Origin of the sequence: Vibrio cortegadensis (assembly GCF_024347395.1) — a bacterium.
In the GTDB taxonomy this organism is placed as follows: Bacteria; Pseudomonadota; Gammaproteobacteria; order Enterobacterales; family Vibrionaceae; genus Vibrio; species Vibrio cortegadensis.
The window spans coordinates 1-84136 of the sequence record NZ_AP025475.1; the positions used below are offsets into that span (position 1 = coordinate 1).

Annotated in this window: 112 protein-coding genes and 7 pseudogenes; 53 read left to right on the plus strand and 66 right to left on the minus strand. The window is 45.2% G+C overall.

Annotated features, from left to right (window positions below; genetic code table 11):
- Positions 1 to 227: 227 nt before the first annotated feature.
- Positions 228 to 404, plus strand: coding sequence for a hypothetical protein (locus OCV39_RS20500; RefSeq protein ID WP_261890244.1), 177 nt, complete (start codon positions 228 to 230; stop codon positions 402 to 404).
- 2127 nt (positions 405 to 2531) lie between these two features.
- On the opposite strand, the gene OCV39_RS20505 is transcribed toward OCV39_RS20500, so the two are convergent.
- The 12 genes from OCV39_RS20505 to OCV39_RS20560 form a co-directional block, all read right to left on the minus strand.
- Entirely contained in the window at positions 2532 to 2720 is a 189-nt protein-coding gene (locus OCV39_RS20505) for a hypothetical protein (protein WP_261890245.1), read from the minus strand.
- Between the two features lie 63 nt (positions 2721 to 2783).
- Positions 2784 to 3218, minus strand: a complete 435-nt coding sequence (locus tag OCV39_RS20510) for a hypothetical protein (protein ID WP_261890246.1) — start codon at positions 3216 to 3218, stop codon at positions 2784 to 2786.
- Positions 3219 to 3626: 408 nt separating this feature from the next.
- On the minus strand, positions 3627 to 3947 hold the full coding sequence (locus OCV39_RS20515) for a hypothetical protein (RefSeq protein WP_261890247.1): 321 nt from the start codon (positions 3945 to 3947) through the stop codon (positions 3627 to 3629).
- A gap of 510 nt (positions 3948 to 4457) precedes the next feature.
- A complete protein-coding gene (locus OCV39_RS20520; protein WP_261890248.1) occupies positions 4458 to 4958 on the minus strand; it encodes a hypothetical protein in 501 nt (166 codons plus the stop codon).
- Positions 4930 to 5184, minus strand: coding sequence for a hypothetical protein (locus OCV39_RS20525; RefSeq protein WP_261890249.1), 255 nt, complete (start codon positions 5182 to 5184; stop codon positions 4930 to 4932). Before OCV39_RS20525 ends, OCV39_RS20520 begins: the two co-directional genes overlap by 29 nt.
- Positions 5185 to 5719: 535 nt before the next feature.
- Positions 5720 to 6085: a hypothetical protein gene (locus tag OCV39_RS20530; RefSeq protein ID WP_261890250.1), complete on the minus strand. Its 366-nt coding sequence runs from the start codon at positions 6083 to 6085 to the stop codon at positions 5720 to 5722.
- 746 nt (positions 6086 to 6831) lie between these two features.
- Positions 6832 to 7053, minus strand: a complete 222-nt coding sequence (locus OCV39_RS20535; protein ID WP_261890251.1) for a hypothetical protein — start codon at positions 7051 to 7053, stop codon at positions 6832 to 6834.
- 184 nt (positions 7054 to 7237) lie between these two features.
- A complete protein-coding gene (locus OCV39_RS20540) occupies positions 7238 to 7624 on the minus strand; it encodes a hypothetical protein (RefSeq protein ID WP_261890252.1) in 387 nt (128 codons plus the stop codon).
- Between the two features lie 1002 nt (positions 7625 to 8626).
- Positions 8627 to 8824: a hypothetical protein gene (locus OCV39_RS20545; RefSeq protein ID WP_261890253.1), complete on the minus strand. Its 198-nt coding sequence runs from the start codon at positions 8822 to 8824 to the stop codon at positions 8627 to 8629.
- 162 nt (positions 8825 to 8986) lie between these two features.
- The gene (locus OCV39_RS20550) at positions 8987 to 9238 is read right to left on the minus strand and encodes a hypothetical protein (protein WP_261890254.1); all 252 of its coding nucleotides are present in this window, start codon (positions 9236 to 9238) and stop codon (positions 8987 to 8989) included.
- A gap of 125 nt (positions 9239 to 9363) precedes the next feature.
- Positions 9364 to 9615, minus strand: a complete 252-nt coding sequence (locus OCV39_RS20555) for a hypothetical protein (RefSeq protein WP_261890255.1) — start codon at positions 9613 to 9615, stop codon at positions 9364 to 9366.
- A gap of 131 nt (positions 9616 to 9746) precedes the next feature.
- A complete protein-coding gene (locus OCV39_RS20560) occupies positions 9747 to 9917 on the minus strand; it encodes a hypothetical protein (RefSeq protein WP_261890256.1) in 171 nt (56 codons plus the stop codon).
- 72 nt (positions 9918 to 9989) lie between these two features.
- Here OCV39_RS20560 and OCV39_RS20565 point away from each other — a divergent pair, with 72 nt between their 5' ends.
- On the plus strand, positions 9990 to 10280 hold the full coding sequence (locus OCV39_RS20565) for a hypothetical protein (RefSeq protein WP_261890257.1): 291 nt from the start codon (positions 9990 to 9992) through the stop codon (positions 10278 to 10280).
- A gap of 226 nt (positions 10281 to 10506) precedes the next feature.
- On the opposite strand, the gene OCV39_RS20570 is transcribed toward OCV39_RS20565, so the two are convergent.
- The 44 genes and pseudogenes from OCV39_RS20570 to OCV39_RS20780 form a co-directional block, all read right to left on the minus strand.
- Positions 10507 to 10686 carry a hypothetical protein gene (locus tag OCV39_RS20570; protein WP_261890258.1) on the minus strand — a complete coding sequence of 60 codons (180 nt, stop codon included), beginning with the start codon at positions 10684 to 10686 and terminating at the stop codon, positions 10507 to 10509.
- Positions 10687 to 10774: 88 nt separating this feature from the next.
- Positions 10775 to 11182 (minus strand): hypothetical protein, encoded by a 408-nt coding sequence (locus tag OCV39_RS20575; protein WP_261890259.1) that lies wholly within the window; start codon positions 11180 to 11182, stop codon positions 10775 to 10777.
- 340 nt (positions 11183 to 11522) lie between these two features.
- Positions 11523 to 11684, minus strand: coding sequence for a hypothetical protein (locus tag OCV39_RS20580; protein ID WP_261890260.1), 162 nt, complete (start codon positions 11682 to 11684; stop codon positions 11523 to 11525).
- Positions 11685 to 11873: 189 nt separating this feature from the next.
- Positions 11874 to 12071: a phage tail tube protein gene (locus OCV39_RS20585; protein ID WP_261890261.1), complete on the minus strand. Its 198-nt coding sequence runs from the start codon at positions 12069 to 12071 to the stop codon at positions 11874 to 11876.
- 127 nt (positions 12072 to 12198) lie between these two features.
- On the minus strand, positions 12199 to 12360 hold the full coding sequence (locus OCV39_RS20590) for a hypothetical protein (RefSeq protein WP_261890262.1): 162 nt from the start codon (positions 12358 to 12360) through the stop codon (positions 12199 to 12201).
- The gene (locus OCV39_RS20595; protein WP_261890263.1) at positions 12351 to 12536 is read right to left on the minus strand and encodes a phage minor tail U family protein; all 186 of its coding nucleotides are present in this window, start codon (positions 12534 to 12536) and stop codon (positions 12351 to 12353) included. The genes OCV39_RS20590 and OCV39_RS20595 overlap by 10 nt, the downstream gene beginning before the upstream one ends.
- 271 nt (positions 12537 to 12807) lie before the next feature.
- Positions 12808 to 13149, minus strand: coding sequence for a phage tail protein (locus OCV39_RS20600; RefSeq protein ID WP_315973076.1), 342 nt, complete (start codon positions 13147 to 13149; stop codon positions 12808 to 12810).
- Positions 13097 to 13228: a phage tail protein gene (locus OCV39_RS20605; RefSeq protein WP_261890298.1), complete on the minus strand. Its 132-nt coding sequence runs from the start codon at positions 13226 to 13228 to the stop codon at positions 13097 to 13099. The genes OCV39_RS20600 and OCV39_RS20605 overlap by 53 nt, the downstream gene beginning before the upstream one ends.
- A complete protein-coding gene (locus OCV39_RS20610; protein WP_261890264.1) occupies positions 13225 to 13605 on the minus strand; it encodes a head-tail joining protein in 381 nt (126 codons plus the stop codon). Before OCV39_RS20610 ends, OCV39_RS20605 begins: the two co-directional genes overlap by 4 nt.
- A 28-nt stretch (positions 13606 to 13633) precedes the next feature.
- Positions 13634 to 13867 (minus strand): hypothetical protein, encoded by a 234-nt coding sequence (locus OCV39_RS20615; protein ID WP_261890265.1) that lies wholly within the window; start codon positions 13865 to 13867, stop codon positions 13634 to 13636.
- Between the two features lie 162 nt (positions 13868 to 14029).
- Positions 14030 to 14374, minus strand: a complete 345-nt coding sequence (locus OCV39_RS20620) for a major capsid protein (protein WP_261890266.1) — start codon at positions 14372 to 14374, stop codon at positions 14030 to 14032.
- A 52-nt stretch (positions 14375 to 14426) separates the two neighbouring features.
- Positions 14427 to 14801 (minus strand): major capsid protein, encoded by a 375-nt coding sequence (locus OCV39_RS20625; protein WP_261890267.1) that lies wholly within the window; start codon positions 14799 to 14801, stop codon positions 14427 to 14429.
- Positions 14801 to 15016, minus strand: coding sequence for a major capsid protein (locus OCV39_RS20630; protein ID WP_261890268.1), 216 nt, complete (start codon positions 15014 to 15016; stop codon positions 14801 to 14803). Before OCV39_RS20630 ends, OCV39_RS20625 begins: the two co-directional genes overlap by 1 nt.
- Before the next feature lie 59 nt (positions 15017 to 15075).
- Positions 15076 to 15417 carry a hypothetical protein gene (locus tag OCV39_RS20635; protein ID WP_261890269.1) on the minus strand — a complete coding sequence of 114 codons (342 nt, stop codon included), beginning with the start codon at positions 15415 to 15417 and terminating at the stop codon, positions 15076 to 15078.
- On the minus strand, positions 15417 to 15542 hold the full coding sequence (locus tag OCV39_RS20640; RefSeq protein ID WP_261890270.1) for a hypothetical protein: 126 nt from the start codon (positions 15540 to 15542) through the stop codon (positions 15417 to 15419). Before OCV39_RS20640 ends, OCV39_RS20635 begins: the two co-directional genes overlap by 1 nt.
- A gap of 100 nt (positions 15543 to 15642) precedes the next feature.
- Positions 15643 to 15861, minus strand: a complete 219-nt coding sequence (locus OCV39_RS20645) for a hypothetical protein (RefSeq protein WP_261890271.1) — start codon at positions 15859 to 15861, stop codon at positions 15643 to 15645.
- 231 nt (positions 15862 to 16092) lie between these two features.
- Positions 16093 to 16434, minus strand: coding sequence for a S49 family peptidase (locus tag OCV39_RS20650; RefSeq protein WP_261890272.1), 342 nt, complete (start codon positions 16432 to 16434; stop codon positions 16093 to 16095).
- Complete coding sequence (locus tag OCV39_RS20655; protein WP_261890273.1) at positions 16424 to 16591, minus strand: hypothetical protein; 168 nt, start codon at positions 16589 to 16591, stop codon at positions 16424 to 16426. Before OCV39_RS20655 ends, OCV39_RS20650 begins: the two co-directional genes overlap by 11 nt.
- A 43-nt stretch (positions 16592 to 16634) precedes the next feature.
- Complete coding sequence (locus OCV39_RS20660) at positions 16635 to 16979, minus strand: hypothetical protein (protein ID WP_261890274.1); 345 nt, start codon at positions 16977 to 16979, stop codon at positions 16635 to 16637.
- A 129-nt stretch (positions 16980 to 17108) separates the two neighbouring features.
- A complete protein-coding gene (locus OCV39_RS21230; protein ID WP_390903280.1) occupies positions 17109 to 17660 on the minus strand; it encodes a phage portal protein in 552 nt (183 codons plus the stop codon).
- An 11-nt stretch (positions 17661 to 17671) separates the two neighbouring features.
- Entirely contained in the window at positions 17672 to 18175 is a 504-nt protein-coding gene (locus tag OCV39_RS21235; protein WP_390903281.1) for a phage portal protein, read from the minus strand.
- Positions 18150 to 18299 (minus strand): hypothetical protein, encoded by a 150-nt coding sequence (locus OCV39_RS20670; RefSeq protein WP_261890275.1) that lies wholly within the window; start codon positions 18297 to 18299, stop codon positions 18150 to 18152. Before OCV39_RS20670 ends, OCV39_RS21235 begins: the two co-directional genes overlap by 26 nt.
- Positions 18299 to 18499, minus strand: coding sequence for a gpW family head-tail joining protein (gene gpW, locus OCV39_RS20675; protein WP_016786049.1), 201 nt, complete (start codon positions 18497 to 18499; stop codon positions 18299 to 18301). The genes OCV39_RS20670 and gpW (OCV39_RS20675) overlap by 1 nt, the downstream gene beginning before the upstream one ends.
- Before the next feature lie 3 nt (positions 18500 to 18502).
- Positions 18503 to 19848, minus strand: a pseudogene (locus tag OCV39_RS21240) (terminase gpA endonuclease subunit).
- 5 nt (positions 19849 to 19853) lie between these two features.
- Positions 19854 to 20270, minus strand: coding sequence for a phage terminase large subunit family protein (locus OCV39_RS20690; RefSeq protein ID WP_261890278.1), 417 nt, complete (start codon positions 20268 to 20270; stop codon positions 19854 to 19856).
- 92 nt (positions 20271 to 20362) lie between these two features.
- Positions 20363 to 20596 carry a hypothetical protein gene (locus tag OCV39_RS20695; RefSeq protein WP_261890279.1) on the minus strand — a complete coding sequence of 78 codons (234 nt, stop codon included), beginning with the start codon at positions 20594 to 20596 and terminating at the stop codon, positions 20363 to 20365.
- 475 nt (positions 20597 to 21071) lie between these two features.
- Positions 21072 to 21266: a DUF7940 domain-containing protein gene (locus tag OCV39_RS21265; protein ID WP_449369325.1), complete on the minus strand. Its 195-nt coding sequence runs from the start codon at positions 21264 to 21266 to the stop codon at positions 21072 to 21074.
- Positions 21253 to 21528 carry a hypothetical protein gene (locus OCV39_RS20700; RefSeq protein ID WP_261890280.1) on the minus strand — a complete coding sequence of 92 codons (276 nt, stop codon included), beginning with the start codon at positions 21526 to 21528 and terminating at the stop codon, positions 21253 to 21255. Before OCV39_RS20700 ends, OCV39_RS21265 begins: the two co-directional genes overlap by 14 nt.
- Positions 21500 to 21631, minus strand: coding sequence for a hypothetical protein (locus tag OCV39_RS20705; RefSeq protein ID WP_261890281.1), 132 nt, complete (start codon positions 21629 to 21631; stop codon positions 21500 to 21502). Before OCV39_RS20705 ends, OCV39_RS20700 begins: the two co-directional genes overlap by 29 nt.
- Positions 21632 to 22021: 390 nt before the next feature.
- Positions 22022 to 22261 (minus strand): Rz1-like lysis system protein LysC, encoded by a 240-nt coding sequence (gene lysC / locus OCV39_RS20710; RefSeq protein WP_081327200.1) that lies wholly within the window; start codon positions 22259 to 22261, stop codon positions 22022 to 22024.
- Positions 22203 to 22619 (minus strand): DUF2570 domain-containing protein, encoded by a 417-nt coding sequence (locus tag OCV39_RS20715; protein ID WP_261890219.1) that lies wholly within the window; start codon positions 22617 to 22619, stop codon positions 22203 to 22205. The genes lysC (OCV39_RS20710) and OCV39_RS20715 overlap by 59 nt, the downstream gene beginning before the upstream one ends.
- A pseudogene (locus OCV39_RS20720) lies at positions 22609 to 23132 on the minus strand (lysozyme). The gene OCV39_RS20715 and the pseudogene OCV39_RS20720 overlap by 11 nt, the downstream one beginning before the upstream one ends.
- Before the next feature lie 109 nt (positions 23133 to 23241).
- A complete protein-coding gene (locus OCV39_RS20725; RefSeq protein WP_261890282.1) occupies positions 23242 to 23409 on the minus strand; it encodes a hypothetical protein in 168 nt (55 codons plus the stop codon).
- 23 nt (positions 23410 to 23432) lie between these two features.
- Positions 23433 to 24478 (minus strand): annotated as a pseudogene (locus OCV39_RS20730) (DNA methyltransferase).
- An 837-nt stretch (positions 24479 to 25315) separates the two neighbouring features.
- On the minus strand, positions 25316 to 25678 hold the full coding sequence (locus OCV39_RS20735) for a hypothetical protein (protein ID WP_261890283.1): 363 nt from the start codon (positions 25676 to 25678) through the stop codon (positions 25316 to 25318).
- An 802-nt stretch (positions 25679 to 26480) separates the two neighbouring features.
- Positions 26481 to 26762 (minus strand): annotated as a pseudogene (locus tag OCV39_RS20740) (DUF4406 domain-containing protein); the annotation flags it as partial.
- A 166-nt stretch (positions 26763 to 26928) separates the two neighbouring features.
- The gene (locus OCV39_RS20745) at positions 26929 to 27114 is read right to left on the minus strand and encodes a hypothetical protein (protein WP_261890284.1); all 186 of its coding nucleotides are present in this window, start codon (positions 27112 to 27114) and stop codon (positions 26929 to 26931) included.
- Positions 27104 to 27274: a hypothetical protein gene (locus OCV39_RS20750; protein ID WP_261890213.1), complete on the minus strand. Its 171-nt coding sequence runs from the start codon at positions 27272 to 27274 to the stop codon at positions 27104 to 27106. The genes OCV39_RS20745 and OCV39_RS20750 overlap by 11 nt, the downstream gene beginning before the upstream one ends.
- Before the next feature lie 95 nt (positions 27275 to 27369).
- A pseudogene (gene ssb / locus OCV39_RS20755) lies at positions 27370 to 27753 on the minus strand (single-stranded DNA-binding protein); the annotation flags it as partial.
- Complete coding sequence (locus OCV39_RS20760) at positions 27753 to 27923, minus strand: DNA translocase FtsK (RefSeq protein WP_315973075.1); 171 nt, start codon at positions 27921 to 27923, stop codon at positions 27753 to 27755. The pseudogene ssb (OCV39_RS20755) and the gene OCV39_RS20760, both read right to left, overlap by 1 nt.
- 69 nt (positions 27924 to 27992) lie before the next feature.
- Positions 27993 to 29039 carry a recombination-associated protein RdgC gene (gene rdgC, locus OCV39_RS20765; protein ID WP_261890285.1) on the minus strand — a complete coding sequence of 349 codons (1047 nt, stop codon included), beginning with the start codon at positions 29037 to 29039 and terminating at the stop codon, positions 27993 to 27995.
- Positions 29040 to 29048: 9 nt separating this feature from the next.
- The gene (locus OCV39_RS20770) at positions 29049 to 29234 is read right to left on the minus strand and encodes a hypothetical protein (protein ID WP_261890212.1); all 186 of its coding nucleotides are present in this window, start codon (positions 29232 to 29234) and stop codon (positions 29049 to 29051) included.
- A 17-nt stretch (positions 29235 to 29251) separates the two neighbouring features.
- Positions 29252 to 29749: a hypothetical protein gene (locus tag OCV39_RS20775; RefSeq protein WP_261890286.1), complete on the minus strand. Its 498-nt coding sequence runs from the start codon at positions 29747 to 29749 to the stop codon at positions 29252 to 29254.
- Positions 29750 to 29788: 39 nt separating this feature from the next.
- Positions 29789 to 30088, minus strand: a complete 300-nt coding sequence (locus tag OCV39_RS20780) for a hypothetical protein (RefSeq protein ID WP_261890287.1) — start codon at positions 30086 to 30088, stop codon at positions 29789 to 29791.
- Positions 30089 to 33143: 3055 nt separating this feature from the next.
- Between OCV39_RS20780 and OCV39_RS20785 the strand changes: the two genes are divergently transcribed.
- The 5 genes from OCV39_RS20785 to OCV39_RS20805 all read left to right on the plus strand — a co-directional run bounded on the left by OCV39_RS20785 (position 33144) and on the right by OCV39_RS20805 (position 35174).
- Positions 33144 to 33281: a hypothetical protein gene (locus OCV39_RS20785; RefSeq protein ID WP_261890288.1), complete on the plus strand. Its 138-nt coding sequence runs from the start codon at positions 33144 to 33146 to the stop codon at positions 33279 to 33281.
- Positions 33282 to 33359: 78 nt separating this feature from the next.
- On the plus strand, positions 33360 to 33500 hold the full coding sequence (locus OCV39_RS20790; RefSeq protein ID WP_261890289.1) for a hypothetical protein: 141 nt from the start codon (positions 33360 to 33362) through the stop codon (positions 33498 to 33500).
- A gap of 52 nt (positions 33501 to 33552) precedes the next feature.
- Entirely contained in the window at positions 33553 to 33729 is a 177-nt protein-coding gene (locus OCV39_RS20795) for a hypothetical protein (RefSeq protein ID WP_261890290.1), read from the plus strand.
- A 6-nt stretch (positions 33730 to 33735) separates the two neighbouring features.
- Positions 33736 to 34092 (plus strand): hypothetical protein, encoded by a 357-nt coding sequence (locus tag OCV39_RS20800; protein WP_261890291.1) that lies wholly within the window; start codon positions 33736 to 33738, stop codon positions 34090 to 34092.
- Positions 34093 to 34937: 845 nt separating this feature from the next.
- Positions 34938 to 35174 (plus strand): hypothetical protein, encoded by a 237-nt coding sequence (locus OCV39_RS20805; RefSeq protein WP_261890292.1) that lies wholly within the window; start codon positions 34938 to 34940, stop codon positions 35172 to 35174.
- Between the two features lie 1715 nt (positions 35175 to 36889).
- Here OCV39_RS20805 and OCV39_RS20810 read toward each other — a convergent pair.
- Positions 36890 to 37159 (minus strand): hypothetical protein, encoded by a 270-nt coding sequence (locus tag OCV39_RS20810; protein WP_261890293.1) that lies wholly within the window; start codon positions 37157 to 37159, stop codon positions 36890 to 36892.
- A 2086-nt stretch (positions 37160 to 39245) separates the two neighbouring features.
- Between OCV39_RS20810 and OCV39_RS20815 the strand changes: the two genes are divergently transcribed.
- Positions 39246 to 41273: a telomere resolvase gene (locus OCV39_RS20815; RefSeq protein WP_261890294.1), complete on the plus strand. Its 2028-nt coding sequence runs from the start codon at positions 39246 to 39248 to the stop codon at positions 41271 to 41273.
- A 67-nt stretch (positions 41274 to 41340) separates the two neighbouring features.
- Here OCV39_RS20815 and OCV39_RS20820 read toward each other — a convergent pair whose 3' ends face one another.
- The 3 genes from OCV39_RS20820 to OCV39_RS20830 form a co-directional block, all read right to left on the minus strand.
- Positions 41341 to 41772: a hypothetical protein gene (locus tag OCV39_RS20820; protein ID WP_261890295.1), complete on the minus strand. Its 432-nt coding sequence runs from the start codon at positions 41770 to 41772 to the stop codon at positions 41341 to 41343.
- Between the two features lie 129 nt (positions 41773 to 41901).
- Positions 41902 to 45540 (minus strand): plasmid replication protein, CyRepA1 family, encoded by a 3639-nt coding sequence (locus tag OCV39_RS20825; protein WP_261890296.1) that lies wholly within the window; start codon positions 45538 to 45540, stop codon positions 41902 to 41904.
- A 331-nt stretch (positions 45541 to 45871) separates the two neighbouring features.
- The gene (locus OCV39_RS20830) at positions 45872 to 46495 is read right to left on the minus strand and encodes an XRE family transcriptional regulator (protein WP_139130471.1); all 624 of its coding nucleotides are present in this window, start codon (positions 46493 to 46495) and stop codon (positions 45872 to 45874) included.
- Positions 46496 to 46611: 116 nt separating this feature from the next.
- Here OCV39_RS20830 and OCV39_RS20835 point away from each other — a divergent pair, with 116 nt between their 5' ends.
- From OCV39_RS20835 to OCV39_RS21045, 43 genes and pseudogenes are all read left to right on the plus strand, one after another.
- Positions 46612 to 46809 (plus strand): Cro/CI family transcriptional regulator, encoded by a 198-nt coding sequence (locus OCV39_RS20835; protein WP_016786026.1) that lies wholly within the window; start codon positions 46612 to 46614, stop codon positions 46807 to 46809.
- The gene (locus tag OCV39_RS20840; RefSeq protein ID WP_261890210.1) at positions 46806 to 47420 is read left to right on the plus strand and encodes a hypothetical protein; all 615 of its coding nucleotides are present in this window, start codon (positions 46806 to 46808) and stop codon (positions 47418 to 47420) included. Before OCV39_RS20835 ends, OCV39_RS20840 begins: the two co-directional genes overlap by 4 nt.
- 11 nt (positions 47421 to 47431) lie before the next feature.
- A complete protein-coding gene (locus OCV39_RS20845; RefSeq protein WP_016786028.1) occupies positions 47432 to 48160 on the plus strand; it encodes a bacteriophage antitermination protein Q in 729 nt (242 codons plus the stop codon).
- A 201-nt stretch (positions 48161 to 48361) separates the two neighbouring features.
- Positions 48362 to 49198: a hypothetical protein gene (locus OCV39_RS20850; RefSeq protein WP_261890211.1), complete on the plus strand. Its 837-nt coding sequence runs from the start codon at positions 48362 to 48364 to the stop codon at positions 49196 to 49198.
- A 17-nt stretch (positions 49199 to 49215) separates the two neighbouring features.
- On the plus strand, positions 49216 to 49401 hold the full coding sequence (locus OCV39_RS20855; protein WP_261890212.1) for a hypothetical protein: 186 nt from the start codon (positions 49216 to 49218) through the stop codon (positions 49399 to 49401).
- Positions 49402 to 49410: 9 nt separating this feature from the next.
- The gene (gene rdgC, locus OCV39_RS21150; protein WP_290269309.1) at positions 49411 to 50697 is read left to right on the plus strand and encodes a recombination-associated protein RdgC; all 1287 of its coding nucleotides are present in this window, start codon (positions 49411 to 49413) and stop codon (positions 50695 to 50697) included.
- A pseudogene (gene ssb / locus OCV39_RS20870) lies at positions 50697 to 51080 on the plus strand (single-stranded DNA-binding protein); the annotation flags it as partial. The gene rdgC (OCV39_RS21150) and the pseudogene ssb (OCV39_RS20870), both read left to right, overlap by 1 nt.
- Positions 51081 to 51175: 95 nt before the next feature.
- Positions 51176 to 51346 (plus strand): hypothetical protein, encoded by a 171-nt coding sequence (locus tag OCV39_RS20875; protein WP_261890213.1) that lies wholly within the window; start codon positions 51176 to 51178, stop codon positions 51344 to 51346.
- Positions 51336 to 51692, plus strand: a complete 357-nt coding sequence (locus tag OCV39_RS20880; protein ID WP_132941298.1) for an ASCH domain-containing protein — start codon at positions 51336 to 51338, stop codon at positions 51690 to 51692. Before OCV39_RS20875 ends, OCV39_RS20880 begins: the two co-directional genes overlap by 11 nt.
- Positions 51689 to 51970, plus strand: a pseudogene (locus OCV39_RS20885) (DUF4406 domain-containing protein); the annotation flags it as partial. The gene OCV39_RS20880 and the pseudogene OCV39_RS20885, both read left to right, overlap by 4 nt.
- 355 nt (positions 51971 to 52325) lie before the next feature.
- Positions 52326 to 52502 (plus strand): hypothetical protein, encoded by a 177-nt coding sequence (locus tag OCV39_RS20890; protein ID WP_261890214.1) that lies wholly within the window; start codon positions 52326 to 52328, stop codon positions 52500 to 52502.
- The gene (locus OCV39_RS20895; RefSeq protein ID WP_261890215.1) at positions 52502 to 52759 is read left to right on the plus strand and encodes a hypothetical protein; all 258 of its coding nucleotides are present in this window, start codon (positions 52502 to 52504) and stop codon (positions 52757 to 52759) included. Before OCV39_RS20890 ends, OCV39_RS20895 begins: the two co-directional genes overlap by 1 nt.
- On the plus strand, positions 52756 to 53118 hold the full coding sequence (locus OCV39_RS20900) for a hypothetical protein (protein ID WP_261890216.1): 363 nt from the start codon (positions 52756 to 52758) through the stop codon (positions 53116 to 53118). The genes OCV39_RS20895 and OCV39_RS20900 overlap by 4 nt, the downstream gene beginning before the upstream one ends.
- Positions 53119 to 53260: 142 nt before the next feature.
- Entirely contained in the window at positions 53261 to 53557 is a 297-nt protein-coding gene (locus tag OCV39_RS20905) for a hypothetical protein (protein ID WP_261890217.1), read from the plus strand.
- A gap of 415 nt (positions 53558 to 53972) precedes the next feature.
- Positions 53973 to 55019 (plus strand): DNA methyltransferase, encoded by a 1047-nt coding sequence (locus tag OCV39_RS20910; RefSeq protein WP_016786039.1) that lies wholly within the window; start codon positions 53973 to 53975, stop codon positions 55017 to 55019.
- Between the two features lie 23 nt (positions 55020 to 55042).
- A complete protein-coding gene (locus OCV39_RS20915; RefSeq protein WP_016786040.1) occupies positions 55043 to 55321 on the plus strand; it encodes an HP1 family phage holin in 279 nt (92 codons plus the stop codon).
- On the plus strand, positions 55321 to 55845 hold the full coding sequence (locus OCV39_RS20920) for a lysozyme (RefSeq protein WP_261890218.1): 525 nt from the start codon (positions 55321 to 55323) through the stop codon (positions 55843 to 55845). Before OCV39_RS20915 ends, OCV39_RS20920 begins: the two co-directional genes overlap by 1 nt.
- Positions 55835 to 56251, plus strand: coding sequence for a DUF2570 domain-containing protein (locus OCV39_RS20925; RefSeq protein ID WP_261890219.1), 417 nt, complete (start codon positions 55835 to 55837; stop codon positions 56249 to 56251). Before OCV39_RS20920 ends, OCV39_RS20925 begins: the two co-directional genes overlap by 11 nt.
- On the plus strand, positions 56193 to 56432 hold the full coding sequence (gene lysC, locus OCV39_RS21270; protein WP_081327200.1) for an Rz1-like lysis system protein LysC: 240 nt from the start codon (positions 56193 to 56195) through the stop codon (positions 56430 to 56432). Before OCV39_RS20925 ends, lysC (OCV39_RS21270) begins: the two co-directional genes overlap by 59 nt.
- Positions 56433 to 56773: 341 nt before the next feature.
- Positions 56774 to 56953 carry a hypothetical protein gene (locus OCV39_RS20930; protein WP_016786044.1) on the plus strand — a complete coding sequence of 60 codons (180 nt, stop codon included), beginning with the start codon at positions 56774 to 56776 and terminating at the stop codon, positions 56951 to 56953.
- Complete coding sequence (locus OCV39_RS20935; protein ID WP_016786045.1) at positions 56925 to 57197, plus strand: hypothetical protein; 273 nt, start codon at positions 56925 to 56927, stop codon at positions 57195 to 57197. Before OCV39_RS20930 ends, OCV39_RS20935 begins: the two co-directional genes overlap by 29 nt.
- Positions 57184 to 57390: a DUF7940 domain-containing protein gene (locus OCV39_RS20940; protein WP_261890220.1), complete on the plus strand. Its 207-nt coding sequence runs from the start codon at positions 57184 to 57186 to the stop codon at positions 57388 to 57390. Before OCV39_RS20935 ends, OCV39_RS20940 begins: the two co-directional genes overlap by 14 nt.
- Before the next feature lie 117 nt (positions 57391 to 57507).
- Entirely contained in the window at positions 57508 to 58095 is a 588-nt protein-coding gene (locus OCV39_RS20945) for a hypothetical protein (protein WP_261890221.1), read from the plus strand.
- A complete protein-coding gene (locus tag OCV39_RS20950) occupies positions 58055 to 59956 on the plus strand; it encodes a phage terminase large subunit family protein (RefSeq protein WP_261890222.1) in 1902 nt (633 codons plus the stop codon). The genes OCV39_RS20945 and OCV39_RS20950 overlap by 41 nt, the downstream gene beginning before the upstream one ends.
- 3 nt (positions 59957 to 59959) lie before the next feature.
- On the plus strand, positions 59960 to 60160 hold the full coding sequence (gene gpW / locus OCV39_RS20955) for a gpW family head-tail joining protein (protein WP_016786049.1): 201 nt from the start codon (positions 59960 to 59962) through the stop codon (positions 60158 to 60160).
- The gene (locus OCV39_RS20960; RefSeq protein WP_132941305.1) at positions 60160 to 61764 is read left to right on the plus strand and encodes a phage portal protein; all 1605 of its coding nucleotides are present in this window, start codon (positions 60160 to 60162) and stop codon (positions 61762 to 61764) included. The genes gpW (OCV39_RS20955) and OCV39_RS20960 overlap by 1 nt, the downstream gene beginning before the upstream one ends.
- The gene (locus OCV39_RS20965; RefSeq protein WP_261890223.1) at positions 61739 to 63037 is read left to right on the plus strand and encodes a S49 family peptidase; all 1299 of its coding nucleotides are present in this window, start codon (positions 61739 to 61741) and stop codon (positions 63035 to 63037) included. Before OCV39_RS20960 ends, OCV39_RS20965 begins: the two co-directional genes overlap by 26 nt.
- Positions 63037 to 63375: a hypothetical protein gene (locus OCV39_RS20970; RefSeq protein ID WP_016786052.1), complete on the plus strand. Its 339-nt coding sequence runs from the start codon at positions 63037 to 63039 to the stop codon at positions 63373 to 63375. Before OCV39_RS20965 ends, OCV39_RS20970 begins: the two co-directional genes overlap by 1 nt.
- Positions 63376 to 63437: 62 nt before the next feature.
- Entirely contained in the window at positions 63438 to 64466 is a 1029-nt protein-coding gene (locus tag OCV39_RS20975) for a major capsid protein (RefSeq protein WP_261890224.1), read from the plus strand.
- A 56-nt stretch (positions 64467 to 64522) separates the two neighbouring features.
- The gene (locus tag OCV39_RS20980) at positions 64523 to 64951 is read left to right on the plus strand and encodes a hypothetical protein (protein WP_261890225.1); all 429 of its coding nucleotides are present in this window, start codon (positions 64523 to 64525) and stop codon (positions 64949 to 64951) included.
- Positions 64938 to 65234, plus strand: coding sequence for a head-tail joining protein (locus tag OCV39_RS20985; protein ID WP_261890226.1), 297 nt, complete (start codon positions 64938 to 64940; stop codon positions 65232 to 65234). The genes OCV39_RS20980 and OCV39_RS20985 overlap by 14 nt, the downstream gene beginning before the upstream one ends.
- Positions 65231 to 65860, plus strand: coding sequence for a phage tail protein (locus tag OCV39_RS20990; protein WP_016786056.1), 630 nt, complete (start codon positions 65231 to 65233; stop codon positions 65858 to 65860). Before OCV39_RS20985 ends, OCV39_RS20990 begins: the two co-directional genes overlap by 4 nt.
- Positions 65850 to 66293 (plus strand): phage minor tail U family protein, encoded by a 444-nt coding sequence (gene gpU / locus OCV39_RS20995; protein ID WP_261890227.1) that lies wholly within the window; start codon positions 65850 to 65852, stop codon positions 66291 to 66293. Before OCV39_RS20990 ends, gpU begins: the two co-directional genes overlap by 11 nt.
- 1 nt (position 66294) lies before the next feature.
- Positions 66295 to 66786 (plus strand): phage tail tube protein, encoded by a 492-nt coding sequence (locus OCV39_RS21000; RefSeq protein WP_261890228.1) that lies wholly within the window; start codon positions 66295 to 66297, stop codon positions 66784 to 66786.
- Between the two features lie 2 nt (positions 66787 to 66788).
- The gene (locus OCV39_RS21005; RefSeq protein WP_261890229.1) at positions 66789 to 67247 is read left to right on the plus strand and encodes a hypothetical protein; all 459 of its coding nucleotides are present in this window, start codon (positions 66789 to 66791) and stop codon (positions 67245 to 67247) included.
- A 23-nt stretch (positions 67248 to 67270) separates the two neighbouring features.
- The gene (locus OCV39_RS21010) at positions 67271 to 67597 is read left to right on the plus strand and encodes a phage tail assembly protein T (protein ID WP_261890230.1); all 327 of its coding nucleotides are present in this window, start codon (positions 67271 to 67273) and stop codon (positions 67595 to 67597) included.
- Positions 67578 to 69812 carry a hypothetical protein gene (locus OCV39_RS21015; RefSeq protein WP_261890231.1) on the plus strand — a complete coding sequence of 745 codons (2235 nt, stop codon included), beginning with the start codon at positions 67578 to 67580 and terminating at the stop codon, positions 69810 to 69812. The genes OCV39_RS21010 and OCV39_RS21015 overlap by 20 nt, the downstream gene beginning before the upstream one ends.
- Complete coding sequence (locus OCV39_RS21020) at positions 69813 to 70286, plus strand: hypothetical protein (RefSeq protein ID WP_261890232.1); 474 nt, start codon at positions 69813 to 69815, stop codon at positions 70284 to 70286. It abuts the gene before it with no gap.
- Positions 70286 to 72898: an SGNH/GDSL hydrolase family protein gene (locus tag OCV39_RS21025; RefSeq protein WP_261890233.1), complete on the plus strand. Its 2613-nt coding sequence runs from the start codon at positions 70286 to 70288 to the stop codon at positions 72896 to 72898. The genes OCV39_RS21020 and OCV39_RS21025 overlap by 1 nt, the downstream gene beginning before the upstream one ends.
- Complete coding sequence (locus OCV39_RS21030; RefSeq protein WP_261890234.1) at positions 72898 to 73434, plus strand: DUF1833 domain-containing protein; 537 nt, start codon at positions 72898 to 72900, stop codon at positions 73432 to 73434. Before OCV39_RS21025 ends, OCV39_RS21030 begins: the two co-directional genes overlap by 1 nt.
- The gene (locus OCV39_RS21035; protein WP_261890235.1) at positions 73434 to 73847 is read left to right on the plus strand and encodes an NlpC/P60 family protein; all 414 of its coding nucleotides are present in this window, start codon (positions 73434 to 73436) and stop codon (positions 73845 to 73847) included. The genes OCV39_RS21030 and OCV39_RS21035 overlap by 1 nt, the downstream gene beginning before the upstream one ends.
- Entirely contained in the window at positions 73819 to 76632 is a 2814-nt protein-coding gene (locus OCV39_RS21040) for a host specificity factor TipJ family phage tail protein (protein ID WP_261890236.1), read from the plus strand. The genes OCV39_RS21035 and OCV39_RS21040 overlap by 29 nt, the downstream gene beginning before the upstream one ends.
- A gap of 76 nt (positions 76633 to 76708) precedes the next feature.
- Positions 76709 to 76954, plus strand: coding sequence for a hypothetical protein (locus OCV39_RS21045; protein WP_261890237.1), 246 nt, complete (start codon positions 76709 to 76711; stop codon positions 76952 to 76954).
- Positions 76955 to 77063: 109 nt separating this feature from the next.
- Here the strand turns inward: OCV39_RS21045 and OCV39_RS21050 are convergent, their stop codons facing one another.
- Positions 77064 to 77246, minus strand: coding sequence for a hypothetical protein (locus tag OCV39_RS21050; protein ID WP_016786068.1), 183 nt, complete (start codon positions 77244 to 77246; stop codon positions 77064 to 77066).
- Positions 77247 to 77505: 259 nt separating this feature from the next.
- Between OCV39_RS21050 and OCV39_RS21055 the strand changes: the two genes are divergently transcribed.
- Positions 77506 to 77832 (plus strand): helix-turn-helix domain-containing protein, encoded by a 327-nt coding sequence (locus OCV39_RS21055; protein ID WP_261890238.1) that lies wholly within the window; start codon positions 77506 to 77508, stop codon positions 77830 to 77832.
- 50 nt (positions 77833 to 77882) lie between these two features.
- Here OCV39_RS21055 and OCV39_RS21060 read toward each other — a convergent pair whose 3' ends face one another.
- The 5 genes from OCV39_RS21060 to OCV39_RS21080 are packed head-to-tail and all read right to left on the minus strand — an operon-like array spanning position 77883 to position 81138.
- On the minus strand, positions 77883 to 78137 hold the full coding sequence (locus OCV39_RS21060) for a hypothetical protein (RefSeq protein ID WP_261890239.1): 255 nt from the start codon (positions 78135 to 78137) through the stop codon (positions 77883 to 77885).
- A gap of 25 nt (positions 78138 to 78162) precedes the next feature.
- Complete coding sequence (locus OCV39_RS21065) at positions 78163 to 78318, minus strand: hypothetical protein (RefSeq protein ID WP_165922801.1); 156 nt, start codon at positions 78316 to 78318, stop codon at positions 78163 to 78165.
- Positions 78319 to 78377: 59 nt separating this feature from the next.
- Complete coding sequence (locus OCV39_RS21070) at positions 78378 to 79001, minus strand: DUF6012 family protein (protein ID WP_261890240.1); 624 nt, start codon at positions 78999 to 79001, stop codon at positions 78378 to 78380.
- Between the two features lie 20 nt (positions 79002 to 79021).
- Positions 79022 to 79975, minus strand: a complete 954-nt coding sequence (locus OCV39_RS21075; RefSeq protein ID WP_261890241.1) for a ParB/RepB/Spo0J family partition protein — start codon at positions 79973 to 79975, stop codon at positions 79022 to 79024.
- A complete protein-coding gene (locus tag OCV39_RS21080; RefSeq protein ID WP_261890242.1) occupies positions 79972 to 81138 on the minus strand; it encodes an AAA family ATPase in 1167 nt (388 codons plus the stop codon). The genes OCV39_RS21075 and OCV39_RS21080 overlap by 4 nt, the downstream gene beginning before the upstream one ends.
- Positions 81139 to 82105: 967 nt before the next feature.
- On the opposite strand from OCV39_RS21080, the gene OCV39_RS21085 reads away from it, so the two are divergent.
- A complete protein-coding gene (locus tag OCV39_RS21085; protein ID WP_261890243.1) occupies positions 82106 to 82450 on the plus strand; it encodes a hypothetical protein in 345 nt (114 codons plus the stop codon).
- The last annotated feature ends 1686 nt before the right edge of the window (positions 82451 to 84136 follow it).

An 84136-nucleotide genomic window follows, 5' to 3' on the forward strand; every position in this document is an offset into this window, starting at 1 on the left:
GGATCGTAGGAAAGTGCTCATTGAAACAAGTTAGCATTCTGAACTTGACCTCTGGTGACTGACGGTGACGTCGGCTCAAAACCGGAAATCTGGCTAACAAGCACTACTTTGCGGTGATCTAAATCGAAGTCGTAAACAGCTTTTCGGATTGAACCCGAAACGCGCGCTCATATTCCTGGTTAACTGTTACCTGTGATGAGGTGGATTATTGGGCGAAAGTAAAATGGTTGAGCACCCACCAAGATAATGTGTTGATGAATCACGATGCTATCGCTTTGATGTGTTACTGGCGTGGAATGTCTGACGGCCTTGGTGGCTGGAAAGGCGAATACCAGCAAGCATGCCGAATGCCGCCGCCAATGAACAAACCATGTATGTATTCCCCTGATGAAAGGCGAGGTTGAAGAACAGAGTCTGAAAAGTTCTGATGGCGTTGTCACGATGCCTGCGAAGAAAGTGCGCCAACCATACAAAGAAGCGTTTCCGCACTTATGGCTGCGATAGGTTCCCAGGACTTGAAACCGCTTTTTTTGTTTCATCAAAAAAAAACAAAACCCCGACTTTGCGATCGAGGTTTAAGACACAACCAAAACCGCCGGAGACGATCATGTCTCTGAAAGGACTATAACAAAAAATCGTGGTGCTTCTCTGGGAAGAACTTTCACTATGCTGCTGCTCATTTAGTGCCCGGTGGCTGGAGAAGATTTCAATTTGAAACTGTTGCAAAAACTTGCTATCAAGAACTGCTCGCCACTAATCAAACTAAAAGGAATAAAACGTGGTTAAACTTTGTGCTAAAAGAAATGGTCTGACTTTACTCGGGGTTTTTTGTTTATCATGATGAAAACAAGTGATGACCTTTTCTTCGGTAAAAAACAAAACGATTTTAGATGGTGAAACGCATGTTAACTTTTGCTTTTGTGATGACGATACGGTGGCCTGCTTGAACTTTGGCTGCATATCTTACCCCGCACCGCAAACCATGTGTTTTGAATGATGCCTGCGTCTTTATATCGGTAAGGTCTGATTAAAAGTTCGCACAATCTGGTAACAAGAACGGCACCGTGAAGTGGTGCCGTTAATGCTTTAGTGCATCGGCTAATTCGTGAAAAGGCGATCTGTCGCTTCGAAATCGAAAGGGCGGTTTACGAGAAACTGCCGCAACTTTTTTTCGGTCGCGAACTCGTGAAAAAAAAAGCGCGTTGATCCCGTATCCCATCCGCGCCGGCGCCGGTAACTCCTGTAATGACTTTCGGCTTCATCGGTTCGACCATTCTCAATTCTTTGAATGATGCTTACGCTAATGCCTGTCGAATCTGACATTCTATCTTGCGAAAATTCCCTGATTTCGCGGTATCGCCAAAAATGGACAATCGGACAATCGTTTTCATAAAACTACGCGTCACTATTGATAGGTTTTACTGCAAATCGTCACTATTGACGTGGTTTGTCGTTAATCTGCTTATGTGATCGGTACGTATTTTTTTTGTTGTTATCCATGCCAACAAACGTGCCATAAAGCGTGTCCCCAATGTCATGGTGTTACGTGTGAAAGAGACACCCCTTGCGCATTTCGAGAACTTCGTGTATTCTGATTCTGAAATGCAAAATGCGCTCAAGTAATGTTAGTTGAACTTGGAATTGTATGAAAAATTTGAAATAAAAAATTATCGGAACAGAAATGATGGCTGCGGCGGCTGAGCTGGTTGATTATTACGGAGGAAATGAGCATGAGTGCGGCGTTACGCTACTAAAAGCTTTGCGGAATGGTTAAAGGAGGTATACGGAAAGGACTCCACGCAAACCGCAATTGTCTGATGTCGTGTGGCATGTTTTCTATGATGTCGCTTCTGACTTTCATCGTGGCACCCTTCATAACGGCGAACGAAAAACCCTTTCGGTTTCGGCTGGGGGAAATTGATTTACTGGTTATCTTTGCCAGCTGGCAGCTTCTTCAATGTTCTCATTGTGATACAGGCTGCAATAGTGACAATCCCCACGACAACCAAATGCCAATTGGCACAAAGGTTGGAAGGTGAAAAAACGCAGTTGAAAAACCGCCCGAAGATGTGATGATAAAACAACGGCGGCGGCGGGCGAAAGTTGAATGAATGACGTCATCGCTGATTTAGGTTTGGTAAGTTTATTTATTCCCCTGTGAGGACAGGGTGAATAAACCGTGATGGTGGCTTTGTCGTGAATATCGGCAAATAAGTCGGCCTAAGCCCGCTTTAGGTAACCATTTTCGTCTGGCTCATCATCGTCTGATCCCCCCTCGCGTCATAATTCACTGCTTTCACGCTTTTTCGGTGCTTCGCGTGGACGTCATCAATCGGGATGAATGGCACCAACTATCGGCTTGCGCCAAACTGTTTTCAATGGCGGTTCAATGGATCGAAAGGTCGAATTGCAAAATCAGACCTTTATAATTACTGGCTGGCTGGCTGGTTGAACCGCGATCGCCATTCGTGGCAGGCCCATGTTTTACCATTCGGCTTCGCTTAACGCCAACGTGAACACCTTCACCCCACTCAACGGGCATCAAACGTTGGCGTTGTCGCCCATTCTGATAAGAAATGCTCGCAATCGACCGCTTTGAGCATAACCTGTGCATCATCGGCCAGTGCTACAAAATCAGGTAATTGAGTTAAACATCCATCCATCGGTTTGAAAATGAGTATTGGCGGCGGCGGTAACGCTTTCTTTCGACGAATACGCATGCCGAACCGCCAAGCTTCGTTTCATCCGTTACGCCGAAAGCACGAACTTTTCGGGCTTCAAACCTAAATCACCTGGCGGCAAACAAAAGCACCGTTTCCGGCTTCCATGTTTCGGTCGTCGTTACTCGACTTCAATACCATCGGGTTCTTCTTCATCAATGAACTTACCGGGCGCTCTGCCTTTTGCCAGCATGTTGTCGGGTTGGTACTGATAATCAAATACGCTGCGGGTTCATCCCGAACCGGCACCATTTGACCATAGTTCAAAGTTGGCTCTGCGCAACCAACGGCAACAAGCACCTTTTGAGCATCAAACAGTGTGCTGTCATCGTCGTAAAATACTGCGTCGAAATTGCCACGCTTTCCATACTTCATGTGGTCGTAAAAGCCATCATGGCCTGTCTGGGCGTCGGTTAACCCATCGTCGTGATGATGTATCGAACGGCTGGCGCAATATCCCGGTTGCGCTACGTTTCTGTAGTCAACCGCCAACTCCATCGAAATTTGCGGCTTACGGCAGGGGACAACGCAAGCTTGTTTTCGGCACTGCGTGACAAGGTATTACTACCGCGATGGAATACGAACGACCGTGGTGGTGAAGTTTCGTATTTATTGATTAGCCTTTCTGATCTCGATTTAGGCGTTTAAATGTCTGTCGGTCAAATGCTCGGCTATCGTCTTTGTCCCCAGTGATACGGTAAACACTTCTGGTGCTGCCTTGCGCCCTAAGTTGATATGGATGGTATTCCCCATCTGATCACGGTGGCGCCGAAGCGTTTAAACTGCTGGTTCCAGTTACTTTCCCCCGCGCCATTCGTCATGACTCGCGATTCTCTGCTGAAATAGAGCCATTGTCGTTCGTGTACCCAATACCATCGGGAAACTTCAAATCGGCTATTTGATCGGTTATCTCTGACTCAGGACAAGCGTAGCAGCCGGCTGCTTCACCTGTAAAAGCGTTCTCGGCGTGATTCGCCAATCATTCGTCATCTGCTTTGTGATGAAAAAGTTCCACCAGATTGTTCGGTGCCTGCGAAGGTTACAAAACGCTTCAATGTTTGCTTTTGGTTTGTTTTTTATTCTTAATAACAAAGCGTCCATCATCCTTACCGAAGAACTTGATGGGTAAGTGGCGAGCATCGAAAAGGGACGTACTAACAGGTAGATATTACCGTTGGCATCGATAACGCGAACGGCATAAAACTCCATGCCGGTTCCGGTGGGCATCAATCATGCCGGTCGCATATTCAATCTGGGCCAGGCCCATTGAATGGCTCATAATGGAAATGAGATGCTGGTACATAATCTCCGTTTACAATTATCGAAGATCTCTTGTGACCAAAAATTTAATGTCTGATGTAGCCTCAGCTCGCCAACCACCGTAACCGTGACTTTCGAAACATCACGCGAACCAGCGAACCTGCCACGGTATGACATGCCCCGCTTCCCCATTCAACAGGCCAGTACTCCGATAAAAGCCATCAATTCGCTCAAATCAGCGTCGTTGTATTTTGGGCTATTCGAGTGGTATTGATTTCGATAAATTCGCGGCACCTTTTAGTTCGATGCCGGAAGTCGACGCAGTTCAACTTCTCGTGATGTTTTTTTGATAACTTGGGTGAAGGTGACGTCGGCACCAGGTGGAAAAGATCTGATAGTCGTATCTACACCATATTTTGAAACTGGCGTATCACCAATAATAATATTGTCGCCATTAAGCTTCTATATCACCAACGCTTACGGAGATAGGTAGCAGCAGGAACTCATCATCTCAGCAAAATACCAATGAGGCTCACTGATAATATCAGGGTACGTTTTATGACGACCAAAAAGCTCAGGAATGATCCCCAGTAAACGAGGTTGGTTCCCCTGAGCATTCGCATCATAAATCGGACTGCCTTCCGGTGTGGTTTTCTGAAAGGTGTCTGGTATTTGATTCATGACGTAAATGGCCATGCCTGCCGATACCACAGCAACAACCGCCATAATTGCGGTGACTGGATCCTTTGGCTCAGCGTAGAGCTCTATTAAGTCACCATCTTGCCAAACATACTCAGACCAATCTAATGATGTTAACTGAGAGCCATTAACTCGATAAGAAAAAGGCGGCGTTCCTGAAACGTAATAACCTTTAATGTTTGCAGACATCCAAGCATTAAGCGTCTGACCAGGTACTACGGGGCAGAACTCTCGCTTAGATAAATCTAACTTATTTGGGTAAACCACCAATATAGTCATGTTCTATGTAATACCTCGTAATTAACGCCATTCGCTCAAACTCAGAAAGTCTCACTAAACGTGGCTTTCTCAATTTTCGCCCTGTATGTGCGACTTTTAGACCGTTTTCAGTGATGACAACACCAACATGAACCAAGGTTTCTCCAATGAAATGACAAGCTATCGCGCCATCTATTGGTTCTGTTTTACAAAAACCAGTAACCACCTGATCATAACCATCCGTCATGCCTGATTTATCATCGGTGAGACAGAACCAAAGCCCAGCATCGGGAGTTCGTGATGGTAGTGACGGACTAAAAACAAACCCCCAACAATCTGGCCCTGCGCCATCGCGACCGTGGTCGCAATATGTTTCATCAAATCGTTAAGTGTCATTAGGAACCTTGATATTTAACCGCGGCAACTGTTGGTGTGTAACGGCGTTTTGGCCAAGCTCTATTAACTGATCGTGAAATGAGGGCGGCAACGCTCACCGTTTGAATGTTGTCTTTCTCCGAAACGCACGCTAAGCTGCGGCTGCGCAGGTGATTGAATTAGTGGATAGATAAACTCGGTAAGTAATGATTACCTTTCCTCCGTCCCGATGCCTTATCAATGAAATGACGGGCCTCGCCCGTCACGATATCGGTTGGAGTGAAGACTTTGCTTTCCTTTCACGCTTTTAGCGGAAGAGATAAAGCCGGGCTCGAGCGTACTGCCATCTTCAAGCCCCAGCTCTGTTCCTTCCTCGCCATCTTCTCGAACAGAATAAAACCCGTCGGCTAGGCGAATGACTGAATCAGCATCGCCGCGCTGATTTTCTTTTCATTTTGAATTTCGAGAAGTGTGTATTGGAATTTCATGGCGAGGCAGAAGGCGTAATAAACCTCTATTGATTTCATTACGCCCTTGACTGACAATGTCATGCATTTTGTGGTAAATCGCATCATCATCGTGCGTATCGGCGGCAACGTAGGATGCGCATGATCGAGGCCGCTACCATTTTTCGCTGCTTCTTGAACTAATGCGGCATCTTTTTGTAACCAATATCGTATTAAAAGCGTATGTGACGGCTGTAAAAAGCTTTCACGCCGTTCTAATTCTGATTCCGCTTTTTTATTCGTTACCAAACTTAAATGCGGCGTCATTCCATATTTCCATCTGAGGACGTGCGATCGCCTGAAAAGCTTTCTGGTTTATCAACTGGGCCTGAGTTCCAAGCCAACGGCGAAAAAATCGGCATTTGAGCTATTCCCCTTAAATGAATTGTCATTTTTTACCAGACACCTTGACTCGCTCGGTGTTTCGATAAACATCATTCCGGCTGACAAGCTGATGCGAAATATTGCTGCCGTCTGGCGAAACACCACCTGGCTGGGTTGTGATCGAATCCGTTGATGCCAGCCAATGAATCGAAAATCACCAGAAATAGGGTCGCTTATGCGTTATCCCAGATCCGGAATTACTGGCTGTCCTTCCTCCGCGCCCTCGCTTTCACTGGCGATCTTCTATGTGCCAAGCGGTCATTATTATCGGTCCTGCTGGCGGAACGGACCGGACAACGTGCAGTGCCAATACCATCGTCGTCGAGAACACTTTCGTTAGGATACGCCCCGCTATTCGACATTTGCCACCCTGTCGAGGCTATCGCCAATGCTGAAACAAAATTTCTGGCTCTGATGGGTTAACAGGCTGCGCTGAACGCTGTTCTGAAAGTTCGGTAATAATATTTCGCTTGCCTTCGGTGAAGTCGATAATTTTTGCTTCTTGGCGTTCTGGCGTAGAACCAGATAAAACGGCTGGTTTTTCATTTGACTCTGAAAAAGTTCCGAAGCTGATTGATGCCTGATCGGGAACAATACCTCGTGAATATGATACAATGATTCGTTGCCGGTTATATACGCCTGTTTGGGCGAAAACTATCGGTATCGGTGGCTCTTTTTATCATTGCTTTCGAAGTAAAGGCCGCTGAAACGGCCTGATCTTCCGGTAGATTTCTGGCCGAAGATCGAATGAACGCAGTATCATCATCATCTTCTATCGGGAATATCAATAGGGCTTTTGTGTGTTGGTTTTGTCGTACCAGATAACCGCCGATGCGTGCTTTGCTCATCATGGCCGCGGCTCTAAAACCACCGATGAACCAGTGCCCTGTTATGTCGCCGTCGCCGGCGAAACTGGAATATATTCTGTTGCTATCCGGTCGGCACCCGGAACAAATCGCCCTGATATCGGCTATGCCCGGGTACACCGCGGCTAAAATAATCGGGAATTTTCAGCATAACTAAACGCTTTGTCGACTATCGACACAACCGTTTGTATCCGGCTTTGCCTCTGGTTTGTTTTGATGCCCCCCTGTCGGCGCCAGCAAAACTGTCGTACGTTTCGGCCGCTGACGCCCTGCCCGGTCGCTTCTGTGTTTGAATAACATCGGCTTTACGCCGCCACCGGTTGACCGCGAAACCCACCGTCTTCACCGTATAAGGCTTTACGGGGGGCTTATAACATCGGAGAGGTATAACCTTGCCGGTAAATACATCGCCGGGCATTACGGCAATTGGTGCTGTGGTATGTTTCCGCTGGTACAAATTCCCCGGCATATCGATAAACCCATTTTCCACGCCATCTTCTAAAAAGTCGCTTTTCTTCGGTGCTCTTTCCACGGTCGACCACTTCATCAATATCATCGTTAACTCTGATTAGCCCCCTCTATAGATGCGGCTTCAGCTTTATGAACGTAGTAAGCGATAATGTGGCAAAGATGGTGACGACGCTTCTATGAATCTGGCTCCGCTAAACAGGCTTGAAACAAATGAATATTCATTGGAGCTCGTATTAAAGTATCCTAGATAGCTTTGCTTATCGTCATAAAAAATGCCAAATTCGCCGCGCCACTATATCATCAACAACGTATCCGATTCTCGTTTGACTATGGTTTCTGTGTGACTGGGATGTATGGTGTGGCCAACCATCCGGTATATCTTCTTCATTACCGTCGGTTTTCTAATATAAAAACCGGACTGTGATTTATCGCCGTGCTCTACCCTTTTAAACGAAATGCTATCGAGTCGAGTCGATAAAATATCCACTTCCTTTCAAGCTGATCGATATTGATCATGCTGCGACTTAACCCATTTAGCACCATCCCAACCATACAAGCCGTTTTTGATCTTGTACCGGATCATTCCAGACTTGAGCTAATGCCGCTCCCGATGGGGGCTGGCGGGTAAATCAGCTTTTGTCTTATGGCGGCGACCCTGGACCATGGCCAATAATACCTGCATAGGCGTCATCAATGGCTTTAGTGATCGTTGGCAGAGAAATCCCATCATTAATAATGCCCATAATCACCTTTCAGAACTTGGTTTAACCAATCAATATTCTTTTGAAAATCGGCCACTAGCTGAAAAAATTTGTTGCTGTTCGTTATTTCCAGCTCTCCGTGTAATAACGATTCATTTCGCGCCATCAACGAACTCATCTGGTATGGTGCAGGATTTGTCCAACTGTGTTCTCTTCACTCTGGTGAGGTATTGTCTGATCTCACGCTTCGCTGAATAAAGAAATCGACCGCCCTTTTTCTTGGCATTTTCAAGGGGTGTTGAATCATTCGTATATCAACTGGAACAACACCCAACTCGGTACGCTGATTCAACCGAAACCTGCCAATTCCGCCTGAAAAAAATGTTCTACCCATCCCAAAAACTGCGGCTTCGTATTAGTAAACGCCATTCCAATGTTTGCTCTGCGGAACAACTGGAATCGACGCCTTTGCCGAAGTTCGGCCTGACGTCATTTCGCTTCTTATTCGATTGGATTGTTGTTTTAATACCGAGAGATGTGAAGTGTGGATGAGGAAGAAAATCGGGGTAAATCATTCCGTCCATTTATACCCCTGTCTGGCCGTGCCAAACGTTCGAGACATTGCTTGTGACATATAGGGCCATCTGCGTCCATATCGGCCAAAACGCATTTGTGATTCTTCACCATCACTACCTTGCTCTTTTTTTTCTCTGTGCCTTCTGGCGCTCGAAAAAATGTTCACGACATTACCGCCAGTTCTCATACCTGCTGTTTTGCTGAGAAAAGCGCATAGATGGGTCGTTCGATGCCGAGCGATGGGTATGCATAGCCGTGACGGCTTTATACATCTGGGTCAAGTTGACTCGCTGAATCGTTGGTATAAACGCGCTCGCCTGTTTTAAAAGCCAAGTACCTTCTGCTGGTATTTCACCGATACCATCATGGGCCATACCTGCGATACCTTGACCGATGATCATGCCGGCACTAACGCCAGCCATCGTCTGATGCTGCCGCCATGCCTGCCCCGCTATAGGGCCAAGTCAATCGGAGGCAAAGACCATTGCAGCCATTGCTGCAACCTCACCTTGGATATAAACCTGAGGCGGCGGCCATTGCTTTTGCGCTAAAAAGCCGCTTTTGAATGACAGGGCGCTTTTTGGCGGTTTTGTTCAATCCCCATTTGACCAGCCGCTTGCATTTTCATGCCAAGCATTTGTTGCTCTAGTCTTTGTTCTGTTTTCAGCTCTCTGGCGTGCGCCTGCTCGGCTTTTGTTTTCTCATCTTTCCTTGCGTGTAAAGGCATCGGGTTCACGCTGAATGATTTCATCTTGACGGCGTTAATATTCTTGCTCGGCTTAGGATAAAAAAATTTCATCGGCACGTTCTTTATTCGGCAGCGAGCACATCCATGGTTTCATAACCCGACGAATTCTTGTTCCGACTTGAAGGTTTTCAATATCAGTGGCGCTGTTCGTCGCTAACTTTTCTCTCTCGCTGGCACGATACTTATCGAAGTGATGAAGGCGACGCTGCTCCTGCGGCGGTTCGCTCTAACTCAGTATTTGCAGGAAGAACCTCCTGAGCCTGCTTGTCATCATTTGAACTAGAGGAGAATTTAAACGAGCTGGCAAAGCGTTTTGCTGTTCGGCTGGCTGTCGTTCGGTGCTTGAAGCTCATCTCTTCGCTTCATCCCGATCTCACGCTGTAAGTTGAACCGGCTATTTTGCTCTTGCCAAACGGTTTATGCTGGTGGGCATTGACATCGGCACCCTTCGTATTCTTTCGGCTCTTCCTTCACATTCGATCATCTCGCCGAAATTTCTCGGTGCTTCTCTAAAAGTGTTCGTGACCGACCAGTGTTGTTGTGTGGCTTTGCAAACGCTTCTGTTGGTTGGTGTGTCTTTGCGCCGCTTTGTTAAATCGGCCGCAAACTTGACTTGGCATCATCCCGGCGGCGAGGGTGGCTGCTCACTTGATGCTGAATGGGTGCCAAGCTTTGTCGCGGTTCCGCATCGCCAATTTGCTGATCATCTGGCTTGAATTGACCCGAATGTCGCTGTTTAACATCGCCGCATTCAAATAAACGTGGTTGAGAATGAGCTTTCATTTCGCTCCTCACCTTTTTCGAAGCAATGGCGACAAGGCGAATGCGTCGCTAACAATCTGCTCTAAATCGTTAATTGCTCTTTCATCGTTAACGTCGCATCATCTCTTTTAACTTTCACCTACCTCAGGACTTGCAGGCAGGCATCGGCGGTCGCGCCAACTAACGGGCAACATTTTCAAAAGAAGTCTTTAAACTTTCACCTTCGCCTTTTGACGGTGAAGTCACCGGCTTATCGTTCACGTCGCGGATGTCGGCCATTTTATCGCCGGATATGCTGTACTGCTCGGAGAGCATAACCAGGGCTTGAATTTGTTCAACTGGACGAGCGACGACCGCCATTCGCTCTCTCACGGGCTTTGCTTCTGACGCACCATGTAATGCGCGGCGATTATGCCCGATACCTGCCTTCTATCATCCCCGTGATTTGTCATTGGCGCCCATATCGCTGGCTCATATTGTGCCGGCCACTTGCGTCTTTTATCGGAAATCGGCGGTGGCATCGTGCTGCGGCAGCTTTTTGCTTCAACCGCGCGGCATTTTGCGTAATCCATCTTTCTGAAGCGGCGGCATCGGCATTGGCGGATATTAAATCGGCTGTTTGAGCGCTCAAAGCATTCTCCAGCCGATTCGCCCATGGCCATCGGCTCTTCGTCATCATCTTCACGGGTTTCTTCTGGTTCAAACTGAACGGCCAATCGCGGTTGAGGACGCGAGGTGAGTCTAACAATGCTCTTTCGCGGCGACGTTCCATTAGCCGCGCATAAAGGCAACAAGCCGCCAATTCACCGCTATCGTCTCGCGTGAAACAATAGCTGGTAATCTTCTTGCCATTCATGCCAACTCAGCTCACTGGAGCAGGCATGCTGGCGCCACCCCCGAACTTTCTCGGCAGATCCATGGCGAACGCCTTTTCGGCCCCTTTAACCTTTTTGTCGGCTGGCTCCAACTGTAACTTTCTGTTCGCATCTTTCTCTTCGCTGGTCTCTTCGGCTTCTTTGGGAGGGGTTCAGAAAAAACCGCTTTCTCTCGTGCAATAACTTAACTGGCTCTGGCGTCGTGTGACATCGCCGTTTGACGACGTTCTTCTAACTCGGCTGTCTTTGATGGCCATGAGCGACAAGTCTTGATTGACAATAAAATTAACGCGAACCGCTTTTAGGCATTTTTCCATGGCTTCAATACTGTTCGAACTCGCTCGGCATCTTCGGCAAGCTGTTTTTGTTGAGTTGGCTTTCTAAATCTGACGCAATAATCGAAATCAAACGCTCATAACCTGATGCTATTTCAATATTATCCCTCGAAATCGGGATGCTCTTTTTCTTCGGGAACGTTTTCATAACTATCCTTGCGCTGGAGGGCCAGCCAATAATTCTTCGGCCGTTTTAGGCTGACCAACCGATTTGATTTTGATAGTACGGGTCGTTTTTTTTTGCCGGCCTTACTAATGGTTGATGTAACCATTCAATACATCAACCGCACCGTTCGGATACTTTCGGCGATAATGGTGATCATCATCATTGTTCACATCATCGACCAACTTCTGCTGCTGAAACGCCTGGTGGCCATGCAATGGTGTGTGTAGTTTCACCTGCTGACTTAGTACCTGGACTGGTTTTACTCCAATCGCGCTTTAGGATCATCAGGTAATCGTCTTCTTCGTCTTCGGCCGTAATTTCACCTGGCTGAATCTCTCGAATTTTGGCAATTTGATCACTTCGTATCATCGGTGTAATCCGTGATGGCAATAATCTTCGCCATCTTTTTAGACGCCGGAACGTAGTGCCTGCGCCTTTGGTTGGTGTTGTTAGTGCTGTCATTTTTGCTCTTCTTCGCAATATTCAACGGTAAACGCTAAGTCAAGCGTTCCCCACGGCTGCTCATCATCTCGACCATAATCATAAGAAGTTCGGTTGCAGAGAGAGCGGCCCCGTTAGCGGTATAATGCCCTGTGATGATTTTTAGGATTTCTGAGCCGAACTTATCTAACTCTGGATCGGTAAAAGTTATCTGCAACCAAGTACACTCGGATGTTTAATACGGCTTGCCAAAGTTTCATCAAAATCTTCATCGGTCGCTGTACCATCTGCAAGCGAAACCGACACAGCTGGTATGTCACCCTCATAGCCTTCCATTTCAGGAACTTCAATAAAGGCAGGTAGACCATTAAAAAGTGGCGACCATTGGGTCACCACTATCGGTTAACAAACCGCTTTTTTAAGTCTGCTATCACTTGCTCTCGAATTTGGGTGTTAATTTCCACGGCCTACCTCTCGACGAACAATCAACCGAACCTGTTGCTGCATCGCACTAACAAGTTCTTTTTGGCATATCTGTTTTTATCAACGCTTTACTGTGCTTTTGAAACGCGTTCGTTATTTCATTAACAATTGGAACTTTACAAACCTTGCCATTGGATAACAGGCATCCTGGTCCGCTGCATGATATGCCAGCGTCCATTCTTCAATTTCTGCAAAATGCGTTTTCAAACTTATGTCGACCAACAACAATCGCAGTGTTTCCTGAATGCTCTCGCTTCTGGTAACGACCATTGCTGCCTCTTACCGACTGGCTAACCATGTAACGACCTTTCTTGCGTCGTATCTGTGTTCGAGCGGTATCAATAGAAATAGCTGGCACATCAAACCGACGAACACGAACGTAAGCAACTGGCATTTTCCCGTTCGCTTTTTCAAGGGAAGCCCGTGGTCGAATAACTTTTTGCTTAATCCTTACGGCTTTAGCCGTATCTTTAACTCGACCGAGAAATGGCACGGGTGGCGACGCGGTTAATAGCCATAGCACTCGCTTTTGGCACAGCACTTTTTTGTAACGCAGAAAGGTTATTAACCGCCTGCGTCAATTCTCGGTCTAAGTTATTCATAAGATCACCTGAATGTTCCCGCCGTCTGGGTATGGGCCGCTTGTGACTGTCAGTGTTCGTCCTGTGCTAACAAATTCAACCTTGTCACCCTTTCGAGGGCGAACTCCGTCGCTAGTCTTGAATGATAACTTGCGAACCAAGCCTGCCATGGCATCGAACTCATTTAACGACTCGTCATAAACAGCTTGAATTGCTTCACCACCATTTACTTTCACCATAACGCCAAATGCAGACCAAATCGTATCGTCTGCTTCAGCCATCGCTTGGTCGAATTCATTATCAAACGTCGACATCCTCAAACACCCTAAGTTCTCAGCGACAATAGAACGAGCACGTTCTTCAGGTAATGAATGGGATTTATCACCCTGCAGCACCATTTTTTTCCAGCGAGAGTAATTTCAATATTCACGCCTTTAAAAAAGCTTGACCGTGCGGTTTTGCCCGTAGGTTCTGCTGCTTGCGTTTCCGCTTGCTGTGGTTCTGGCTGCGAAGCTTGCTGGTCTTGCTCTTGCGGCTTCTCATTAGATGACTCACACGGGTATCAGCATCGCCTTCATCCGGCAGTAGCGATTCCAAGCGAGCGATTTCTTTTTCAAGATCAGCATTGGTCTGGTCGCGGTTGACCTTGGCATACTCCACCCTGCTTCATCAAGCGCAGCTTCTAAAAATCAAGCTGAGCATTAAGTTCTGTTTTATTGGCCATGTTGCTCTCCGAAAGTGATTGCGACCATGGTCGCAATCACTTTCTTTAGGTCAAAATTAAATGCGTGCGTAACACGCTTCGTCGGCATCCATCCAGCATTACTGGAATCGGTGCTGATTGAGTCTGCAACCATTCCGCGCTTGGGTTTTAGTAAACCAGTTAGATGGGTAACGAGTCGCTTCTACAATGCCCATCGCATTGGCTTCAACATCTTGAATCGCACCATATGCAAAGTAGATTTCAACATCAGAAGAAGTCACCATCACGCCGTTGTCATCCACATAAAGTTGATCGACACCTGCATCATCTTCATACGCGCCCGTGTAAACAAAGAAGTCGAACTCACCAATTGAACCAACCCACTTAAAGTTGGCGTTATTCAATGCTGCAGTTTCAGCTTGTGAACGCGAACCGCGGCGAGTATCAATGCATCTTTCACACATGTGAAAGAACGGAATAAACGCCAGGCTGCACGGCCCATATAGACTTCATTCGCTACCAAGTTACAACGAGACGCCCAATCTTCGATGTCTTCCATAGGTTTTCACTGTCTTTCTCCAGTGCGCTCCATTTGTCAGCACCGGACAAAGTAACGTTGTTCTCAGGGCTTCGGCCATAGTCGATATGGATGGCTTCAAAGCTTTCACCTTCCAACGTCACACCGCCAGTTTTGAGCACTTCACACAACATCCACTCTTCACGACGCTCAATGCTTTCATACTGCTCATTCAATAAGTCAGCACGAATAGCATTCAAGCGCTGCGCTGGCGACAGTTCACCCATAAGCGCTTCACCAGGCTGACGCTTTAGAAGACGATCAGAGGTTACGGTATCCGTTGGTTTCACATAAGCCAGTTCGACCGAAGTCATCACGCCACCTTTTGCTTTTGTGGCTTACCGGAAATCATTGGTGAAACAAGCGGGGCTAACTTTCGACCTTTCTTAATCTTGTCGAATGCAATCGCTTTGGTCGGAAAAGTGATTTCGCCTTTAACTAAACGCTTGCGAAGTGCAGGCACATATTGAGGCGGCATTTGCTGCTTGAGTGCAATAAGCACTGCAGTCGTTAAAGCTGTTAATTTCATGGATACTCCAGAAATGAAAAAGAGCCATAAAGGCTCTTTTATAGAAATGAAAGAGTTGGTTATGCTGGCGACTGAGTACTAATCGGCGTACCCGCAAACAAACCTGATTTCAGCTCGTCACCCATGCCTGCCGGATGATAACACGACAGCAGGGTCGATGCTAATCGCTTTGATAGCTGTGTGAGTTTTTTTGCGCCACTCGTAGCATCAACAGCAAAAGATGAAAGGAATTGAGCCTTTTTCGTTGCCGCGACAGCTGCTTTGTAATGACCGCTGGTTTCATCATGTACCAGTGGAGTGTACTGAGCCACATCTTCACCAGATGCGATAATTACCGTCACATGCTCAATGTCAGTGTCACCTGTAATTACTTCGCTGTAATCTAAATTTTCGGTTGTCATTATTTCACTCCCGTTGCTGCTTTAAAGTCAGCCAAGATTGCAGATGCTTGTACGTCAACAGAGCCTGTTTCCGCATTTTCTTCAACACCGTCTGCTGACAGATTTGGATGTTCTTCGGTACCCATTGCTTGAGCAAATGCATCAGAAGCAGGTTTTGCACTGAAGATGAAGCCGCCACGGTTGCTTTAGGAGCTACAGCAAGAATACCTTTTGCTTCATCAACACTCATGTTGGTATCATCAAAGCTAAATGGTTAGCTAACTCACCACGACCTTCCGCTTCCGCACAGCCCATAATGCCTTTAATGCGAGAACGTTCATCGGCTTGTTGAGATTGCTCAGACGCAGACTGAGCAGGTTCGGTTTCTGCAGGCGCTGTAGTGCTCGCTTGTTGCTCTGTTGCCTGCGAGTCGGCCTGCTTTTTTTTCTCTTTGTTCGGATCCATGACGTTTCCTAATGTGGTTTACTGATTTCGGTTTGTTAACGTGCTCAATGAACTCGTTAAGGATGGTATTACTGCTGACAACTTCTTGTGCGAAGCCAATATCAACAACCTCTTGCCCTGTGTAGCATTCCGCCTCGGTACTAAGTACATCACCAACGCTCATGCCTGTTCCTCGCGATACGGCAGAAGCGAAGCTGCCACGCGTCTTTTACAGTCAGCAAAATTTTGTCTTTACGGTATTTGATAACGCTTCGTATGGGTTTCCGTCGACCTTATGCTTGCCATCAAAAGAAGGGTCATATTGATCCCATAATCATCCAGCATCTTCGACATATCAGCGTGAGCCACAACAACGCCTACCGAGCCCAAACCGCCGCTTTGAGTAACAAGACGACGTGAGCCCTGAGCGTGTAGCCATTGCCCTGCTGAGTAAGCCATATCTTCAGATAGGGTCCATACTGGCTTAACCTTGCTGCATTGGTGAATCAAGTCGCCCGTATCAGGGCAACCGTAGACGCTACCGCCTCCGGTATGAAAAAGCAGGAATACACCCTTTACGTCCTTATCTTGCATAGCGAAAGCCACTTTTCGCTTGATAACGTCGTATCCGGTGTAGTTGCTGCTGCTCCACCGGGTTGTGAATCAATGCACCCTGAATACGGATAACCGCGATACCATTAACAACTTGATAGGGTTTCATTTTGGCGTCGTGTGAAATCCCTGTTGCCAATGCCAATTCCTGCATTGATAACTTGCTGGTATCTAACTGAGGCTTAAAACCACCAAAGGAACGAACTAAGCTGACTCGGCGCTAGCAAAACCGGACATTGGTTAAACTGGCTGATTATTTGGTTCATTTTGCTCCCATTGTTGGCTGGTTCGTCCGGTTGCTCAGGAGCAAACTGCTCGGCCTGCAACCAACTTGGTCTTGGTAATCCTTTCTCTTCGCGAATCTTCATCTCACGCATTTGCTGTTCAAACACCTCGATGTAATCTTCGCCCATCTTGGCCAGCTCTTTCTGATAAGTAGAAAGACCGCTTTCGATAAGAAGAATGGACTCTTTAACTTCTTTAATACCATCAATCGACAGGCGGCCTGAGCCAATCCAATCCCACAACGGCAAAGTGCAGAACGTGCCTGCCAGAAATTCGTTCCTTTCGGAAGCCTGACAACACCTTTTGCAACAGCCTCTTCCAGCCATAGCGAAAAAATACGAGTAGCAAATCGCGAAGCAATGAACTTGCGATCACCCATAAAAGTAACGCCAACTTTCATTCAAGGCTGCTCGAGCACTGGAGTAGTTAGAGTTTTGGAAGTTGTGAGTTAATTGCTCAACGGAAACACCAATACCAGATGAGATGTATTGAAGAATCGACATCTCCAACTGGCTATAACCATTATCAGCATTCGATGGTCGCTGTAGGTTTAAGCTTTCACCTGGCATTAAGTGAGACACTTTCGTGCCATTCATGCGAATGTTTGCGCCACGGTGGTATTTATTCACCGCGCCCATCCAGTTCCACATGTTCTTTTGTGTTTCTTCACCGCCAGTTATAAAGTTGAAAGCTTCGGTCGAATCTAATTCTGATTCAATCGTAGCTGCAAACATGGCGTTGACGATGGCGTTCTGCAGCTTGGTTTGCTGCAATTTATCCAGCATGTGCATCTGACTCATAACTGACATCAACGCGTTGGTACCGCGAGATTGCCCATCGTCTTTTGCATCAAATACGTGAATAAACTTACTTCGGCCCCACCACGTTTCTTTGCTAACGTAGCGGTAATTGTTCGCGATCATGCCAAGTGGCATCATCGGATTAATATCAGCGACGTAATACCCTGAGCCTGACCATGACGGCCATGCTTAATCCCGCCACGAATATCTGAATCCATCAGCGTGACATTGCCCGGGTTTCGCACTCGCTTTGGCGATATCATTTTAATAGAGGTGGAATAACCTGCGTGTCGGTCTGGTATCCACTCCGCTGCAGCCATTACGTCGCCATAATTAAAATGCTGACAAATACCTGCTCGGACTAACATGGTGAAAGTCCGCTTTCGCTCTGCATCAATGTAACAACGGTCATCCTCGGCATATTCCAGCCAAGCCGCCTCTACATCGGTTTTTAAGTCCATGAACTCATCTTCAGTCCAACCCAATCGACGCCACATTGGCTGCCAATTAAGTTTGAAGATATGACCAACAATGTTATCCAGGTGCAGACGCATACCGCCTGCTGCATAACCATGGTTACGAACTAAATCGTCTGAGCGAGCGTTGCTTAAATCAAGGGCTTGGCAACAGGGCTGCATCTTCCGTCATTAACGGTGGCGTCCACTCTGCCAATTGACCGCCAAACCCCGCATTTCCACCTTCGTAACCTGCCATTTGCCGAGCTGGCATTCCAGACGGATGCAGAATTTGTACGTCTTTCATTAAATCACTCCCGCTGGGCCTCGACGCCTGCTTTGTCCTGCAATACTTTCCAGCCGCTGAATTTCACTAAGCAGGCTTTGCTTATCTGCCGGACTGTATTCAACCCGACGACCATCTTTTTGAATGACGCGAGCTGACTTACCCATCAATAGATTTTGATAAGCCAACCGCATTTGATCTAACCGTTGCTGATCTGTCATGTATTACCCCGATGCGGCACCTAGTGCCTCAATATCTATTTCGTCTTTACTGGATGATTGAGGTTCGCTGAGTTCGGATAAATTAATACCGAACCGGCTAGTTGATATTCTGAGAGCAGCGGGGGCATAAACCAGGCAATCTAATGCCTCGTTTCGTCTACCTTCGTTATCCCACCTCAGAACTCGCTTGCCATTCACCAACTTTTCAACCAGTCGCTCTGATGCGAGTTGCTGGCACACCACCTCATCACAAACTTCATCATTCAACGGGAGGTGCATAACCCCATCCATTGGTTGATCTTTGGCTTGTGGTGACTTCTCCATCTGCAAATACAGCAAGTCTTTCGCGGTATCAGTACCGATTTCAGTGTGATAAACGCCGTTCTTATTGCGCTTGAGTGGAAATGAGGCGATTTGCTTGCCGTAAGTACTGGCACCTTTAATTGGTATGACACGGAATAGACCGTGCTTTTTACTGCGTTTGTTGACGATATCAGGGTCAATACCACCCGTATCCCAACACCAACGAGCCACGGTCATTTCAGCGCCGTTGGCTTTTTGTAGGTTTGATTGATAACTTTATCGACCATTTCCAAGGTGCTTTCTTTGTCGTAATCACCCATGCAAATGGTTTTGTTGATCAGCCATTTTTCATCATTTTGGCCCCAACCCCACGTGTAGCATTCGTATCGGTTTCGCTGGCTATCAATACCGCCAGTTAAGTAAACCGCCCCATCAGGTACCGGAGCGTTGTAAACTTCTCGGCGCTCTTTAAGCACTTCAAAATCTAACTTCTCACCGTTCTTATCTTCATAATCCTGACCAAGAACCGTGTTAATAAATGTCCGTTCGTTTTCAGGCTTGCCTCTGGCTCGAAGCCATTCATCGACAATTTCACCCCAACCATCAAGGTTGAGTGAGTAAATAGCATTGATTTCAATGCCAACGTTCCGTGGTGGTTGAGTTCTGAACCCATTCTCAGAGAAGAAATGGATCCCGTCTTTTGTCCATGTGAAGTCCTCTGCCATCCATCGTCCTTCCTGCTCCATTTTGGTCAGGTCGGAGTAATGGAAAGACTCGCCACAGTCGTTCACGTTGCTGCACTTGTAATGCGCCGTTCTGGCTTTCTTTTCAATAGTTTCTTGAGTGTCGTCCCACAGTAGGCCGTACTCTTTTATCTCACCGTCGCGTTCTCCAAACTCCAGCACCTGCTCAGTACCGCAATGAGGGCATGGCAAGTAGAAACGGAATGTAAGATCACAATCTTCAAGGATGTTCGAGATATGCGAGTGACCAACAACCGTTGGCGTTGTACCAAATATGGCTTTTGGAAAGCTGGCCCCTTTCAAACGCTTTAATGCAAAAAGCTTGATAGGGTTACCTTCGCCTTTCCACCTTTGCCAACTTCAAGTGGCCAGGCGTTAACCTCATCACCGACCACGACTTGTTTGGTTAGTCGTCGGAAGTTACCTGGTGATGTGGCGCCTCGAAAGTCTAGGATTGAACCAATCATGACTTTCTTTGAAACTTTGTTGTGCTCGCTCTTTACGTTCCAGTCGGGGAAAACTCGCTGAATAACGGGCATCTCTGCAATAGCAGGATCAACTTCATCAACCACAAAGGCATCAGATTCATCGTCGACTGGCTGGTAAATAACAGCACTGCGTTTTTGTGCTCTGCTAAGTAAAACAAAGCGGCTACAACCATTTTGTGTAACCGAGACGTGCGGACTTTTTACAGCCAACAAACGAATACTGTCGTTTGTCATCATGTTAAAACGCCGCCACCTGCAGTGGTTGCGTTACCCAAGCACCTGCTATTTGAGAGCTACCCTCTGGTAGTCTGAAATATTTGTCCGACCATTCAACTCCGGTTAACGGTATCGTCGCCTTCAATGGATTCAAGGCTCGCGAAACCGCTCTCGATATCGCTATCTTCGTATGCTGAGAGATCTGGTTTAACGTCTGCAAGCTCATTCAATGCCATAGCCAATTCTCGCTTAAGTACCTCGATTTGCTCTGGCGGCATATCCGGCCATGCCATCTTCAACTTCGGTAGCCACGAATCCACTCGGGTTCGCAACGCAATCGCAACCATTGAAATGGTGTCTGTGATGATTGAGATAGGAGCATATTGTTTTCGAGTACCAGGCGCTTTGTTCGGTTGAGTAATATGCGTTCTTCACGCTCATCATTCTTGAGCTGTTGTTCGCGCTGTTTTCCGATTCTTCGGTAGGTGTTTCCGGTTCTTCTTCAGTCGGTTTTCGACTGACTTATAACTGATGTAGGAGTGAATGCACTCCATAGGATCGATACCGTCTCGACCCTTTGCTTTCGGCAGTACGCCTTGGTTTTGCAGGTTTCTGACTTGGCGATCTGAAATGCCAAGTAGGTCACCGATTTGCTTCTGGCCAAACTTGATATTCGGATTAAAAGCTGCTCTTTCATGCGGAAACCGGAAACCCTGAAAAACGAAAAAATTTAAAAGTGAGAGGTTTTCTGCGAGGTCATGCCCCGTGGGGTTCCAGATACGCCGGAAGGACCCATTGCGACCGCGGTCGCATTAGACAGGCTTAGGTGTCTGAGAAAGAACACGAAAGATGATCGTCAACGCAGCTGCAGTAGCGTTCAGCCCTGCATACACTGGCATACCCATGCACCTCAATCAATGGGAGCAGAGAAGCCAGCAGGTTCATAGCCACGACGGCCAGTGCCCATTGGATACTCCACAGCTTTCCTGACTCTTTCCAGTTATCAATTAGTTTCATGGCCACTACCTTTTATCTCTTTGGTTAGTTTGATTGGGAACATAGGATCCAGCTCTGGATTGATGGATGTGGCTGCAATGCAGTAAACCGCAAACAATCCTTCAAAGAAGTCCAGCAACCACCACTCAGGCCACCCATTGCGAACGCAGACAGCGTTGGTCTGTTCATTGAAGTAGATAGGCACCACACCAAATAGAAAGGCGTAATGTGTGTAGTCTTCTTCTATCTGCTGCTTAGTCAGTCTGTGCTTGAACATTGCCATCGGTCACTTCCTTTGATGCTTGAATAGCTAAACAAATGGACTCTTCAAGGCGCTGCTTTGCTAACTCCATCTTTGTTGGGTTAGCGGTTGGCTGATTGCTCATCAATCGCTCTAAAGCCCTGCCCTTGTGTATTCAGAATTGCTTCAAACATAGCTACCTCGTTGCGCCGATTGGATACATGCAATCCAATGCACCACCCACATATCTATCGACTTTTTCCTTGAGTTGGTTCGGGTTTGTCAGAGTCCGGTGGATTGTCCAGGCTCTGACTGTCATGAGATTGGTTTCCGTAACGAATGCATAGTCTGCCCGTTCAGTTATCGTTACCTGTCCACGTGGAAGTTAATCACTACATGGTGACACCCTCGGTTGTTCATACTCATTTCAGGTTATTCCTAAAGAGGCTCGTAAACCCACTTAGAAATAAAGCCAGCACATGGCTGGCTTTAGAGTAAGCAATGGATATAAGGAATGTGCTCGCGCTAATCGACGCTACTTGTCGGCCTGCTTATCCTGGTACCACTGTTTGATCTTGTCGGGCTTTTGCCCACACTTCTCTAACGCACCCTTCCAAATCAGGTCACGTTCAACAGCTTCATCCCTTGTCAGGGGCGGGCCATCGAAAGGAATATCACAAGGTGTTAGGAAAGCCGCAGGTGGAAGAACTACCACATCACGAGTCTGCGTCACCACTTGGAGATCGGTAGTGCTGCCACATGCTGTCAATAACATCGGCAGGCAAACGCTTAGAGCCACAATCATCTTCTTCATTCTGCAGTAGTCCTTTTAGTTCACCGACGGCTTGATTCACTGTTGCGTCCACGGTCGCATTGTAAGTTTTCATGTAATCAACGGCTTTACGCTCATCGTCAAGGTGCTGAGTGAGCGTATTAATCGTTGAATTCAAATCGGTATTGACCTGAGTAACGGTTGCAATGGATAGCTTGGCTGTTGCAAGTTCAGCCTGTTTGGTTGCAATGGTTGAGTCTTTCGATTCAATCTGTTGCTCCAAATAGTCAACACGCAAAGAAAAGAAACCAATCACCAACCCAAGCACCACAATAAAAATGCCGTTCATCTTAGTTAGCAAAACAGAGCTCCGTTTCTTTCTGTCGCCGCTTAACTAGGCCTGGTAACTTCTTACCAGCCCCATACACCCAAAACGAAAGCTCGTTACAAGCTTTGGAGTAGTTACCTTGGCGAATGTGTTTATAAATGCGTGTCTCGCTGCCATCAGGGTTATGTCTGAATCGCGTACAGCCTGTGTTGAATATGAATGATGTGAAAGCATCAATTTGCCCTTGGCTCATCGGAGCATCACCCATCGAAGCAACGAGACATTTTTCTGAGGATTTGATGTTTTAACCCAATCCTCTGCGACTTGAATTTCAGTAACCGGCTTATCATCTACGCCATGAGTATTCCCCACACCGTTAGTGATTAAGCCGGACGGGCAAACATAAGGATCCAGTCGGCATCCCTCTGCATTGCCTATGATCTCCAAGGCTTGTTGTGAAACCATCAGGTCGCTTTGAACAACCCCTCCGGTGATAAGAGCAATGATGGCCATGACAGAACAAACAATCTTGTTTTTAGCCTTCATTACCGATCGTCCTCTTCAAGAAGTGTTTCTAGCGGTACTCCGCTCGCCACTTTGGACTTGAGCACTTCATGATTTTTATGCTTATAAACCCAAGTGAGGATGAAAGAAGCTAGACCCAAGAACAGGCCTCAATCACACCCCACTCACTGACTGAAAATGCACCGAGAACAGTCACCCAACCTGCAAAGAACTGGGTAACCTTCTCACCTTTCGCAATAAAAAAGCGGCGACAACTCCAGCTAGAGCAGTCAGCCATAGTTGTTTTTTTCTCTAGCATTAGGAGCCTCACGCTTTTGCGTTTTACAACTGGTTAAATGAATCAACCGTCGACAAATAAGTGCCTTCTTCCATCTCAATACCAATAAAACGGCGGTTTAACTTCACACACGCTTTACCCGTAGAGCCGGAACCCATAAAAGCATCAAGCACAACATCACCTTCACGACTGCTGGCGGTGAGAATGTGCTCCAGCATTTCCGCTGGCTTTTCGCATGGATGTTTACCTGGGTAATACGCGACAGGAGTAAATGTCAAACATCGGTATAAGGCACGTCACTGGTGACGCTGAATGGACGACGCAAGCTTTCATACTCAGCTTTAAGATCGTCATACTGACGAGTTAACGACTGATAGTCCGCATTAAGTGCATCGTACTCTTTGGTTAGTTCTTCATGAGAGCGTTCAAGCTTTCCAGCATGTTCAGCAAACAGTGCTTGCAGCTTTTCATATTGTTCTCGATTAGGAAGTTGCCACTGACTGGCACTAAACCAATGTGAACACATCTGTGTGCCAGTAGCTTTGTTGATCTCTTTGGCTGAAATGCCAAGCGTCTCACGGGCTTGTTTGAAATATTGAATCAGAGGCTCAAATACCTCTTTCTTTAATTCAGAACACTTCTTCGCATAACCAGCCACGCCTTTAGCATGACCTTCCGAACCGTAGTGTTCAGCGAACAGTACACGCTCAGTAGCAGGGAAGAAGGACCGTAAATCAGCTTTTCTCATTCTGCGCCATGGGCCGTTTGGCTTAGCCCAAATGATATGGTTCAACACATTAAAGCGTTGCCTCATAAGCAATTCAGTATCTGCTGAGAGCTTGTGGCCACAAAACAAGTAAATACTGCCTGATGGTTTTAGCACTCGCCAAAACTCAAGCATGATCTCGTCTAACCACGCCAAGAACGTTTCTACATCAGGCCACTGATTATCCCAAGCGTTTTTCTTTACTTGGAAATAAGGTGGATCAGTTAAAACAAGGTCGACGCTGTTATCTGGTAAGGTTTTAAGATAAGACAGGCAATCTGCATTAAACAGCTGCACCGTGTTATTTAAGAAGGAATGGTTCAATAGTGCCTCCGAGCTTAGGCGCTCTTGGCACTCTCCTTAATCAAAGTTTTGCACCGCTTGCATTTAATCGAAACAGTGCCAATAAATTCACATAATTTCGCGCCGCACTTAGGGCAACGCAGTTCTATTAGTTTTGTCATATAGTCTCACTTTCGTGTAGACTCCAACCGCTTTGCAAAGCTGGATGGGCCTTGGTTTGGCTTATGACTAGCGTAATAGGTCAGATGGCTGTGAGGTGTTCCCGCACTTCACAGTCGCCCATTTCATTGCCGTAGAAGATGCACAGCTCCCTCTCTGCAAAAGCAGGTCTCAGGTACTCAAGGCTGCGCCCAAATGCGAAAAAAACCCCGCCATTTGGCGAGGTTTCAATTTGTTCACGGTTACAAAACCGCACTTTGGTAAATTTATACCCTAACTATAGGACATTTTGCAACAACTGCATGTTGTGTTTTATTTGTGGTTAACACACAAGATGTAGTGTTTAACGTTAGCAGCATCAATTCACCGAGGTCGGTTGTAATGTAGCGACCATCTGGGATCTTCTTTAATTGTCCAGCTTGGCTTAATTGCTCCATAACAAAGGCCACGTGCGGCAAACTTGCCATACCCTAGCCATTGCGTACCCACCAATACTTTCGGCGCTTTGTGGGCCGCACGATGCGTTTTCAAGTATTTCTTTTACTAGGTTTTCTTGGGTGTTTTAATCTGGTTCATATAACTTCTCCTGGCGTATTAAAGTCAGGACGACACTAATTATTGGTCACGTGGAAAGCTAGTCTTATTGGAGGGAAAAGCCGTGGGTGTGACCACGACCTCTCATTACGGAAAAACAACTAGCTATTGGGAGTACTTTCCCTTACTTACCAATTCGTGGCTTTTTCCAGTAGGCCCTTGATCTTTACCTAATTGAGACATGACGGCAAAAGACTGGCGCTGCAGTGCTTCAACTTGCATCAGTAGCCCAATAATCTGGAAATTATTGTTAATTACGGTTTGCGCCTCAATGGACATGTCACCTGCAATGTTTAGTGACTTGGTTTGAATCTCAACACGCAACTTCTCTGTTAGTTCTTCTAGCTTCCAACCAGTCGGATTATCACGACTCATCAGAACAGGGAGGTTTGTTGCGGCAACTTGCTGTTGAGCTTCTTCGATAATGTGAGCAACGTCTTCAACTTCCAGGCCACAATTTTCAATCATTTCTACAAAGCTTTTCGTTCATCTTAATTTTCCTTTTTCATTTATAACTTCACCATCAATGACCACTGAGCGACTTTGAGGTGAAAACGTATTGAAGTAGGGCGCTGCTCTAATATCGTTTCAATTTCAATTCGTGCCTGCATTCTTCCAACCTCTAACCCGAGAAAATAACCTTCAAAACCTGGCCTTTCCTTTTTGCAGCTGCTTCGCTTCCTGCTCCTGTTCTTTGAGCTCCAAGCATAGCGACTGCAGCTTTTTGATAAGCTCCTATCCACTATTCTTCCTCATCTTCAGGCATGCAATTGCTGCATGTATGTTCATTGCTGTGCCATTCACCACATTGGCCCCAGTGAAGGCACTGCCGCAACTTTTACATGCGCCCATTTCCGATGAATCGACAGGTTCATCACAAACTACACAGTCACCACAATATTCAATTTCACCGTACATTGGACACCTCTGGTTTATATGACTAATAACTTGCCTATATTGATAACCAACTCCATCTTGTTATCTACGCATCCGGTAGCCATAGCATTAGCGGCTGAATTTAAAAGCTCATCCACTTCAATGCTTTTAACCTCTTCAAATGCAAATTTAAGCATCCCTGCCTGTCAGTAGAAAAACCTTCACGCATTTTATTGCCGTAATTCATCAACAACTGGCAAGCACTAATTTCCATATTGAATCTTGTGGTCCTTTGAACGGCTAAAGAAATTGGTTCTTCTCCAAGGTATGCCGACAGAGTTAGCTCTTTTGCTATGGTTTGACGTTGTGCTGATTCATATCCAGGCGATTTAACTTCATGAATGATGATTTTTCCCAATTTACGAGCAAGATGATATTCAGCATTAGCGCCTAAGCTATGTTCCCAACCAGAAAGCATTAGGATGCAATCTGATGTTCGAACCATTGAACAACAAATATCCATATACTCTGGCTGAGATAATCCATCGGGTAGCAAGGCTGGATTTAGGACACTAAAACCTTTATTAGATAGTTTCAGATCCATCTTATTAAAAGCTAGACGGTTAAATTCAGGCAGGCCACTCATTGGGCCTGCAATATAGACTTTAGTCTTCACGCAACATTCTCTTCTTTAACAACATCGAAATGGACTTGAGTTATTACCTCACGATCACCAATTGGACGCTGATAACAACGGCGAAGCTCGCTTTTTAAATCTTCCATCGTCGCAAAGCCATCTAGCCTGGCATCATTAAGTTCAAGGTCTGATAACAAGCAGTGGTTTACATACCAAATATTGACTGGTAGAAGCTGCCCTGTTTTTTCGTTTTAATATGTGCAAAGCCTGGATGAATATCTTTATTACCAAGACGAACACTTGTGCATTTATGAGCCGAGAAGATACGATTAAAGTTCTCGTCATTGAGTGTTAATTCGGTATCAACCGAGTGAACTACCTTATTCTTCATTATCGTCACCACTGTATTCAATAACACTAACAGGCTTATTCGGTTCTTCCGTTCTCCAGCTAGGCGCCCATTTATCTAACCAAGCTTGCGCCTGTGGTTGAGTCATGCGGTTATGCGTCATGACATACGCCTGAAGTTCACTGGAATCGGATGGAAGCATGATCAAGACCTATTGGATGTAAAGTAACCCTGCAGCAATGGCGTAGAATGCCGTTGCTGCTATAACAAGTTCAAAGTGCTTAAACGTCATCGTGTTGGCTGCTGAGGCTGGCCCCATCCCTCTTGTCTTCTACCGCCTAACATTTGCATCACGCCATTAAAGCCTTGCACCACAACCTCTGTCGTATATTGGTCTTGACCACTTTGGTCTTGCCACTTACGCGTTTGTAATTGGCCTTCAATGTAAACCTGTGAGCCTTTATGAAGATATTCACCTGCGACTTCTGCAATCTTTCCAAATAGAGCAACACGGTGCCATTCAGTTTTCTCTCGTTCTTCACCAGTAGCTTTATCGCGCCATGATTCCGAGGTTGCGATGGTGATGTTTGCGACTGCAGAACCATTCGGCATGTAGCGAACTTCTACATCAGCGCCTAAGTGACCAACTAAAATTACTTTATTAACTCCGCGACTGGCCATTATTCAGCCTCCTTTGGAGCAATAAGAACTTCACGAGTACCGTTTGATTTGTAATCAGAAACAACACCCATCTTTTCTAAGTCTTCAAGAATTTGACTCGCTCGGTTGTAACCGATTTTGAATTTACGTTGGACGCCTGAAACACTGGCACGACGTGTTTCTGCTACCAATCTTGAACCTTGGTGAGTAGAGAGTCCGTGTTTTCACTTTCTTTTACGCTGACAGTAACTGTCATTCCATCAGGCAAACCTTTTGAAGCAGCTTTTTTGAATATCAGATGCCCAAATAACATTCCCTTTAGAGTTATCTAATTTCTGAGGAAATGAATCACCATCTAACAATCCAGAACGACCACCGAACACTAAAGACAGATCTTCAATAAGAAGACCTAACTCTTCTGTCATAAGGAAAAAGTCAGCATTATGGTAGGCAATATCATCATTACCTTCGGGTTCTGCATCACTATGAAAACGAAGTTTGACTAACTTCATATCGACATTGCGTTGAGTTTTAGATTCCGGCAGGCTGATAAGAGTAAATGAGACTTCATATTTCAATTCGTTCTCATTAATCAACTGACATTTATCCATGTCACATTCAACCAAAGAAAGAGAATCGAACACGCTAAAATCAATCGCATTACCTTTAGATACGACTGTTTGCTTTGCCGTTTCCCCACGGCCTTTTATCGTTCCTTCATAATCAACATACAGCCATTCCGGCTTAATAAAGCGATGATCATCTTTAGGTAAGCTCACCCAATCATTGATATAAGCGCAAGGCTTAGCGCCTAAGCGAATAGGCAAACAAGAGAAAGAACCTAATGCCTTACGAATGCCACCAATAACATCTTCACTCTTACCGTCGCTTTTCTCATCAATAACTAATAGCTGGCGCTTTATATCGATGTAGAAACAAGAGCGGTGATGCTTAACAGGCTGCAAGCGAAGTAATTCCGCATGGGCAGTGGTTTCAACATCATCACGAAGTTGATTGGTAATCTTGGTACCTTTCTCTTCCAAATCAGCAATGCGGCGCTCTTTTAAAGCATTCAACTGATCACGAGGTACTGAGCGAGTGGCGTCAATGTATTGAATAAATAAGCAGTCATTAACAACATGCGTTACTTTCTCGTTGTCATTAAATAGAACGTGTTCAAAACCAGTGCTCTTTACACCAGTTTCACTCAATTGGGTAAATCGTTTTGATGAAATCTTTTCTTCAATATCGGCAATAGAAAGATTGAAGTCGTTCAATTCATAAATAGAGGCGTTTTTAAATAACATGGGTGATCTCTAATGCTGGATTTTATTAAATTCGATTTGAATACCATTTGGCTTTGCGACCACGGTCGCAATCGGCTTTTCATCTTGAACCCAACATTCGTTTTCGCAGTGGTAGCCTTGCTTTTCTAAGAAAGTCTCTGCTTGGAAGTATGTTTGAAAGATAAAAGGTTCATTGCTGATTGCTATGGTTCGCATAATGGCTCCTTAATGTCTTAGGCCGCTTTTACGGACGCTAAAATATCTATTCTGTTTTTCCCTGGAGAATAAGAAAGGATGGTGTGTTTAAGTTTCTTATTAAGTTTTTCTAATAACTCGACAGTTTCAGCATCAACACCGCCACACTCTTCAAATGAAAGATCTTGAGGCAATTCATCGCACCAAAAATCACTCTCAATCTCTCGAGCATAATTCGGCTCACAAACAACAATCATGGCATCATTGATGTTCAGTTCTTCATCTTCATAGTGCGTAAAAATATCGTCAATTTCGCCAAAATATTTGTCAGTACTTTGGTCGTATAACTGTGCACTTCCATCCCATTCAACCACTGGCATTCTGAGGAAATTATCTTTCTCTTTTACATCGCTACACTTCTGGCAATAAGCGTTCTTTACAAATACTTCACCGCACTCACACTTACGGTGAGTAGAGCCACTCCATCGCGCTAAATCTTCATTGTCACCATAAAACGACCATCCCTTGAAACCCAACCGCTAATGTTTTTTTCAAACGGGCTGCTTTTTGATGAATCAGCAAAGATAACTAATGGGAATGCAAACATTGCTACCACACCATCTTCTGTGTCCCCAAATGCCAACAAGGAAAGCCCCTTGAATATCGATGCTAGGCTTCCACTCTAGACAGCTGCCAATTTTACCACTACACCAAAGCTCACCCATCTCGCCATCCATAATGACAAGATCACAATCAAAGCCCTTTACTAGCAAACCATTTTTGCAGGCTTCCAACTTGGTTTTCTCATCCCACATAGGTAACTGTGGATGTGTCCAAAACCCTTGTTCATCGCGCTTAACGTCAAATGCTTTCATGTTTATCTCCTGGCTTATGCTGCATTCTGGCTTTGATTTTTATAATCACGATTCCATAGTTGTAAAATGAAAGCGTCGCCAGCTCTGTTTGTTAAAGCCCAATTTGCTATTACTGCAGGCTTATTATCGAACGCTGGTGTGGAATTTGCAGTTTGGACACATCAGCATTAATTCTTTTGTTTCTCGGTTATATCGCCATTCAGGCAAACCATTTCACTTCTGGTTGAAGCTGAACGCGACGTTGCAAAGGCACGTTGGCATATCTTCTGGTAGTTTTGGGCTGCGTCCCCATTCATACACATGATCGAGTCCCTCCTGATCGAACTTATTTAAAATTCCGAGCAGGCGATTCCAACGGCAAGACCAACGCTTATTCCAAGCGGCCTCGCTCTTACCTCCGCCAACCGTGCAATCTTGGTTTGTGGCAGCAGGGCCCGTACCTGCGTTTATTTCATCGCGCTTTGCTGACAAGCCAACAAAGCAAGATGCTTAATTAATTCAGATGATGAGCCCTTTAACGAACGCTCTTCCTGCGAATTAAACGAGCAAGTAGTTCAACTAGAAATTCTCAGATGGCAGTTGTTGCGCCGTCGCTGTAGCAATAACGCAACCATTCAGCGACACACGTGCGTGCGTTATTCATGGCTCTAACAAGTTTGGTAAATTTAAATGCTTGAGGCGGGAAGAGGCATTGGTGACTTCTTTTGAAAGTTTACATGCTAACGTTGTGATTGGCTGCGCATTGTTGCCACTTGTCGTTCATTACCCTCACCATCGACCCAACAACGATCCTCTCGCGGTGCAGGAGGGCTCTGATACTACTATTGCTACTGCCGTTATTCTCAAAGCCTTCCAACTGACCTTTTTGGTTTCGAGGAACAACAGCAGTGCTTGGCGGATTTCTTCACGCAATCCTTCTTTGTTATATCGCACTGCAAAATCCCTCTATTCTTTCTGAATAACTGGCTGTTAGCCATATAGCAACATAAGCCGATGGCAAATGCCACAAGCCTTATTTGCGCCGAGCTCAACAAAGCTGGTAGCAATAAGCTCCTACAATTCATTTGATAGCTGCTGTAAATCCAGCTTTATCGTCGTTACTGTTATAAGCACCGTCCATTTGCTGGCTCACAAGGTGTTTGAAGCACATCTTAAATTCTTTAGATGCGTTAGAAGGAAGCTGCATTGCATTTGAGTTTTGACTGCGTGCAATAGGGGAGAGTGGAGTATAAAGGTACCCATAGCACCGCCATCGTCAAGCATTGGTTCCTGCTTGCGGATTCGCTTCAGTACAGCCATCCACAGCCAAACGGCTAAAAGTCGATCCGGCAGGCATGAATCTTCTTTTTATTCGTTCTATCTGCTTACATTTAGTTTTTTCTACCAACGTTGAAGGGCATCGAAATCCCGTTGGTTTACCTTCACCTAATGCACCGAACTCGATCAGTTATTAGAAGTAAAGAGCCCTTAACAAAGCTCATCAAACGCGATTAGATGCGTCAAAATAGGCAAGCGTATGTCTAGCTGACAATCTGCGCTAAATTGTGTCGTTCGCTCGACATTTCATTGCTGCGCCTCCTTGCGTATCTTTATTGATAATGAGAAATGTTAGTAATAACCTCCAGTTAGAGCGGTAATTCCAGGGGACGCCGCTTCCAATGTACTCTTTTTAAACTTTTTAGTGCTTTCCTTTACTTTTTAGCTGGAGGCGAGTAACCTATAACGTCAACTATGTATTCATACGGTGATTCTGCTAACTGGAAGCGCAAAAGGAAATGAAACCCTGGGTTTGGGTGATTCCTAAACTTGCAGTTTAAAAACAAGGTAAACTTGGGTTTTACTTTGCTGCTAATATATATATAGAATATGATGGGTGATCACTGTCAGATGCAGAAAACAACTCTCAAAGAGGGCAGAATTAGCCAAGGCAGCTGGTAGTTCCATAACCATGGTTTCAAATGGGAAGCCGGAATGACTAGGAATAGAGTATGCAGCCAAGATATGGCTTAGACATATCGTTGATCTGGTTTACATATTTACGGTGGGGATTAACTCATACGCACAGTACAACAAAGATACCAATCGTTGGGAACATGTGGGGACCAAGGCAAGGAATGGTTCAACTTAGACTTCCTGCAGGTGACAGCTATATAGACTTTCGGCAAAAGGTCCGGAATGTGTACCCCCAAAGTTATAGGGGATGTATGGCTCCGAGGAATGTTATTGGAAGGTGAAGCTGGCCCAGTAGGTGATCCTGACAGGCCCAGCAGCAGGTGAGGGGTTGTCCCGATTAGTGGCGATAACATTAGTTAAAACGATTAGCAGCTATCAGAAACGGGCAGATATTTCACCGTGTTTAATAATGGCTATTCCAGAATGACTTTCGTTATCTGAGGAATTAATCTTGTATTCACCCTGTGATAGGCAAGATCGAGGCAAAATTAAGACAGCCCTAGATGTAAACCTGGAGTTTGGCCTTGTCAATCCCATGTTTAGATCGTTTGTTTACTATTGTGGCTTAGTGAACGTTCGGGGACATGGTGACAAATATTTTTTCTCTTACGAAAATTACTATGTAACTGATTTTTAAAAATTTTACAAATTGCAGATGCAAAAAGCCGGTTGTGGCGACCGACTTGGGCACTGAACAACTGAACGAAAAATGAAACAATCTTCTCCATTTGTTTTAATTCTGGCGATACTTGCGTGCGCGCAACTGAAATTTTGCCTTTATTGCAAAATTTGCTCGTTAATGCTATCTGCCGGGACATTAGATGAACCATTTAGAGGAATTAACATTAATAGAAGTTGAAGAAGCACTAAGCTATATCAACCTGCTGCTACTGGAACTGGTCTAAAGTTGACGCTCCTCTATTCTGAGCACGGCGAAAATGCCCGTGTTCTCCTAGTCCCTGAAAGATCAGGGCGAATTACCTACAACAAAGAAAGGAATTCAAAGTTGGTGGAAGAACTTTCAACCATTACTAAAAAACCTCTTTCGGCTCATTTATTTATGAAGCAACGAGCGGGTTTGGAAACCTGAAGCGTAGGAGCAATGCTGCAGAAGAGAAGCAGCAGCTTCAAAGATGGGTCAAAAACGTCTGCTTTGGCGGCGGGAGAAAAACGCGAACTGGCTGGAGCAAAGCGCAATGGACCGAACTGGAAAAAAGAGCACCACGAATTCAAAAGCTGATGCGCTCAATTTGGGGTTATATGCAGAAAACAAATGACCGACAGGCTCGATTCGTTGACGTTCAGCAGGTTACGACAAATGCCAGCGCCCATTCTTGAAGCGGCCTGTCACGATGAACTATTTAACCAAGGAATTGCTTCTGCGGTTATGAAAAGATATCGACAAGCACCAAATAGAACGGCAGCAAATAAATTCTTCAGTGATGAAAGCCCGAACTGATATCGGGTTTTGTACGTTTTGGTAAGGATTAGGTCCACGGTCACTGAAGCGTGTGACATTTGTCGGTGGTCTTGCAGATGCTTATGCTGCGCACCTTACTAGCGGTGAAGTGGTTATTTCACCAGTTGGTGAGGGTAACATTCCTCATATAATTGAATTACTTCAAGAAAAAGCACCGACATTGAATTTATTGCCGCACCCGATAATGACAAAACAGGTTGGGAAATGATTGAGCGTGCCGGCGGCTTCGACGACGCCACAAGCGGAAGGTAAAGACTGGAGCGACGTTTATATTACGAGGGCGATTTGTGCTTCAGTAAGCCAGCCGAACAACGCGAGAGGCTTTCAAACTCTAGCCAAATACCGATACCTACAAAGCCGAGATTCGCAAAGGTTTGAACCTCCCGAAATCAGGCATGGGTACGGGGCAAATCAACGACGGTTCAAAAGTTCATTAGACAGAACCCGCAGCAAAAACTCTAATCGTTTCGTCACCGTCGCCGCTGGCTGTCACTGTACCAGTATCAATGATGAAAAGTATCCAGTTGAGTATTACGAAGACCCAATCATCAAAGATTCAGGTAAAGATTGATGCCAATATGGCTCTGAGATCAGCAAATATTTGTTGTTTGCTCGGTTGATTCACACCGTTTAGCTGGCTCGCCGACGGGATGCGGTTTTGCCGATGAAATGAACAGAACCCAGCCACTACTTTCGCAGAAACTGGCCGATTCGGTGAGCACGCCTAGCTACCTGGCACTGCACTCATCATTCAGACTATCAGATCCTCAGATGATGTCACCTTCGGTGATTTAACCAAGTCGTTCTGGCAATCGTATTGGCCTGCACTCCGGTTTCATTTATGACAACCAATCACAAACAGGCAAAGACGAAAACGGCACACCTAAAAGCTGGTTTTCACGAGTCAAAAGCACACTTAACCGAGGTAAATGCAGCAGTTACGGCCAAAGGCAAACGTTATTTTACGCGAACTTCAAAGCGGAAGAAAACGCAGCGACTGCAGCCGAACAAGAACGCGAGCGAGATATACGCCGGCAAAGTTTTAGCGCGCACGCCGACGTTACGATCAGAAGATGTTGCTACGGCATTGCAAAAGATATTAATGCGGTAGTGCCGACCCGGATGGAATTATCGCCAGCCCAACGCTTGGTACCGATTTGATATTAGCGCCAACTGTCACCAGTTCGATAAAGACTATTGGTTTCATCGTCGTCGTTGGCACAGCGAAGAGGGCCACCGCGTTTAAACCGCGCGCGTAACATTACCGAGTTTCATGCCTGCTGGGATCCGGCAGAACGCGAAAACCAACCGACTTCGACACATTCCACAGCAAACTTATTGATGAAGTATTGCCGAGACAATGAAAGCGTTAGCCATTGATCCATCAACCGGCGAATACACATCACGCAACCACTTTTGAATGGCTTTACCGCAGAAGTTAAAGCAAAGCAAAACCTTTCTAAAAACCGTTATAAAGTCGCCATTGAGCTGGCCGAGATGATGGCTATCAAATCATTATGTCGCCAAAATGAAAATGGCAGCGACCATGGGTGCAATAACCAGCAAATGAACGAACGCCAGCGCGAATTATTACGCGAGATTGGTGAGGCGCCAGTAAACATGAAGATTCGACAACATGATGATGAACGGTGAAAACCACCATCCGTTGAGATTGCCAAATTCCAAAGTGGTTCACGACTTCAAACCTAGACGACGACGACGACGACGAGCCGATGCCTATACACCGGCGAAAGAACTTTATAAAGAGTTTGAACAACCAGGTGAAAATGCAGAACTTAATCAATAACGCCGACGCGCCACCAATCGAATCGCCAGAAGAAGACGACTTCGCACCAGCTTTCATCAAGAAAAAAACGCTATGTTAATTCAATCAAGCGCCCTGCTTGCGAACGTTACCAAAAAACAACGAAAAGCAGCGATACCAAAGATGGCAGCACGCGAGAAAGCCGAGTGAGCTGGCGTCACCTTTCTCGCCGCCGCGCCACATGATCGCCAGCCGCTGCGTTGCCGGCACGATGAGTTGAATACAACGGCAAAAAATGGACCGCGGAAGAAAACAAAGAACTGGCCCATGGCTAAAGCAGAAGAAGAACAAAGACCGCCTGTTCAAATAAAACATCACGGTTGGTAAAAACCACCAACACACCAAAAACCCATGCCAGTGGCTAAACAATACCGCGCTCGTTTGGCGCCGCCAGCTGCCGCTGGCAAACGCCGCACCAAAGCGTAAAAGCCGTCAATGTTTACTTTGCCGATACAAACGCATGGACGGCGTTCGTGCGCTTGAGCCGATACCGAGGCATTGAAGCCAGCATGGAAGATCACGATCCAGTCGATTTGAAGACGCCGACTAATAGCGCGAACAATTACATTGACCAATCAACAAGGGCGACTTCAAGCCAGGTTGGAACATCTTATTTAATAAGATGGACAAGCAATGTGTACGTGGCGGCCGGCAGAGCTTTCGCGATGAACCGGCGCAAGCATTTCCGCTCAAATGCGACCGCTTTGATGATCAGGCGATCGAAAAACCGATCCACCCTCGCCAACAGTTTTATATAAATCAACGCAAAAAAATCACCATTTTCATACCAAGATGCTGCTGCGATAGGGGCCTGTCGTAGAGGAGGAAGAGAAGATCCAAAAATTCAAAATCATCATCCATCCGCTCAGACCAGCACGCAACACCGCAAGATTTGCCGAATTGGCGGCGCTTTTCAGCCGCGAACAAGCACAAATTGCCGTCGATAAGGTTTGCACTTGGCGGAGAAAGAGGGCTTAGAAGTACCAGCAACGCAGAGGGGCCGGCTCAAAACGAGATATTTTCAGCCGGCGAGGCCTGGCGATGAGTCAATCAAATGTAATACCAAATTTCGTTAGCGGCAGATGAAGAAGAAAAGAAAGAAGCCGAGCGCGCGAGTGAGCGATCGAGACAGCGCATTACGCGCAAAGCGTTAAAGATTGAAGCGGCGATGTTATGCGCGGTGCATGCAGTCAAGTTTATTGCCGGCCGGCTTCGGCCGTACTATTGTTTATCAACGGGGACATATTAAGCGCAGCCTGGTAAAAATAGAAAGAAAGCAGAATCAGAAAGTCAGCAGGTAGGGCAAAAAGTCGTAGACATCGCAATGGGATGAGGTTTGGTCACCGCGAACATCCTTTCATTAATGGCGAAATCAAGTTTGTTTCCCGGTAACTGTGGTGGCGTGGTAACGATTGCAATGATGATGAGTATAAGAGGCTTCATACCGTAGATGGAAAACCTTGCCGGGCATTGAAAAGCCCATAATAAAGAAGTCGAAAGCACAGCCAGGCCGGTTCATTATAAGTTATTTCACCGATGGCCCCTAACCGGGTAAAACGGTAAAGCAGGCAGCGGCAGAAGCTTCACGATAATAGTTTTCAACGTAATTCGTGATGATAAGAAAGGCCGGGGCCATCCCAGCCTTTTGTTTTGTTACCGCCAGTATTTTGAATCGCTTGCCGTAATTCACCAGCGCAGCGTTCATTATTTTCTTTTCACCCGGCCCCACGTAAAAGAACGATGGTACCGCGATGCTCAAGATCCACCGCCGTCTTTTCATGGCGCTTATCATTGCTTTTTCGGCAACTTGCACAAAATTCGTATTCTTTTCAAAGCATGCATAGCCAGCATGGCGTTGTCAGCCGTTCACAGTGAAGTCAAAATCAAAACCGCGATAGTTCATCGAAACGAGTCAGCAGCCATTATCCAAAGCGCGAGCGGCGAACTTTTTTTCCGGGTTTAACTGGTTTTTTTCAGTTTCGGTTTGGTTTGTTTTTTTTTTTCAGGCTTTAGTTCCGGTTTCCGGTGAAAGTCAACTTCGCTTCAATAGTGTCGAGCGTAATTTCAACGATAGAGCCGACGACGATGGCCATGTATTTTCGATGGCGGCATAGTTACCACCAAAATAGACTTCGATGGTTCTTTTTTTTTCAATGTCAGATCCCGCTGATTAGCTTTTTAACGTTTTCATGCATCTGGCCAGCCAGCTTTTGAGCGACTATATTCACGGCTATCAAATCAAGGCAGCGGTCAGGCCGCCGCCACGATGCTTCGCATTTTCGACCAGCTTCCAGTATTTTAAATTGTTTATAGTGAGCTTGGGCTTTTGATCTTGAATGGCCAAGTAGTGTTTGAAAGAACATATCCGATCAACGTTAGCCCATCGCTTATCTTCATCAAAAATAGCTTAAAACAAACAGCCGCGTAGATAGCACGAGTATCTTTAAACAAACCAAGAGCGATTAGGTATGCCCGTTGAAATGTTCGCCGCTTCATCATGTCACGCATGAAGTCGTTAAGATATGCCGCGGTTCTATTGTGTAACAGCTCGCCGAATTGGTAATGGCGACCGCGTCCAGTTCATCAATCATTGATGTTACTTTCGGGTAAACGGAACGCATAGCGATTGCCGCTGAACTTTGTCAGCTTCACCAGGCTGTAGATCCGAATTTATTTTCACGGTCAACAATCACCACGTTCCTTAAGCTTGCCCGAGAACAGCGCTTATGAGCACCAGATTTTTCAAATCCCCGAACTAGAACTTCAATAGCTCGACGGCCCGTAGCTAATGCAATGCCAGTGGCTGGGTGCTTCCCAGTTCCAAATATCAGGGTTTACTGGTGATAGAGGAACTCACAGCGCCATGATTGATTGGGTAGTCGATATCACCGTTCGCCCTTTTTTGACAGAAGGCGCTTGTCTCAGAAGATACAGCCGCAGCAAAGAGTCCTTAACCAACCAACGCATGATTACGGGTCAATTTTGATACCTTCCAGTCAAGCTGAATAGCCGCATTATTCATCTAACAGCGCGAACAATGCTTTTTTGGCACGGTCATCTTTTTGCCGACGGGCTTTAGTCGTTGCAGCTCAGGTTTCACGCTTCAAATGATTTGCCTGTCATTGACCATGGATGCATACCGAGTGCTATTGATGTCAATCACCATCGACAGCCTTCTTCAATCGGTTCACCTGCAGCAGTTTATCTTTCAGAGTTTTTAACAGCAAAGACGCGTAGCCTCAAGCTCTTGGTCCTGTAGCGGCTCAATAAGGTGGCAGTGAGGGTATTTTTCACCTAAGCGATCCAAAGTCACGCGCAAAGAATGGTGTAACCAACCTTTGTTAGTTTTGGTTGCGATTTAGTTAGGTATTGCGCCGTGTTATGGGTTATATTTATTGCGCTTATTCTTCGCTCGCGCCGTACAAGGCACGAGTGACCTTTTTGCAGCACGCTTGAACGCTTGTCTTTTTTTGCCCCGCGGCTTCGCTTTCGTTTATCTCGCCTATTTTCGAACATACTTCGATGATTTTATCGAGATCAATTTTTCGGTTCGTTTTCAATATCACTATCAATCATGGTGTTCTTCCTGACGACGGCTTTAATGCGTGTATAGCAAGATTAGAATATAATATAGTCAATCAACGTGTATATATAATAACATTAATGTGTGTGCAATGCATAACATAACACAATATATCGTTACCCCTTGCACACGTGTGCTAATACTAACTATTTACGTAAATAGTTAGTATTAGCACACGTGTGCAAGGGGTAACGATATATTGTGTTATGTTATGCATTGCACACACATTTGTGTTATTATGTATATGCACACGTTGTTGACTATATTTTAATCTTGTTATATACTGCACACATTAAAGCCGTCAGGAGAGAACACCATGATTGATAGTGATATTGAAAAACGAACCAGAAAAATTGATCTCGATAAAATCATCGAAGACATGTTCAAGGAAATAGGCGAGATAAACGAAAGCGATAAGCCGCAAGGGCAAAAGACCCAAGCGTTCAAGCGTGCTGCAGAAAAGGTCACTCGTGCCTTGTACGGCAAGCGAGCGAAGAATAAGCGCAATGGTATAACCCATAACACGGCAAGCAAGTACCTAACTAAAATCCGCAACCAGGTAACAAGCAAGGGTTGGTTACACCATTCTTTGCACGTGACTTTGGATCGCTTAGGTAAGAAATACCCTCACTGCCAACACCTTATTGAGCCGCTACAGGACCAAGAGCTTGAGGCTACGCGTCTTGCTGTTAAGGCTCTGAAAGATAAACTGCTGCAGGTGGACCGATTGAAGAAGGCTGTCGATGGTATTGACATCAATAGCACTCGGTATGCATCCATGGTCAATGACACAGCCAAATCATTTGAAGCGTGGAAACCTGAGCTGCAACGACTAAAGCCCGTCAACAAAGATGACCGTGCACACCAAAAAGAAGCATTGTTCGCGCTGTTAGATGAATGTGGCGAGCTATTCAATGACTTGGAAGGTATCAAAATTGACCATGAGATCATGCGTTGGTTGGTTAAGGACTCTTTTGCTGCAGCTGTATCTTCTGAGACAAGCGCCTTCGCTCTGTCAAAAAAGAAAGGGCAGACAATTGATATCGACTACCCAACAATCATGGCACGCTGTGAGTTCCTCCTATCACCAGTAAACCCTGATATTTGGAACTGGGAAGCACTAGCCACTGGCATTGCATTAGCTACGGGCCGTCGAGCTATTGAAGTTCTAGTTCAGGGTGAGTTTGAAAAATCTGGTACTCATAAGCTTATGTTCTCGGGCCAAGCTAAGGAACGTGGTGGTGTTGACCGTGAAAATAAATTCGAGATCTACAGCCTGGTGGAAGCTGACAAAGTTCTAGCAGCAATCGCTATGCTCCGTTCATACCCGAAAGTAACATCAATGATTGATGAACTGGACGCGGGTCGCCATTACCAATTCAACGAGCTGGTACACAATAGAACCGCGGCATATCTTAACGACTTCATGCGTGACATGATGGAAGCAGCGAACATTTCAACGGGCATACCTAATCGCTCTTGGGTGTTTAAAGATACTCGTGCTATCTACGCGGCTGTTTGCTTTAAGCTATTTTTTGATGAAGATAAGCGATGGGCTAACGTTGATCAGGATATGTTCTTCCAAACACTACTTGGCCATTCAGATCCAAAAGCCCAAGCTCACTATAAACAATTTAAAATACTAAGAGCTGGTCAGAAGTGGGAAAGCATCGTAGCAGATGAAAAAGACCGCCTGAGCGAATTGCAACGATTTGATAGCCATGAAGATATAGTCAGCTCAAAAGCACTGGCTAAGATGCATGAAAACGTTAAAAAGCTAATCAAGCAGGATCCTGACATTGAAATAAAGCAAAGAACCATCAAGTCTAATTTTGGTGGTAACTATGCCACCATCAGAAAATACATGGCCATCGTCGAAGAAGCTCTATCGTTTGAAACTACACTCGACACTATCTTGAAGCGAGAGGTTGACTCACCGGAGAAGCCGGAACCTAAGCCTGAGAAAGAGAAAGAACAAACCAAACCGGAAACTGAAGAAAAACCAGTTAAACCGGAAGAAAAGCCAAAGTTCGCCGCCCCTAAGCGCTTGGATAATGGCTACTGGTTAGTTTCGATGAACTATCACGGTTTAGATTTTGACTTCACTGTGACAGCTGACAACGCCATGCTGGCTATGCATGCAGCTTGGAAAGAATACGAATTTTGTGCAAGTTTGCCGAAAAAGCCAATGATAAGCACCATAAAGAAAGACGGCTGGTGGATCGCCCAAGTAAAACATCGCGGTACCATCGTTCTTGAACACATGGGGCCAGGTAAGAAAAGCGAATATGTGAACGCTGCGCTGGTGGATTACAACAAGCGATTCGCAAAATACTGGCAGTAACCAAAACAAAAAGGCTGGGATAACCCCAGCCTTTTTCTTATCCACAGATTACGTTGAAAACCTATTATCAGTAAACTTCTACCACTGCCGATACTTTTACCGTTTTACCCGTCTGGTTAGGGCCATCGGCAAGAGATAACCCCTTATAATGAAACCAGCCTGAATAACACTTTCGACTTCTTATTATGGAGCTTTTCAAATACCCAACAGGTTTTCCATCTACAGTATGAAGCCTCTTATACTCATCATTGCAATGCCACCACAGCCACAAGTTACCAGGAACACAAACAGTTTCACCATTAATAAGAAAAGGATATTCGCGGTAGTACCAAACCTCATCCCATGTGCGAATGTCTACGACTTTCTTTGCCCTACCCTTTGATAACTTCTGATATAGCTTTCTCTTTCTCTTATTTACCAAACTGCGCTTAATGTCGCCCCATTGAACAATAAGTACAGCCAGAGAAAAGCCAGCAATAAACACAACTACATACCACATAACATCACCACTTAATCTTTGCTGCTGCGCGTAAGATGCGCTGTCTCGATCGCTCCTTGCGCTCGGCTTCTTGTTCTCTTTTCTTCTTATCTGCCGCTACAGAGAACAGGTATACATTTGATTGACTCATCACCAAACCTCACCAACTAAGATATCTCGAATTGAGCCGGCCCATGCCTCTGCATTGCTTGAGAACACTTCTAAGCCCTCTTTCTCCATAAGTGCCACAACCTTATCGGCAGGCAATTTGTACTTGTTCACGGCTAAAGTAGCCACCAATTCAACCATCTCACGGTGTTGCGTGCTGAGAGTCTGAGCAGATGGGATGTGGATTTGAACTTGTGGATCTTCTTCCCCTCCCTCTATATACGACAAACCCCTATCACAGCTAGCATCTTGGGTATGAATAGGTGATCCACCTTGCCCGATTGATTTATATAAAACTGTTGGCGAGGGTGGATCAGTTTTTTCAATCGCCTGATCATCAAAGCGGTCCGCAATTTGGGCAAATGCTTGCGCCAGTTCATCACGAAGCTCTATCTGGCCAGCCAGTACACATTGCTTGTCCATCTTATTAAATAAGATGTTCCAACCTGGCTTGAAGTCGCCCTTGTTGATTGAGTCAATGAAATTGTTCACGCTATTAGTCAGCGTCTTCAAATCGACTAGATCGTGGTCTTCCATGCTGGCTTCAATGCCTCGAGTACGCATATCAACAAGCGCACGAACGCCGTCCCATGCGTTTGTATCAACAAAGTAAACATTGACGGCTTTACCTTTGGTGCGGCGTTTGCCAGCAACAACAGGCACGCCAAACGAGCGCAGGTGGTTGTTTAGCCACTGGCATGGGTTTTCTAGTGTGTTTGGTGTAACCGTGATGTTTGAGTATTTGAACAGGCGGTCTTTGTTCTTCTTCTGCTTTAGCCATGGGCCGAGTTCTTTGTTTAACTCTTCCGCAGTCCATTTTTTGCCGTTGTAATTCAATTGCTCATCGATGCCAGCAACACGAAGCAGCTTGATCATGTGAGCGCGGCGAATAGAAAGGTGACGCCAGCTCACTCGGCTTTCTGCGTGCTGTACATCTTTGGTATCAAGTGCTTTCGCTGTTTGGTGAGTAACGTTCACCCAAGTAAGGCGCTTGATTGAATTAACATAGCGGTTTTTTTCTTGATGGAAAGCTAGTGCACAAGTCACGGCTTCTTGTAGCGATTCAGGGAAATTAATTGGCGCGTCAGCGTTATTAAGTTCTGCATTTTCACCTGGTTGTTCAAACTCTTTATAAAGTTCTTTCGCCAGTGGGTATAAGGCATCGAGCTCGTCGTCAGTCGCGTCGTCTAGGTTTAAGTCGTGAACCACTTTAGATTTGGCAATCTCAACGGATGAGTGGTTTTCACCGTTCATCATCATGTTGTCGAATGCTTCACCGATGTGTACTGGCGCCTCACCAATCTCGCGTAATAATTCGCGCTTGGTGCGTTCATTTGCTAGTTCACGGATGGTGTTACCCATGGTCGCTGCCATTTCATTTTTAGCGACATGAATGATTTGATAGCCATCATGCTCAGCCAGCTCAATGAAGCGAGCTTTATAACGGTTTTTAGAAAGGTTTTGCTTTGCTTTAACTTCACAGTAAAGCCATTCAAAAAGTGGGTTGCGTGATGTGTATTCGCCAGTTGATGGATCAATGGCTAACACTTTCATTGTCTCAGCAGATACTTCATCAATAAGTTTGCTGTGAATGTAATCAGAGTCAGTTGGTTCGCTACGTTCTGCCGGATCCAAGTAAACATGAAACTCGGTAATGTTACGCGCACGGTTTAAACCTTGGTGGCCCTCTTCACTTGTACCAACACGACTTGATAGGAAACCAATAGTCTTATCGAACTGGTGACAGTTGGCGCTAATATCAAATCCGGTACCAAGCGTTGGGCTGGCGATAATTACATCCAGGTCAGGCACTACCGCATTAATATCTTGCAATGCCGTAGCAACATCTTCCTGATCAGTAACGTCAGCGTGCACAACTAAAACTTTGCCAGCGTAGTTATCACGCTCACGTTCTTGTTCAACTGCAGTCGCTATACGTTTTACTTCCGCTTTAGAGTTCGCGTAAATATAACGTTTACCTTTAGCCATTAACTGCTGCATTACTACCTCAGTTAAGTGTGCTTTTGACTCGTAAACGAATAGCTTTTTAGGTGTGCCGTTTTCGTCTTTGCCTGTTTGGTATTGGTTGTCATAAATGAAACCAGAGTGCAGGCCAATACGATTGCAGAACGACTTGGTTAAATCACCAAGGTGAGCATCTGCAAGGATCTGATAGTCTGAATGAGTAAGTGCAAAAGTTAGGTAGCTAAGGCAGTGCTCACCGAATCGGTTAGTTTCTGCAAAGTAGTGGCTAAGGTTCTGTTCGATTTCATCAACAAAAACCGCATCCCAACGAGAGCCAGCTAAACGGTGAAGTGAATCAACCGAGCAAACAAGAATATTTGCTGATCTCAGAGCCATATTGGCATCAATGCCTTTACCTGAATCTTTGATGATTAGGTCTTCGTAATACTCAACCTGGATACTTTCATCATTGATACTGGTACGAAGTGACTTAGCCAGAGCGCGACGGTGAGAAACGATTAGAGTTTTTAACTGCGGGTTCTGTCTAATGAACTTTTGAACCGTCGTTGATTTACCCGTACCCATGCCTGATTTCAGGAGGTTCAAACCTTTACGAATCTCAGCTTGTAGGTATCGAGTATTTGAAACTAGAGTTTGAAAGCCTCTCACGTTGTTCAACTGGCTTACTAGAGCTTCATCGCCCTCAGTAATATAAACGTCACTCCAGTCTTTACCTTCCGCTTGTGGTAGCGTCCAGAAGCCGCCAGCACGCTCAATCATTTCCCAACCTGTTTTGTCATTATCAGGTGCGGCAATAAATTCAATGTCCGAGTGCTTTTCTTGAAGTAATTCAATTATATGAGGAATGTTACCCTCACCAATTGGTGAAATAACCACTTCACCGCTAGTAAGGTGCGCAGCATAAGCATCTGCAAGACCACCGACAACAAACACACGTTTGCGACCGTGGACCCAATCCTTACCAAACGTAATAAACCCGATATCAGTTCGGGCATTATCACTAGAGAATTTATTTAGTTTTCGCTTGCCTATTTGGATGCGCTTGTCGATAACTTTTTCATAACCGCAGAAGTTACCTTGGTTAAATAGTTCATCGTGAATAGGCCAAGCTAAGAATGGGCGCTGGTATTTGTCGTAACCTAAGCGAACGTCAACGAATCGAGCCAAGTCGGTCATTTGCTTTTCTTGCATATAACCCGTTGGTGCAAATTGAGCAGACCAGCTTTTGAATTCGTGGTGCTCTTTTTCCAGTTCGGTCCATTGCGCTTGCTCAGCTAGTTCGCGTTTCTTCTCTGCTGCTTTGCGACGTTTTGTGAATTCATCTTGAAGCTGCTGCTTCTCTTCTGCAGTACGTTCTTTACGCTCAGGCTTCCAACCTGCTTCCGTTGCTTCATAAATAAATGAGCCGAAAGAGGTTTTTTTAGTACGGCGAAAGTTCTTCCACCAACTTTGGAATTCTCTTTTGTTGTAGGTACTGCCCTGACTAGACCAGCTTTCAAAGATATCACGGGCATTTTCGCCGTGCTCAGAATAGAGTGCGCGACCAACTTTAGACCAGTCCTTAAAAGGCAGGTCAGGGTTGATATAGCTTAGTGCTTCTTCAACTTCTATTAATGTTAATTCTAAATGGTTCATCTACTGTCCGTGTTCATATAGCAGATAGCACAACGAGCAAATTTTGCACAAAGGCAAAATTTCAGTTGCGCGCACGCAAGTAGACAGCTAGAATTAAACAAAATTTGAGAAGATTGTTTAGCTCTTTGTCTAGCTGTTCAGTCGCATAAAAAGTCGGTCGCCACAACCGGCTTTTTTTGTATCTGCAATTTGTAAAAATTTCTTTAAAATCAGTTACATAGTAATTTTCTGTATATAAAAACATATTGTCACCATGTCCCTGAACGTTCACTAAGCCACAATAGTAAACGATCTAAACATGGATTGACAAGAAATAAACCTAGGTTTACATCTAGGCTGTCTTAATTTTGCTCGATCTTGCCACACCTATCACAGGGTGAATACAAGACACCTCAGATAATGGGAAAGTCATTCTGGAATAGCCATTATTAAAGCTATCTAGAAATATCTGCCCGTTTCTGATAGCTGCTAATGTTTTAACCATTACATCGCCACTCTCTAATCGGACGATAACCTCTTCACCTGTTGCTGGCTCAGAGTCAGGATCAACAATAACAGCTTCACCTTCCAATATTCTCGGAGCCATACTATCCCCTATAACTTTTAGGGCGTACACATTCCGACCTTTTGCTGGAAAGTCTATATAGCTATCACCAAAGCCCGCAGGGAAGTCTAAGTTGAACCATTCCTTGTCTGGTCCTGCTTGAGTGTTCCCAACGATTGGTATCTTTGTTGTTACACAAGTAGCAGATGAGTTAATCCCACCGTAATACAACCAGATCAACGATATGTCTAATTTCTCACATATCTTGGCTGCATACTCTATTCCCATAGTCATTCCGGCTTCCCATTTGGAAACCATGGTTATGGAACTACCAGCTGCCTTGGCTAATTCTGTCTTTGAGAGAGCAAGCTCTTCTCTTCGCATTCGGATGCGATCACCCATCTTATTCATATGTATATATTAGCAGCAAAGTAAACCCAAGTTTACCTGTTTTTTAAACTCAAACTGTGTTTAGAATCACCTAAACCTAGGTTTACTTTTGCGCTTCCAGTTAGTAGAATCATCGTATGAATACAGTTGACGTTATAGGTTACTTCGGCTCCAAGCCAAAAGTAGCGAAAGCACTAAAAGTTTCAAAGCAGGCCATTGGTAAGTGGGGCGATACAGTCCCTGAATTACGCCAGTTTCAACTGGAGGTTATTACTAACGGTGAGCTTAAAAGCGATTTCACATCAATAAAGATACGCAAGGAGGGGCAGCAATGAAATGTCGAGCGAACGACAGCAATTTAGCGCAGATTGTCATTAGACATACGCTTGCCTATTTTGACGCATCTAATGTACGTCGTGATGAGTTTGTTAAGGGGGTTTTACTTAATAATCTGATCGAGTCTGGTGCATTAGGTGAAGAACCAACGGATGCCGATGTCTTTCAACGTTGGCAGAAAACCAAATGTAAGCAGATAGAACGAATCATAAAAGAAGATTCGCCTATGCCTGCTGACTTTACGTTTGGTTGGATGGCTGCATTGCCGAGTGAATACAGAACCAAGTGCCTGAATGATGTGTGTGGTGCTATGGGTACCTTTTATACTCCACTCTCCCCTATTGGCACGCAGTCAAAACTCACTGCAATGCAGGCTTCTCTTTCTAACGTATCTAAAGAATTTGCAGATGTGCTTCAACACTCAGAGCCAGCAATGGACGGTGTTTATAACAGTAACGACGATAAAGCTGATTTACAGCAGCTATCAAATGAATTGTATGAGCTTATTGCTACCAGCTTTGTTGAGCTCGGCGCAATAAATAAGGCTTGTGGCATTTTGCCATCGGCTTATGTTGCTATGGCTAACAGCCAGTTATTCAGAAAAGAATAGAGGGATTTGCAGTGCGATATAACAAAGAAGGATTGCGTGAAGAAATCCGCCAAGCACTGCTAGTTGTTCCTCGTACCAAAGGTCAGTTGGAAGGCTTTGAGAATAACGGTAGTAGCAATAGTAAGTATCAGAAGCGCCCTACTCGCGAGATCGTTGTTGGGGTCGATGGTGAGGGTAATGAAACGACAAGTCGTATCAATGCGCAGCCAATCACAACGTTAGCATGTAGAACTTTCAAGAAGTCACCAATGCCTCTTCCGCCTCAAGCATTTAAATTTACCAAGCTTGTTAGAGCCATGAATAACGCACGCACGTGTGTCGCTGAATGGTTGCGTTATTGCTACAGCGACGGCGCACAACTGCCATCTGGAGAATTTCTAGTTGAACTACTTGCTCAGTTTAATTCGCAGGAAGAGCGTTCGTTAAGGGGCTCATCATCTGAATTAATTAAGCATCTTGCTTTGTTGGCTTGTCAGCAAAAGCGCGATGAAATAAACGCAGGTACGGCCCTGCTGCCACAAACCAAGATTGCACGGTTGGCAGGTAAGAGCGAGGCCGCTTGGAATAAGCGTTGGTCTTGCCGTTGGAATCGCCTGCTCGGAATTTTAAATAAGTTCGATCAGGAGGGACTCGATCATGTGTATGAATGGGGACGCAGCCCAAAAACTACCAGAAGATATGCCAACGTGCCTTTGCAACGTCGCGTTCAAGCTTCAACCAGAAGTGAAATGGTTGCCTGAATGGCGATATAACCGAGAAACAAAAGAATTAATGCTGATGTGTCCAAACTGCAAATTCCACACACCAGCGTTCGATAATAAGCCTGCAGTAATAGCAAATTGGGCTTTAACAAACAGAGCTGGCGACGCTTTCATTTTACAACTATGGAATCGTGATTATAAAAATCAAAGCCAGAATGCAGCATAAGCCAGGAGATAAACATGAAAGCATTTGACGTTAAGCGCGATGAACAAGGGTTTTGGACACATCCACAGTTACCTATGTGGGATGAGAAAACCAAGTTGGAAGCCTGCAAAAAATGGTTTGCTAGTAAAGGGCTTGATTGTGATCTTGTCATTATGGATGGCGAGATGGGTGAGCTTTGGTGTAGTGGTAAAATTGGCAGCTGTCTAGAGTGGAAGCCTAGCATCGATATTCAAGGGGCTTTCCTTGTTGGCATTTGGGACACAGAAGATGGTGTGGTAGCAATGTTTGCATTCCCATTAGTTATCTTTGCTGATTCATCAAAAGCAGCCCGTTTTGAAAAAAACATTAGCGGTTGGGTTTCAAGGGATGGTCGTTTTTATGGTGACAATGAAGATTTAGCGCGATGGAGTGGCTCTACTCACCGTAAGTGTGAGTGCGGTGAAGTATTTGTAAAGAACGCTTATTGCCAGAAGTGTAGCGATGTAAAAGAGAAAGATAATTTCCTCAGAATGCCAGTGGTTGAATGGGATGGAAGTGCACAGTTATACGACCAAAGTACTGACAAATATTTTGGCGAAATTGACGATATTTTTACGCACTATGAAGATGAAGAACTGAACATCAATGATGCCATGATTGTTGTTTGTGAGCCGAATTATGCTCGAGAGATTGAGAGTGATTTTTGGTGCGATGAATTGCCTCAAGATCTTTCATTTGAAGAGTGTGGCGGTGTTGATGCTGAAACTGTCGAGTTATTAGAAAAACTTAATAAGAAACTTAAACACACCATCCTTTCTTATTCTCCAGGGAAAAACAGAATAGATATTTTAGCGTCCGTAAAAGCGGCCTAAGACATTAAGGAGCCATTATGCGAACCATAGCAATCAGCAATGAACCTTTTATCTTTCAAACATACTTCCAAGCAGAGACTTTCTTAGAAAAGCAAGGCTACCACTGCGAAAACGAATGTTGGGTTCAAGATGAAAAGCCGATTGCGACCGTGGTCGCAAAGCCAAATGGTATTCAAATCGAATTTAATAAAATCCAGCATTAGAGATCACCCATGTTATTTAAAAACGCCTCTATTTATGAATTGAACGACTTCAATCTTTCTATTGCCGATATTGAAGAAAAGATTTCATCAAAACGATTTACCCAATTGAGTGAAACTGGTGTAAAGAGCACTGGTTTTGAACACGTTCTATTTAATGACAACGAGAAAGTAACGCATGTTGTTAATGACTGCTTATTTATTCAATACATTGACGCCACTCGCTCAGTACCTCGTGATCAGTTGAATGCTTTAAAAGAGCGCCGCATTGCTGATTTGGAAGAGAAAGGTACCAAGATTACCAATCAACTTCGTGATGATGTTGAAACCACTGCCCATGCGGAATTACTTCGCTTGCAGCCTGTTAAGCATCACCGCTCTTGTTTCTACATCGATATAAAGCGCCAGCTATTAGTTATTGATGAGAAAAGCGACGGTAAGAGTGAAGATGTTATTGGTGGCATTCGTAAGGCATTAGGTTCTTTCTCTTGTTTGCCTATTCGCTTAGGCGCTAAGCCTTGCGCTTATATCAATGATTGGGTGAGCTTACCTAAAGATGATCATCGCTTTATTAAGCCGGAATGGCTGTATGTTGATTATGAAGGAACGATAAAAGGCCGTGGGGAAACGGCAAAGCAAACAGTCGTATCTAAAGGTAATGCGATTGATTTTAGCGTGTTCGATTCTCTTTCTTTGGTTGAATGTGACATGGATAAATGTCAGTTGATTAATGAGAACGAATTGAAATATGAAGTCTCATTTACTCTTATCAGCCTGCCGGAATCTAAAACTCAACGCAATGTCGATATGAAGTTAGTCAAACTTCGTTTTCATAGTGATGCAGAACCCGAAGGTAATGATGATATTGCCTACCATAATGCTGACTTTTTCCTTATGACAGAAGAGTTAGGTCTTCTTATTGAAGATCTGTCTTTAGTGTTCGGTGGTCGTTCTGGATTGTTAGATGGTGATTCATTTCCTCAGAAATTAGATAACTCTAAAGGGAATGTTATTTGGGCATCTGATATTCAAAAAGCTGCTTCAAAAGGTTTGCCTGATGGAATGACAGTTACTGTCAGCGTAAAAGAAAGTGAAAACACGGACTCTCTACTCACCAAGGTTCAAGATTGGGTAGCAGAAACACGTCGTGCCAGTGTTTCAGGCGTCCAACGTAAATTCAAAATCGGTTACAACCGAGCGAGTCAAATTCTTGAAGACTTAGAAAAGATGGGTGTTGTTTCTGATTACAAATCAAACGGTACTCGTGAAGTTCTTATTGCTCCAAAGGAGGCTGAATAATGGCCAGTCGCGGAGTTAATAAAGTAATTTTAGTTGGTCACTTAGGCGCTGATGTAGAAGTTCGCTACATGCCGAATGGTTCTGCAGTCGCAAACATCACCATCGCAACCTCGGAATCATGGCGCGATAAAGCTACTGGTGAAGAACGAGAGAAAACTGAATGGCACCGTGTTGCTCTATTTGGAAAGATTGCAGAAGTCGCAGGTGAATATCTTCATAAAGGCTCACAGGTTTACATTGAAGGCCAATTACAAACGCGTAAGTGGCAAGACCAAAGTGGTCAAGACCAATATACGACAGAGGTTGTGGTGCAAGGCTTTAATGGCGTGATGCAAATGTTAGGCGGTAGAAGACAAGAGGGATGGGGCCAGCCTCAGCAGCCAACACGATGACGTTTAAGCACTTTGAACTTGTTATAGCAGCAACGGCATTCTACGCCATTGCTGCAGGGTTACTTTACATCCAATAGGTCTTGATCATGCTTCCATCCGATTCCAGTGAACTTCAGGCGTATGTCATGACGCATAACCGCATGACTCAACCACAGGCGCAAGCTTGGTTAGATAAATGGGCGCCTAGCTGGAGAACGGAAGAACCGAATAAGCCTGTTAGTGTTATTGAATACAGTGGTGACGATAATGAAGAATAAGGTAGTTCACTCGGTTGATACCGAATTAACACTCAATGACGAGAACTTTAATCGTATCTTCTCGGCTCATAAATGCACAAGTGTTCGTCTTGGTAATAAAGATATTCATCCAGGCTTTGCACATATTAAAAACGAAAAAACAGGGCAGCTTCTACCAGTCAATATTTGGTATGTAAACCACTGCTTGTTATCAGACCTTGAACTTAATGATGCCAGGCTAGATGGCTTTGCGACGATGGAAGATTTAAAAAGCGAGCTTCGCCGTTGTTATCAGCGTCCAATTGGTGATCGTGAGGTAATAACTCAAGTCCATTTCGATGTTGTTAAAGAAGAGAATGTTGCGTGAAGACTAAAGTCTATATTGCAGGCCCAATGAGTGGCCTGCCTGAATTTAACCGTCTAGCTTTTAATAAGATGGATCTGAAACTATCTAATAAAGGTTTTAGTGTCCTAAATCCAGCCTTGCTACCCGATGGATTATCTCAGCCAGAGTATATGGATATTTGTTGTTCAATGGTTCGAACATCAGATTGCATCCTAATGCTTTCTGGTTGGGAACATAGCTTAGGCGCTAATGCTGAATATCATCTTGCTCGTAAATTGGGAAAAATCATCATTCATGAAGTTAAATCGCCTGGATATGAATCAGCACAACGTCAAACCATAGCAAAAGAGCTAACTCTGTCGGCATACCTTGGAGAAGAACCAATTTCTTTAGCCGTTCAAAGGACCACAAGATTCAATATGGAAATTAGTGCTTGCCAGTTGTTGATGAATTACGGCAATAAAATGCGTGAAGGTTTTTCTACTGACAGGCAGGGGATGCTTAAATTTGCATTTGAAGAGGTTAAAAGCATTGAAGTGGATGAGCTTTTAAATTCAGCCGCTAATGCTATGGCTACCGGATGCGTAGATAACAAGATGGAGTTGGTTATCAATATAGGCAAGTTATTAGAGTCATATAAACCAGAGGTGTCCAATGTACGGTGAAATTGAATATTGTGGTGACTGTGTAGTTTGTGATGAACCTGTCGATCTATCGGAAATGGGCGCATGTAAAAGTTGCGGCAGTGCCTTTCACTGGGGCCAATGTGGTGAATGGCACAGCAATGAACATACATGCAGCAATTGCATGCCTGAAGATGAGGAAGAATAGTGGATAGGGAGCTTATCAAAAAGCTGCAGTCGCTATGCTTGGAGCTCAAAGAACAGGAGCAGGAAGCGAAGCAGCTGCAAAAGGAAAGGCCAGGTTTTGAAGGTTATTTTCTCGGGTTAGAGGTTGGAAGAATGCAGGCACGAATTGAAATTGAAACGATATTAGAGCAGCGCCCTACTTCAAGTACGTTTTCACCTCAAAGTCGCTCAGTGGTCATTGATGGTGAAGTTATAAATGAAAAAGGAAAATTAAGATGAACGAAAAGCTTGTAGAAATGATTGAAAATTGTGGCCTGGAAGTTGAAGACGTTGCTCACATTATCGAAGAAGCTCAACAGCAAGTTGCCGCAACAAACCTCCCCGTTCTGATGAGTCGTGATAATCCGACTGGTTGGAAGCTAGAAGAACTAACAGAGAAGTTGCGTGTTGAGATTCAAACCAAGTCACTAAACATTGCAGGTGACATGTCCATTGAGGCGCAAACCGTAATTAACAATAATTTCCAGATTATTGGGCTACTGATGCAAGTTGAAGCACTGCAGCGCCAGTCTTTTGCCGTCATGTCTCAATTAGGTAAAGATCAAGGGCCTACTGGAAAGCCACGAATTGGTAAGTAAGGGAAAGTACTCCCAATAGCTAGTTGTTTTTCCGTAATGAGAGGTCGTGGTCACACCCACGGCTTTTCCCTCCAATAAGACTAGCTTTCCACGTGACCAATAATTAGTGTCGTCCTGACTTTAATACGCCAGGAGAAGTTATATGAACCAGATTAAAAACACCCAAGAAAACCTAGTAAAAGAAATACTTGAAAACGCATCGTGCGGCCCACAAAGCGCCGAAAGTATTGGTGGGTACGCAATGGCTAGGGGTATGGCAAGTTTGCCGCACGTGGCCTTTGTTATGGAGCAATTAAGCCAAGCTGGACAATTAAAGAAGATCCCAGATGGTCGCTACATTACAACCGACCTCGGTGAATTGATGCTGCTAACGTTAAACACTACATCTTGTGTGTTAACCACAAATAAAACACAACATGCAGTTGCAAATGTCCTATAGTTAGGGTATAAATTTACCAAAGTGCGGTTTTTGTAACCGTGAACAAATTGAAACCTCGCCAAATGGCGGGGTTTTTTCGTATTTGGGCGCAGCCTTGAGTACCTGAGACCTGCTTTTGCAGAGAGGGAGCTGTGCATCTTCTACGGCAATGAAATGGGCGACTGTGAAGTGCGGGAACACCTCACAGCCATCTGACCTATTACGCTAGTCATAAGCCAAACCAAGGCCCATCCAGCTTTGCAAAGCGGTTGGAGTCTACACGAAAGTGAGACTATATGACAAAACTAATAGAACTGCGTTGCCCTAAGTGCGGCGCGAAATTATGTGAATTTATTGGCACTGTTTCGATTAAATGCAAGCGGTGCAAAACTTTGATTAAGGAGAGTGCCAAGAGCGCCTAAGCTCGGAGGCACTATTGAACCATTCCTTCTTAAATAACACGGTGCAGCTGTTTAATGCAGATTGCCTGTCTTATCTTAAAACCTTACCAGATAACAGCGTCGACCTTGTTTTAACTGATCCACCTTATTTCCAAGTAAAGAAAAACGCTTGGGATAATCAGTGGCCTGATGTAGAAACGTTCTTGGCGTGGTTAGACGAGATCATGCTTGAGTTTTGGCGAGTGCTAAAACCATCAGGCAGTATTTACTTGTTTTGTGGCCACAAGCTCTCAGCAGATACTGAATTGCTTATGAGGCAACGCTTTAATGTGTTGAACCATATCATTTGGGCTAAGCCAAACGGCCCATGGCGCAGAATGAGAAAAGCTGATTTACGGTCCTTCTTCCCTGCTACTGAGCGTGTACTGTTCGCTGAACACTACGGTTCGGAAGGTCATGCTAAAGGCGTGGCTGGTTATGCGAAGAAGTGTTCTGAATTAAAGAAAGAGGTATTTGAGCCTCTGATTCAATATTTCAAACAAGCCCGTGAGACGCTTGGCATTTCAGCCAAAGAGATCAACAAAGCTACTGGCACACAGATGTGTTCACATTGGTTTAGTGCCAGTCAGTGGCAACTTCCTAATCGAGAACAATATGAAAAGCTGCAAGCACTGTTTGCTGAACATGCTGGAAAGCTTGAACGCTCTCATGAAGAACTAACCAAAGAGTACGATGCACTTAATGCGGACTATCAGTCGTTAACTCGTCAGTATGACGATCTTAAAGCTGAGTATGAAAGCTTGCGTCGTCCATTCAGCGTCACCAGTGACGTGCCTTATACCGATGTTTGGACATTTACTCCTGTCGCGTATTACCCAGGTAAACATCCATGCGAAAAGCCAGCGGAAATGCTGGAGCACATTCTCACTGCCAGCAGTCGTGAAGGTGATGTTGTGCTTGATGCTTTTATGGGTTCCGGCTCTACGGGTAAAGCGTGTGTGAAGTTAAACCGCCGTTTTATTGGTATTGAGATGGAAGAAGGCACTTATTTGTCGACGGTTGATTCATTTAACCAGTTGTAAAACGCAAAAGCGTGAGGCTCCTAATGCTAGAGAAAAAACAACTATGGCTGACTGCTCTAGCTGGAGTTGTCGCCGCTTTTTTTATTGCGAAAGGTGAGAAGGTTACCCAGTTCTTTGCAGGTTGGGTGACTGTTCTCGGTGCATTTTCAGTCAGTGAGTGGGGTGTGATTGGAGGCCTGTTCTTGGGTCTAGCTTCTTTCATCCTCACTTGGGTTTATAAGCATAAAAATCATGAAGTGCTCAAGTCCAAAGTGGCGAGCGGAGTACCGCTAGAAACACTTCTTGAAGAGGACGATCGGTAATGAAGGCTAAAAACAAGATTGTTTGTTCTGTCATGGCCATCATTGCTCTTATCACCGGAGGGGTTGTTCAAAGCGACCTGATGGTTTCACAACAAGCCTTGGAGATCATAGGCAATGCAGAGGGATGCCGACTGGATCCTTATGTTTGCCCGTCCGGCTTAATCACTAACGGTGTGGGGAATACTCATGGCGTAGATGATAAGCCGGTTACTGAAATTCAAGTCGCAGAGGATTGGGTTAAAAACATCAAATCCTCAGAAAAATGTCTCGTTGCTTCGATGGGTGATGCTCCGATGAGCCAAGGGCAAATTGATGCTTTCACATCATTCATATTCAACACAGGCTGTACGCGATTCAGACATAACCCTGATGGCAGCGAGACACGCATTTATAAACACATTCGCCAAGGTAACTACTCCAAAGCTTGTAACGAGCTTTCGTTTTGGGTGTATGGGGCTGGTAAGAAGTTACCAGGCCTAGTTAAGCGGCGACAGAAAGAAACGGAGCTCTGTTTTGCTAACTAAGATGAACGGCATTTTTATTGTGGTGCTTGGGTTGGTGATTGGTTTCTTTTCTTTGCGTGTTGACTATTTGGAGCAACAGATTGAATCGAAAGACTCAACCATTGCAACCAAACAGGCTGAACTTGCAACAGCCAAGCTATCCATTGCAACCGTTACTCAGGTCAATACCGATTTGAATTCAACGATTAATACGCTCACTCAGCACCTTGACGATGAGCGTAAAGCCGTTGATTACATGAAAACTTACAATGCGACCGTGGACGCAACAGTGAATCAAGCCGTCGGTGAACTAAAAGGACTACTGCAGAATGAAGAAGATGATTGTGGCTCTAAGCGTTTGCCTGCCGATGTTATTGACAGCATGTGGCAGCACTACCGATCTCCAAGTGGTGACGCAGACTCGTGATGTGGTAGTTCTTCCACCTGCGGCTTTCCTAACACCTTGTGATATTCCTTTCGATGGCCCGCCCCTGACAAGGGATGAAGCTGTTGAACGTGACCTGATTTGGAAGGGTGCGTTAGAGAAGTGTGGGCAAAAGCCCGACAAGATCAAACAGTGGTACCAGGATAAGCAGGCCGACAAGTAGCGTCGATTAGCGCGAGCACATTCCTTATATCCATTGCTTACTCTAAAGCCAGCCATGTGCTGGCTTTATTTCTAAGTGGGTTTACGAGCCTCTTTAGGAATAACCTGAAATGAGTATGAACAACCGAGGGTGTCACCATGTAGTGATTAACTTCCACGTGGACAGGTAACGATAACTGAACGGGCAGACTATGCATTCGTTACGGAAACCAATCTCATGACAGTCAGAGCCTGGACAATCCACCGGACTCTGACAAACCCGAACCAACTCAAGGAAAAAGTCGATAGATATGTGGGTGGTGCATTGGATTGCATGTATCCAATCGGCGCAACGAGGTAGCTATGTTTGAAGCAATTCTGAATACACAAGGGCAGGCTTTAGAGCGATTGATGAGCAATCAGCCAACCGCTAACCCAACAAAGATGGAGTTAGCAAAGCAGCGCCTTGAAGAGTCCATTTGTTTAGCTATTCAAGCATCAAAGGAAGTGACCGATGGCAATGTTCAAGCACAGACTGACTAAGCAGCAGATAGAAGAAGACTACACACATTACGCCTTTCTATTTGGTGTGGTGCCTATCTACTTCAATGAACAGACCAACGCTGTCTGCGTTCGCAATGGGTGGCCTGAGTGGTTGCTGGACTTCTTTGAAGGATTGTTTGCGGTTTACTGCATTGCAGCCACATCCATCAATCCAGAGCTGGATCCTATGTTCCCAATCAAACTAACCAAAGAGATAAAAGGTAGTGGCCATGAAACTAATTGATAACTGGAAAGAGTCAGGAAAGCTGTGGAGTATCCAATGGGCACTGGCCGTCGTGGCTATGAACCTGCTGGCTTCTCTGCTCCCATTGATTGAGGTGCATGTAAGTATGCCAGTGTATGCAGGGCTGAACGCTACTGCAGCTGCGTTGACGATCATCTTTCGTGTTCTTTCTCAGACACCTAAGCCTGTCTAATGCGACCGCGGTCGCAATGGGTCCTTCCGGCGTATCTGGAACCCCACGGGGGCATGACCTCGCAGAAAACCTCTCACTTTTAAATTTTTTTCGTTTTTCAGGGTTTCCGGTTTCCGCATGAAAGAGCAGCTTTTTAATCCGAATATCAAGTTTGGCCAGAAGCAAATCGGTGACCTACTTGGCATTTCAGATCGCCAAGTCAGAAACCTGCAAAACCAAGGCGTACTGCCGAAAGCAAAGGGTCGAGACGGTATCGATCCTATGGAGTGCATTCACTCCTACATCAGTTATAAGTCAGTCGAAAAACCGACTGAAGAAGAACCGGAAACACCTACCGAAGAATCGGAAAAACAGCGCGAACAACAGCTCAAGAATGATGAGCGTGAAGAACGCATATTACTCAACCGAACAAAGCGCCTGGTACTCGAAAAACAATATGCTCCTATCTCAATCATCACAGACACCATTTCAATGGTTGCGATTGCGTTGCGAACCCGAGTGGATTCGTGGCTACCGAAGTTGAAGATGGCATGGCCGGATATGCCGCCAGAGCAAATCGAGGTACTTAAGCGAGAATTGGCTATGGCATTGAATGAGCTTGCAGACGTTAAACCAGATCTCTCAGCATACGAAGATAGCGATATCGAGAGCGGTTTCGCGAGCCTTGAATCCATTGAAGGCGACGATACCGTTAACCGGAGTTGAATGGTCGGACAAATATTTCAGACTACCAGAGGGTAGCTCTCAAATAGCAGGTGCTTGGGTAACGCAACCACTGCAGGTGGCGTTACTTAACATGATGACAAACGACAGTATTCGTTTGTTGGCTGTAAAAAAGTCCGCACGTCTCGGTTACACAAAAATGGTTGTAGCCGCTTTGCTTTACTTAGCAGAGCACAAAAAACGCAGTGCTGTTATTTACCAGCCAGTCGACGATGAATCTGATGCCTTTGTGGTTGATGAAGTTGATCCTGCTATTGCAGAGATGCCCGTTATTCAGCGAGTTTTCCCCGACTGGAACGTAAAGAGCGAGCACAACAAAGTTTCAAAGAAAGTCATGATTGGTTCAATCCTAGACTTTCGAGGCGCCACATCACCAGGTAACTTCCGACGACTAACCAAACAAGTCGTGGTCGGTGATGAGGTTAACGCCTGGCCACTTGAAGTTGGCAAAGGTGGGAAAGGCGAAGGTAACCCTATCAAGCTTGCATTAAAGCGTTTGAAAGGGGCCAGCTTTCCAAAAGCCATATTTGGTACAACGCCAACGGTTGTTGGTCACTCGCATATCTCGAACATCCTTGAAGATTGTGATCTTACATTCCGTTTCTACTTGCCATGCCCTCATTGCGGTACTGAGCAGGTGCTGGAGTTTGGAGAACGCGACGGTGAGATAAAAGAGTACGGCCTACTGTGGGACGACACTCAAGAAACTATTGAAAAGAAAGCCAGAACGGCGCATTACAAGTGCAGCAACGTGAACGACTGTGGCGAGTCTTTCCATTACTCCGACCTGACCAAAATGGAGCAGGAAGGACGATGGATGGCAGAGGACTTCACATGGACAAAAGACGGGATCCATTTCTTCTCTGAGAATGGGTTCAGAACTCAACCACCACGGAACGTTGGCATTGAAATCAATGCTATTTACTCACTCAACCTTGATGGTTGGGGTGAAATTGTCGATGAATGGCTTCGAGCCAGAGGCAAGCCTGAAAACGAACGGACATTTATTAACACGGTTCTTGGTCAGGATTATGAAGATAAGAACGGTGAGAAGTTAGATTTTGAAGTGCTTAAAGAGCGCCGAGAAGTTTACAACGCTCCGGTACCTGATGGGGCGGTTTACTTAACTGGCGGTATTGATAGCCAGCGAAACCGATACGAATGCTACACGTGGGGTTGGGGGCCAAATGATGAAAAATGGCTGATCAACAAAACCATTTGCATGGGTGATTACGACAAAGAAAGCACCTTGGAAATGGTCGATAAAGTTATCAATCAAACCTACAAAAAAGCCAACGGCGCTGAAATGACCGTGGCTCGTTGGTGTTGGGATACGGGTGGTATTGACCCTGATATCGTCAACAAACGCAGTAAAAAGCACGGTCTATTCCGTGTCATACCAATTAAAGGTGCCAGTACTTACGGCAAGCAAATCGCCTCATTTCCACTCAAGCGCAATAAGAACGGCGTTTATCACACTGAAATCGGTACTGATACCGCGAAAGACTTGCTGTATTTGCAGATGGAGAAGTCACCACAAGCTAAAGATCAACCAATGGATGGGGTTATGCACCTCCCGTTGAATGATGAAGTTTGTGATGAGGTGGTGTGCCAGCAACTCGCATCAGAGCGACTGGTTGAAAAGTTGGTGAATGGCAAGCGAGTTCTGAGGTGGGATAACGAAGGTAGACGAAACGAGGCATTAGATTGCCTGGTTTATGCCCTCGCTGCTCTCAGAATATCAACTAGCCGGTTCGGTATTAATTTATCCGAACTCAGCGAACCTCAATCATCCAGTAAAGACGAAATAGATATTGAGGCACTAGGTGCCGCATCGGGGTAATACATGACAGATCAGCAACGGTTAGATCAAATGCGGTTGGCTTATCAAAATCTATTGATGGGTAAGTCAGCTCGCGTCATTCAAAAAGATGGTCGTCGGGTTGAATACAGTCCGGCAGATAAGCAAAGCCTGCTTAGTGAAATTCAGCGGCTGGAAAGTATTGCAGGACAAAGCAGGCGTCGAGGCCCAGCGGGAGTGATTTAATGAAAGACGTACAAATTCTGCATCCGTCTGGAATGCCAGCTCGGCAAATGGCAGGTTACGAAGGTGGAAATGCGGGGTTTGGCGGTCAATTGGCAGAGTGGACGCCACCGTTAATGACGGAAGATGCAGCCCTGTTGCCAAGCCTTGATTTAAGCAACGCTCGCTCAGACGATTTAGTTCGTAACCATGGTTATGCAGCAGGCGGTATGCGTCTGCACCTGGATAACATTGTTGGTCATATCTTCAAACTTAATTGGCAGCCAATGTGGCGTCGATTGGGTTGGACTGAAGATGAGTTCATGGACTTAAAAACCGATGTAGAGGCGGCTTGGCTGGAATATGCCGAGGATGACCGTTGTTACATTGATGCAGAGCGAAAGCGGACTTTCACCATGTTAGTCCGAGCAGGTATTTGTCAGCATTTTAATTATGGCGACGTAATGGCTGCAGCGGAGTGGATACCAGACCGACACGCAGGTTATTCCACCTCTATTAAAATGATATCGCCAAAGCGAGTGCGAAACCCGGGCAATGTCACGCTGATGGATTCAGATATTCGTGGCGGGATTAAGCATGGCCGTCATGGTCAGGCTCAGGGGTATTACGTCGCTGATATTAATCCGATGATGCCACTTGGCATGATCGCGAACAATTACCGCTACGTTAGCAAAGAAACGTGGTGGGGCCGAAGTAAGTTTATTCACGTATTTGATGCAAAAGACGATGGGCAATCTCGCGGTACCAACGCGTTGATGTCAGTTATGAGTCAGATGCACATGCTGGATAAATTGCAGCAAACCAAGCTGCAGAACGCCATCGTCAACGCCATGTTTGCAGCTACGATTGAATCAGAATTAGATTCGACCGAAGCTTTCAACTTTATAACTGGCGGTGAAGAAACACAAAAGAACATGTGGAACTGGATGGGCGCGGTGAATAAATACCACCGTGGCGCAAACATTCGCATGAATGGCACGAAAGTGTCTCACTTAATGCCAGGTGAAAGCTTAAACCTACAGCGACCATCGAATGCTGATAATGGTTATAGCCAGTTGGAGATGTCGATTCTTCAATACATCTCATCTGGTATTGGTGTTTCCGTTGAGCAATTAACTCACAACTTCCAAAACTCTAACTACTCCAGTGCTCGAGCAGCCTTGAATGAAAGTTGGCGTTACTTTATGGGTGATCGCAAGTTCATTGCTTCGCGATTTGCTACTCGTATTTTTTCGCTATGGCTGGAAGAGGCTGTTGCAAAAGGTGTTGTCAGGCTTCCGAAAGGAACGAATTTCTGGCAGGCACGTTCTGCACTTTGCCGTTGTGATTGGATTGGCTCAGGCCGCCTGTCGATTGATGGTATTAAAGAAGTTAAAGAGTCCATTCTTCTTATCGAAAGCGGTCTTTCTACTTATCAGAAAGAGCTGGCCAAGATGGGCGAAGATTACATCGAGGTGTTTGAACAGCAAATGCGTGAGATGAAGATTCGCGAAGAGAAAGGATTACCAAGACCAAGTTGGTTGCAGGCCGAGCAGTTTGCTCCTGAGCAACCGGACGAACCAGCCAACAATGGGAGCAAAAATGAACCAAATAATCAGCCAGTTTAACCAATGTCCGGTTTTGCTAGCGCCGAGTCAGCTTAGTTCCCTTGGTGGTTTTAAGCCTCAGTTAGATACCAGCAAGTTATCAATGCAGGAATTGGCATTGGCAACAGGGATTTCACACGACGCCAAAATGAAACCCTATCAAGTTGTTAATGGTATCGCGGTTATCCGTATTCAGGGTGCATTGATTCACAACCTCGGGTGGAGCAGCAGCAACTACACCGGATACGACGTTATCAAGCGAAAAGTGGCTTTCGCTATGCAAGATAAGGACGTAAAGGGTGTATTCCTGCTTTTTCATACCGGAGGCGGTAGCGTCTACGGTTGCCCTGATACGGGCGACTTGATTCACCAATGCAGCAAGGTTAAGCCAGTATGGACCCTATCTGAAGATATGGCTTACTCAGCAGGGCAATGGCTACACGCTCAGGGCTCACGTCGTCTTGTTACTCAAAGCGGCGGTTTGGGCTCGGTAGGCGTTGTTGTGGCTCACGCTGATATGTCGAAGATGCTGGATGATTATGGGATCAATATGACCCTTCTTTTTGATGGCAAGCATAAGGTCGACGGAAACCCATACGAAGCGTTATCAAATACCGTAAAAGACAAAATTCTTGCTGACTGTAAAAAGACGCGTGGCAGCTTCGCTTCTGCCGTATCGCGAGGAACAGGCATGAGCGTTGGTGATGTACTTAGTACCGAGGCGGAATGCTACACAGGGCAAGAGGCTGTTGATATTGGCTTCGCACAAGAAGTTGTCAGCAGTAATACCATCCTTAACGAGTTCATTGAGCACGTTAACAAACCGAAATCAGTAACCACATTAGGAAACGTCATGGATCCGAACAAAGACAAAAAGCAGGCCGACTCGCAGGCAACAGAGCAACAAGCGAGCACTACAGCGCCTGCAGAAACCGAACCTGCTCAGTCTGCGTCTGAGCAATCTCAACAAGCCGATGAACGTTCTCGCATTAAAGGCATTATGGGCTGTGCGGAAGCGGAAGGTCGTGGTGAGTTAGCTAACCATTTAGCTTTTGATACCAACATGAGTGTTGATGAAGCAAAAGGTATTCTTGCTGTAGCTCCTAAAGCAACCGTGGCGGCTTCATCTTCAGTGCAAAAACCTGCTTCTGATGCATTTGCTCAAGCAATGGGTACCGAAGAACATCCAAATCTGTCAGCAGACGGTGTTGAAGAAAATGCGGAAACAGGCTCTGTTGACGTACAAGCATCTGCAATCTTGGCTGACTTTAAAGCAGCAACGGGAGTGAAATAATGACAACCGAAAATTTAGATTACAGCGAAGTAATTACAGGTGACACTGACATTGAGCATGTGACGGTAATTATCGCATCTGGTGAAGATGTGGCTCAGTACACTCCACTGGTACATGATGAAACCAGCGGTCATTACAAAGCAGCTGTCGCGGCAACGAAAAAGGCTCAATTCCTTTCATCTTTTGCTGTTGATGCTACGAGTGGCGCAAAAACTCACACAGCTATCAAAGCGATTAGCATCGACCCTGCTGTCGTGGCCTATCCGGCAGGCATGGGTGACGAGCTGAAATCAGGTTTGTTTGCGGGTACGCCGATTAGTACTCAGTCGCCAGCATAACCAACTCTCTTTCATTTCTATAAAAGAGCCTTTATGGCTCTTTTTTCATTTCTGGAGTATCCATGAAATTAACAGCTTTAACGACTGCAGTGCTTATTGCACTCAAGCAGCAAATGCCGCCTCAATATGTGCCTGCACTTCGCAAGCGTTTAGTTAAAGGCGAAATCACTTTTCCGACCAAAGCGATTGCATTCGACAAGATTAAGAAAGGTCGAAAGTTAGCCCCGCTTGTTTCACCAATGATTTCCGGTAAGCCACAAAAGCAAAAAGGTGGCGTGATGACTTCGGTCGAACCGGCTTATGTGAAACCAACGGATACCGTAACCTCTGATCGTCTTCTAAAGCGTCAGCCTGGTGAAGCGCTTATGGGTGAACTGTCGCCAGCGCAGCGCTTGAATGCTATTCGTGCTGACTTATTGAATGAGCAGTATGAAAGCATTGAGCGTCGTGAAGAGTGGATGTTGTGTGAAGTGCTCAAAACTGGCGGTGTGACGTTGGAAGGTGAAAGCTTTGAAGCCATCCATATCGACTATGGCCGAAGCCCTGAGAACAACGTTACTTTGTCCGGTGCTGACAAATGGAGCGCACTGGAGAAAGACAGTGAAAAACCTATGGAAGACATCGAAGATTGGGCGTCTCGTTGTAACTTGGTAGCGAATGAAGTCTATATGGGCCGTGCAGCCTGGCGTTTATTCCGTTCTTTCACATGTGTGAAAGATGCATTGGATACTCGCCGCGGTTCGCGTTCACAAGCTGAAACTGCAGCATTGAATAACGCCAACTTTAAGTGGGTTGGTTCAATTGGTGAGTTCGACTTCTTTGTTTACACGGGCGCGTATGAAGATGATGCAGGTGTCGATCAACTTTATGTGGATGACAACGGCGTGATGGTGACTTCTTCTGATGTTGAAATCTACTTTGCATATGGTGCGATTCAAGATGTTGAAGCCAATGCGATGGGCATTGTAGAAGCGACTCGTTACCCATCTAACTGGTTTACTAAAAACCCAAGCGCGGAATGGTTGCAGACTCAATCAGCACCGATTCCAGTAATGCTGGATGCCGACGAAGCGTGTTACGCACGCATTTAATTTTGACCTAAAGAAAGTGATTGCGACCATGGTCGCAATCACTTTCGGAGAGCAACATGGCCAATAAAACAGAACTTAATGCTCAGCTTGATTTTTTAGAAGCTGCGCTTGATGAAGCAGGGGTGGAGTATGCCAAGGTCAACCGCGACCAGACCAATGCTGATCTTGAAAAAGAAATCGCTCGCTTGGAATCGCTACTGCCGGATGAAGGCGATGCTGATACCTCGTGTGAGTCATCTAATGAGAAGCCGCAAGAGCAAGACCAGCAAGCTTCGCAGCCAGAACCACAGCAAGCGGAAACGCAAGCAGCAGAACCTACGGGCAAAAACCGCACGGTCAAGCTTTTTAAAGGCGTGAATATTGAAATTACTCTCGCTGGAAAAAAAATGGTGCTGCAGGGTGATAAATCCCATTCATTACCTGAAGAACGTGCTCGTTCTATTGTCGCTGAGAACTTAGGGGTGTTTGAGGATGTCGACGTTTGATAATGAATTCGACCAAGCGATGGCTGAAGCAGACGATACGATTTGGTCTGCATTTGGCGTTATGGTGAAAGTAAATGGTGGTGAAGCAATTCAAGCTGTTTATGACGAGTCGTTAAATGAGTTCGATGCCATGGCAGGCTTGGTTCGCAAGTTATCATTCAAGACTAGCGACGGAGTTCGCCCTCGAAAGGGTGACAAGGTTGAATTTGTTAGCACAGGACGAACACTGACAGTCACAAGCGGCCCATACCCAGACGGCGGGAACATTCAGGTGATCTTATGAATAACTTAGACCGAGAATTGACGCAGGCGGTTAATAACCTTTCTGCGTTACAAAAAAGTGCTGTGCCAAAAGCGAGTGCTATGGCTATTAACCGCGTCGCCACCCGTGCCATTTCTCGGTCGGTTAAAGATACGGCTAAAGCCGTAAGGATTAAGCAAAAAGTTATTCGACCACGGGCTTCCTTGAAAAAAGCGAACGGGAAAATGCCAGTTGCTTACGTTCGTGTTCGTCGGTTTGATGTGCCAGCTATTTCTATTGATACCGCTCGAACACAGATACGACGCAAGAAAGGTCGTTACATGGTTAGCCAGTCGGTAAGAGGCAGCAATGGTCGTTACCAGAAGCGAGAGCATTCAGGAAACACTGCGATTGTTGTTGGTCGACATAAGTTTGAAAACGCATTTTTGCAGAAATTGAAGAATGGACGCTGGCATATCATGCAGCGGACTCAGGATGCTCGTTATCCAATCAAGGTTTGTAAAGTTCCAATTGTTAATGAAATAACGAACGCGTTTCAAAAGCACAGTAAAGCGTTGATAAAAACAGATATGCCAAAAGAACTTGTTAGTGCGATGCAGCAACAGGTTCGGTTGATTGTTCGTCGAGAGGTAGGCCGTGGAAATTAACACCCAAATTCGAGAGCAAGTGATAGCAGACTTAAAAAGCGGTTTGCTAACCGATAGTGGTGACCCAATGGTCGCCACTTTTTTTAATGGTCTACCTGCCTTTATTGAAGTTCCTGAAATGGAAGGCTATGAGGGTGACATACCAGCTGTGTCGGTTTCGCTTGCAGATGGTACAGCGACCGATGAAGATTTTGATGAAGTCACTTGGCAAGCCGTATTAAACATCCGAGTGTACTTGGTTGCAGATAACTTTACCGATCCAGAGTTAGATAAGTTCGGCTCAGAAATCCTAAAAATCATCACTAGGCATTATACCGCTAACGGGTTGCTCTCTCTCTGCAACCGAACTTCTTATGATTATGGTCGAGATGATGAGCAGCCGTGGGGAACGCTTGACTTAGCGTTTACCGTTGAATATTGCGAAGAGGCATAAAATGACAGCACTAACAACACCAACCAAAGGCGCAGGCACTACGTTCTGGCGTCTAAAAGATGGCGAAGACATTACTACCATCACGGATTACACCGATGATACGAAGTGGGATCAAATTGCCAAAATTCGAGAGATTCAGCCAGGTGAAATTACGGTTGAAGACGAAGAAGACGATTACCTTGATGATCCTAAAGCGGATTGGAGTAAAACCAGTCCAGGTACTAAGTCAGCAGGTGAAACCACACTAACCATTGCATGGTTACCAGGCGAAGCTCAGCAGCAGAAGTTGGTCGATGATGTGAACAATGATGTGATCACTCATTATCGCTCGAAGTATCCGAACGGTGCGGTTGATGTATTGAATGGTTACATCAACTCATTAGGTAAGGCTGTGGCCATTAAAGAAAAAATGACCCGTACTATCAAAATCAAATCGGTTGGTCAGCCTAAAACGGCTGAAGAATTATTGGCTAACCCTCCAGCGCAAGGATAGTTATGAAAACGTTCTTGAAGAAAAAGAGCATCCCATTTGAAGGGGATAATATTGAAATTACTCAGCTATCAGGTTTGGAGCGTTTTGATTTCTTGGATTATTGCTCAGATTTAGAAAAGCCAACTCAACCAAAACAGCCTGCTGAAGATGCTACCGAGCAAGAGTTCGAACAGTATTATGAAGCCATGGAAAAATGCCTTAAAAAGTGGTCTCGCGTTAATTTTATTGGTCAATCAAGACTTGTCGCCTATGGCTATCAAATCTCAGATATTGAGTTAGAAGAACGTCACCAAATGGTGATGTCATCAATGACGCCAGAGCTAGTTAAGTTATTGCACGATGAGATAGCGGTTTTTTCTGGAATTCCCCTTCCCAAAGAAGCTGAAGAGACTAGCGAACCTGATCATGCAGATGCAGAGCAATCAGAAGAGCAGTTGGAGCCAGTTGACCCAAAAGGTTAATTAGGGCTGAAAAGGCGTTCGCCATGGATCTTGCCCGAGAGTTCGGGCAAGTGTGCTGGCGCACCATGCTAGCGTCTATGAGTGGTGAGACGGTTCTTGAATGGCAAGAGCATTTCACCAAGCATGGTTTTACGCGAGATATGGATAATTGGCGGTTTGCTGTTTTATGCGCGGCTAATTGGAACGTCACTGCAATGAGCGCAGGCATTAAGTTAGACCCACCCGTGTCCTACCGTGATTGGTTGCCAAATACAGGTGAACCAGAAGAAACCCGTGAATATGATGACGAAGAGCTGATGGCCATGGGCGAATCGGCTGGAGGAATGCGCTTTGAGTGCCCAAATAGCTGATTTTAATATCCGCTTCAATGCTGATTCTGCCAAGTTTCAGAAAGATGTGGATTACGCAAAAAAAATGCTGCGCGGCTACACAAAAGAAGCTGCTGCAGCTAATGATGCCACTGCTGATTTTGATAAAAAGATGCAAGTGGCTGGTACCAATATTAAGGATATGGGTGCCAACACATTAAAAGTCACGGGGATGATAGCTGCAGGTATCGGTACATTAACCGCTGCAACTACTTACATGGTGCGTCAGAGCGCTCAGCAAGCCCGTGAGATAGAGCGAATGGCTACCGTCGCTCAAGTCTCAGTTGAACAAATTCAAGCCCTTGGTTATGCCTCCGAGCAGTACAGCATATCCGGCGATAAAATGGCTGACATCCTCAAGGATGTGAACGATAAGCTCGGTGACTTCACCTCAAAAGGTGAAGGTGAGTTTAAAGACTTCTTTGAAAATGTTGCCCCATTAGTTGGCGTGACCGCCGATGAACTTTCCCGCCTTGCAAGTCCTGAGGTACTTGTGAGAGTTAAAGAGGCGATGGACGCGGCCAACGTGCCGATGAAAGAGCAATTAACGTATTTAGAGCAGATTGCTAGTGATGCATCTGCCTTAATGCCATTGCTTGAAAATAAAGGTGAGCGACTCTATGAGCTCACTCAACGCTACGATGATCTGAATGTGGCGATGTCTAAATATGACATTCAACAATTCAAGCAGATGGATCAGCAAATTGGCGATATGGAACTGCGATTAGGCAGAGCCTTTGGCAACCTATCCAGACAAGTGAGTTATAGCCTACTCCCTGCCATGGATGATGTTAGTCAGTTTGTGGTTGATTTAACAAAGGGCGTAAAAGACTACACCAACCAAATAGAAGCGTTTGGTGCAGCCACAGCAACACTCAATGTATTCACGAACACTAGCATGCGAGAGAAGCACCGAGAAATTTTCGGTGAGATGATCGAACTGCAGGAAGAGTTGAAAGAATACGAAGGGGTTGATGTCAATGCCCTACCAAGCATAAATCCGTTTGGTAAGAGTAAAAATAGCTGGTTCAACTTACAGCGTGATCTCGGGATGAAGCGAGATGAGCTTAAGCAATTGAACGACACTATTGTTGAACAGCAAAAACGCTTTGCTAGCTCGTTTAAATTCCCCTCCTCTAGTTCAAATGATGATTCACAAGGCGGCTCAGGTGGAGGTTCTTCCTCTAAAAATACTGAGTTAGAGCGAACTCAAGCTGCAGGAGCAGCTCGCCTTTCATCACTTGATAGTCAATATGCCAGTGAGAGAGAAAAACTGCAGTTAGCGCATGAACAGCGCTTAATTGATATTGAAAACCTTCAAGTCTCAGAACAAGAATTGACTCGTCGTGGTTATGAAACCATGGATGTGCTCAAGGCTGAATATAAAGAACGTGAGGATGAGTTTTATCTAGCTGAGCAAGAAGAATTTCAACGCCGTCAAGATGAAGCCATTCAGCGTGAACTTGATGCCTTTACACGCAAGGAAGATGAGAAAACCAAAAAGGCTGAGCAGGCTGCACGCCAGAGAGCTGAAACAGAACAAAGACTAGAGCAACAAATGCTTGGCATGAAAATGCAAGTGGCTAGTCAAACTTTGGGACTGATTGAACAAACTGCCAAAGAAGGTTCTGTCATTCAAAAAGCGGCTTTTTTAGCGCAAAAAGCAATGGCTGCTGCTCAGGTTTATATCCAAGGTGAGGTTGCAGCAATGGCTGCTATGTCTTTACCTCCGATTGGACTTGGCCCTATAGCGGGTGCAGGCATGGCGGCAAGTATCAGAATGATGGCTGGCGTTAGTGCCGGCATGATCATCGGTCAAGGTATCGCAGGTATGGCCCATGATGGTATCGGTGAAATACCAGCAGAAGGTACTTGGCTTTTAAATAAAGGCGAGCGCGTTTATACCAATGATTCAGCGAGCCAACTTGACCAGATGTATAAAGCCGTCATGGCTATGTATACCCATCGCTCGGCATCGAACGACCCATCTATGCGCTTTTCTCAGCAAACAGCAGGTATGAGAACTGGCGGTAATGTCGTGAACATTTTCGGAGCGCCAGAAGGCACCAGAGTAGAAAAAGAGCAAGGTAGTGATGGTGAAGAAATCACAAATGTGTTTTTGGCTGATATGGACGCAGATGGCCCTATGTCACAAGCAATGTCTCGAACGTTTGGCATGGCCAGACAGGGGGTATAAATGGACGGAATGATTTACCCCGATTTTCTTCCTCATCCACACTTCACATCTTCTGGTATTAAACAACAATCCAATCGAATAAGAAGCGAAATGACGTCAGGCCGAACTCGGCAAAGGCGTCGATTCCTTGTTGTTCCTGCAGAGCAAACATTGGAATGGCGTTTACCTAATGAGCAAGCCGCAGCTTTTTTGGGATGGGTAGAACATGCTCTTCTAGGCGGAATTAAGTGGTTTCGGTTGAATCAGCGTACCGAGTTGGGTGTTGTTCCAGTTGATATACGAATGATTCAACACCCCCTTGAAAATGCTAAGAAAAAGGGTGGTCGATTTCTTTATTCAGTGAAGTGTGAGATCAGACAATACCCAATTCAGAGTGAAGAGACCACAGTTGGACAAATCCTTGCACCATACACATTAGATGAGTTCGTTGATGGCGCTGAAATGAATCGTTATTACACGGAGAGCTGGAAATAATGAACAGCAACAACTTTTTTCAGCTAGTGGCTGATTTTCAAAAGAATATTGATTGGTTAAACCAAGTTCTGAAAGGTGATTATGGCATTATTAATATTGATGGGGTTTCTAAGCCAACGATCACTAAAGCCATTGATGACGCCTATGCAGGTATTGCGGCCATGGTCCAGGGTCGTGCTGCCTATAAGACAAAAGCTGATTTACCCGCCAGCCCCCCATCGGGAGTGGCATTAGCTCAAGTCTGGAATGATCCGGTACAAGATCAAAACGGCTTGTATGGTTGGGATGGTGCTAAATGGGTTAAGTCGCAGTATGACAATATCGATCAGCTTGAAAGGGAAGTGGATATTTTATCTTCTCGACTCGATAGCATTTCGTTTAAAGAGGTAGAGCACGGCGATAAATTACAGTCTGGTTTTTATATTAGCAAAACTGACGGTAATGAAGTTACATATACCGGATGGTTGGCCACACCATACATCCCAGTCACACCAGAAACCATAGTCAAACGAGAATCGGATACTGTTGTTGATGATAGTAGTGGCGCGGCGAATTTGGCATTTTATGACGATAAGCAAAGCTATCTAGGATACTTTAATACGAGCTCCAATGAATATTCATTAGTTGTTTCAAGCCTGTTTAGTGGAGCTAGATTCATAAGAGCGTCGTCACCATCTTATGCCACATTATCGCTTACTACGTCTTCACAGCTTGAAGCTGCATCTATAGAAGGGCTAATAGAGTTAATCGATGATATTGATGAAGTGGTCGACCGTGGAAAGAGCACCGAAGAAAAGGACTTTTTCTTAGAAGATGGCGTGGAAAATGGGTTTATCGATACGCTGGGGAATTTTGTACCAGCGGAAACATGGCGTACCACAGCACCAATTGCTGTAATGCCTGGTGATGTATTTACTCGGCAAGGTTATACCTCTGATGTTATAAGCCCTGTAGCCTTATACGGTGAAGACGGTGGCTTTCAGGGCCGCTTAGGGTCAACCGGTGGCGGCGTGGTAGTTGATGTTATTCAAATACCAGAAGGGACTAAATTTGTAAGGGCGTCAGCGGCTGAAACGTATGATTATAGTTTTGTTGGCGCGCCGACAGGGGCGGCATCAAAACTTAAACCAGAGGCATTAGCCGGATATGTAACGGTTAGGTCGATAGTCGACAAAGCGTTTAGTTATGTTGAAAATTTTGATTATTTTAGCCGTGGTGTACCTGGGTATATTGATGTATCAGGGCGATTTGTTCCGGCTGCTAACTGGATAGCAACAGAATATATTCCAGTTTCTGTTGGTGACGTTTTTACATACCAGGGCACTGGTTCATCGGTGGTTTTAGAGGTTGCGGCCTATGATGAGCAAAGTAATTATCTAAGGGCTATCTATGACAAAACCAACACACAGGCTCCTATTGATATTCTGATAGAAGATGATGATATTGCGTTCATTCGATCTTCGGCTAGAAATCTACCGGAAGATCAGGCTACGTTTAGTGGCCTTTTACTTGAAAGTAATGATAAAAAAGAGCCACTGATAATTGATAGTTTTTCGCCTAAACAGGCGTATATAACTGGCAATGAATCATTGTATCTATATTCACGAGGTATTGTTCCTGATCATAAGTATCAATTAGCTTGGAACTTTTCAGAGTCAAATGAAAAACTAGCCGTTTTATCTGGTTCTACGCCAGGAACCCAAGAAGTAAAATTATCGACTTTAATTGAAGGTAAGCGAAATATTATTACTGAACTTTCAGTGGTTCGTTCTGGTGCTCCTGTTAACCCATCAGAGTACAGAAATTTTGTTTGCATTGGTGATAGCCTGACATTAGGGGTATCAAATACCGGAATTAGTGGGGCGTATCCTAACGAGTTGTCTCGACGACTAAATGGTATTGGCACTGCACTGTTGTCCGGTGAAAACTCTCCGCCAGCAGGGACGTTGGATAATATTCGTTTTCTTGGCACATTAGGCGATCAGCCAGTTAAGCATGAGGGTCGCGGAGGGTGGACAGCCAGTAATTACCTAAATCTGGATAACGCATTAAGGGACCCTATTTCTGGTGAACTTGATTTTAATTATTGGGCGACCAATAACGGATTCGATCACAACTCGTTACCAGGTGGTGTTTTGCCAGATGGTAGCAATATTACTTGCATCATCTTGTTAGGCTGGAATGATGTTTATCGAAGTACACCGAGTGAGTCATATAAAAATCTGGTAAAAATGATTAATTCATTTAAAGGGAATAGCCCAAATGCTGATTTTATCGTTGTTGGCTTGAACCCAGGCCCAGTTGATAACCAGAAAGCTTTTTCAGGTGATCGTTATGTGTCTCAGATGGAAATATGGAATGACGCCGTATTTAAGTTTGGTAATGAATATAAAAAAGTGGAATCAGAATTAGAACGGTGTGAGTTTTTACAGCTGTCACATGTTTTTAATACTGATATTGGTTACAAAAAGATAGAGCGCCGCATTAGTTCAAGAAGTAGTGAAAAAATGGTAGCGGCTTCGGATCATGTGCATCCTAATGCTACCGGATACGCAATGATAGCGGATGCGATTTACCACAAAATTGTGCATGACTATTGTCAGGGGGCGTAATGAAATCAATAGAGGTTTATTACGCCTCTGCTCCTGCCTATGAAATTCCAATACACACTCTCGAAATCAAAAATGAAAAAGCCTATCAGCGCGGCGATGCTGATTCAGTCATTCGCCTAGCTGACGGGTTTTATTCTGTTCGAGAAGATGGTGAGGAAGGAATAGAGCTGGGGCTTGAAGATGGCAGTAATGCTTTCTTTCGAGCCTCGGCTTTTGGCTTATCTCTTCCTGCTAAAAGCGTGAAAGGTAAGCAAAGTCTTCAATTCCAAATTGATAATGTGACGGGCGAGGCCCGTCATTTTATTGATAAGGCAATGGAGGACGGGAGCAAGGTAATCATTACTTACCGAGTTTATCTATCCACTAATCTTCAATCACCTGCGCAGCCGCCTCTTGTGCTTACGTGCGTTTCGGAGAAAGACAACATTCAAACGGTGAGCGTTGTTGCCTCATTTCATGATCTAGTTAATAGAGCTTGGCCAAAACGCCGTTACACACCAGCTGTTGCTCGCGGTCTTAAATATCAAGGTTCCTAATGACACTTAATGATTTGATGAATGTGCCATATTGCGACCACGGTCGCGATGGTGCAGGGCTAGATTGTTGGGGGTTTGTTCGCTTAGTCCGTCACTACCATCACGAACTCCCGATGCTGGCTAGCTTTGGTTCTGTCTCACCGGATGATAAATCAGGCATGACGGATGGTTATGATCAGGTGGTTACTGGTTTTTGTAAAACAGAACCAATAGATGGCGCGATAGCTTGTCATTTCATTGGAGAAACCTTGGTTCATGTTGGTGTTGTCATCAATGAAAACGGTCTAAAAGTCGCACATACAGGGCGAAAATTGAGAAAGCCACGTTTAGTGAGACTTTCTGAGTTTGAGCGAATGGCGTTAATTACGAGGTATTACATAGAACATGACTATATTGGTGGTTTACCCAAATAAGTTAGATTTATCTAAGCGAGAGTTCTGCCCCGTAGTACCTGGTCAGACGCTTAATGCTTGGATGTCTGCAAACATTAAAGGTTATTACGTTTCAGGAACGCCGCCTTTTTCTTATCGAGTTAATGGCTCTCAGTTAACATCATTAGATTGGTCTGAGTATGTTTGGCAAGATGGTGACTTAATAGAGCTCTACGCTGAGCCAAAGGATCCAGTCACCGCAATTATGGCGGTTGTTGCTGTGGTATCGGCAGGCATGGCCATTTACGCCATGAATCAAATACCAGACACCTTTCAGAAAACCACACCGGAAGGCAGTCCGATTTATGATGCGAATGCTCAGGGGAACCAACCTCGTTTAATGGGGATCATTCCTGAGCTTTTTGGTCGTCATAAAACGTACCCTGATATTATCAGTGAGCCTCATTGGTATTTTGCTGAGGATGATGAGTTCCTGTTGCTAATGACCTCTGTAAGTGTTGGTGATATAGAGCTTAATGGTGACAATATTATTATTGGTGATACGCCAGTTTCAAAATATGGTGTAGATATCGACTATCAGATCTTTCCACCTGGTGCCGACGTCACCTCTCACCCAAGCTATCAAAACATCTACACATCACGAGAAGTTGGTGCAACTGCGTCGACTTCCGGCATCGAACTAAAAGGTGCCGTGAATTCTATCGAACCCAATACCACTCGAATAGCCCAAAATACAATGACGCTCTTGAGTGAAATTGATGGCTTTTTATCGGAGTACTGGCCTGTTGAATGGGAAGCGGGGCATGTCATAACCGTGGCAGGTTCGCTTGGTTCGCGTGATGTTTCTGAAAGTCACGGTTACGGTGGTTGGCGAGCTGAGGCTACATCAGACATATTAAATTTTTGGTCACAAGATTCTGATCTTCATAATTGTAAACGTGGAGATTATGTTCAGTATCCTATTTCCTATTATGAGCCATCCAATGGGCCTACCCAGATTGAATATGCGACTGGCATGATTGATGCCAAATTCACTGGAATTCAAAATGGTATGGAGTTTTATGCCGTTCGCGTTATCGATGCCAATGGTAATATCTTACCTGTTAGTACTGTCCCTTCTGATGCTCGCCACTTACCTATCAAGTTCTCTGGTAAGGATGATGGACGCTTTGTTATTAAGAGCAAAACAAGCACTAAAGCAACATTGAAGCGTTTGTACCCCGCAGGTGGCACTGAACAATCTTGGTGGAACTCTTTCTCATCACAAGGTGATAATGTCGATTGGCGAATCACTGCTGAGAACGCTTTACCAGGTGAGCCAGCCGGCCCGTTCTACGCTTGTCCTCAGTCAGAGATAACTGATCAAATTTATATTGATTTGAAGTTTCCTGATGGTATTGGGTACATGAACGACAATGGCTCTATTTCTAGCAGAGAATTGCGAGTCATGATCGAATGGCGCGGCGAGGGGGAAGTAACTTGGAACCAGCAAGAGTTTAAACGCTCTGGCGCCACTCGTGATCAGATGGGGAATACCATCCATATCAACTTAGGGCGCAAGGTTAGACCAGAAGTGCGTGTTTACCGTATCACTGGGGATAGCACTGATAGCCGAGCATTTGACCGGATAGAGTTTAAACGCCTTAAATCGAGACTAGAGGCTAATACTAAATACGACGACTTCACCACCATGGCCGTTCGTATTCGTGGTAGTAATACCTTGTCACGCAGTGCTGAAAACAAGCTTGGTGTTATCCCTGTTCGTAAGCTGCAAATTCCTGATGGAGTTGGTGGTTGGACTACAGAAACGTATGCAACTCGGGATATTGCGCCAGCTGTTCGATACATCATCACTGATAGTGGGTTAACCGATGTTCAGATAGGCCACCATGAGCTTTTACGACTACATGAAGTATGGAAAGCTCGTGGCGATACTTTCGATGCAGTATTTACCGATGACAGCACACTGTTTGATGTGCTCAAAAAGGTGCTTGCTGTTGGTTATGCAGAGCCAACTTTGAACTATGGTCAAATCGTGCCGGTTCGGGATGAACCTCGCAGTGTATTTGATTATCAGTACCAACCTGACAACATGCTTGGTAAAGGTTTAGAGCGTTCTGGTAAGTTCATTGATGAAGAAGAACCTGATGGTATTGAAGTCGAGTATTTTTCGACTGAAACATGGAAGCCGGAAACGGTGCTTTGTTTGCTGCCAGGTGATTTAGGTTTGAAGCCTGAAAAAGTTCGTGCTTTCGGTGTAACGGATGAAACGAAGGCTTGGCGGTTCGGTATGCGTATTCGTCGAAAGAAGCGTTACCGCCGTTTTCAATACTCATTTCAAACTGAGATGGATGCGTTTAACTCCAATTACCTTGATTTTGTAGCACTGGCTGATGATGTACCAGGTTATGCTCAAAGTGGTCGATTGGAGGAGTATTCTTATCAGAATGGGCGGACAACGTTAACGTTTGATGCTCCGTTGGAGTGGGGTGAAGGTGTTCACCATGTAGCGTTAAGGAAGCCGAATGGTAAAACATCTGGGCCTTACGTTTGCGACCGTGGCCCCAATCCGTTTCAGCTAGTAATTTATAGCAATCTTGATTTTGCACCTGACCTTTCTGGATCCATTGAACCGCCATTGTGGTTGTTTGGTGCAGCTGATAGTTGGTGTTATCCATCCTTGATTGATGACGTCACCCCACAAGGCACTGAAAAGTGTAGTGTGAAAGCAGTGAATTATGACGTGAGGGTGTATCAGGACGATGATAATGAGCCAGACGAAAATGGTTACCCTAAAGTGGCTTAGGTTGACTTATTTACTGATATTCATTGACAAAGTTGTCTCATCACGGTTTATTCACCCTATCTCATAGGGGGAATAAATGAACTTAATACCTAAATCAGCGATGACGTCATTCATTCTAACGTTCCTGTTCGGGCCGTTGGGGTTGTTTTACTCATCACCTCTTTGGGCGGTTCTTTTGTCAATTGCGTTTTACTTCACCCTTCCAACAATCCTTGTGCCAATTGGCATTTGGTTGTTGTCGTGGGGGATTGGTCACTATTGTGTCTGTACTCACAATGAGAACATTGAAGCTATTAAGCAGTTGGCAAAAGATAACCAGTAAATCAAACCCCTAGCCGAAACTAGGGGTTTTCTTTTGGTTCGTTGCTTATGAAGGCGTGCCACGATGTAGTCAGAAGTGACATCATAGAAAAGCAACATGCCACACGACCTCAGACAATTGCGGTTTGTGTGGAGTCCTTTCCGTATACTCTCCTTTTTAACTCATCTACAGCTTTTAGTAGCGTAACGCTGCAACTTATGCTCATTTCCTCCGTAATAACCACACCAGGCTCAGCCGCTGCAGCCATCATTTCTAAGTCTCCGATAATTTTTTTTATTTCTAAATTTTTCATACAACCTAAGTCCAACTAACATTAATTTATGCATTTTGCATTTGCATATTCAGAATACACGAATTCTGAAATGCGCAAGGGGTGTCTCTTCTACACGTAACACTATGATTACTTGGGACATGCTCTTATGGCACGTTTGTTGGTATGGATAATAACAATAAAAAAAATATTGCAATTGATCACATAAGCAGATTAATGACAACCACGTCAATAGTGACTGATTTGCAGTAAATACCTATCAATAGTGACGTGTAGTTTTATGAAAAAAGCAGACCCGATTGTCCATGTTTTAAGGCGATACCGTGAAAATCAGGGAATTTCGCAAGATAGAATGTCAGGATTGACAGGCATTAGCGTAAGCACCATTCAAAGAATTGAGAATGGTCGAACTGATATGAAGCTGAGTCATTACAGGAGTTATCTTAATGCGCTCGGCATGTCTGATATGGATGTATCAATCGCGCTTTTCTCTCACGAGTTCGTGACTGAAAAAGAAGTTGCGGCAGTTTCTCGTAAATTGCCCTTTCGATTTCGAAGGATTGTGATCGCCTTTCTTAATGAATTAGCTGATGCACTAAAGCATTAACGGCACCACTTAATGGTGCCGTTCTTGTTTGCGATTGTGTGAACTTTTAATCAGACCTTACTGATATAAAGACTGCAGGCATCATCTAAAACATCTAAGGTTTGCGGTGGGTAAGATACTGTAGCCAAGTTCAAGCAGGCCACTGTATCGTCATCATAAGCAAAAAAGCTAACATGCGTTTCACCATCTAAAATCACCTTGTTTGCTTTACTGAAGAAAAAGGTCATCACTTGTTTTTCATCATGATAAACAAACCCTTGGAAGTAGTCAGGACTACCATTTCTTTTTAGTACAAGTTTAACCACGTTTTATTCCTTTTAGTTTGATTGGTTAGTGGCGAGCTAGTTCTTGATAGCAAGCTTTTGCAACAGCTTCACCCATGAAGTCCCCTTGGCCCTCCAGCCACTCAAGTACTAAATGAGCAGGCATAGTGAGTAGTTCTTGTAGAGAGGCACTACGAATTTTGTTATAGTCCTTTTTAGACATGATCGTCTCCTGGCGGTTTTGGTTGTGTCTTAAACCCCGATTGCAGTCGGGGTTTTGTTTTATTTGATGACTGTAAAAGCGGTTTCAAGTCCTGGGAACCTATCGCAGCCATAAGTGCGGAAACGCTCTCTTTGTATGGTTGGCACTTCTAATTTCTGCAGGCATCGTGTGACAACGCCATCAGAACTCTTTTCAGACTCTAAAATTCCAACCTGCCTTTCATCAGGGAATAACCACATACATGGGTTTACCCACATTGGTGCGGCATCTGGCATGCTTGCTGGTATTCGCCTTTCCCAGCCACCAAGGCTGTCAGACATTCCATGCCAGTAACATACATCTGTGCTGATAGCATCGTGATCTTCATCTAACACAATTATCTTGGTGGTGTGCTCAACCATTTGGCTACTTTCGCCCCAATAATCCAACTCCCACTCACAGGTAACAGTTAACTCAGGAATATGAGCGCGTGTTTCAACTAATAATCCGAAAAGCTGTTTACGACTTGATTTAGGACCACCGCAAAAGTAGTGCTTGTTAGGCCAAGGATTTCCGGTTTTGAGTTGATCGCCACCAATAAGCACTAGGTCTAGTTCAGGAATGCTAACTTGTTTTAATGAGCACTTTCCTACGAATCCCACTTCCAGCGGTCGGTAAATTTTTGGCGTTATATGAATAAGCATGTTGTTCTCCTGGCGTATTGTTAGCAGTTATCCAACGCTTCTTTTGATAGCGTCTGTGAAATGAAGTCCTCGATAGCTTTCAGAGAGTCATCTGAAACTTTTGGGATGTTGATTGTGGCATTGCCGTTCTTCAATGCGACCGTGGCCCCCATCGCCAATTCGCGTGGTTTCACTGCTTCAGGCTTCTCATTTGTTGCACCACACTTGGTAATGAACAGCTCAATGATCTCTTCTGTGGTGTGCTTACCCTTCTCAGGGATAAGCCATGAGTCACAGAAGTTAACGATCTCTTCTTGCTTCTCTTTAGTCAGGCTTTTATACACCTTATAAAGTGTTTCACCTTTACGTGCGCTGAGCTCGTTTGGTGAGGTGAAGCTGCGAATAAACGCCTTAGGCAATTGAGCTGTGTTCACGCAACGCATCATCGCTTTGCGGCTTACACCAACCGCCTCAGCCACTTCTTCTTGCGTGGCGTTATTAAGCATGCGTTCATAGCGAAGACCTTTTTCCCAGGCAGATGTATCCTTGTATTTGTTGCCCACATCGGACAGGAACTGCATCTGCTGCTCGTCTAAGTCTCCCACCCATACATAGAAAGGCTTTTTAGTTTCAAGTGCTGTAAAGCGGCGACGGCTACCGTCTGCAATCTCTATCTGGCCGCATACATCACGACCAAATGCTGGTATCTGTTGACCTTGGTCTTTGAACGTTTCAATCAAGTCACTAACAGCATGTGCATCGAGTAGGAACTGGTTGCGCTCATTGCCAAGGTAAACCATGGTGCTCAGTTCAATTTTGTCTGCAGGCACTTCCACCAGCTTGAACTTTACCTCTTTCCCCATGACTTTATGTGTCATAGTGCTGCCAGCTGCAGCTTGTGATTCCAGTTTTTGAAGTTTCTTTTTATTGCGTTTACCTGCTTCTTGAACGGAAACAGAACTAGGTTGAACTTCTACTTGAACATCGCTTTTCATGCTTCCTCCTTCCAGAATGGTTTGATTAGTTCTTCCAGCATTTCAGTAAACGTAGGCTCAAAGATATCGTTCGCACGCTTCCATGCTGCTGGGCTTGAGCGTTGTTCGTCAGCCTGTTCGTAAATTGACGCCATCCGACGTTGGCCCTTACCAACTTCATCGGTAACTCTAACCCCATTAGTCAGTGGTAAGCCTGGCCATATCTTCATTATGTCGCGTAAGTTAGCCTGGCTTGATGAGCCCACACCGCCAAGTTTGGTAGGCAGAACTCGCACCAGTGGCTCATGAGTCGTTTCTAATAGCGAGGCTTCGTCGTAGATGTCTGCTATTAGCGCCATTAGCTGTGTTGTCGAGTTGATGTCGTTCACCTCAGTTGATGTAGCTATTAGCGTTACATCAGAGGCACAGATCATGTTCATTGTGCCCATACCCAAGTCGGGGTGGCCGTCGATGATAATGATGTCATAGCTGTCTGAAATTGTTGCAATACCTGCTTGAAGCATTGTGTGCGTCTGGTATGGGATATCGGCTTCCGGCAACTCACGTTCTAAACGCTGCATTTGCAGGTGGCTAGGGATGATATCTAGCTTTGGCCATGCTGTGTTTTTTACGCAATAGGTAAGATCATCCTCATCACCCAGCATGAATGGCAGCACAGTGTCATTTATCGTGGTGTTAAGTTCAGGATGGTAGCCGAAATACATTGATAGGTGCGCTTGTGGGTCTATATCAATAGCAAGGACACGATACCCTTGTAGAGAGCACCACTGAGCGAAGTTGGCCGTAGTGCTTGTCTTATAACAACCACCCTTACCGCCTGGTATCGCAAGAGTGACCGCCTCGCTATCTTCAGGTCGATATGGCTGTGTACCAAAGTGTTCCCGCATCATTTCAATTTGATCTAATGTGTAACCGGCACGAATAGGGCGAGGGTTATCACCTTTGCTGTCGATATAATCTGCAGGTGGTAGCCGCCCTTCTTTCTCAGCTTTCTCTATGGCTTGGCGTGATACGCCAATATAGGCTGCAGCTGCATTAATCTTGAAGCGTCGTTTAATCTTTCGTGCTTCAGGTGAATCATCACCAAACACTGCTTTAGCGCGACTGGAACTCCAGTCACTTGCTGCGCCTATGCAGTTTCTCATTAGGGTTGATACGCTCATTTTGTCTCCTGGCTTCTTGTTGGTTGCTTGTTATTATTAATCAACCAAGAAAAAAGAGCAACTATAATCATTTAGAGCAACTATGAGTTATTTGAATTTTGTGGGTGCGCATCACATTTTTTCATTCATGCCCCCTGTTTTGATGAGTGGCTGTTGCCTTGCTGTGAATTACTACGCCTTAGTTAAGTCACTTCCGCTTTAAAGTTGTTTTATAACAATGACTTAATGGTAATCAAGAGAAACCGGAAGTGGGTTAACTCTTCCCATACACCCATCAACAAGCGTGAAAGTGTTGCTTTCGCTGATTGATTCTCTCCATGTCAATTTATTACAGAACTTTTCCATGTGTGCAAATAATAACATAACAATAAACGTTATCGCACGCACACGCAAAGTGTGCGACAACCAAATAATACATGTTACCCCTTGCACACGTGTGCTAATACTAACTATTTACGTAAATAGTTAGTATTAGCACACGTGTGCAAAGGGTAACATGTATTATTTGGTTGTCGCACACTTGCGTGTGTGCGTTTGACGACGATTGTTATTATTATTTGCACACATGGAAAAAAGTCTGTAATAAATTGACATGGAAAATCAATCGGCAGCTGTAACTTTTCACGCTTGATGATGGGTGTATGGGAAGAGTTAACCCACTTCCGGTTTCTCTTGATTACCGATTAAGTCATTGTTATAAAACAACTTTAAAGCGGAAGTGACTTAACTAAGGCGTAATAATTCACAGCAAGGCAACAGCCACTCATCAAAACGGGGGCATGAATGAAAAAATGTGATGCGCAAAAAAATTCAAATAACTCATAGTTGCTCTAAATGATTATGGTTGCTCTTTTTCTTGGTGATACAAGCAACCAACAAAAGCCGGGAGGTAAAATGAGCGTATCAACCCTAATGAAAACTGCGCCAGGCGCGGCAGTGACTGGAGTTCCAGTCGCGCTTTAAAGCAGTGTTTGATGATGATTCACCTGAAGCACGAAAGATTAAACGACGCTTCAGGTTAATGCGGCTGCGGCTGGCGCGGCGTATCGCAAAGCCAGAAAAGCTGAAAAGAAGGGCGGCTACCTGCGAGCATATCGACGGCAAAGGTGACCCTCGCCTATTCGTGCCGGTTACGATTAGATCAGGTGAAATGATGCGGGCTGCTTTGGTACGCAGCCATATCGACCAAGATAGCGAGGCGGTCACTCTTGCGATACCGAGCGACGAAACGATTGATTTGAACAAGGCGCTACGGCAACTCGCTCGCTGGTGGTGCTTTCTACAAGGGTATCGTGTCGCTGCTGATATATGACCCACAAGCGCACCTATCAATGTTTTCGGCTACCATCCTGAACTTAACACCACGATAAATGACGCTGTGCTGCCATTCATGCTGGGTGATGATGATGATCTTACCTGTTGCGTAAAAAACGGCGTGGCCAAAGCTAGATATCATCCCTAACCACCTGCAAATGCGGCGTTTAGAACGTGATTTGCCGGAAGCCGATATCCCATACCGGCGCACAATGCGAGCAGGCGCAATTTTCGAACGGCTATGACATCATTATCATCGACGGCCACCCCGACTTGGTATGGGCACAATGAACATGATCTGTGCCTCTGATGTGTAACGCTAATAACTACATCAACTGGTGAACGACATCAACTCGACAACACGGCAATGGCAACTAATAACGAACATCTACGACGAAACCTCGCTATTAAAACGACTCATGAGCCACTGGTGCGGTTCTGGCTACTGCAAACGGCGGCGTCAATCAACCGAGCTAACGCGACATAATGAATATGGGCCGGGCTTACCACTGACTAATGGGTAGAGTTACCGATGAAGTGAAGGGACAACGTCGGATGGCGTCAATTTACGAACGGCTGACGAACAACGCTCAAGCCAGCGGCATGGAAGCGTGCGAACGATATCTTTGAGCCTACGTTTACTGAAATGCTGGAAGAACTAATCAAACCATTCTGGAAGGAGGAAGCATGGCGACGATGTTCAATGTAAAGTTCAACCTGGTTCTGTTTCCGTTCGAAAGCGGTAAACGCAATAAAAAGAAACTTCAAAAACTGGAATCTGGCTGCGGCTGGCAGCACTGTTTTATAAAGTCATGGGGAAAGAGGTAAAGTTCAAGCTGGTGGAAGTGCCTGCTGAAAAATTGAACTGAGCACCATGGTTTACGACGTGAGCGCAACCAGTTCCTACTCGATGCGCATGCTGTTAGTGACGATTGAAACGTTCAAACCAGGTCAACAGATACCAGCATTTGTCGTGATGTATGCGGCCAGATAAGAGATGCAGACGGTAGCCGTCGCCCGCTTTACAGCACTTGAAACTAAAAAGCCTTTCTGTGTATGGTGGAGAGACTTTGCGAACGCGGCGATGCGGTTCCTGTCCGATGAGCGGCAAAAAACAGGCCATCTGCCTGGGAAAAAAGGTCTTCGCTATGAACGCGTAACTAATAACGCCGCGCGAAAAGTGGCTGGGCGGTTGGTGTAAGCCGCAAAACGATGATGCGTTGCGTGAACACAGCTCAATTGCCTGGGCGTTTATTCGTTCGGCTTCACCAAACCAAACGAGCTCGGCGCACGCAAAGGTGAAACACTTTATAAAAGGTGTATAAAAAGCTGACTAAAAGAAGAAAAAAAGAGATCGTTAACTTCTGTGACTCGTGGCTTATCCTGAGAAGAAGGTAAGCACACCACAGAAAGATCATTGAGCTGTTCGTTTGCCAGTGTGGTGCAACAAATGAAAGCCTGAAGCAGTGAAACCACGCGAATTGGCGATGGGGCCACGGTCGCGATGAAGAACGGCAATGCCACAATCAACATCCCAAAAGTTTCGAATGACTCTCTCTGAAAGCTATCGAGGACTTCATTTCACGAACGCTATCAAAGAAGCGTTGAATAACTGCTAACAATACGCCGGGAGGAGAACAACATGCTTATTCATATAACGCCAAAATTACCGACCGCTGAAGTG

Bases quoted from the DNA above. Each gene is read 5' to 3' on its own strand.
- OCV39_RS21000 (WP_261890228.1), top strand. From the start codon at position 66,295: ATGACAGCACTAACAACACCAACCAAAGGCGCAGGCACTACGTTCTGG.
- OCV39_RS21230 (WP_390903280.1), bottom strand. From the start codon at position 17,660: ATGATCGCGAACAATTACCGCTACGTTAGCAAAGAAACGTGGTGGGGC.
- OCV39_RS20725 (WP_261890282.1), bottom strand. From the start codon at position 23,409: ATGCTAGAGAAAAAAACAACTATGGCTGACTGCTCTAGCTGGAGTTGT.
- OCV39_RS21035 (WP_261890235.1), top strand. From the start codon at position 73,434: ATGACACTTAATGATTTGATGAATGTGCCATATTGCGACCACGGTCGC.
- OCV39_RS20670 (WP_261890275.1), bottom strand. From the start codon at position 18,299: ATGAAAGACGTACAAATTCTGCATCCGTCTGGAATGCCAGCTCGGCAA.
- OCV39_RS20630 (WP_261890268.1), bottom strand. From the start codon at position 15,016: ATGAAATTAACAGCTTTAACGACTGCAGTGCTTATTGCACTCAAGCAG.
- OCV39_RS21080 (WP_261890242.1), bottom strand. From the start codon at position 81,138: ATGAGCGTATCAACCCTAATGAGAAACTGCATAGGCGCAGCAAGTGAC.
- OCV39_RS21005 (WP_261890229.1), top strand. From the start codon at position 66,789: ATGAAAACGTTCTTGAAGAAAAAGAGCATCCCATTTGAAGGGGATAAT.
- OCV39_RS20690 (WP_261890278.1), bottom strand. From the start codon at position 20,270: ATGATGACAAACGACAGTATTCGTTTGTTGGCTGTAAAAAGTCCGCAC.
- OCV39_RS20525 (WP_261890249.1), bottom strand. From the start codon at position 5,184: ATGACGGATGGTTATGATCAGGTGGTTACTGGTTTTTGTAAAACAGAA.
- OCV39_RS20605 (WP_261890298.1), bottom strand. From the start codon at position 13,228: ATGAATAACTTAGACCGAGAATTGACGCAGGCGGTTAATAACCTTTCT.
- OCV39_RS21265 (WP_449369325.1), bottom strand. From the start codon at position 21,266: ATGAAACTAATTGATAACTGGAAAGAGTCAGGAAAGCTGTGGAGTATC.
- OCV39_RS20980 (WP_261890225.1), top strand. From the start codon at position 64,523: ATGGCCAATAAAACAGAACTTAATGCTCAGCTTGATTTTTTAGAAGCT.
- OCV39_RS20985 (WP_261890226.1), top strand. From the start codon at position 64,938: ATGTCGACGTTTGATAATGAATTCGACCAAGCGATGGCTGAAGCAGAC.
- OCV39_RS21020 (WP_261890232.1), top strand. From the start codon at position 69,813: ATGGACGGAATGATTTACCCCGATTTTCTTCCTCATCCACACTTCACA.
- OCV39_RS20530 (WP_261890250.1), bottom strand. From the start codon at position 6,085: ATGACGCCGCATTTAAGTTTGGTAACGAATAAAAAAGCGGAATCAGAA.
- OCV39_RS20815 (WP_261890294.1), top strand. From the start codon at position 39,246: ATGATTGATAGTGATATTGAAAAACGAACCAGAAAAATTGATCTCGAT.
- OCV39_RS20785 (WP_261890288.1), top strand. From the start codon at position 33,144: ATGCTGCAGAAGAGAAGCAGCAGCTTCAAAGATGGGTCAAAAACGTCT.
- OCV39_RS20640 (WP_261890270.1), bottom strand. From the start codon at position 15,542: ATGGGTACCGAAGAACATCCAAATCTGTCAGCAGACGGTGTTGAAGAA.
- OCV39_RS20700 (WP_261890280.1), bottom strand. From the start codon at position 21,528: ATGGCAATGTTCAAGCACAGACTGACTAAGCAGCAGATAGAAGAAGAC.
- OCV39_RS20825 (WP_261890296.1), bottom strand. From the start codon at position 45,540: ATGAACCATTTAGAATTAACATTAATAGAAGTTGAAGAAGCACTAAGC.
- OCV39_RS21065 (WP_165922801.1), bottom strand. From the start codon at position 78,318: ATGTCTAAAAAGGACTATAACAAAATTCGTAGTGCCTCTCTACAAGAA.
- OCV39_RS21010 (WP_261890230.1), top strand. From the start codon at position 67,271: ATGGATCTTGCCCGAGAGTTCGGGCAAGTGTGCTGGCGCACCATGCTA.
- OCV39_RS20975 (WP_261890224.1), top strand. From the start codon at position 63,438: ATGAAATTAACAGCTTTAACGACTGCAGTGCTTATTGCACTCAAGCAG.
- OCV39_RS20505 (WP_261890245.1), bottom strand. From the start codon at position 2,720: ATGCGTATTCGTCGAAAGAAAGCGTTACCGCCGCCGCCAATACTCATT.
- OCV39_RS21030 (WP_261890234.1), top strand. From the start codon at position 72,898: ATGAAATCAATAGAGGTTTATTACGCCTCTGCTCCTGCCTATGAAATT.
- OCV39_RS20510 (WP_261890246.1), bottom strand. From the start codon at position 3,218: ATGGAGTTGGCGGTTGACTACAGAAACGTAGCGCAACCGGGATATTGC.
- rdgC (WP_261890285.1), bottom strand. From the start codon at position 29,039: ATGTTATTTAAAAACGCCTCTATTTATGAATTGAACGACTTCAATCTT.
- OCV39_RS20855 (WP_261890212.1), top strand. From the start codon at position 49,216: ATGCGAACCATAGCAATCAGCAATGAACCTTTTATCTTTCAAACATAC.
- OCV39_RS21050 (WP_016786068.1), bottom strand. From the start codon at position 77,246: ATGAAAAATTTAGAAATAAAAAAAATTATCGGAGACTTAGAAATGATG.
- OCV39_RS20940 (WP_261890220.1), top strand. From the start codon at position 57,184: ATGAAACTAATTGATAACTGGAAAGAGTCAGGAAAGCTGTGGAGTATC.
- OCV39_RS20935 (WP_016786045.1), top strand. From the start codon at position 56,925: ATGGCAATGTTCAAGCACAGACTGACTAAGCAGCAGATAGAAGAAGAC.
- gpW (WP_016786049.1), bottom strand. From the start codon at position 18,499: ATGACAGATCAGCAACGGTTAGATCAAATGCGGTTGGCTTATCAAAAT.
- OCV39_RS20635 (WP_261890269.1), bottom strand. From the start codon at position 15,417: ATGACAACCGAAAATTTAGATTACAGCGAAGTAATTACAGGTGACACT.
- OCV39_RS20515 (WP_261890247.1), bottom strand. From the start codon at position 3,947: ATGCCCACCGGAACCGGCATGGAGTTTTATGCCGTTCGCGTTATCGAT.
- OCV39_RS20535 (WP_261890251.1), bottom strand. From the start codon at position 7,053: ATGATGAGCAAAGCACGCATCGGCGGTTATCTGGTACGACAAAACCAA.
- lysC (WP_081327200.1), top strand. From the start codon at position 56,193: ATGTTATTGACAGCATGTGGCAGCACTACCGATCTCCAAGTGGTGACG.
- OCV39_RS21055 (WP_261890238.1), top strand. From the start codon at position 77,506: ATGAAAAAAGCAGACCCGATTGTCCATGTTTTAAGGCGATACCGTGAA.
- OCV39_RS20735 (WP_261890283.1), bottom strand. From the start codon at position 25,678: ATGATTGAAAATTGTGGCCTGGAAGTTGAAGACGTTGCTCACATTATC.
- OCV39_RS20830 (WP_139130471.1), bottom strand. From the start codon at position 46,495: ATGAATAAGATGGGTGATCGCATCCGAATGCGAAGAGAAGAGCTTGCT.
- OCV39_RS21045 (WP_261890237.1), top strand. From the start codon at position 76,709: ATGAACTTAATACCTAAATCAGCGATGACGTCATTCATTCTAACGTTC.
- lysC (WP_081327200.1), bottom strand. From the start codon at position 22,261: ATGTTATTGACAGCATGTGGCAGCACTACCGATCTCCAAGTGGTGACG.
- OCV39_RS20580 (WP_261890260.1), bottom strand. From the start codon at position 11,684: ATGAAAACGTTCCCGAAGAAAAAGAGCATCCCGATTTCGAGGGATAAT.
- OCV39_RS20850 (WP_261890211.1), top strand. From the start codon at position 48,362: ATGAAAGCATTTGACGTTAAGCGCGATGAACAAGGGTTTTGGACACAT.
- OCV39_RS20945 (WP_261890221.1), top strand. From the start codon at position 57,508: ATGAAAGAGCAGCTTTTTAATCCGAATATCAAGTTTGGCCAGAAGCAA.
- OCV39_RS20585 (WP_261890261.1), bottom strand. From the start codon at position 12,071: ATGATACGAAGTGATCAAATTGCCAAAATTCGAGAGATTCAGCCAGGT.
- OCV39_RS20905 (WP_261890217.1), top strand. From the start codon at position 53,261: ATGAACCAGATTAAAAACACCCAAGAAAACCTAGTAAAAGAAATACTT.
- OCV39_RS20625 (WP_261890267.1), bottom strand. From the start codon at position 14,801: ATGACTTCGGTCGAACTGGCTTATGTGAAACCAACGGATACCGTAACC.
- OCV39_RS20545 (WP_261890253.1), bottom strand. From the start codon at position 8,824: ATGGACGGAATGATTTACCCCGATTTTCTTCCTCATCCACACTTCACA.
- OCV39_RS21025 (WP_261890233.1), top strand. From the start codon at position 70,286: ATGAACAGCAACAACTTTTTTCAGCTAGTGGCTGATTTTCAAAAGAAT.
- OCV39_RS20960 (WP_132941305.1), top strand. From the start codon at position 60,160: ATGAAAGACGTACAAATTCTGCATCCGTCTGGAATGCCAGCTCGGCAA.
- OCV39_RS20695 (WP_261890279.1), bottom strand. From the start codon at position 20,596: ATGGTTGCGATTGCGTTGCGAACCCGAGTGGATTCGTGGCTACCGAAG.
- OCV39_RS20840 (WP_261890210.1), top strand. From the start codon at position 46,806: ATGAAATGTCGAGCGAACGACAGCAATTTAGCGCAGATTGTCATTAGA.
- rdgC (WP_290269309.1), top strand. From the start codon at position 49,411: ATGTTATTTAAAAACGCCTCTATTTATGAATTGAACGACTTCAATCTT.
- OCV39_RS20705 (WP_261890281.1), bottom strand. From the start codon at position 21,631: ATGAGCAATCAGCCAACCGCTAACCCAACAAAGATGGAGTTAGCAAAG.
- OCV39_RS20790 (WP_261890289.1), top strand. From the start codon at position 33,360: ATGCCAGCGCCCATTCTTGAAGCGGCCTGTCACGATGAACTATTTAAC.
- OCV39_RS20745 (WP_261890284.1), bottom strand. From the start codon at position 27,114: ATGAAGAATAAGGTAGTTCACTCGGTTGATACCGAATTAACACTCAAT.
- OCV39_RS20835 (WP_016786026.1), top strand. From the start codon at position 46,612: ATGAATACAGTTGACGTTATAGGTTACTTCGGCTCCAAGCCAAAAGTA.
- OCV39_RS20575 (WP_261890259.1), bottom strand. From the start codon at position 11,182: ATGAATGGCAAGAAGATTACCAGCTATTGTTTCACGCGAGACGATAGC.
- OCV39_RS20890 (WP_261890214.1), top strand. From the start codon at position 52,326: ATGTACGGTGAAATTGAATATTGTGGTGACTGTGTAGTTTGTGATGAA.
- OCV39_RS21070 (WP_261890240.1), bottom strand. From the start codon at position 79,001: ATGCTTATTCATATAACGCCAAAAATTTACCGACCGCTGGAAGTGGGA.
- OCV39_RS20540 (WP_261890252.1), bottom strand. From the start codon at position 7,624: ATGATATTGATGAAGTGGTCGACCGTGGAAAGAGCACCGAAGAAAAGC.
- OCV39_RS20990 (WP_016786056.1), top strand. From the start codon at position 65,231: ATGAATAACTTAGACCGAGAATTGACGCAGGCGGTTAATAACCTTTCT.
- OCV39_RS20900 (WP_261890216.1), top strand. From the start codon at position 52,756: ATGAACGAAAAGCTTGTAGAAATGATTGAAAATTGTGGCCTGGAAGTT.
- OCV39_RS20550 (WP_261890254.1), bottom strand. From the start codon at position 9,238: ATGGCTGGCGTTAGTGCCGGCATGATCATCGGTCAAGGTATCGCAGGT.
- OCV39_RS20965 (WP_261890223.1), top strand. From the start codon at position 61,739: ATGAACCAAATAATCAGCCAGTTTAACCAATGTCCGGTTTTGCTAGCG.
- OCV39_RS20875 (WP_261890213.1), top strand. From the start codon at position 51,176: ATGCTTCCATCCGATTCCAGTGAACTTCAGGCGTATGTCATGACGCAT.
- OCV39_RS20930 (WP_016786044.1), top strand. From the start codon at position 56,774: ATGTTTGAAGCAATTCTGAATACACAAGGGCAGGCTTTAGAGCGATTG.
- OCV39_RS20920 (WP_261890218.1), top strand. From the start codon at position 55,321: ATGAAGGCTAAAAACAAGATTGTTTGTTCTGTCATGGCCATCATTGCT.
- OCV39_RS20645 (WP_261890271.1), bottom strand. From the start codon at position 15,861: ATGGATCCGAACAAAGAGAAAAAAAAGCAGGCCGACTCGCAGGCAACA.
- OCV39_RS20880 (WP_132941298.1), top strand. From the start codon at position 51,336: ATGAAGAATAAGGTAGTTCACTCGGTTGATACCGAATTAACACTCAAT.
- OCV39_RS20650 (WP_261890272.1), bottom strand. From the start codon at position 16,434: ATGCAAGATAAGGACGTAAAGGGTGTATTCCTGCTTTTTCATACCGGA.
- OCV39_RS20610 (WP_261890264.1), bottom strand. From the start codon at position 13,605: ATGGTGCTGCAGGGTGATAAATCCCATTCATTACCTGAAGAACGTGCT.
- OCV39_RS20520 (WP_261890248.1), bottom strand. From the start codon at position 4,958: ATGACTATATTGGTGGTTTACCCAAATAAGTTAGATTTATCTAAGCGA.
- OCV39_RS20770 (WP_261890212.1), bottom strand. From the start codon at position 29,234: ATGCGAACCATAGCAATCAGCAATGAACCTTTTATCTTTCAAACATAC.
- OCV39_RS20555 (WP_261890255.1), bottom strand. From the start codon at position 9,615: ATGAAATTTTTTTATCCTAAGCCGAGCAAGAATATTAACGCCGTCAAG.
- OCV39_RS20970 (WP_016786052.1), top strand. From the start codon at position 63,037: ATGACAACCGAAAATTTAGATTACAGCGAAGTAATTACAGGTGACACT.
- OCV39_RS20560 (WP_261890256.1), bottom strand. From the start codon at position 9,917: ATGAGCTTCAAGCACCGAACGACAGCCAGCCGAACAGCAAAACGCTTT.
- OCV39_RS21075 (WP_261890241.1), bottom strand. From the start codon at position 79,975: ATGAAAAGCGATGTTCAAGTAGAAGTTCAACCTAGTTCTGTTTCCGTT.
- OCV39_RS20915 (WP_016786040.1), top strand. From the start codon at position 55,043: ATGCTAGAGAAAAAACAACTATGGCTGACTGCTCTAGCTGGAGTTGTC.
- OCV39_RS21040 (WP_261890236.1), top strand. From the start codon at position 73,819: ATGACTATATTGGTGGTTTACCCAAATAAGTTAGATTTATCTAAGCGA.
- OCV39_RS20570 (WP_261890258.1), bottom strand. From the start codon at position 10,686: ATGGCGGTCGTCGCTCGTCCAGTTGAACAAATTCAAGCCCTGGTTATG.
- gpW (WP_016786049.1), top strand. From the start codon at position 59,960: ATGACAGATCAGCAACGGTTAGATCAAATGCGGTTGGCTTATCAAAAT.
- OCV39_RS21235 (WP_390903281.1), bottom strand. From the start codon at position 18,175: ATGCAGCCCTGTTGCCAAGCCCTTGATTTAAGCAACGCTCGCTCAGAC.
- OCV39_RS20820 (WP_261890295.1), bottom strand. From the start codon at position 41,772: ATGTGGTATGTAGTTGTGTTTATTGCTGGCTTTTCTCTGGCTGTACTT.
- OCV39_RS20620 (WP_261890266.1), bottom strand. From the start codon at position 14,374: ATGTGTGAAAGATGCATTGATACTCGCCGCGGTTCGCGTTCACAAGCT.
- OCV39_RS20780 (WP_261890287.1), bottom strand. From the start codon at position 30,088: ATGAAAGCATTTGACGTTAAGCGCGATGAACAAGGGTTTTGGACACAT.
- OCV39_RS20750 (WP_261890213.1), bottom strand. From the start codon at position 27,274: ATGCTTCCATCCGATTCCAGTGAACTTCAGGCGTATGTCATGACGCAT.